Here is a 114250-nt window from a genome sequence, read left to right as displayed (position 1 = left end):
GTTCGACCGGGTGCTGGACGGGCTGGCGGGCGCGGGGATCGAGGTGTGTCTGGCGACGATGACCGCGTCGCCGCCGCCGTGGCTGACCCACGCGCACCCGGAGGTCCTGCCGGAGGGGCCGGACGGGCGGCGGCGCTGGCCGGGGGCGCGGCAGCACTTCTGCCCGTCCAGTCCGGTGTTCCGGGCGTACGCGGTGCGGCTGGTGGAGCGCCTGGCGGCCCGCTACGCGGACCATCCTGCGCTGGCCATGTGGCATGTGGGCAACGAGTTCGGGTGCCACACCCGGCAGTGCTTCTGCGAGGTGTCGGCGGAGGACTTCCGGCGGTGGCTGCGGGAGCGCTACGGGAGCGTGGCGGCGCTCAACGACGCCTGGTCGACGTCGTTCTGGTCGCAGGCGTACGGGGACTTCGCTGAGGTGCTGCCGCCGCGGACCGCGCCGACGTTCGCCAATCCGGCGCAGCAGCTGGACTTCTGGCGGTTCGGTGACCAGGCGCTGCGGGAGTGCTATCTGGCCGAGCGGGCGGTGCTGGAGCGGCTGACGCCGGGGGTGCCGGTGACGACGAATCTGATGCCGCAGCACAAGCCGGTGGACGCGTTCGGCTGGGCGCCGTCGATGGACGTGATGGCGCTGGACTTCTACCAGGATCCGCAGGTGGCGGACGACCACGTCCGGGCGGGCTATGTCTTCGACCTGATGCGGTCGGCGCGGGGCGGGCAGCCGTGGCTGCTGCTGGAGCAGGCGGCAGGGGCGGTCAACTGGCGGCCGCGCAACGGTCCCAAGCCGCCGGGGGCGATGCGGTTGTGGAGCTGGCAGGCGGTGGCGCAGGGCGCGGACGCGGTGTTGTTCTTCCAGTGGCGGCAGTCGCCGGGCGGGGCGGAGAAGTTCCACTCGGCGATGGTGCCGCACGGCGGGACGGACACCCGGATCTTCCGTGAAGTGTGCGAGCTGGGGCGGGAGTTGGCGGCGGTGCCGGGGATCGAGGGGGCCCGGTCGCGGGCGTCGGTGGCGCTGCTGGCGGACTGGCAGAGCTGGTGGGCGCTGGAGCTGGACTCCCGGCCGTCCGCGGCGCTGGACCACTCGCGTAGCGCGCTGGAGCACTACCGGCCGCTGTTCGAGGCGGGCGTGGCGTGCGACGTGGTGCCGCCGGGGCGGGAGTTGTCGGGGTACCGGATGGTGGTGGTGCCGAACCTGTATCTGCTGACGGCCGGGGACGCGGCGCGGCTGGCGGCGTACGTCCGGGACGGCGGGCATCTGGTGGTGTCGTTCTTCTCGGGGATCGTCGACGCGTACGACCGGGTGCATCCGGGGGGTTATCCGGGGCCGCTGCGGGAGCTGCTGGGGCTGCGGGTGGCGGAGTTCTGGCCGCTGGCGGAGGACGCGTCGGTGGCGGTGGGGGGCGGTCCGTACGCGGGGCGGGCGGATCTGTGGTCGGAGGAGATCGTGCCGGCCGGTGCGGAGGTGGTGGCGCGGTTTCTGGACGGGGAGCTGGCGGGGCGGCCCGCGGTGACCCGGCACGGTTACGGGCGGGGCGTGGCCTGGTACGTGGGGACGCGGCTCGAACCGGCGCTGCTGCGGGCGCTGTTGGACGACGTGCGGGCGGCGGCGGGGGTGGCGCCGGTGCTGCCGGGGCTGCCGGCGGGGGTGCAGGCGGCGGTGCGGGAGGGCGCCGGGGGCCGGTATCTGTTCCTGCTGAACCACGGGAGCCGGGCGGTGGAGGTGGCGCTGCCGGAGCCGATGGCGGACGCGCTGGTGCCCCGGGCGGCGGCGGTGACGCGGGTGGGGCTGGCCGCCCGGGGTGTGGCCGTGCTGACCGGTCCGGGACCGGAGGGCGGTGGGGGCGCCGCGGGGTGAGTCGTCCGGGCCGTTCAAGGCGGGTGCGGGGTCAGGGCACGGTGAGGGGGCCCGCCGCGGCCGGTTCGAGTTCGGCGGGGCCGACGCCGGCCCGGCGGGCCAGGGCGACCGCGGCGAGGGTGGAGTGCACGCCGAGCTTGCCCAGGACGTTCTGCATGTGGGTGCGGACGGTGTGCGGGGAGAGGAAGAGGCGTTCGGCGACGGCCTTGCGGCCCAGGCCGGCGACCATGCAGCGCAGTACCTCGCGTTCGCGCGGGGTCAGGGACTCCACCAGCCGTTCGCTCTCGGTGCGGTGCCTGCGGGCCGCGGTCAGTTCCCGCAGCACGCCGGTGAGCAGGGCGGGCGGCAGGTGTGTCTCGTCGCGCAGCACGCCGCGGATGACGGCGAGGAGCCGGGAGAGCGAGGAGTCCTTGGCGACCCAGCCGGAGGCGCCGGCCTGGAGGGCGGCGGCGGCCCGGCGCGGGTCGTCGCGGTCGGCGAGGACCACGGTCCGCAGGTACGGGTGGCTGGTGCGCAGGCCGGAGACGAGTGCGATGCCGTCCGGTGGGCCGCCGCGCGGCGGGCTCTCGCGGGCGGTGCCGTCGCGGGCGGAGCCCTGGGGCGGCACCGCGAGCAGTGGTGCGGCCAGGTCGGCGTCGGCGAGCAGGACATCGAAGCGGCGGCCGTCGGCGGCGGCCCGGTCGAGTGTGCGCAGCGCCGCCGGGGCGCTGCCCGCCGCCGCGACGTCCACGTCCACCTCCGCGGCCAGTGCGGCCGCCAGGGATTCGGCGAAGATGCGGTGGTCGTCGACCACCAGAACCCGGATTCGTTGCACAGAGACCCCCTGTCTCGGTGAACGGACCATAGCGGGCACGGCGCCCGGATTGAAGATCGCCTCCGCCGCGCGGCCGCCGCCGCGGACCTGGCCACCCGCCCCCGGGGCGCGGCACCGGCACGGTCTCGCCCCCTGATCGGCGCCGGCCCCCACCGGCGCTGGTGACAGCGTACGGACGGGGGGCGGGAGGGGAGGGCGGTTGACGAAAGTGGCGGAGCGGGGTCCGCGGGCACGCCCTACATGTCCAGGCGGTGGGCGCCGGGGCCGGGGACGGCGGGGAAGATCCGCGGGGCGGTGTGGCCGGCGGCGGCGAACGCGGTGTGCAGGGCGTCGGTGACGTCCGGTGCGGCGGCCTCCTCGACGAGGACGAGGGCGGAGCCGCCGAAACCGCCGCCGGTCATCCGGGCGCCGAGGGCCCCGGCGGCGCGGGCGGTGTCGACGGCGAGGTCGAGTTCGGGGCAGGAGATCCTGAAGTCGTCGCGGAGGGAGGCGTGTCCGGCGGTGAGCAGGGGGCCGATGGCGCGGGGGCGGCCGGCTTCGAGGTGGGCGACGACCTGTTCCACGCGGTGGTTCTCGGTGACGATGTGGCGGACCAGGGCCTGGACGACGGGGTCGTCGGCGAGTTCTTCCAGGGCCGCGGACAGATGCACGTACGGAATGTCGCGCAGCGCGTGCACGCCGAGCGCCCGCGCGCCGCGTTCGCATCCGGCGCGCCGTTCGGCGTATGCGCCGTCGCCGAGGCGGTGCCGGACGCGGGTGTCGACGACGAGGAGGCGCAGGCCGGCCGCGGCCGGATCGAACGGGACCTGGCGGCGGGTGAGGTCGCGGGTGTCGAGGAAGAGGGCGTGGCCGGCGGTGCAGCAGGCGGCGGCGGTCTGGTCCATGATTCCGCAGGGCACGCCGACGAAGGCGTTCTCGGCGCGCTGGGCGAGCCGGGCCAGTTCGTCGCGGGGCAGGCCGAGGCCGTGCAGGTCGTCGAGGGCGAGGGCGGTGGCGACCTCCAGGGCGGCGGAGGAGGAGAGGCCGGCGCCGAGCGGGACGGTGCTGGTGTAGTGCAGGTCGGCGCCGCCGACGGGCAGGCCGGCTTCCCGCATCGCCCAGGCCACGCCCGCGGGGTAGGCGGCCCAGTCGCCGCCGGCGGTGGCCGGCGGGCGGAGGTCGTCGAGGCGCAGTTCGACGATGCCGCCGTCGGCGCCGGCGGAGTGCAGCCGCAGCACCCCGTCGGTGCGGGGGGCTGCGGCGGCGAGGGTGGTGTGCGGGAGGGCCAGTGGCATCACGAAGCCGTCGTTGTAGTCGGTGTGTTCACCGATGAGGTTGACGCGGCCCGGGGCGGCCCAGATTCCGGTGGGCCGCGTCCCGTACACGGCCTGGAAGGCCGTCGCGGTGTGGGCTGCGCCGTGCGCCGTGTCTGTCACGTGGGTTGTTCCTTCGTGCGGTGGGTTCGCTCGGGGCTCCGCCCCGGACCCCGGTCCTCAAGCGCCGGACGGGCTGGATTTTGCCGGGCTGGATTTATTTGCCGGTGTTCGCGAACTTCCAGGCGTCGGTGAGGATTTCGGTGAGGTCGGGGCGGGTGGGGTGCCAGCCGAGGCGGGTGGTGGCGGTGTGGGCGGAGGCGACGAGGACGGCGGGGTCGCCGGGCCGGCGCGGGGCGGCGATCTCGGGGATGGGGTGGCCGGTGACCTTGCGGGCGGTCTCGATGACCTCGCGGACGGAGAAGCCGTTGCCGTTGCCGAGGTTGCAGATGAGGTGTTCGCCGGGGGTGGCCGCCCTCAGGGCCAGCAGGTGGGCCTCGGCGAGGTCGGCGACGTGGATGTAGTCGCGGACGCAGGTGCCGTCGGGGGTGGGGTAGTCGTCGCCGTAGACGGAGATGGCCTCGCGGCGGCCCTGGGCGACCTGGAGGACGAGCGGGATCAGGTGCGATTCGGGGTCGTGGCGTTCGCCGTACGTGCCGTGGGCGCCGGCGACGTTGAAGTAGCGCAGGGAGACCGCGGCCAGGCCGTGGGCGGCCGCCTCGCCGCTGATCATGTGGTCGACGGCGAGCTTACCGGCGCCGTAGGGGGAGGTGGGGGCGGTCGGGTCGGTCTCGGTGATGTGGGTGCCGACCGGCTCGCCATAGGTGGCGGCGGTGGAGGAGAAGACGAGGGTGCGCACGCCGGCGGTGCGCATCGCGGCGAGCAGCGCCATGCTGCCGCCGACGTTGTTGTGCCAGTACTTCTCGGGCTTGACGACGGACTCGCCGACCTGGGAGTACGCGGCGAAGTGGAGGACGGCGTCGTAGGAGCGGTCCACCCAGCGGTGGGCGTCGTGGATGTCGCCCTCGATGAAGCCGGCGCCGGCCGGGACGGCGGCGCGGAAGCCGGTGGAGAGGTTGTCCAGGACCGTGACGGTGTGTCCGGCCTCCAGCAGGTGCTGGGCCACCACGCTGCCCACGTAGCCCGCCCCGCCCGTCACCAGGTACTTGCTCATGGCTTGCTCGCTACCTCTCGCAGTCGGTCGGCCGCGGTCTCCGGCGGCACGTCGTTGATGAACACGTTCATGCCGGACTCGGAACCGGCGAGGAACTTCAGCTTGCCGGAAGTCCTGCGGACGGTGAAAAGCTCAAGGTGGAGCGCGAACTGGGAGCGTTCCGCGGCGTGTACGGGTGCCTGGTGCCAGGCGGAGATGTACGGCGTCGGGGGTGCCTCCGGTCCGAAGAGCCGGTCGAAGCGGCGCAGGAGTTCCAGGTAGATCTGCGGGAACTCGGTGCAGGCGGGGCCGTCGAGGGCGAGCAGGTCGGGGACCCGGCGCTTGGGGTAGAGGTGCACCTCGTAGGGCCAGTGGGCGGCGTAGGGGACGAAGGCGGTCCAGTGCTCGCCGTCGAGGACGACGCGGCGGCCGTCGGCGCGTTCGCGGGCGACGACGTCGTTGAAGAGGTTGCGGCCGGTCCGCTCGCGGTGGGCGGCGAGGGAGGCCAGCATCCGCTCGGTGCGCGGGGTGACGAAGGGGTAGGCGTAGATCTGGCCGTGTGGGTGGCCGAGGGTGACGCCGATCTCGGCGCCGCGGTTCTCGAAGCAGAAGACCTGGGCGACGCCGGGGAGTTGGGAGAGGGCGGCGGTGCGGTCGGTCCAGGCGTCGAGGACGAGGGCGGCCTGGTCGTCGGTGAGGTCGGCGAACGAGGCGTCGTGGTCGGGGGTGAAGCAGACCACCTCGCAGCGGCCGTGCGGGCCGGCCAGGGAGGGGAAGCGGTTCTCGAAGACGGCGACGTCGTAGTCGGCGGCGGGGATCTCGGTGTGCCGGCCGTCGCGGGAGGGGCACAGCGGGCACTCGTCGGCCGGCGGGTGGTAGGTGCGGCCCTGGCGGTGGGAGGCGATGGCGACGGTGTCGCCGAGGAGGGGGTCGGCGCGGAGTTCGGAGGCGGTGGCGACCGGGTCGAGGGGCCGGGGGTCGGGGGCGGTGCGGTCGGGGGCGGTGCGGCCGGTGGCGTCGGACGCGTCGTAGTAGATCAGCTCCCGGCCGTCCGCGAGCCGGGTCGTCGTCTTCTTCACCGGGGAGCTCCTCACCATGGCGGCCACGCCGGACGCACACACGACGGCCACGCCAGACGGCCACGCCGGACGAACACAAACAAACACAATGAAGCACAACCGAACAGAGTCGTCAACGCGCGCTCGCACACGACTCATTGACCCCACAGAGCGGGCATATCGGAAAAATGCCAGCACTTCAGACGGCCATCGCCCATGATCCAACAACTGAATCCAACAAAACTATTCAGTTTTCGGTCAGGCGTGCGTACGTTTCTGTGCGTTCGCTTCGCACACCGCCGTGCTCCCGAAAAGAGTCCTCCATGATCACTCTGGCCGAAGGGCTACGCCTCCCGACCAACGGGCTCGACTACGCGATCCTGGCCCTCTACTTCGTCGTCGTCCTCGGCATCGGCTTCGCCGCCAGACGCAGCGTGCGGACGAGCCTGGACTTCTTCCTCTCCGGACGGTCGCTGCCCGCCTGGGTCACCGGCCTCGCCTTCGTCGCCGCCAACCTCGGCGCCACCGAGATCCTCGGCATGGCGGCGACCGGCGCGCAGTACGGCGTCGCGGTCGTCCACTGGTACTGGATCGGCGCCATCCCGGCCATGGTCTTCCTCGGCCTGGTCATGATGCCCTTCTACTACCGCTCCAAGGTCCGCTCCGTACCGGAGTTCCTGCTCCAGCGCTTCGACAGGTCGGCCCACCTGCTCAGCTCGGTCCTGTTCGCCTTCGCCGCGATCCTGATCGCCGGGGTGAACCTCTACGCCCTGTCGATCGTCGTCGAGGCGCTGCTCGGCTGGCCGCAGTGGGTCGCCATCGTCGTCGCCGGGCTGTTCGTCCTCGCCTACATCACCATCGGCGGACTCTCCTCGGCGATCTACAACGAGGTGCTGCAGTTCTTCGTCATCCTCGCCGCGCTGATCCCGCTGGCCGTCCTCGGCCTCAAGCGGGTCGGCGGCTGGAGCGGACTGTCGCACGCGCTGACGGCGTCGCACGGCCACGACTTCCTGACGGCCTGGGGCGGCACCGGCATCGGCCAGGCCAACCCGCTGGGCGCCAACTGGCTGACCATCGTCCTCGGCCTGGGCTTCGTGCTCTCCTTCGGCTACTGGACCACCAACTTCGCCGAGGTGCAGCGCGCCCTGTCCGCGAAGAACCTCTCCGCCGCCCGGCGCACCCCGCTCATCGGCGCCTTCCCGAAGATGTTCATCGTCTTCCTGGTGATGATCCCGGGCCTGGTCGCCGCCGTCCTCGTCCCGAAGATCGGCGCCCCGGGCGGCCTGCAGTACAACGACGCGATCCCCTACCTGATGCAGGAGCTGCTGCCCAACGGCGTGCTGGGCATCGCCGTCACCGGACTGCTCGCCGCCTTCATGGCCGGCATGGCCGCCAACGTCTCGTCCTTCAACACCGTCTTCACCTACGACATCTGGGCCAAGTACGTGAAGCGGGGCCGGCCCGACGCCTACTACCTGCGCTTCGGCCGCCTGATCACCGCGATCGGCGTGCTCGCCTCGATCGGCACGGCGTTCATAGCCTCCTCGTTCTCCAACATCATGGGCTACCTCCAGACCCTGTTCTCCTTCTTCAACGTGCCGATGTTCGTGGTCTTCATCATCGGCATGTTCTGGAAGCGGGCCTCGATGAAATCCGGTGTCTGGGGGCTGCTGGCCGGCACCACCGCCGCGATGGTCAACTACTTCTGGATCTACAAGCAGCATGTGATCTCCATCCCGACCGATCAGGGCGCCAACTTCGTCTCGGCGATCGTCGGCTTCGTCGCGGGCGCGGTCGTCATGGTCGTCGTCACGCTCTTCACCGAGCCCAAGCCGCAGGCCGAACTCGCCGGTCTGGTCTGGGAGTCCGCCCGCTCCGGCCGGGCCACCGGCGGCGGGACGGCCGCGCCGGACCTCGCGGAGCCCGCCGCCGAGGGCGACGACGCCTGGTACCGCAAGCCCGCGCTGCTCGGCTGGGGCGCCGTCGCCCTCGCCGCACTGTGCTACCTGCCCTACTCGCTCTGACGACCGGAGACCCGCCATGCCCGAACGGCACCAGCCCGAACCGCCCCAGTCCAAACCACACCAGCCCGAACCACACCACTCCGAACTGCGCCAAGAAGTCAGCGAGTTGGAGCGCTCCTCGGCCACCGCCGCCCGGCTCTTCGACATCCGGCGCGTCATCGGCGGCCTGTTCGCCCTCTACGGCGTGATCGTCACCGTCGCCGGGCTCACCGCCTCCGACGCGGACCTGCACAAGGCACAGGGCGTCAACATCAACCTGTGGACGGGCCTGGGCATGCTCGCGCTCGGCCTGTTCTTCCTGGTCTGGCTGAAGCTGCGGCCCATCGTCCCGCCGGCCGCGCCGGACGCCCCTGCCCCATCGGACCCGGACCGGCCCTAAGACCGCTGGACACGTCCTAAGACCGCTGGACGCGTTCCAGCAGGCCGGTGCGGGCGGCCAGCGCGGCCGCCTCCAGCCGGGAGCCCACCTCCAGCTTCATCAGCACCCGCTGGACGTGGGTGCGGGCGGTGCTCGGGGCGATGTCCATGCCCGCCGCGATCACCCGGGTGTCCTCGCCCTCGGCGACCCGGATCAGCACCTCCACCTCGCGCGGGGTGAGCAGCGCAAGCAGCCGCGCCCCCTCGTCGTCGGGCTGGGCGGCGGGGTGCAGCAGCTCCCCGAACGCCTGCTGGAGCAGCTGCGGGGCGACCGCCGCCTCACCCGCCCGCGCCTTGAGCATGGCCCGTTCGACGCCCTCGATGCGCTCGTCGTTGCGGACGTAGCCGGAGGCCCCGGCGGCGAAGGCGGCGGCGATCCCGCGCGGGCTGGGCACCGGCCCGAGCACCACCACCGCGATCTGCGGCCGCTCCTTCTTGATCCGGGCGACCGGGTCGAACGCCCCCGGCTCGGCCGGGCCCGCCGTGCCCAGCAGACACACCTCCGGCGCCCGGCTCACCACCAGCTCCGCCGCCCCGGCACTGGGTGCGGCGGCCGCCAGCACGCGGTGCCCGCGCAGCTTCAGGGCCGAGGCGAGCGCCTCGGCGAGCAGGCGATGATCGTCGACGACCATGAGCCGCACGCCCATCGAGCGAACCCCCTCCACTCCCCTACCCCGCTGGGTGTCCCCGGGAAGCTACACGCTCGGCTGCCGATGCGCGCCCCCTAGGGAGGAGAAGACCACCGGAACGCGGGAATCCAGGCCATTCGGGGCCGATAGCCGCCCCCGCGCCCGGGCCCACGCCGCCCCCCCGGACCGGCGGCTCTACGCGTCCTCGGCCAGCTCCAGCCACCGCAGCTCCAACTCCTCGCGCTGCGAGCCCAGTTCCCGCAGTTCGGCGTCCAGCCCGGCGATCTTCTCGAAGTCGGTGGCGTGCTCGGCCATCTGCGCGTGCAGCGCAGACTCCTTCTCGCCGATCTTGTCCAGCTGGCGCTCGATCCGCTGGAGCTCCTTCTGTGCCGCGCGGTTCACCGCGGCCGGCTTCTTCGGGGCCGCGGCGGCCGGCTGGGCGGGCGCCGGCGCCGCCGCCTCGATCATCTTCTGCCGCCGCTCCAGGTACTCGTCCAGGCCGCGCGGCAGCATCCGCAGCGCCGCGTCGCCCAGCAGCGCGAACACCCGGTCCGTCGTCCGCTCGACGAAGTACCGGTCGTGGCTGATGACGATCATCGACCCCGGCCAGCCGTCGAGCAGATCCTCCAGCTGCGTCAGCGTCTCGATGTCGAGGTCGTTCGTCGGCTCGTCCAGGAACAGCACGTTCGGCTCGTCCATCAGCAGCCGCAGCAGCTGGAGCCGCCGCCGCTCACCACCCGACAGATCCCCGACCGGCGTCCACTGCTTCTCCTTCGTGAACCCGAACTTCTCGCACAGCTGCCCCGCCGTCATCTCCCGGCCCTTGCCGAGGTCGACCCGGTCGCGGACCTGCTGGACGGCTTCCAGCACCCGCAGCGCCGGGTTCAGCTCGGCGACCTCCTGCGAGAGGTACGCCAGCTTGACGGTCTTGCCGACCACGACCTTCCCCGCCGCCGGCTGCTGCTCACCCCCACTACGGGCGGCCGCCTCCAGCGTCCGCAGCAGCGAGGTCTTCCCCGCGCCGTTGACCCCCACCAGACCGATCCGGTCCCCCGGCCCCAGCTGCCACGTCAGGTGCTTGAGCAGTACCTTCGGCCCGGCCTGGACGGTCACCCCCTCCAGCTCGAAGACCGTCTTGCCCAGCCGAGTGGTGGCGAACTTCATCAACTCGCTGCTGTCCCGCGGCGGCGGCACATCCGCAATCAGTTCATTGGCCGCCTCGATCCGGAACCGCGGCTTGCTGGTCCGCGCCGGCGCCCCGCGCCGCAGCCACGCCAGCTCCTTGCGCATCAGGTTCTGCCGCTTGGCCTCCTCGGACGCGGCGATCCGCTCCCGCTCGGCCCGCGCGAAGACATAGTCCGAGTACCCGCCCTCGTATTCATGCACGACGCCGCGCTGGACGTCCCACATCCGGGTCGCGACCTGGTCCAGGAACCACCGGTCGTGGGTGACGACGACGAGCGCGGAGCGCCGGCCGGCCAGGTGCCTGGCCAGCCAGGAGATCCCCTCCACGTCCAGATGGTTGGTCGGCTCGTCCAGCACGATCAGGTCCTGCTCGGCGATCAGCAGCTTGGCCAGCGCGATCCGCCGCCGCTCACCACCCGACAGCGGCCCGATGACGGTGTCCAGGCCGTCGGTGAAACCGGGCAGATGCAGATCCCCGAAGAGCCCCGTGAGCACATCCCGGATCTTGGCGTTCCCCGCCCACTCGTGGTCGGCGAGATCACCGATCACCTCGTGCCGGATGGTCGCCGTCGGGTCCAGCGAATCGTGCTGGGTCAGCACGCCCAGCCGCAGGTCACCGGCGTGCGTGACCCGCCCGACGTCGGCCGACTCCAGCTTGGCCAGAATCCGGATCAGCGTGGTCTTGCCGTCGCCGTTACGACCCACGACCCCGATCCGGTCCCCCTCGTTGACACCGAGGGAGACACCGTCGAGCAGCGCACGCGTCCCGTACACCTTGTCGACGGCTTCCAGATTGACGAGGTTGGCGGCCATCTCACTCCTGCTCTGTGCGTCCCCAATGGGGGCTGGTCGGCCTCCAAGGGTAGTCGGCACGGGTCGGGAGCCTTCGGGGAGGACGGGGGCGGCTACCGGGGCGGCCACGCGCGGGGACGGTCACCCTTTGTGATGACGCGATCGGGATGCGGCCGCCACGTGAACGGGCACGCCGAAGAATCCCGCCCATGGATCATCACTGGCCGAGGCTCCCGCTGGACGGGTACACGGTGGACGACCTGTTCACACTGCCCGATCTCCCCCGGCACACGGAGTTGATCGACGGGAGCCTGGTCTTCGCGGCCCCGCAGAACTACTTCCATTGCACCGCGGTCGACCTGCTGACGAACGGCCTGCGTACGAGTCGGCCCGCCGAGTTCAAGATCACTCGCGACATGACCGTCATCCTCGACAGGCGCAACGGTCCCGAGCCAGACATCTCCGTCGTACGCGCCGAAGCCGTCACCGGCCGACGCCAGACCCACTTCAGGGCGGCCGACGTCCTGCTCGCGATCGAAGTCATCTCACCGGACTCCGAAGCCCGCGACCGCGACACCAAGCCGCGCAAATACGCCGCGGCGGGCATCCCCCACTTCTGGCTGGTCGACATGGCGGGCCAAGACGACCACCCGGTCGTCCAGGTCCACGAGCTCGGCGAGGCCACCGGCACGTATGCGCTGACCGGCATCCACCACGACCGCGTCAAGCTCAGCGTGCCCTACCCCATCGACATCGACCTGACCGCCATCGACGAGCTCTAGGCATCGCCCTTGACGGCCGACACGAACGACGACCACCCGGCGGCGGAGAAGACCAGCGCGGGCCCCTGCGGATCCTTGCTGTCCCGAACGGGGACGACGCCGGGGAGGCCGTCGGCGACCTCGACGCATTCGCCGCCGATGCCGTTGCTGTAGCTCTCCGCGCGCTGCTCCATCTCCAGCGCGTCCGCGAAGTACTCCGCGTGACCGGCCCGGCGGGCCTTCGCCACCGCCTCGCAGCGGCGCTCGAAGAAGCCGTTCGTGTCGAGCCTCTTGTCGATGTGAATGGCCAGATCCATCGGCATTCCGCACTCACCGCGTTCGATGCGGCTGAGCAACGGGATGCCGCGATAGCTGCCCTCCGACAGCTGTTCCAGCGTGAGACCGGCCTGCTCCCGGAGGAAGCGCAGCTCGGCACCGTAGAAGCACGGGACACTGGCCGAGGGATCTGCATCCTTACGATTGGGCATAACTCACCACCGCTGCTTGCTGGTTGCCCGGTACAACCCGATTCCCCGGCACGCTACGTGCGTGCGCAGCCGCCGCGTGAGCGATTCGACACAATGCGCACATGTGGGTGGCTCGCCCTGGCGCCACCGGATCGTACGTTCCCGCGACCCGGTGGGCCGCGTCCCGGCCCGGCGCGACGTCAAGGCTTTAAAGAACGGAACCTCCACCTCTCCAAACCCTTGAGATCACCCGCCACGACGAGGGCGCGAACGCGGTCGACATGCTCACTCCCCCAGGAACGGGGAAGCAGGTTGACCAGCTCGTACAGCTCTATGGCGCACTCTTCGAGCATTGCGGGAGAGGCATACCCTTTTGCCCAGGCGACCGCGTGGTTACCGTCGAGGCGCACATGCCTGCCGGACAGCTGGGGACGTTGGAGTACCTCCGGCCTGACGAGTACGGAGAAGACCCGGTCGTCGGCGACCAGCACCCTCGTTTGCCCATGCGCCGGACCGAGCGCCGCAAGTGCGTCGTACTCGCACAGAAGACGCTCGGGGGTGGTGTAGAAGAAATCCCCCCGCGTCGCACGCCAGTGATCGCTCTGGGGGTAGAAGCCGAACGGGGGGAGTGGCCAGGGAAAGGTCAGGGCCACCCCGGATGACACGAGTTCGGTGGAGGAGGTGCCTCGGTGGATCGTCTGCCTCATCTCCCAGAGCAGCGCCTCGACGCTCTCGCCGGTGCCGGCCGGATCAGGCAGCTCACCGGCGGAGACGTGCCAGGGGTATCCGCCCATCGGCTGGCCGCGAAAAGGCGCCGTGGCGGCGAACCGATCCTTGTGTTTCAACAGCAGGCGCCAGTCCGGACGGGCAGCTTCCCATTCGTCCCACTGGAACCACCAGGGCTTTACCGGATGGGGATTGGGCTCTCCGGCGGGCCGCCTCCGGCGACCCGTTCCCTGCCACTTCCTACCGCTGAAAGGCCACACGGCCAGCATCCCCTCCCCAAGCCGGCCCGGTGAACCCCGCGCTATCCAAAAGGGTTCCCCTCGTGCTCTTCACGGGGAAGTTGCACCGCGCCGTCCTGGTCCGTAACCGCGGACCCCGCGTTCGGCAGGTGGTGATGTTTGATCGTGTCGTCGACAACACCGCCACCGGTGTAGATGGTCCCGTTCGCGCCGATCTCATGGGCGTTACGAAAGGCCGGCCACACTGCGTCCGGTAGATCTCCTTGCTTCAACCGACCCGCGTGGCGAGCGCCCTCAGCGCCGGTGACGAGGCTGGTCGCGGTATCGAGGCCGACGGTCGTCGCCGTCGGGTCGAACTGCTCCGACACGAGCGTGCCTGCCGCGCTGTTCAACCCACCGGAGATGACGCTCTGGGCCGTCTTGGCGCGCCCCTCCAGGCCATCGCCGGCCAGTACCTTGTCGAAGGCGTTGGGTGCGCCGTGTTGCCCCAGTGAGCCCAGGCCCTTGCCAAGGGCTCCCGGCGCCGCGGCCACACCGCCTGCGATGGCGGCGTTCTGCCAGTCCTGTGCGGTGAGGCCGCCCTGACCGGTGAGCTCCTTGCTGACGCCCGTTCCCACGAGGTTCATCGCGGTGTTCTTGAGGCCGTCCTGGACCAGCTTGGACAGCGCCTTGACCAGACGCGTCAATGTCCTGGAGCCCTTGAGGAATTCGTAGACGGATTTCCTGGCTTTCTCCGCAAGCTTCGCGAACCGCTCCACCAGACCAATGATTTTCATGGCCCGGGCCCCGGCGGCCGCGTTCGCCACCACATCCGAGATACCCGCCGTAACCGCCGTCAGCAGGACACCGGCGAGTTCCGTCTCGGCGATCTCCAGGGCGATCTCGACGATCTCCTTGACGATCGCCTCGGCCTCGTCCGCATAGTCATCGAGCTGCTTCTGTACGGCGGCGAAGTTCTTCGCGGTGGCCTGGAAGGATTCGTGCTGCTGCTTCCAGTGTTTCTTGAAGCCGTCGGCCGCGTCGCCGTGCCAGGTGACGCCCACCGTGGCGTCCACCCGCTTGTTCAGGCGCTCGGCGGTTTCCTGGAGGTCCTGCCCGAAACTCCCCCAGCGGTGGGCGATTTCCCGCAGGGTCGTCGGGTCGCCGCCCGGCCAGGGGATTTCCAGCATTTCCAGGACCGGGACGATCTTGTCGACAAGGTAGCTGTTGATGCTCACCGGTCAGGCCCCCAGCGTTTGGCTGGCGTGCTCGTCGACACCGTCGTAGTTGGCGGCGGACTGGTTGAGTCCCGCACTGTTGGAGCGGAGTAATTGGGCGAGTTCGGCGAGGCCCTCGGCAGTGTGGTTGACCATCTCCGCGTACTGATCGGTGATCCCTTGGCACGCGGCTATCACCCCGAACGCCTCCCCGATTTCGAAGACGTTTCCCACGAATCCCTCTATGCCCCCGGCGAGTTCATCGGCGGCGGACTGAAATTCCGTTGCCAGTTCCCGTAACCCGTCCGGATGCGCCTGGAATTGCCTCGCAGCCATGCGCCGTTCCCCCATCGATACGCCATCATCTTCGCCCGCACAATCGTTCGGAGTACGGGCAACGGGCAAGACGCTACGAGGCACTCTCGGGGGAGGCGGCCGAGCCCTGCCGATCATGACGGGGCTCTGACGGAACCCTTACGCCACCCAAGCCCCCACCGGCCCGCCACCCGGCCACCCACACGGGTGACATATGCCAACTCGGTTGTGATTAGGGAGGGTTGAGCGGCATATGCTCGCCGCGACAAGTGCACGACCGCACACATGCTTCGGCCCCCGGCCGGGACGGCAATCCCGAACGAGGGCCTGACCAACTAGGAAGACACAACCTTCCCGATGGCTCTCAAGAACCCTAGCGCGCCCTCGCCCGCCGTGTCCCGTGTTCCCGCGATGACTCCCCCGTCCGGTGTCATTCACGTCAACTCCCGTCACACCAGCCACTTCACGGTGGTCGGCAATCACCTCGCCCAGCACCGCGAGCTGTCGCTCGTCGCGATCGGGCTCGCCTTGCACATCCAGTCACTGCCCGCCGGGGCGCGCATCGGCATCAAATGCCTGACCGCCCGTTTCCCCGAGAGCGAGGCCCGTATCGCCTCCGCACTAAGGGAGTTGGAGGCGGCCGGGTACCTGAAGCGCACGCGGGAGCGGCTGCCGAGCGGGCGGGTGGTAACGCGCACGGTCTCGTACAACCAGCCGGGCGCGGCCCCCTGCCCCGTGGCCCGTCCCGCCCAACGGGCCCCGAGGCCGGAGCGGGAACACGAGGCGAAGCCGCCACCGAAGCCGAGGCCGAAGCCGGAACGCACGCCGCTGCCCGCGCCTCGCCGCCCTGATCCCGCGGGTGCGCGGACAGCCCACCGCATCCTCGTAGAGCTGCGGCGGGATGATCCCCGCCTGCTGCTCTCCGAGGCGGACGTGGCACGCCTGACCCCGGCCGTGAGCGCCTGGCTCGAACGCGCCGCACCGCCCGACGCCGTACGCCGCACCCTCACGGCCGATCTGCCGCCCGGCCTCCGCAGTCCGGCGGCCTTGCTCGCCCACCGCCTCACGGCGTCGCTGCCCCCACCCCTCCCGGCCGCCGCCCCGGCTCCCGCACGCCCGGACCCCCTCCAGACCTGCGACGGCTGCGAGCGCGCCTTCCGCGCCCCGCAACCGGGACTGTGCCGCGACTGCCGATCCGCCCGCGCGGAGGCTCCCCCGCCATGAACCGCCCCTCGGCAGACACCCGGCGGCTCGTCAGTCGGCGTACTCCAGTCATCAGGGCGGTGTTGTTCGTCAGGTCGGGTGGACGTTCAGAGGCGTCGGGCACAGCGCTGTCCTGTGCCATGCATCACCGGACGGCCTGGCGCCGGCGACAGGGCCCCGGCGGCGGAACGCGGACTCGCCGACGCGGAGTGCGGGAAAGGCCCCGACCAGAAGGTCGGAGCCTTTCCCTCGTTATGGTCGACCAGGCGCTCAGGACGATCCGCTGACCCACCCCGAACAGTTGTGGGCCTTGAGGCTGCCGTCCAACAGGCAAACCCTGATCTGGACCTTGGTCCACTCGGGAAGGTCCCAGGTGAGGTGGTCGCAGCTGCCTCGTCCGCCCCGCACCCACAAGACCTTCCCGTAGCCCCCCTCGTCCTGGACCTGCGCCTGCACGGTCATGCCGTCCGCCGCGTTGTCACACGCCTCAAGCCGGTCCCCGTACGACCTCCAAGTGGCCTTTCCGCCCCAGGTCGAACCATCGGTCGTGTGCGCCATGGCATCCTCGGCGAACGCCGGCGTGCTGCCGAAGGCCACAATCGCCGTCGCAGCGGCCCCTGTTGCAAGGAAGCGCCGAATCTTCATCTGTCCCCCATGTCGACTTCGCATTTGCTGAGCCGCGGGGAAGCGGTACGCGAGGCGGAAACGCGCGCCGCGTCAAGGGCTCCCCCGAGGCCGCGCTCATCCTATCCACTTTGACGGGGCCATGCTCGCTCTCGAATTGGGCCGTTGGGGCCGGCCGTTGCCGAGCTAGCCGTTGCTGATGACCGTCGCACCCGTTTCCGGGCCGACCGTGGTGCGGGCCGTGCGGCAGGTGCCCGAGGCGCGTAGCGCTGCCGCGACCCGTTCGGCGTCCTCGGCGTCCGCCACCAGGAACGCGGTCGTCGGGCCGGAGCCCGAGACCAGGGCGGCCAGGGCTCCGGCTTCCGTGCCGGCGGCGAGGGTGGCGGACAGTGACGGGCGGAGGGAGACCGCGGCGGGCTGGAGGTCGTTGCTCATCGACGCGGCGAGGGCGGTGGCGTCGCCGGTGCGCAGGGCGTCCAGGAGGGCAGGGGAGGGCTCGGGGTCGGGGATGTCGGCGGTGGTGGCGCCGCGGCCGGTGGCGTCCCGCAGGCGGTCGCACTCCTTGTAGACGGCGGGGGTGGAGAGGCCGCCGTCGGCGACGGCGAAGACCCAGTGGAAGGTGCCGCCGACGGGCAGGGGCTCCAGCAGTTCGCCGCGGCCGCGGCCGAGCGCGGCGCCGCCGACGAGGCTGAACGGCACGTCGCTGCCCAACTCGGCGCAGAGGGAGAGGAGTTCGGCATGCGACGTGTCCGTTCCCCAGAGGGTGGCGCAGGCGAGGAGGGCGGCGGCGGCGTCGGCGCTGCCGCCGGCCATACCGCCGGCGACGGGGATGTCCTTGGCGATGTGGAGGTGGACGTGGGCGTCCAGTCCGTGGTGGGTGGCCAGGGCGCGGGCGGCGCGGGCGGCGAGGTTGGTGTCGTCGAGGGGGACCTGGTCGGCGTCCGGGCCTGTGCAGGTCAGCGTCAGGGTGTCGGCGGGGGCCGCCGTCACCTCGTCGTGGAGGCCGACGGCGAGGAAGACGTTGGCCAGGTCGTGGAAGCCGTCGGGGCGGCGGCCGCCGACGGCGAGCTGGACGTTGACCTTGGCGGGGACGCGGACGGTGACGCGGGGGGCGCCAGGTGCGGTGCGGGTCATCGGGATGCCTCCTGGTCCGCGGCCGCGGCCTTGTTCTCGGCGATGGCGATGAAGGACTCGATGGTCAGCGACTCGCCACGGGCCTGGGGGGAGACGCCGGCCGCGACCAGGGCCGCCTCGGCCGCGGCGGCCGAGCCCGCCCAGCCGGCGAGTGCGGCCCGCAGGGTCTTGCGGCGCTGGGCGAAGGCCGCGTCGACGACGGCGAAGACCTCTTCGCGGGAGGCGCGGGAGGGGAGCGGTTCGGCGCGGCGGACGAGGGAGACCAGGCCGGACTCGACGTTGGGGGCGGGCCAGAAGACGTTGCGGCCGATGGCGCCGGCCCGCTTGACCTCGGCGTACCAGTTGGCCTTGACGGAGGGGACGCCGTAGACCTTGTTGCCGGGGCCGGCGGCGAGCCGGTCGGCGACCTCGGCCTGGACCATGACCAGGGTCCGCTCGATGGTCGGGAACCGCTCCAGCATGTGGAGGAGGACGGGGACGGCGACGTTGTACGGGAGGTTGGCGACCAGGGCGGTGGGGGCCGGGCCGGGCAGCTCGGTGACGTGCAGGGCGTCGCGGTGGACGAGCGCGAAGCGGTCGGCGCGTTCGGGGAGGCGGGCGGCGACGGTGGCGGGCAGCGCCGCGGCGAGCACGTCGTCGATCTCCACGGCTGTGACGCGGTCGGCGACCTCCAGCAGGGCCAGGGTCAGCGAGCCCAGTCCGGGGCCGACCTCGACGACCACGTCGTCGGGGCGGACCTCGGCGGTCCGGACGATCCGGCGGACGGTGTTGGCGTCGATGACGAAGTTCTGGCCGCGCTGCTTGGTGGGGCGTACGCCCAGCGCGGCGGCCAGTTCGCGGACGTCGGCGGGGCCCAGCAGGGGGCCGGTTTCGTCAGTGGTCTTGCGGTCGGTCACCCGTGAAGCTTACGGCCGCAGACGGGCCAGGGGCTCGCGCCCCGGGTGAGGTAGAGCTTCTTGGCCCGGTAGGTCTGCTCGTCGGCGGGGGCGTCCTGGGGGCGGCCGGTGCCGCCGAGGCGCTGCCAGGTGCCGACGTCGAACTGGTAGAGCCCGCCGTAGGTGCCGGAGGCGTCGACGGCGTCCGGCCGGCCGCCGGCCTCGCACCGGGCGAGCGCCTCCCAGGCGAGCTGGTCGGCGCCGCGGACAGAGGTGGGCAGGGCGCGGGTGCCGACGTGGACGATCTGCGGGCGGGGGCGGCGGACCGTCTCGACGGCGATCTTCCGTGGTTTGCGGCGGACGCCGTTGACGGTCTCCAGGCGGTAGGTGACGCGCCGCAGTCCGGGGACGCCGGGCCGGACGACGGCCTCGGTGCCCACCGTCAGCTGCGGGTCGGGCCGCTTGACGGTGCGGAACGGGACGGTCTCCTCGCGGACCTCGGTGGTGCCGCTGATCCGCAGTACGGAGACGGTCTGGCCCTCGCGGGGGAAGCTGTCCGGCGGCACCGAGGTGGTGTCGTGGTCGCGCAGCGCCAGGCCGGCCTCGGCGAGGGCCTCGCGGACCGTGGCGGCGTTGGTGCGGATGTGGTACTCGCGGCCGTCGGCGACGAAGACCAGCGCGCGTTCGGTGCGGACCGCCAGCTCCAGGCCGTGCCGGCCGATGTGCTGGGAGCGGGCGGTGGAGAGGTAGGCGCCCTCGGCGCGGACGCCGAGCTGGTGCAGGGCCCCGGCGACGGTGTCGGCGGTGGTCCACACCTGGCGGCGCTGCCCGTCCAGGGTGAGCATGACCGGCCGGCCGTGCCGGACCACGACCTCGTCGCCGCTGGTGAGGCCGGTGCCGGGGGCGGGGGCGACGATGTCGTGGTCGCCGACGGCGAGGTCCTGGTCGGCCAGCAGTCCGTGGACGTCGTCGGCGAAGGTGTGCAGCGTGCGGGGGTCGCCGTCGACGCTGAGCTTGACGGCCTTGTCGTGCGCGACGAAGGCGGTGGTGCCGCCGGCGAGGAAGGCGACGACCAGGGCGCGGGGCAGCAGCCGGCGCAGCTGTGCGGGATTCTCGGGGGCGCGCCGGCGGCGGCCGCGGCCGCGGCCCGCTCGGTGGCCACTGGGTGGAGGACTCACACTGCACCTGCCACGGGTGTCGTCCGGTAACCGGTCAACCGCGGAATGTAGCGGAGGGTGGGCGGCGGACCCAACTCGCCTTGCGGCGGGGCGGGTACGCCAGGCGGGGCCGGGTGACCGTCAGTAGTCGAACGCGCGGGCGGTGTTGGCGGCGACGGCCGAGGCCAGGGCGTCTTCGGTCATGTCCTTGACCGCGGCCATGGCACGCAGGGTGAGCGGGATGAGGTAGGGGGCGTTGGCCCGTCCGCGGTACGGCGCGGGGGTGAGGAAGGGGGCGTCGGTCTCGACGAGGAGGAGTTCGGGCGGGGCGACGGCGAGGGCGTCGCGCAGCGGCTGGGCGTTCTTGAAGGTGATGTTGCCGGCGAAGGACATGAAGTAGCCGGCGGCGGCGCAGATCTCGGCCATCGCGGCGTCGCCGGAGTAGCAGTGGAAGACGACGCGGTCGGGTGCGCCCTCCTCGCGCAGGACGCGCAGCACGTCGTCGTGGGCCTCGCGGTCGTGGATGACCAGGGCCTTGCCGTGCCGTTTGGCGATCTCGATGTGGGCGCGGAAGGACCGTTCCTGGGCGGCGATGCCGTCGGGGCCGGTGCGGAAGTAGTCGAGGCCGGTCTCGCCGATGCCGCGGACCTCGGGGCGGGCGGCGAGCCGGTCGATCTCGGCGAGTGCCTCGTCCAGGGCGGCGTCACCGCCGGCCGCCCGGGCACCCTGCCGGGACCATCCGTCGGGGTCGCCCAGGACGATCCGCGGCGCCTCGTTGGGGTGGAGGGCGACGGTGGCGTGCACGGCGTCGTGGGCGGCGGCGGTGTCCGCGGCCCAGCGGGAGCCGTTGAGGTCGCAGCCCACCTGGACGAGGGTGGTGACGCCGACCGAGGCGGCCGTGGCCAGGGCCTCTTCGACGGTGGTGCCCTGCATGTCCAGGTGGGTGTGCGAGTCCGCGACCGGTACCCGGAGCGGTTCGGGCAGCGGCGGCGGGGTGTCCTTGTCCTGCTTGGCCATGGCCGCGATCCTACGAGGACCGCGGCCGGCGCCTCACTTGCGGTGGTGCTGGAAGGGGTGCAGCAGGTCGGAGAGGTGCCAGTGGTGCCGCCGCGGTTCGGCGGTGCTGCCGCCGTCCCCGTGGCGGGAGTTCCTGCGGTGGTGCGGCTGGTGCATGTTCGCGATCGCGTCGGAGACCATCGAGACCTGTCCGGAGCGCATGATGCGGACGACGTTGCCGCCGCAGCTGCGGCACGTGGGATGGGTCAGCGGGGACGGTACACGCTCGCCGTCCGCGTAGTAGACGGCGTGCGTGACGCCCTTGGCATCGGCCTGGTGCTCGATCTCGTACGCCTGCTCCCAGCCGTGGCCGCAACTCATGCAGCAGAAGGCGTACGCCTCGCGGGCCGCCGGCTCGGACGGTCGGGGGCGGGGCGGAACGGGACTGGCGGGCGCCGCACCGGTGATGCCGGCGGTGGTCTTCGTGATGTCGCTCATGTGCGCTCCTCTTGTCCGCTGGACAAGCTCTCCTGGGACCGGACGTCCCGGTACCCAGGGAACGCCTTTCGCGGCCGGAGCGCAGCCGAGCTGCTACCTGTTGGCCCAGATTTGGCAGGTCGTAGGAAAAACGCATCAGAAGGCGGTCGATCGCTTTACCTTCGATGCCCGCCATTTACCTCCCTGTGGGTCGGTTCAGGCCCGTGGCCTGGGCTTTTACGCTCTACCGAGCGCGCCCACGCTCAGCGGGGCGGGCGGGGCGGGCCGTCAGCGCGGGCCGGCCGCGCCCCGTCCGGCCGCCCGTCCGGAGTTCGCCTCCCGTGCGGCAGTCGGTTCGGCGTTCTTGGCCGCCACGACCGCGTCGAAGACCTCCCGCTTGGGCAGCCCGGCGTCCGCCGCCACCGCCGCGATCGCCTCCTTGCGGCGCTCCCCGGCCTCCTCGCGGATCCGCACCCGGCGCACCAGCTCGCCGGCGTCCAGCTCCGCCGGACCGCTCTCCGGGGCCCCCTCGACCACGATCGTGATCTCCCCGCGGACGCCCTCGGCGGCCCACGCCGCCAGCTCGCCCAGACCGCCGCGCCGGACCTCCTCGTAGGTCTTGGTCAGCTCCCGGCAGACCGCGGCGCGGCGGTCCGCGCCGAAGACCTCGCTCATCGCGGCGAGGGTGTCGTCCAGGCGGTGCGGCGCCTCGAAGTAGACCAGGGTGCGGCGCTCGCCCTCGACCTCGCGAAGGCGAGAAAGCCGCTCGCCCGCCTTGCGGGGCAGGAAGCCCTCGAAGCAGAAACGGTCCACCGGCAGGCCGGAGACCGCGAGCGCGGTGAGCACCGCGCTCGGGCCGGGGACGGCGGTGACCTTGATGCCGCGCTCGACGGCCGCCGCGACCAGCCGGTAGCCGGGGTCCGAGACCGACGGCATGCCGGCGTCGGTGACCAGCAGCACCCGCGCCCCGCCGGCCAGCGCCTCCGCCAACTCCGGCGTCCGGGCCGCCTCGTTGCCCTCGAAGTACGACACGATGCGGCCGGCCGGCGTCACCTCCAGCGCCTGGGTGAGCCGGCGCAGCCGCCGGGTGTCCTCGGCGGCGATCACGTCCGCGGCGGCCAGTTCGGCGGCGAGCCGCGGCGGGGCGTCCGCGATCTCGCCGATGGGCGTCCCTGCAAGTACCAGCGTTCCAGTCACCCTCCCATCCTCCCAGCCCCGCGCCGCGGCCCGGCCGGGCCCGTGCCGGTGACGCGCGGCGCCGCCCGGCGGCGCGGACCGCCGCCGCACAGACCGCTTCCCTACGATGGGCCGGGTGACGAGTGACACCACCGCGACGCACGCGGCCGCCCCGCGCACCCCGGAGCCGACCGACCGGCCCCCCGTGTGGCAGCGGCGGCTGCGCCGCTTCGGGTACGCCGGGCGGCCCACGGCCGACGTCCGGACGCGGCTGGTGGCGCCGTTCCCCGAGCCGGACGGGCGGGTGTGGGCGCTGCTCGGCGCCGGCCCGCACCTGGCGCGGCGGCTGGCCCGCTGGTCGGGCTGGCTCGGCCCGCTGCTGGTGACGCTGTGCGCGGGCGTGCTGACGTTCTGGAACCTCGGCAGCCCGCGCAAGGTCATATTCGACGAGACGTACTACCCCAAGGACGCCTGGTCGCTGCTCCAGTACGGCTACGAGGGCACCTGGGCGAAGAACGCCAACGACGCGCTGCTGGCCCACCCCCCGCAGATCCTGCTCTCCCCCGAGCACTCGTACGTCGTCCATCCGCCGATGGGCAAGTGGCTGATCGCGCTGGGCGAGTGGGCGTTCGGGATGAACCCCTTCGGCTGGCGGTTCATGACCGCGCTGCTGGGCACCCTGTCGGTGCTGCTGGTCTGCCGGATCGGGCGGCGGCTGCTGCGGTCGACGGCGCTGGGCTGCCTGGCCGGCGTGCTGCTGGCGGTGGACGGGCTGCACTTCGTGATGAGCCGCACCGCGCTGCTCGACCTGATCGTGATGTTCTGGGTGCTGGCCGGCTTCGGCTGCCTGCTGGTGGACCGGGACCGCACCCGGGCCCGGCTGGCGGCGGCGCTGCCCACGGGACCCGAGGGGCTCGTCCGGCCGGACGGGGAGGTCGGCGACCGGCTGCGGCTGGGCTGGCGGCCGTGGCGGCTGGCGGCCGGGCTGTGCCTGGGCCTGTCGGCGGCGACGAAGTGGAACGGCCTGTACTTCCTGGCGGCGTTCGCGCTGATGTCGGTGCTGTGGGACATGGGGGCGCGGCGCACGGCCGGCGCCCGGCACCCGTTCCGGTCGGTGCTGTGGCGCGACGCGCTGCCCGCGTTCGGCTCCACCGTCGTCGTCGCGCTCGGCACGTACCTGGCGTCGTGGAGCGGCTGGATCGCCACCAAGGGGGGGTACTACCGGGACTGGGCGGTGGGCCGGAAGGGCCTTTCGCCGGACATCTCCTTCTCGCTGCCCTTCGCGGGCGACGTCCATCTGCCGCGCTTCGACCTCACCTGGCTGCCCGAGTGGCTGCGCAGCCTGTGGCACTACCAGACCGAGGTCTACGCCTTCCACACCGGCCTGACCACGCCGCACACCTACCAGTCCAACCCGTGGAGCTGGCTGGTGCTGGGCCGCCCGGTCTCGTACTTCTACGAGGACCCCAAGGCCGGGCACGACGGCTGCACCGCCGCCGAGGGCTGCGCCCGCGAGGTACTGGCACTGGGCACCCCGCTGCTGTGGTGGGCGGCCTGCTTCGCGCTGCTGTACGTGCTGTGGCGGTGGCTGTTCCGGCGGGACTGGCGGGCCGGGGCGATCGCCTGCGGCGTCGCGGCCGGCTACCTGCCGTGGTTCCTCTACCAGGAGCGGACCATCTTCCTCTTCTACGCGGTGGTCTTCGTGCCGTTCCTGTGCCTGGCGCTGGCGATGATGATCGGCGCGATCATCGGGCCGCCGCGGGCGGACGAGCGGCGGCGCACCATCGGCGCGGTCGGCGCGGGTGTCCTCGTTCTGCTGATCGTGTGGAATTTCGTCTACTTCTATCCGCTCTACACCGGCCTGCCGATCCCCCGGAGCGCATGGCAGAACCGGATGTGGTTCGACAGCTGGGTCTAGACCCCGTACGGCCAGGAGCTGCGGGGATGTGACGAGACCGTCACGAGGCTTCGACAGCGCGTCACCGGACCGTGCCCTGATCGAGACTCAGCGCCTGCCCGTGTCCCTTAGAGTGCGATGGGCGTTCTTGGGTGCGTACTCAAGGACTCGGGCTCCTGGGAGGGGATCGGTGGCATGCGCCGCGAGGTGAAATACGGACTGATCGGCGGTTCGGCGGCCCTGGTGGCCGGAGTCGTCGGCGGCTTCACGCTGTTCGGCGGCTCGGACGGGTCGTCGCCCCAGGCCGTCAGGGCGGCCGACGCCAAACCGGGCGACGGCGGTCCCTCGGTGCCCACCGGCCCGCTGTCGGCCAAGGAAGTCAACACCACCGCACAGACCTTCCTCACCGCGTGGCAGGCCGGCGATATCGAGACGGCCGCCGCGGTGACCGACGACCCGGGCGCCGCCCGCACCGCGCTCACCTCCTTCGCCAAGCAGGCGAAGTTCACGAAGGTGACGGTGAAGCCGGGCACCCCGGACGGCGACAAGGTGCCGTACACGGCCACCACCGAGATCGCCTACAAGTCCGTGAAGACCCCGTTCTCGTACGGCGGCGCGGTGAGCCTCAAGCGCGACAAGAGCACCGGGAAGCCTCAGGTCGCCTGGCAGCCGTCGGCGCTCTACCCGGGCCTGTCCAAGGGCGACGAGCTGCGCACCGGCGAGGCCGAGGCGCCCCCGATCAAGGCGGTGGACCGCAACGGCGTCGAGCTGACCGCCAAGGACCACCCGACGCTCTCCGGGGTGCTGGACAGCCTGCGCAGCAAGTACGGCAGCAAGACCGACGGCAAGCCGGGCACGGAGCTGTACATCCACCGCGCCAAGGCCGCCGACAGCAACCAGCAGCAGCCCGACAAGACGCTGAAGGTGCTCTCCAAGGGCACCCCCGGCACGCTGCACACGACGCTGGACGCCAAGCTGCAGACGGCCGCCGAGAACGCGGTCAAGGGCAAGAAGACCGCGGCCGCGGCCGCCGTCAAGCCCAGCACCGGGGAAATCCTGGCGCTCGCCAACTCCCCCGCGGGCGGCTTCAACCTCGCCACCCAGGGGTCGCTGGCGCCCGGCTCGACGATGAAGATCGTCACCTCCGCGCTGCTGATGGACAAGGGCCTGACGGCGCCGGACAAGAAGAACCCGTGCCCGAAGTTCGTCACTGTCGGCGGCTGGAAGTTCCAGAACCTCAACAAGTCCGAGATCCCCGACGGCACCTTCGCGCAGAGCTTCGCGGCGTCCTGCAACAACGCCTTCATCGGGCACGCCAAGGACCTCGCCGACGACGACCTGACGAAGGAGGCCCGGGACGTCTTCGGCATCGGGCTGAACTGGGCGACCGGCATCCCCACCTTCGACGGCACCGTCCCCGTCCAGCACGACGCGCAGATGGCGGCCTCGCTGATCGGCCAGGGCGGGGTCCGGATGAACCCGCTGAACGTCGCCTCGATCGCCGCCACCGCCCAGTCCGGCTCCTTCCGCCAGCCGTACATCGTCGCCGCGTCGCTGGACAACCGGACGTTCGCCAAGGCCGCCGGCGCCATGAAGCCGGACACCGCCGCCAACCTCAAGGCGCTGATGAAGCTGACCGCGACGTCCGGCACGGGCGCCGAGGCGATGCAGGGGCTCAGCGGGGACATCGGCGCCAAGACCGGTTCCGCCGAGGTCGACAACCAGGACAAGCCCAACGCCTGGTTCGCCGCCTACCGCAACGACCTGGCGGCGGCCGCGGTCGTCCCCGCCAGCGGTCACGGCGGCACCAACGCCGGGCCGTTGGTCCGCGCCATCCTCGCTGCCGAGTAGCCGCCGGAGCAGTAGCCGGGTAGCCGCCCGGGCGGCCCCCGGGCACCCCGTCGTCATGGGGTGTCCACCGGCCGGAAGTCGTTCGCATGGCCCGTACAGCTTTCGCTAGCGTGCGGGCCATGAGCGATTCCGCGACCGACAACTCCCGTACCGCCACCGCCTGCCGGCCCCATCCGCGCTTCGCCGAGGCCCTCGCCGGACTCGGCCTGAGCGTCGAGGTGCGCCGGTTCCCCGAAGCCACCCGGACCGCCTCGGAGGCCGCCGCCGCGATCGGCTGCGACCTCGCCCAGATCGTGAAGTCGCTGATCTTCACCGCGGACGGGGCGCCGGTGCTGGTGCTGATGGACGGCGCCTCCCGGGTCGACGTGGAGCGGGTCCGGGCCGAGCTGGGCGCGACCAAGGTCCGCCGGGCCGACGCCGACCTCGTCCGGGAGACCACCGGCTACGCCATCGGCGGCGTCCCGCCCTTCGGCCACCGCACCCGCACCCCCGTCCTCGCCGACCGCGGCATCCTCGCCCACCCCACCGTCTGGGCCGCCGCGGGCACCCCGCACACCGTCTTCCCCCTGGACCCGCGGTCCCTGATCGCCCACGCCGGGGCCCGGCTGGTGGACGTCCGCGAGCAGACCTCGTGACGCCGCTGGTCGTCGCGGCCGTCCTGCTGGCCGCGGTCACCCACGCCAGCTGGAACGCCCTCGCCCACGGCATACGCGACCAGCTGCTGGCCTTCACCCTCGTCGGCGGGGGCGGCGCGATATGCGGAGCCGCCCTGGCCGGCTTCACCCCGCTGCCGGCGGCCGGCGCCTGGCCGTACCTCCTGCTCTCCGCCGTACTGCACGTCATCTACCAGGCACTTCTGATGCAGTCCTTCCGACTGGGCGACTTCGGGCAGATGTATCCGATCGCCCGCGGCACCGCGCCGCTGGTCGTCACCGTCCTCGCCGCGGTCTTCGTGCACGAGGTCCCGGGCGGCTGGGTGCTGGCCGGCGTGACGCTCGCCTCGGCCGGCCTGGTGGGCATGGCCCTGTGGGGCGTCCGGGGCTCCGGCTCCCGCCCGCACTGGCCGGCGCTGGCGGCCGCGGTCGCCACCGGCCTGTCCATCGCCTCGTACACCACCGTCGACGGCCTCGGCGTCCGCGCCTCGGGGACCGCCCTCGGCTACATCGCGTGGCTGATGATCCTCGAAGGGCTCGCCATCCCCGCCTACGCGCTGGCCACCCGACGCGGCCGGCTCGCCGCCGAACTGCGGCCGCTCGCACTGCGCGGGCTGGCCGGCGGGGCGCTGTCGGTGTTCGCCTACGGCCTGGTGCTGTGGGCACAGACCCGCGCCCCGCTGGCGCCGATCGCGGCACTGCGCGAATCGTCGATCATCGTCGGGGCCGCGATAGGGGCGCTGTTCTTCAAGGAACGGTTCGGGTTTCCGCGGGTGGCGGCGGCGGGGGTGATGGTGGTGGGGATCGGTCTGATGCTGGCCGGCTGACGCCGGGGTTTTCCCCACGTTGTCGGGTGCCCCGCCGTGCGGCTGCTGTTTTTCCGCCTTCGGCGGAGGGGTTTGTGGGGTGGGGTCCTCTCGTCCTTCGTGGTGGCGGGGCCGGGGGCTCCGGGGCGGTGTGTCGGACTGCTTCGCTTTACGCTCCGCTGCGCTCCGCCTTCGCTCTTTAATTTGCCCCTCCGGAAGCGAAGCCCGACACACCGCCCCTCCGCCCCCGTCCCCTCCCGTCGTGGGGCGGCCCCACCCCGGTGGGGGGAGAGGAAGAGCCAACTGGGGGCTCAGGACCCGTGACCGGGCTTCGACTCGGTCAGTCATCGTGCAGGGCGTGGCGGAGGGTGGTGTTGGCTACGAGGATGCCGCCGTCCACGGGGAGGGTGATGCCGGTGACCCAGGAGGCGTCGGAGGAGGCGAGGTAGGCGACGGCGGCGGCGATGTCCTCGGGGCGGCCGATCCGGCCCAACGGGTAGGCAGACGCGGCACGTTGGAGTTTTTGCTCGCGGCCGGCCCAGTTGGGGGTGTGGACGGTGCCCGGGGCGACGAGGTTGACGCGGACGCCGCGGCGGGCGGCGTGGCCGGAGATAGTGCGGGTCAGGCTGGCCAGGCCCGCCTTGGCGGCGCTGTAGGCATGGTTGCCGAAGTCCTGGATGCCGTTGACCGAACCGATGTTGACGATCGAGCCGCGCCCGCCGGCGGCGGCCAGGTGCGGCAGGGCGGCCCGGGCGCAGCGCATCGCGCCGCCCAGGGTGATGTTGAGGTCGGTGGCCCATTCCCCGTCGGGGGTGTCCTCGAAGAGCGGGGCGTCGGGGTGGCAGCAGAAGGCGTTGTTGACAAGGGTCTCCAGGCCGCCGAAGCGCTCCACGGCGTGGGCGACCGCCGCCTCCACCGCGGCCCGGTCACCGACATCGCAGGCCCGTGCCTCGGCGGTGCCGCCGGCCGCCCGGATCGCGTCGGCGGCCCGCTCGGCGCGCGCCCCGTCGAGGTCGGTGAGCAGCACCCGCGCCCCCTCATCGGCCAACCGCCGAGCCGCGGCCTCCCCGATGCCCCGGCCGGCCCCCGTGATCAGTACCCGGTACCCCTCGAATCGCCTCATGGACCGGTCCTACCCCACCGGGCCGGCGGCGTCCCGCGCGCCGCCCGATCAGGCGGCGAGCTCGACTCTCCCCCCACCGGGGTGGGGCCGACCCGCTACGGGAGGGGACGGGGGGCGGAGGGGCGGTGTGTCGGGCTTCGCTTCCGGAGGGGCAAATTAAAGAGCGAAGGCGGAGCGCAGCGGAGCGTAAAGCGAAGCAGTCCGACACACCGCCCCGGAGCCCCCGGCCCCGCCACCACGAACGAGCAGCGGACCCCACCCCACAAACCCCCTCCGCCGAAGGCGGAAACAGCAGCCCCACGGCGGAGCACCCGACAACGTGGGAAGAACCCCGGCGTCAGCCGGACACGGCGGGGCACCCGACAACGTGGGAAGCTCAGCCGCCCACGGCGGCAAGCGCGCGGACGAGCGCCTGCGCCCGCGGGTCCGCGGTCACGTTCCGCTGCATCCCGTTCGTGACATAGCCGAAGGCAACCCCGCTCTCCGGGTCGGCGAAGGCGAGCGCGCCGCCACGGCCGGGGTGGCCGAACGAGCCGGGGCCGAGGAGCGGCGACGCCGGGCCGTGGAGCATGAAGCCCAGGCCGAAGCGGGTGTTGACGAGGAGGGTGCGGTCGGGGCCGGCGGACTCCTCGGTGCGGGCGAGGGTCAGGGTGGCCGGGGCGAAGAGCCGGGGGTGGCCGTCGACGGGGCCGATGAGCGCGGCGTAGGCGCGGGCCAGCGCGCCCGCCGTGGCGATGCCGGCGGAGGCGGGGAGTTCGCCGGCGCGGTAGGCGTCGTCGTTCTCGTCGGGGGCCGGGGAGATCGCGGCGAAGGCGCGGCTGGTGAGGGAGGACGGGTCGGCGTACGCGTCGGCGACCGACTGCTTGGGGCGGACCCGCAGGCCGGCGGAGGCGGGGCGGGGCGCGGCCTCGACGGGGGCGAGGCGGCCGACGCGGGGGCGGGCCTCGTCGGGGAGGCCGATCCACAGGTCGAGGCCGAGCGGCCGGGATATCTCCTCGGCGATCCAGGCGCCGAGGGTGCGGCCGGTGACCCGCAGCACCAGTTCGCCCAGCAGCCAGCTGTAGGTCTGGGCGTGGTAGCCGTGGTCGGTGCCCGGCGTCCAGGCGGGCGCCTGGGCGGCGACCGCGGCCGGGCCGCTGACGCCGTCGACGGCCTGGGCGGGGGTGAGCGGGGTGTCCAGCACCGGCAGGCCGGCGCGGTGCGCGAGCAGGTGGCGGACCAGGACGCGGTCCTTGCCGGCGGCCTTGAACTCGGGCCAGTACGTGCCGACCGGGGCGTCCAGGTCGAGCTGGCCACGCTGGTGCAGCAGGAGCGGGACGGTGGCGGCGATGCCCTTGGTGGCGGAGCGGACGATCTGGGCGGTGCCGGGCTCCCAGGGGGCGGCCGCGGCGTCGTCGGGTGCGGCGTCGCCGTCCTTGGTGCCGCCCCAGAGGTCCACGACCTTGCGGCCGTCCTTGTAGACGGTGACCGCGGCGCCGCGCTCGCCGCGCCGGGCGAAGTTGGCTGCGAAGGCGTCCCGGACCGGCTCGTAGCCGTCCTCCACCGTGCCCTGGACGTCCACCACTGACTCGCTTCCCGTTCTTCCGTCGCGTGAGATGACCCATCAATGGTGCAACGTCGGAATCCGTGCTCATGACCAGGGGCACCGCCAGGACCACAGGGCGTGGCCTTCCTCACATCCGGCACCCGGCCCTCAGCGGCCATGCCCCCGTCCCTCCCCCCACCGCCCCGGAGCCCCCGGCCCCGCCACCACGAACAACGAGGGGACCCCACCCCACAAACCCCCTCCGCCGAAGGCGGAAAAAACAGAACCCCCACGGCGGGGCACCCGACAACGTGGGAGGCCAGCCAAGCGCAGCGGCCGACTTGCCGCCCACCCAAGCCGCCGAAACCATGGGGACGTGAGCGATGCACCGTTCCCCGCGAAGGCCGCGCCGCCGACGGCGTATCTACGGTTTCCGCACCTCCACGGCGATCTGCTCTGCTTCGCCGCCGAGGACGACCTGTGGCTGGCGCCGCTCGCGCCGGCCGGCGCGGAGCCGGGCCGGGCCTGGCGGCTGACCGTGGACCGGACCCGGGTCGGCCCGCCGCGCTTCTCCCCCGACGGCACCCGGATCGCGTTCACCAGCTGGCGCAGTCTCGACCCGGAGATCCACCTGGCGCCGGTGGCGGGCGGCCCGGCCCGGCGGCTGACGTACTGGGGCGGCACCGACGCCCGGGTCTGCGGCTGGGCACCGCCCGAGAACGGGAGCGAGGCGCAGATCCTGGCGGTGTCCTCGCACGGCCAGCCGTTCTCGTACTACTCGTGGGCGTACCGCCTGGCCACCGACGGCAGCCCCGGCGCCCAGCTCCCCTGGGGGCCGGTCTCCGACATAGCGGTGGCGGACCTCGGCGGGGAGCGCCGCACCCTGCTGCTCAGCGGCAAACCGCCGCACGAGCCGGCGTCCTGGAAGCGCTACCGGGGCGGGGCGATGGGCCGGATGTGGCTGCACGGCACCCGGCTGCTGCCGGATCTGCAGGGGCATCTGGACTCGGTGATGATCGTCGGGGGGCGGATCGCGTTCCTCTCCGACCACGAGGGCGTCGGCAACGTCTACTCCTGCCTGCCGGACGGCACCGAGCTGCGCCGGCACAGCGACCACGCGGACTTCTACGCCCGGCACGCCTCGACGGACGGTTCCCGGATCGTCTACCAGTGCGCCGGCGAGCTGTGGCTGATCGACGACCTGGCCCCGGACGCGGCACCGCGGCGGCTCGCGGTGCGGCTGGGCGGTCCGCGGGCCGGCCGCCGGGTGTACCAGGTCCCGGCTGCCTCGCACGTCACCGGTCTGGCGGTGGACGCCACCGGCCGGGCCAGCGCGGTCGGCGTACGCGGCAGCCTGTACTGGCTCACCCACCGCGACGGCCCGGCCCGGACCATCCATGACGTCCCGGGCGTCCGCGTCCGGCTGCCGGTGATGCTGGGCGCCACCGGCCGGATCGCGTATGTGACGGACGCCGAGAGCGAGGACGCCGTCGAGATCGCCGATCTGCCGCGGGCCAGCGGACCGGGCACCCCGCGCCGGCTGGCGGCCGGGGCGCTGGGCCGGGTGCACGAGCTGGTCTCCGCGCCGGACGGCGAGCGGCTGGCGGTGGCCACCCACGACGGGCGGCTGCTGCTGGTGGAAACCGGCGCGGCGGAGGAGACGGAGAGGACGGAGAAGGCGGAAGGGACGGAAGGGCCGGAAGGGGGCGAGGGCGGTGCGGGCAGCCCCGGCAGTGGCCCCAGCGGTGTTCCCGACGCCGGCCCGGACGTCGGTCCGGACCGCGGCACCCCGGCCCAGACAGTCACCGAACTGACCCGTTCCGCCAACGGCCCCGTCCGCGATCTGGCCTTCTCCCCCGATTCCCGCTGGCTGACCTGGTCGCACCCGGGCATCGGCCGTTCGCTGCGCAAGATCAGCATGGCCCGGCTGTCCGACGGGCACCTCGTCGACGTCACCAACGGCCGCTTCGAGGACGAGCAGCCGGTGTTCACCCGGGACGGTCGCTATCTCGCGTTCCTGTCCTGGCGCGGCTTCGACCCGGTCTACGACGTGCACACCGGCGATCTGTCGTTCCCGCTGGGCTGCCGCCCGTACCTCGTCCCGCTGTCGTCGGCGACGCCGTCCCCGTTCGCGCTGTCCCCGGAGGGGCGGCCGGCGGCCGGCGGACTGGACCCGGACGAGAACCCGCCGCCGAGCGGCGAGGGCCCGGTGCTGGTGGAGGTGGAGGGCCTGGCCAACCGCGTCACGCCGTTCCCGGTCGCGGCGTCCAAGTACTCCTCGCTGCGGCCGGTCGCCGGCGGCGGGCTGGTGTGGCTGCGCTGGCCGATCTCCGGCGCGCTGGGCGAGACCTTCGCCAATCCGGCCGACACCTCCGGCCGCCCCACCCTGGAGCACTTCGACCTGACCAAGGCGCGGCGCACCGAACTCACCAGCTCCCTGGACGGGTTCGCGCTCAGCGGCGACGGCACCCGGCTGGTCGTCAACGACGAGGGCGAGCTGCGCGCGGTGCCCGCGACCGAGCCGGCGGACAGCGACAGCACGGTCTATCTCGACCTGCGGCGGATCCTGCACGACGTCGATCCCGGCGCGGAGTGGCGGCAGGCGTTCGACGAGGCGGGCCGGATCGTCCGGGCGTACTTCTGGGACCCGAAGCTGTGCGGCATCGACTGGGAGGGCGTGCTGGCGCAGTACCGGCCGCTGCTCGAACGGGTCGCCAGCCCCGACGAGTTCGCCGATCTGCTGCGCGAGGTGCTGGGCGAGCTGGGCACCTCGCACGCCTATGTCGCCGGCGCCCGGCGCAACGAGGGACCGCCGCACTACCAGCGCCCGATCGGCCTGCTCGGCGCCAACTTCGTGCGCCGGGACGGCCGCTGGGTGCTCAAGCGCATCCTGCCCGGCGAGTCCTCCGACTCCAAGGCCCGTTCGCCGCTGGCCGGTACGGGCGTCCGCGAGGGCAGCGCGCTCACCCATGTCGACGGGCGGCCGGTGGACCCGGTGACCGGCCCGTACCCGCTGCTGGCCGCGGCCGGCGGCACGACTGTGGAGCTGACGTTCGCGCCGCCGGAGGGGGACACCAACGGCAACGGCCACGCCCGCCGGGTCGCGGTGGTCCCGCTGATCGACGAGCGCCCGCTGCGCTACCAGGACTGGGTGGCCAAACGCCGGGCCGTGGTACGGGAGTTGAGCGGCGGCCGGTGCGGCTATCTGCACATCCCGGACATGGGCGGCTCCGGCTGGGCGCAGTTCAACCGGGACCTGCGGCGGGAGGTCGCGATGCCCGCGCTGATCGTGGACGTCCGCGGCAACGCCGGCGGCAACATCTCCGAGCTGGTCATCGAGAAGCTGACCCGGGCCATCATGGGCTGGGACCTGACGCGGGACGCCGAGCCGGTGTCGTACACCAGCAACGCGCCGCGCGGTCCGGTGGTCGCGGTCGCCGACGAGATGACCTCGTCCGACGGCGACATGATCACCGCGGCGTTCAAACTCCAGGGCATCGGGCCGGTGGTGGGGACCCGGACCTGGGGCGGGGTGGTCGGCATGACCGGCCGGCACCGGCTCGCGGACGGCACCGAGATCACCGTGCCGATGAACGCCGCGTGGTTCCGCCTCTACGGCTGGGGCGTGGAGAACCACGGCGTCGAGGTGGACATCGAGGCGCTGCGCTCGCCGCTGCACTGGGCGGAGGGCCGGCATCCGCAGCTCGGTGTCGCGGTGCGCACCGCGCTGGAGCTGCTGGAGCGCCACCCCTCGGCGACCCCGCCGGACCTCTCGGACGTCCCGGACCGCCGGCGGCCCCCGCTCCCGCCGCGCGCTGCCGGCTGACCGGCCGGACGACCCAACACGCCTTCCCCGAAGCCCTGTTGGCGACAGGCTGAAGGGGCGCACCCGGATTACGGATGCGCCCCTTCATAGGACGAACGACCCTCGTTCAGGACGTCAGACGCCCGTCACTCCGGGCGTCCGGGCGTCAGCTCTGGAAGCGGTCCTCGACGTCGTCCAGCGACTGCTGGCCGCTCTCACGGGACTGCTGGCCGCGCTCCTGGGCCTGCCGGCCGCGCTCCTGCTGCTGCCGGCCCCGCTCCTGACCCTGCTGGGCCCGCCGCTTGGCCTCGTCCTTGAGCTGCTGCGCCTTGTCCTTGAACTGGTCTTCGATGCCCATGCTGTTACTCCTGTTGGGGGTGTGGGGAATCGGGCTCGATAAGCGTGACACGAACCGACATCCGTCGCATTTCGATCACAATCGGACACCCTCCGTGGCCGGCTCCGGGACGTGGACCGGCCGGAACCCAGCCCCCCACCGCTAGGGCGCTTCTAACCGTTCATCCGGGCCTTCTCATCCGCCTCCCCGCCCGCGCCGACCAGCCCGGCCCGGAACCCGTCCAGCCGGTTCCCGAACCGCCGCATCTCGCGCTGCCCCACCGTCCCGATGACGCCGGGGAGATAGCCGCGCACCGACTGCATCCCGCGCAGCCACCACTGCCCGTAGACATGCGCGGAGCGGCGCTCGATGCCGGCCACCAGGCGGTCCACGGCCGGGCCCGGCGGATAGGTCTTGTTGGACGGCCAGGGCAGCCGGGCGCGCAACTCCCGCATCAGGTCCGCACGGTCGGCGCCGCGCACCATGTCGGTGTCGGTCCAGCTCAGATAGCCGACCCCGACCCGGACGCCCTTGTGGCCGACCTCGGCCCGCAGGCTGTGCGCGAACGCCTCCACGCCCGACTTCGACGCGCAGTACGCGCTCATCATCGGCGCCGGCGTGAGCGCGGCGAGCGAGGCGATCTGGAGGAAGTAGCCACGGGACGCGGCCAGCGCCGGCAGGAACGCCCGGCCGGTGATCGCGCTGCCGATCAGGTTGACCTCGATGACGCGCCGCCAGGCCACCGGGTCGGAGTCGACGAACGGGCCGCCGGTCGCCACCCCGGCATTGGCGACGACCACGTCGATCTTCCCGAAGCGGAGCCGCACCTCCTCCGCGACCCGGGACATCGCCTCGTGGTCGGTGACATCGGCGTGCCAGTGGTGCGCCGGGCCGTGCAACGACGCGGCGACCGCGCGCAGTTCGTCGGGCTCCAGGCCGACCAGCGCCAGGGTCGCCCCGCGCGCCGACAGCTTGCGCGCCAGCAGCGCCCCGACCCCGCGCGCCGCGCCGGTGACGACCACGACCTGCCCGTCGAGCTTGCTTCCGTTCACGCCGCCTTCCCCCTCTTCTGCCGCTCCTGCTTCTGCTGCTCCTGCTTCTCCCGTGCGGTCTCCTGCCGCTCGGTCTCCTGCCGCTCGGTCTCCTGCCGTGCGGCCGGGCGCTCGCCATGCGGGGCGGCGGCGTCGGCCAGGTGGTCGCGGACGAGTTCCCGCAGCCGTCCGGCCACCGCGTCCGGGTCCTCGACGGGGGTCATATGGCCGAGCCCGGGCAGCTCGGTGAGCCCCACGCACTGCGGCAGGACCGAGGCCAGCCGCCGGGCGTGCACGAACGGGGTGAGCCGGTCCGCGGTGCCCGCGAGGACCGCGGTCGGCACCTCCAACCGGCTGACGCCCCGGGTCAGTTGGAGGTGGTAGAGCACCATGCCCCAGTGGGCGCGGACGCCGGTCGGGCAGGCGTGCACGATGCGCGCGCACGCCTCGATCTGCTCGGCGCTCGACCCGGGGCCCATCGTGGCGTACCGCAGGGCGTGTTTGGCCGCCGGGGAGACCGGGCCGAGCGGGGCGCGCGAGCCGAGCAGGAGCCGGTGCGCCTGTCGGCGGCCGCCGGGGGTGGGCAGCGGGAACACCCGGGCCTCGGCGGCCAGGTCGGCGCAGCCGGTGCTGCACAGCAGGACGGCCGCGGCCCGTTCGCGCAGCTCCGGCCGCTCGGCGGCGGCCATGATCGTCATGCCGCCCATGGAGTGGCCGCCGACGACCGCCCGTTCACCGGGGGCGAGGCTCTGCTCCAGGACGGCGACGAGGTCGTCGGCGAGCGCGCGGGTGCTGTGGCCGGCGGGTGGCACGGCCGGGCTGCGCCCGTGGCCCCGCTGGTCGTAGAGGATCACCTTGTGGTCGCCGGCCAGTTCCCGGACGACCGCCGCCCAGAACGCGGTCGAGCAGGTCCAGCCGTGCGCCAGGACCACCGCCGGGGCGTCCTCGGGGCCGTGGACCTCGGCATGCAGCCGGGACCCGTCGGCGGAGGTGACCTCCAGGGTCCTGCGGGGCACCGGCGGTGCGTAGCGGCCCCGGGTGAGGTGTGCAGGACGCTTCATGCCGCCACCTCCTCGGCGGCCGCCCGGCCCGCGGCGGCTGCCGGCGACGGCTCGTCGCCCGGTCGCCTCCCCGGTGGCCGGATCAGCTCGTACTCGGCGAGGTCCACCTGCCGGGTCGCCCGGCGGAACTCTGCGGTGGTGCCCGGCCAGGCGGTGGTGTTGCGCCCGTTGGCGTCCAGGTACCAGCTGTCGCAGCCGCCGGTGTTCCACACCGTGCGCCGCATCCGCTCCTGGAGGGTGCGGGTCCACTCGTCGACCGCGGACCGCCGGGCGTCCAGCGCGATCCGGTCGCCGAGGAGGTCCAGTTGGCGCAGGAAGTCGACGAGGTAGTTCAGCTGCGACTCGATCATCAGGATCATCGAGCTGTTCCCCAGACCGGTGTTGGGCCCGATGATGGTGAGGAAGTTGGGGAAGCCGGCCGCGCTGGTGCCGCGCAGCGCGGCCATGCCGTCCTTCCACTCCTCGGCGAGGGTGGTGCCGCGGGCCCCGGTGACCCGGTGCGCGATCGGCATGTCCGTGACGTGGAAGCCGGTCCCGAAGATGACCGCGTCCACCTCCGCCTCGCTGCCGTCCGCCGCGACCAGCACACTGCCCCGGATCTCGCGCAGCCCGGACGTCACCACGTCCACGTTGGGCCGGGTCAGCGCCGGGTACCAGGTGTTGGACAGCAGGATGCGCTTGCAGCCGATGCGGTAGTCGGGCGTCAGCCGGGCCCGCAGCGCCGGGTCCTTGATCGCCTTGTGCAGGTGCGCCTTGGCGAGTTTCTCGACGAGTCCCAGCTCGCCGGGCCGCTTGGTGAACGCGCCGACCTGCATCTCCCGGATGCCCCAAAGGAGTTGGCGGCGCAGCTGGCGGGTGGCCGGCACCTTGGTGTGCAGCCACCGCTCCAGCCCGCTGATCCGCCGGTCGGCCCGCGGCATCACCCACGGCGGGGTCCGCTGGAACACCGTCAGCCGGCCGACCTCGGGCTGGATCGCCGGCACGATCTGGATCGCCGAGGCGCCGGTGCCGACCATGGCGACCCGCTTGCCCCGCAGGTCGTAGTCATGGTCCCAGCGCGCCGAGTGGAAGACCTTGCCGGGGAAGTCCGCCAGCCCCGGGATGTCGGGGATCTGCGGGTCGGAGAGCGGCCCGGTGGCCGACACCACCACATCGGCGGTGAACGGCCCCTGGGCGGTGTCGATCTCCCACCGCAGCTGCCGGCCGTCCCAGCGCAGTGCGCGCACCTCGGCGCCGAACCGCAGATGCGGCCGCAGCCCGAAGGTGTCCGTCACCCGCTCCAGGTACGCCCGGATGTGCGGCTGCCCGCTGAAGTTGCGCGGCCACTGCGGGTTGGGCGCGAACGAGAACGAGTACAGGTGCGAGGGCACGTCGCAGGCGCACCCCGGATAGCTGTTGTCCCGCCAGGTGCCGCCCACCGAGTCCGCCCGCTCCAGGACCACGAAGTCGGTGATCCCCGCGCGCCGCAGCCGCACGGCGGCCCCCAGTCCGCCGAACCCCGATCCGATCACCGCCACCCGCACATGCCGCTGCCCGTCGTCGGCCATGCCGCCGCCACCTCCCGAGTCGACGCTTCACCGTCCCCAATCGCGCCAGCAATCACTGGCACGATTGGCACGGTTGGAGCGTAGGACAGTCACGTACCGAGCGGTAGGGGTTGCACGAGGGGAAGTTACCTCCGGTCACCCGGGACGCCCTCCGACACCGCCCCGCATAGGCTGGCCCCGTGGCAGACCAGGCGGCAGCACCGACCCCCCAGGGCCCCCGGGACGCGGACACCCGCGCCCCTCAAGGGGACGCGCACCCCCAACGCGCCCCGAAGGAGCGCGAGTTCCGCATGGCCGACCTGGCCCGGGAGGCCGGCATCACCGTCCGCACCCTGCGCTTCTACCGCGAACGCAAGCTCATCCCGCCGCCCCGCCGGGAGGGCCGGATCGCCTGGTACAACGAGCACCACCTCGCCCGCCTGCGCACCATCGCCGCCCTCCTGGAGCGCGGCCACACCCTCGGCGGGATCGCCGAACTCCTCACCGCCTTCGAGACCGGCCGCGACGTCGGCGAACTCCTCGGCCTCCCCAGCCCGCTGCTGACCCCCTGGTCCGAGGAGACCCCGGTCCGCCTCACCCCCGAGGAGCTGGCCGACCACTTCAGCGGCGAGGTCACCCCGGAAAACCTCGCCGCCTCCCTCTCCCTCGGCTATCTGGCCGTGGACGGCGACGAGTTCGTGCACATCAGCCGGCGCCTGCTGGACGCCTCCACCAGCCTCGTCGCCCAGGGCATACCGCTGGCCGCCGTACTGGAGGCCGGCGGCCGGGTCCGCGCGCACGCCGACGCCCTCGCCGACCTCTTCACCACCCTCATCCGCACCCACCTCTTCACCACGCTCCACGACCTCCCCCGGGCCACCGAGGCGGTGGAAAACCTCCGCCCCCTCGCCAAGGGCGTCGTAGAGGCCGAACTCTCCATGGCCATGGACCGCCGCATCCGCACAGAACTGGAACGGCTACTGGGCGGCGACGACCGGAGCACACCGCCGCACGGCACCGACGGCACCGAGAACGGAGCGGACGCGGGTGGTGCCGCGGCTACGCCTCGTAGACGACCGTCACCGGTGCGTGATCGCTCCAGCGCTGGTCGTACGCCGCCGCCCGCTCCACGTACGCCTTGACGGCCCGGGCCGCGAGACCGGGCGTGCACATGTGATAGTCGATGCGCCACCCTGCGTCATTATCAAACGCGCGCCCGCGGTAGGACCACCACGAGTACGGCCCCTCGGCGTCCGGGTGCAGCGCGCGGACGGCGTCCACATAGCCGCCCCGCTCCTCGTCCAGCACCTCGGACAGCCAGGCCCGCTCCTCCGGCAGGAAGCCGGACTTCTTCTGGTTGGCCTTCCAGTTCTTCAGGTCGGCCTCCCGGTGGGCGATGTTCCAGTCACCGCAGACCACCACCTCGCGGCCGTCCGCCGCGGCCCGCTCGCGCAGCCCGACCAGATACGGCAGGAACTCCGCCATGAAGCGTTCCTTCTCGTCCTGCCGCTCGGTGCCGACCTCGCCGGAGGGCAGATACAGGCTGGCCACCGTCACCCCGGGCAGGTCCGCCTCGACGTACCGCCCGCTGCCGTCGAACTCCGCCGACCCGAAGCCGACCCGCACCCGGTCCGGCTCCCGCCGCGTGTAGAGCGCGACGCCGGCCCGGCCCTTGGCGGCGGCCGGCGCGTGCACGGTGTGCCAGCCGGCCGGCTCCCGCACCTCCTCCGGCAGCTGGGCGGTCTCGGCCCGCACTTCCTGGAGGCAGAGCACATCGGCGTCGGTCCCGGCCAGCCACGGCACGAAGCCCTTCTTGGCCGCGGCCCGCAGCCCGTTCACGTTCACAGTGGTCACGGTCAGCATCCAGGCACCCTAACCCGGCGAGCGGGTCGCCCCGTCGCCCGGTGACGACACCGCTGTGAGGGCGTCTCTGCGACGCCATCGCTGTCCCGCCCTCACACCCGGCCAGGCGTTCCCCGGATCCTCCAGCCACGCCCGTTCGCCGTCCGCGTCGAGGGTCAGCAGACCCGCGTTCCACCCCGTTCCAGCCCGATCTCAAGGACCCGGTGCCCGCGGCGGACGTCGAGGTCCCGCAGCATGCGGAACACCACGGACGGCATCGATGCCGAGCTGGTGGAGACCGTTCCGGGCGCCGTGCCGGTGTGGTCGCCGTCGTCCCACTGCGTCACGATCGGGCAGTCGGAATCCGCGTAGGCGTACCAGGCTTCCGGGTCGTCCGTCCGGGAGACGGGCACGCTCTTCCCGGCCCGGGGCCCAGTCGGCGGAGAGGGCACCGGCGGACATGAGGGCGCGCCCCAGACCGGTACGGCCGGGGCGCTCCTGGTGTACGTCGGCCATGTTCAGCCGGCCTTGGGCGGGTTGGGAAGCCCGGGACCACCGTCGGGGGTCGGCGGCTGATGGGACATGGGATCTTCTTCCTTCTGTTTGCGGTCGGACTGCTTGAGGTCGGACTCTTTGAGGTTGGATGGTCCGGGAGAGTGGCCGGCGTGGAAGACGAGCGTCGCACCGTGCTCGTCACACCGATACACCGAGGGAGCCCACACGGTCATGCCGTGGCCACCGAACGGGCAGAGAACCGCGCTGCCTTCGGCAGCCGCCTCCGCCCACGGCCCGGTTTCCCGCTGAGCTGCGAGCAGGCGCCCTAGGAGGCGCTGCACGGCCTACCGCTTCCGTCGGTCCGCTTGCCCGCGTTCGACCCCAGCGCCCGCCTGGTCCGCTCCGCGTTCCGCGCACTCAGGTCGTCCGACCTTCCGCCGGCTCCCCGCGCCGCCTGACCGGGCGGGTCATCGAGCTTCTTTCGCTTCGTTCCTTCGTCAGCGCACGCCGAGTACGGCGCACGAACAGGACTGGCCATCAAGCCCTCCTTGCTCTCCGTAGCGGAATCGCTACCGGGGGCGTTCAGATTGGCCTAGAGTCACTGTGTCTTCAACGTTCTAGAAACGGAGGGCACATTGGTGAACCGCAAGGAGTTGAACCCCGAAGCAGGCCCGGAAGCAGCCTTCGGTGCACGCCTTCGCAGCTCGCGCGAGGGACAGGGCTGGACGCAAGACGAACTTGCCGCGCGGGTCAGCTACTCGGGCCGGCACATCTCGGCAGTCGAAACCGGCCGCAAGCCGCCAACTCTTCGGTTTTCGCGGAGCTTAGACGCTACGTTTGGCTTCGCCGGGACAGCGGAGTCGTTCGAACGTGCCTGGGGGGAGATCCGCAACGGCAGTCTGTTGGAGGGCTTCCCGGAGTACGTAGGGCAGGAGGCCCGAGCGGCAGAGATCCGGCTGTTTGAAGTCGGAGCGATTCCCGGATTGCTCCAGACACCGGAGTACGCAAGAGCTCTGGAAGACGGCAACGTAAAGCGGGGCACGCTCACACCCGAACAAGCCTCTGAGCGGGTTGAGTTCCTGCTGGAGCGGCAAGCAGCTCTGGTGCGGCGCATCCCACCCATAGTGATTGTGGTCTTGGACGAGAGTTGCATTCGGCGCTTGATCGGAGGGCCCGAGGTCATGGAGCGCCAGCTGTCCCAGCTGATCGAGTTTGCCGAACAGCCCAACACTGTCCTCCAACTAGCCCCGTACACCATGGGCGAACGCCGCCCGTTTGATCGGCTGGTGAATCTGCTGACACTGCCGGATCGCTCGCTGATGTACTACGTCGAGTCCCAAATCCACGGGCAGTTAGAGAGGGAGCCCACATCTGTACTGCCACTGGTGAGGGCCTACCATCAACTACAGGCCGAAGCGCTCTCGCAGGCGGATTCAGTGGCCATGATCGAGCAGGTACGAAAGGGCACCCTGTGACGACCGACTCCCTCACACCCACCTGGTTCAAGTCTTCCTTCAGCGGCAACGGTGGTTCCTGCATCGAGGTCGCCACCAACCTCATAGCCACGCGCGGCGTGATCCCCGTCCGCGACTCCAAAGACCCGGACGGCCCGCACCTGCACCTCACCCCACAGGCATTCGCCGACCTCGTAGCGCTGGCAAAGCAAGCACACGTCTGAGCCCACAGCGCACAGCGGCTCCCGAACGGCTCTCGCAAGCGGCATCCGCGGCCTTGATCGATCAACTTCGGAAGGGTTCCCCGTGACGACCGAATCCCCCCGTTGGTCCAAGTCCTCGTACAGCAACAACGGCGGCGCCTGCATCGAGGTCGCCACCAACCTCATAGCCACCCACGGCGTGATCCCCGTCCGCGACTCCAAAGACCCGGACGGCCCGCACCTGCACCTCACCCCACAGGCGTTCGCCGACCTCGTAGCGCTGGCAAAGCAAGGCCAAGCGCACAGCTGAGTCCACAGAACACGACGACGGCGCCCCCGTCCGGGACCTCCCGGCGGGGGCGCTTCGCGTTGCCCCGGCCGGGCGCACCCGCATATGCCGAGACGGCCAGGGTCCAGCCGCGACCGGCGCGTCACCGGCCGAGCCGCCACTCCTCCGATTACCCTTTCGTCACTCTATGAAGTCAGCCGACATCAGAGCGCGCCGGAGTACCCCGCGGCCGCCGCTTGCACCCCCTTGGAGATGACATGCGCAACCTTCGCAGGGCCACCACTGTCGCCGCCCTCCTCTGCGGCGCCGCCGTCCTCGGTACCGGTACCGCCCAGGCCGACAGCGACCTGCTCGGTATCCGGCAGTCCAGTTCGTGTCTCAGAACGGTCCTCCCCGTCAACGCCGTCGGCTCCGTCGGGGTCGGTAGCGGTCTTCAGTCCACCAACCTGCTCCCGAGCATCGGCTGCTCCAACAGCTTCAGCAAGTGAGGAGGGTCCATCCGGGGGTGGCCCACCTCACCCCCGCCGGGCCCGCCCTGCTCTTCGGTCACGGGAGGCGCTTCCGTACCCTTCGCCTCATGGAGATACGCCCCGTCCGCTACGACCACCCCGACGCGGTCCGGCTCGCCGAGCAGGTGCAGCAGGAGTACGTCCGGCGGTACGGCGACGGCGACCTGACGCCGCTGGCACCGGAGATGTTCGTGCCGCCGCGCGGCCTGTACCTGATCGCGTACGAGGACGGTGCGCCGCTGGCCACCGGCGGCTGGCGGGTCCAGGAGGACCTCGCCGCGGGGTACGCCGCCGGGGACGCCGAGATAAAGCGGATGTTCGTGGTGCCGCAGGCCCGCGGCCGCGGGCTGGCCCGGCGGATCCTGGCCGCGCTGGAGGCGGACGCCCGGGCCGCGGGCCGCACGCGGATGGTGCTGGAGACCGGCACCGAGCAGCCCGAGGCGATCTCGCTGTATGCCTCCAGCGGCTATGCGATGGTCGAGAAGTTCGACGAGAAGTTCGGCTGCTACCGGGCCTACGAGTCCAGTCGCTGCATGGCAAAGCTGCTGGTCAGCACCTCCGCCTAGCGCCGCCTAGCACCGCCTGGTCACCACCGGCGGTCGGCTCCCGATCCCCCTGCGGCCAGCGCCTGCCCCCTCCCCCGGCAGCAGCCCAGGCCACCCCCGCCTTTGACACCTCCCGCGCCGCTCTCCATACTCATTCCACTAATTAACTAGCTAAAGGGGGGATCAGCGTGCACGACCCGAGCCCGGGCCCCTGGGCGATCGAGGCCGACGGCCTGGGGAAGCGGTACCGCCGCCGGTGGGCGCTCCAGGAGTTCTCCTTCCGGCTGCCGGCCGGCCGCGTCTGCGCCATGGTCGGGCCCAACGGCGCCGGCAAGAGCACCTTCCTGGGCATCGCGGCCCGGTTGATCGAGCCGTCCGCCGGCACGCTGCGGCTGTGCGGCCGCCCGGTCGGCGACCCCGCCGCCCGGGAACGCGTCGCGTACCTCGCGCAGGACAAGCCCCTCTACCCGCGCTTCACGGTCGCCGAGACACTCCGGCTCGGCCGCGAGCTGAACCCGCGCTGGGACCAGGCGCTGGCCGAACGCATCGTCCGCGGCGGCGCGATACCACTGGCCGCACGGATCGGCACCCTCTCCGGCGGCCAGCGCACCCGCGTCGCCTTCGCGCTCGCCTTCGGCAAGCGCCCGGAGCTGCTGCTGCTCGACGAGCCGATGTCCGACCTGGACCCGCTGGCCCGTGACGAGCTGTCCGGGCTGCTGATGGCGGAGGCCGCCGAACACGGCACCACCGTCCTGATGTCGTCCCACATGCTGACCGAGGTCGAGGAGATGTGCGACCACCTCCTCGTCGTGGCCGGCGGCCGGCTGCGGATGGCCGGCCCGACCGAGGAACTGGTGCCCGCGCACACCCTGGTGACCGGGCGGACCGTCGACGGCCGGATCCCCAGGGAGCTGGCCGAGCGGCACACCGTCGTCGAATCCCGCGTCAGCGGACGGCAGTTCAGCGCCATGCTGCGGCCGGCCGGACCGCTCGCCGACCGCCCGGAAGCCGCCCCGGACACCCCCGACGCCCCCTGGGACGTCCTGACGCCGAGCCTGGAGGAGATCCTGCTGGCCTGTATGCGCGCCCCGGAGGCACCCGCCCTGATCGTGGACGAGTCCCGGAAGGAGACCGCGGCATGAGTACCGCCACCACCACCCACGAGGCCGCGGCGGTCGGCCGCACCACCTCCGGACCGCTGCGCGGCACCCTCTGGCTGGTCTGGCGCCGGCACCGCACGGCGCTGCTCACCGGCGTCCTGGTCACCCTCGCCGCCTGCGCGCTCTTCTCGTACCAGCGGATCGGGCTGATGGGCTTCCTCGGCGGCCATGACGCCGACGGGACGACGCTCGACGAGGAGTTCCGCAACCGGTTCGGTCCGGCGTTCAGCAGGGATCTGCAGTTCCTGGAGCTGGTGCCGGTGCTGGTCGCCGTGTTCCTGGGCGCGCCGCTGATCTCCTCCGAACTGGAGCGCGGCACCCTGCGGCTGGTCACCACCCAGTCCGTCAGCCGCGGCCGCTGGCTCGCCGCCACGCTCGCCCTCCCGCTGGCCCTCGTCACGGTGTGCACCGTCCTGCTGTCGGCGGTCTTCCAGTGGCTCTGGTCGCCCGCGCACTCCCTGGTGGTGGGCGGCGACTGGCTCAACAGCGGCCCGTTCGACGTCACCGGCCCGATGCTGGTCGCCAAGACCCTCTTCCTCACCGCCTGCGGCGTCGCCCTGGGCAAGCTGATCAAGCGGGTGGTGCCGGCGATGCTGGCCACTGCGGCCGCCGCGGCGGCGGTCAGCGTGGTCTGGGGCGCCAAGGTGCGGCCGGCCCTGGGCACCCTGCGCAGCACCACCTACCCGTACAACAGTGGCAGCGGCCCGCACCTGCCGGCCGACGCGGTCCGGATGGACGACTGGGTGGCCACCGCCGACGGCCGGCTCTTCGGCTTCGGCACCTGCGTCCACGACGCCCACCCCGACGCCTGCCGGGCAAAGCTGGGCATCGTCAACAACGTCACCCAGTACTTCTCCTACGACCAGATGCCGGGGATGCAGTGGCTCGGCGCGGGCATCCTGCTGGCGCTGACCGCCGTGGTGCTGGCGTTCGTGGTGTGGCGGGCCCGCCGGCGGCCGCTCTGAACGGGCGCCCGGCGCCGACCCGGCGGCGCTTTGACACCCACCTCGGACGGCCCGATGATCAAGCGGTCGGCCGACGCCCCGGCCGGGATCGGACGCGCGCAGAGGCAGCAGAGGCAGAAGAGAGGCGGTGAGCGCCGTGGAGTTCCGGATCGACCGCCGCAGCGGCGTCGCCACCTACCTCCAGATCGTCCAGCAGGTCCAGCAGGCGCTGCGGCTGGGCATCCTGGTGGAGGGCGACCGGCTGCCCACCGCCGCGCAGGTCGCCGCCAGCACCAAGGTCAACCCGAACACCACGCTCAAGGCGTACCGGGAGCTGGAGCGCGAGGGTCTGGTGGAGCCGCGGCCCGGGCTCGGCACGTTCGTCAGCCGCACCCTGGCCCGGCCCGACTCGGCCGCCGACGCCGTGCTGCGCGAGGAGCTGCGCGGCTGGATGGACCGCGCCCGCGCCGAGGGCCTGGACCGCGAGGACGTCCGGGCGCTGCTGAACTCCGTTCTGGAGGACCGCTTTTCGGACGGGTGAGGCGGGGGCGGTCAGGGCGTGTCCGACGGCCCTGTCCCGCCGGGGCGTGTCTGCTCGTCGTCCGGGTGCGCCCGCTCGCTGTCCGAGCGCGCCTGCTCGCCGTCCGGGCGCGGCTGCTCGCCGTCCGCATCCGGGCACAGTGCCGCCCGCAGGTCGACGGTGGCCAGAGCCCCGCCTCCGGGTGGATTGGCGAACCGCAGCCCGGCGCCCAGCACCCGCGCCTGTCCGACGGCGATGGTCAGCCCCAGGCCCAGCCCGGGCCCGCCGCGGCCGCCACCGCTGCGGAACCGCTGCGGGCCGTGCGCCAGCAGCTCCTCCGGGAAGCCGGGCCCGGCGTCCCGCACCCGTATCACCCCGCCGTCGACCTCCACGGTCACCGGTGCCGCGCCGTGCCGCCGGGCGTTGCTGACCAGATTGACCAGGATGCGCTCCACCCGCCGCGGATCGGTCTCGACCAGCCCGTCCGCGCCCACCCGCACCTGTATTTCCCCGTTCTTCCCGTGCTCCTCGTTCTCCCCGTTCTCCCCGTCGGCCGGGGCCCGTTCCGCGCCGGCGGCCGCGCTGCCGACGGCCGCACTACCGCCCCCGGCGCCCGCGGACGGCCCGACCGCAGACGGCTGACCGGCCGCCGCCACTGCGCGCCGCACCAGCTCCCCCAGCGGCCGCACCTCCCGGTCCGCCTCCTCGGTACGGGTGTCCAGCCGGGCCACCTCCAGCACGTCCTCCATCAGCCCGCGCACCCGCTCGGCCCGCTCCCGGACCATCCCGGCGGGCCGGGACGGCGGCAGCAGCCCGGCCGCGGCGACCAGGCCGGCGACCGGGGTCCGCAGCTCGTGCGCGATGTTCGCGGTGACGTCGCGCTCGGCCCGGAGCCGCCCGGCGAGCGCCTCCGCCATGGTGTTCACGGCCGCGGTGAGCTGCGCGACCTCGTCATTGCCGGACCGCGGCAGCCGCGCGCCCAGATCCCCCTCGGCGATCCGCTGGGCGGTCGCCGCGGACGCCGTCAGCCGCCGCCCGAGCCGGTGCGCGACCAGCAGCCCGACCACGCAGCCCAGCGCCGTACCGGCCGCCCCGGCCACCCACAGGATCCGGTCCAGCGCCTCGACGGTCCGCTGCTCGCGCTCGTAGGGCCGCTTCAGCGCGACGATGTCCGTGCCCTGCCGGGTGGCCGCCCACAGATACGGCGTACGGCCGCCCTGCTCCAGATAGACGCCCCGCCGGCCGCGGTCCACCAGTGCCCTCAACGGGCCCGGCAGATCCCGGGGGTTGATCAGCCCGCGGCCGGTGTCGATCCCGGCGGCCCGGTCCTGGACGGTGGTCTGGAGACGGCTGTCGAGGGTGTTCCCGGCCAGGTCGAGCTGGGCGTTGACGGTGTGCTGGTGGACGAGGACGCCGACGAGCACCGCGACCACCGCCGCGGTGGCGGAGATCGCGATGCCGATCTTGGCGCGCAGCCCCATCCGTTCCCTTCTTCCGTTCCTGCCGTCGCCTTGGTTCCTGCCGTCGCCGTCGACGTCCTGCCCCGCCGCCCGTGTATCCGGGCCCCGGGCCGCCCGCCTACTGGACGTCGGGAAGGTGCAGGCTCACCCGCCCCAGCTCGGCGGCCTTCGCGCCGTGCACTTCGGGCGCGACCACCCCGGCGCTGGAGTAGTACGCGAAGCCCTGCTGCCGCTGCAGCCCGCTCAGCGTGACCTTCACCTGATACGGCCTGCGCACGCACGCCGGCGCGCACCAGTCCCCGACCAGCCCGCCGCCGGCCACCGCGGTCGCCCCGCCCCACGACTCCCAGCGCAGCCCGGTCAGCCGCGCCGAGTCGCCCAACGGGAGGGAGGACGGGCGCTGCAGCGGGCGCCCGGCGTCGCCCGCCGCGTAGACCGGGCCGGTGCGCGCGGTCGGCGCCACGGCCGGGCCCTCGTCCCGCAGCAGCGGATGCGGCCCGCCGCACCCGGCGACCACCGCGGCGACCGCTGCGGCGAGCAGCACCGCGAACAGCGCGGCCCCGGCGGCCCGAAGGGCCCGGGCGGTGGCGGTGGCGGTTGCTGGTCTCACGGATTCCTTCGGGGCGGGGGACGGCGGACGAGCCTGGGGGACGGCGGACGGGCCTGTGCACCGGGCACACCCTTCACCTCAGGAGCACCCTGCCCATCAGGCGAACGCACCCTGCGTACACAAGGATGTACGGATACGTACACGCGAGCGAATACCTGTTTCCCGACAAATGTAACGGGGTCCCCGCGAAACCGACGCCCGGCCGCACCACCGGCACCGCCCGCCACTCGCCACTCGTCTCCCTCGCACCGCCACCGTCCCTCCCTTGACCCTCACGTCACGTCAGGCTCCACCCTTGTCCACAGCACAGGCCACGCGCCACAGGAGCACAGGCCACGCACCGCACCCGTCGTACCCTCCCCCTCCCCCAACAGAAAGGCACCCCATGGGATACCCGGTAGGCCAGGTCTCCGCCTTCGCCGGGGTCACCGTCCGCACCCTGCACCACTACGACAAAACGGGCCTGCTCCGGCCCGGCGACCGCAGCCCCGCCGGCTACCGCCTCTACAGCGACGCCGACCTCGCCCGGCTCCAGCAGATCCTCTTCTACCGGGAGCTCGGCTTCCCGCTCGACGAGATCGCCATGATCCTGGCGGACCCCCACGCCAACGCCCTCGACCAGCTGCGCGCCCGGCACCGCCGGCTCACCGAGGAGATCAACCGGCTGCAGCGCCTGGTCGAGGTCGCCGAGCAGGCCATGGAGGTCCAGCAGACCGGCGTCCGGCTCACCCCGGAGGAGCGCTTCGAGGTCTTCGGCGAGATCGCGTTCGACCTGACCTACGCCACCGACGCCGACCGCAAGTGGCGGGACAGCGACGGCTACCGCCGCTCGATGGCCCGCGCCGCCGCCCACACCAAGGACGACTGGGCGCAGATCATGGCCGAGGCCGCCGACTGGCGGGCCCGGCTGACCGCCGCCTTCGACGCCGGCGAACCGGCCGACGGCGAACGCGCCATGGACCTCGCCGAGGAGCACCGCCGGCACCTCACCCGGTGGTTCACCCCGTGCGCCACCGACATGCACGGCCGGATCGCCGACGACTTCGCCACCGATCCGCGCGCCTTCGCCCTGATCGTCCCGCCCACCGAACAGCGCCCGGGCCTCGCCCCGTACCTGCGCACCGCCATCCACGCCAACGCGGTCCGCCAGTCGCCCCCGCCACCCACCGCCGCCCCGGCGACCGGCACCCCCGCTCCCTGACCCAACCAAGGCCGATCCCATGAACATCCTCATCACCGCCGCCGGCTCCTACGGCGACATCGCCCCGTACACCGGCCTCGGCGCCCGCCTCCGGGCCGCCGGCCACGAGGTCACCCTCGCCACCCACGACGGCTTCGCCCCCGTCGTCCGCGCCGCCGGCCTGGAGTTCCGCAGCCTCCCCGCCGACCCGCGCGCCGCCCAACCTGCGGACCCGGACACCCGCGGCACTCCCACCACCCGCCGCGCCCTGATGCGCCGCGCCACCGCCTTCATCGAACAGCTCGGCACCGGCATGGCCGACGCCGCCTCCCCCGGCACCGAACTGCTCCTCCTCTCCACCACCACGGCCCCGCTCGGCTGGCACCTCGCCGAGGCCCTGGACATCCCCTCCGCCGGCGCCTACCTCCAACCCACCACCCCCACCCGCGACTTCGCCCCCGTGGTCGGCGGCGGCCGCTCGCTCGGCGGCTGGGGCAACCGCGCCGCCGGCCGCCTCTCCCTGCGCGTCGTCGACCGCCTCCACACAGCCGCCGCACGAGCCCTACGCGCCCGCCTCGGCCTGCCACCGGCCACCCCGCATACGATCCGCCGCCGCGTCGAAGCCGCCAACTGGCCCATCCTGCACGGCTTCAGCGAACTCCTCGTCCCCCGCCCCGCCGACTGGCGCCCCGGCCTGGACATCACCGGCTACTGGTGGCCCCACCTCGCCCCGGACGCCCAACTCCCGCCCGTCCTGGAGGACTTCCTCACCTCCGGCCCACCCCCGGTCTCCATCGGCTTCGGCAGCATGACCACCGACGACGCCGAACACCTCACCACCCTCGCCATCCGCGCCCTCCGCCGCGCCGGCCTCCGCGGCATCCTCCTCTCCGGCAACGCCGCCCTGACCACCCCCGACTCCCCCTCCGACGACATCCTCACCCTCCCCACCCCCGTCCCCCACGCCCTCCTCTTCCCCCGCGTCGCCGCCGCCGTCCACCACTGCGGCGCCGGCACCTCCGCCGCCGCACTCCGCGCCGGCATCCCCTCCGTCCCCGTCCCGTTCACCGCCGACCAGCCCTTCTGGGCCGCCCGCCTGGCCTCCCTGGGCGCCGCCACCGCCGCCCTCCCCTTCCCCACCCTCACCAAGCTCCCCCTCGACGACGCCGTGACCCGCCTCGCCACCGCCCTCACCGAAGCCACCACCACCCCGTCCCTCCGCGCCCACGCCCAGTCCGCCGCCCACCACCTCACCACCGAAGACGGCCCCACCACCGCCCTCAACCTCCTCCCCCACCCAACCCCCTGACCCCGCGCACACGAAAAAGCCCCCACCGGTCAATCCCGGTGGGGGGCTTCCATGCGCGGTTGCTATGGCTGTTGCTGTCCTGCTGTTTTGCTGCCGGACCTGAGGGACTCGCCCCCTGCCCCCTCGTTCCGAACGACATGCAGCCGCGGCATTACGAGCCGGGCCCCGCTACCTCCTCAAGCAGGAAGGTCTCGTCTTCCCCGAAGTCCGGGGCCTGGAAGGGGTTTGTCGTCGGAGGCGGCGATGCCGCCGTGGCACAGCGGGGTTGCCCTTCCGGGGCGGAGAACAGCGACGTCAGATCGATGAGAGGTCTCCCTTTCGTGACAGGTCCCCGAAGGGGCCTGGCATGCCGTGACCGGGCACAGCGGCCCTACAGCTTGGTCATCTTGGCGTACGGGCTCAGGATCCGCATTTGCGCCGAGCCGAAATCCACGAGCGCCGCGATTCCGTCCTCGATGCCGATCACCCGGCCGAGGCCGTACATGTCGTGTGTGACCTGGTCGCCCGTGGCGAAGTGCTTGGGAGCCAGCGTGACCGGGGCCTTGAAGGGACTGGTAGGCAAATGACGCTTCGGTGCAGCAGGCTTTGTCATTGCCCCCAGTATGCGCCTCCACGCATCCCGTTGGCTGCGTCCGTCCGCGTCCGATGCTCGACACCGCCCCGGACGGCAACCACCGCTTTGGCCTCCGGACCAAGTGATCACGGCCCTGACCTGCTACTTCCCGGCCATCACCGCAGACCGGCCGCGTGCACCACCGTGCACCCGAATTGCCCGTGGACCCCCGCCCGTTCGGGCGCGGGAGTGGCACGGCCTACGGGCGCCCGCGCAACCGGCCGACGTCACGGCAGGTGCTGAACTTCACTGCCGCACGAGACCAAAGAACCCCTGCCGGATCTCTCCGACAGGGGTTCTGACGTGCGGTGGACCTGAGGGGACTCGAACCCCTGACCCCCTCGTTGCGAACGAGGTGCGCTACCAGCTGCGCCACAGGCCCTTGCGACGAGTGAAACTCTAGCATCCCGTTCGCCGTGCTCGGAAATCGCTTCCGGTGCTGGTCAGTGGGGCGCCCGTCACTCGTTCGCCGCGCGTGGGCGGTCCTCGTTCTCGTACTGGTCGAAGAGGGGGGTGCGGCCGCGGGCGCGGCGGCCCGGGTGGGTGGGGCGGTCCTGCGCGGGGTCGGGCTGCGGACGCTCGGGGGCGGAGCTGGAGCGGGCGGAGCTCCAGGCGTCGTCGGCGTCCAGGTCGACGTGGCTGGTGGCGCGCGGGGCGACCGGCGCGGTGACGTAGGTGGGCAGCGGGACCGGGACGGGCTCCCAGCTGCCGGCGGCGGGGCGCGGGCGCTCCCGTTCGCGCTGCTGGTCGACCCACTCGGCGTGGTCGGTCTCCTCGACGAGGGCGCGGGCGCCGGCGGTGTGCGGGGGCGGCGCCGGGCGGGACGGCTCGGGGGCGGCCTCGGCGGCGTCAGCGCGGGCGTCGGGCCGGTGGTCGTCGGCGGGCGGCTGGTCGGCCGCCTGGTGAGGGCGGGGTCGGCCCTCACGCAGCCGTCGCGCTGCCGCCTCCGCCTTGCGCTGGTCCATGGTGAAGACGAAGCGGCGGCGCTCCTGGGCACGCAGGTAGACGATGTAGGCGGTGAGGAGGGCCGCGGGGAGGGCGGGGGCCCAGAGGAAGGGGACGCCACCGACGGCCGCGGCGACGGCGCCGGCGGTGAAGGCGAGGAACAGGACGGTGATGGTGCGCCGGCGGCGGGCCAGGACCTTGGCGCGCTTGGTGCGCTCGGCGAGCGAGGGGCGCGGCGGGGCGTTGTGGGCGCGGGTGGGGATGTCGTCGGGGGGTTCCGGGGCCGGTGCGGGGTCGGCGAAGGACCGGGCGTCGGCCGGGTCGTCCGCGGCGTCCGGTTCCTGCTCGTCGCCCGCGCCGTCGGCGGGGGACGCCCCGTGCTCCTTGTCGTAGCGGCGCTGCATGGCCGCGCGTCCGGACAGGAGCCGGATGGCCGTGCTGAAGCGCTCGGTGGGACGGGCCTCGTTGAGCTCGTCCTGTCTACGGAGCCACATCGGCACCAAATAGGCGGCCCAGGCCCCGACGATGACTGCGTAGATGAGGCCGCTGCTTCTCACAACTCACACGGTAGAGGGGTTTGCGTGGGGCCATCCGCCAATTGGGCCGGTGTGTCGCACGATCTGGCTGATATCTCGAACTTTTTTTGTGATTGTTGCGATGGAGTTGTGGTGAATGGGGCACCGCGAGCGGGGTAGCGCGGGCGTAATTCGAACAGGTTTTTTATTTGTGGGATGTGTCGGTGCGGTCGGCTGCGCCGCGGCGTCGGCTCCGCCAGCGGTTGAGGAGCCCTTCGGGCACTTCCTCGGTGGTCAGCGCGAAAACCGCGTGGTCGCGCCAGGCACCGTCGATGTGGAGGTAGCGCGGGCGGATGCCCTCCTCGCGGAAGCCGAGTTTCTCCACCACGCGACGGCTGGGGGCGTTTTCCGGCCGAATGCAGACCTCGATGCGGTGCAGTCCGACGGTGCGGAAACAGTGGTCGACGGCGAGCGCCACCGCGGTGGGCATGACGCCCCGCCCGGCGACTTCCTGATCGACCCAGTAACCGATATGGCCCGAGCACATCGAGCCCCAGGTGATACCCGCGACGGTGAGCTGCCCGACCAGCCGGCCGCGGTATTCGACGACGAACGGCAGCATCCGGCCGGCGTGCGCCTCGGCCCGCAGATGCCGGACCATCTGCCGGAAGGTGGGGCGGTGCGGCACCGGGACGCCGGGCGGGGCCGGCGGGACGGTCGCCTCCCAGGGGCGCAGCCAGTCGCGGTTGCGGCGGTTGACCTCGCGCCAGGGGCGCTGGTCGCGCAGCCTTATGGGGCGGAGGGAGATCTCTCCGTCCGTCAGGACCACCGGCCAGGGCGTGTTCAGCTGGGGCTCCCGGAGGGTCTGGGGTGGTCGCCGCCGCGGATCTGGTCGACGGCGTGCGGGAGGAGTTCGGCGAGGACGGCCAGGCCGTCGCGCACCCCGCCGGCCGAGCCGGGGAGGTTGACGATCAGGGTGCGGCCGGCGACGCCCGCCAGGCCGCGGGAGAGGGCGGCGGTGGGGACCTTGGCGCGGCCGGCGGCGCGGATCGCCTCGGGGATGCCGGGGACCTCGTAGTCCAGGACCCGGCCGGTGGCCTCGGGGGTGCGGTCGGTGGGCGAGATGCCGGTGCCGCCGGTGGTCAGGACGACGTCGTAGGCGGCGGCGACGGCGTCGCGCAGGGCGGCCTCGACGGGGTCGCCGTCGGGGACGACCCGGGGGCCGTCGACCGCGAAGCCCATCGCGGTCAGACCCTCGGCGAGCAGCGGGCCGCCCCTGTCCTCGTAGACACCGGCGGCGGCGCGGTTGGAGGCGGTGACGACCAGGGCGCGGACGGGGCTCACGGCCGGCTCCAGTCGCCGGACTTGCCGCCGGTCTTCTCCTCGACGCGGATGTCGGAGATCACCGCGGCCTTGTCGACCGCCTTGACCATGTCGACGACGGTGAGCGCGGCGACCGAGACGGCGGTCAGGGCCTCCATCTCGACGCCGGTGCGGTCGGTGGTCTTGACGGTGGCGGTGATCTCGACGGCCTCGTCGGTGACGGAGAGGTCCACCTTCACCCCGGAGACGGCCAGCGGGTGGCACAGCGGGATGAGGTCCGGGGTGCGCTTGGCGCCCATGATGCCGGCGATACGGGCGGTGGCCAGGGCGTCGCCCTTGGGGACGCCCTCGCCGCGCAGCAGCTCGACGACGCGCGGTGCGACCAGGACGCGGCCGCTCGCGCGGGCGGTCCGGGCGGTGACGTCCTTGCCCGAGACGTCGACCATGCGGGCCGCGCCGGCCGCGTCGACATGGGTGAGGTGTTGCTGGCCGCTGCTCATCGTTCTCCCGGTCCATACTGCCGCCTGTGGGACGACACCGTACCCCCGGTCGGCGCAGCGCACCCGACGCGGGCGGGGCCGCTGCGGGTGCCCCCGTCCGGCGTCAGCAGGGGCCGAGCGGGATGACCTCGACGGTGGCGTCGGCGGGGACCTCGGTGGTGTCCTCGGGGACGACGATCAGGGCGTCGGCCCGGGCCATGGCCCGGATGAGGTGGGAGCCGCTGCCGCCGACGGGGGTGACCGTGCCGGCCACCGGGTCGTGGGTGCCGCGGAGGAACTGCCGTCTGCCGCGGGGCGAGGAGCCGAGCGGCTCGGTGAGGCGGGCGCGGACGGTGCGGCGGTGCACCTCGGGATGGCCCATGAGCGTGCGGATGACGGGGCGGACGAAGAGCTCGAAGGAGACGTAGGAGCTGACGGGATTGCCGGGCAGGGCGAGCAGCGGGATGCGGTCGGGACCGATCAGGCCGAAGCCCTGGGGCTTGCCGGGCTGCATCGCGATCCGGCGGAACTCGACCCGGCCCTCGTCGGCGGAGAGCCCGGTCAGGGTCTCCTTGACGACGTCGTACGCGCCGACGCTGACCCCGCCGCTGGTGACGAGGACGTCGGCGCGGGGGTACTGATCCTCCAGGGTGGCGCGGAGGGTCTTCGCGTCGTCGGCGACGGCGCCGACGCGGTAGGCGAGCGCGCCGGCCGCGCGGGCGGCGGCGGTGAGCTGGAAGCTGTTGGAGTCGTGGATCTGGCCGGGGCCCAACGGCTCGCCGGGCGGGACGAGTTCGCTGCCGGTGGAGAGCACGACGACCCGGGGGCGGCGGCGGACCGTGACGGTGTCCAGGCCGAGGGCGGCGAGCAGGCCGAGCTGGGTGGGGCCGAGGACGGTGCCGGCGGGCAGCGCCGGCTCGCCGGCCTGCGCGTCGCTGCCGGTGCGGCGGATGTGGGCGCCGGCGGCGGCCGGGCGGTGCACCCGGACCTCACCGCCGGCGTCCTGTGGGGCGGCGCTGTGGGCGCGCATGGTGGCGGCCGGTCCCTGGCCGGTGCCGCCGTCGGTCCACTCGACGGGGACCACCGCGTCGGCGCCGGGCGGCAGCGGGGCGCCGGTCATGATGCGGGCGGCCTGTCCGGGCCCGACGGTGGGCGGCTCGCCGCTGCCGGCGGCGATGTCGCCGAGGACGGCGAGGGTGGCCGGGGCGTCCTCGGCGGCGTCCGCGACGTCGGCGGCGCGGACCGCGTAGCCGTCCATGGAGCTGTTGTCGAACGGCGGCAACGGCAGCGGGACGGTGAGGTCCTCGGCGAGGACGCAGCCCTGGGCGTCGAGGAGTTGGCGGGTGACCGGGGCCGGCGGGCGGAGCCGGGCCAGGATGTCGTCGAGGTGTTCGGCCACCGACCAGACGCGGTCAGGGTGGGAGGTCCGGTCGGTGGAGCCGTTCAACGTCCTACATCTCCTCGGTGACGTAACTGCGCAGCCAGGCCCGGAAGTCGGGGCCCAGATCCTCACGTTCGCATGCCAGTCTGACAATGGCACGCAGATAGTCCCCGCGGTCCCCGGTGTCATAGCGGCGGCCCTTGAAGACCACGCCGTGCACCGGTCCGCCCAGCTCGGGGTGGGCGGCCAGCACCTGGAGGGCGTCGGTGAGCTGGATCTCGCCGCCGCGGCCGGGGGCGGTCTTGCGCAGCACCTCGAAGACGGCCGGGTCGAGGATGTAGCGGCCGATGATGGCGAGGTTGCTGGGCGCCTCGGCCCGTTCGGGCTTCTCGACCAGGTCGGAGACGGTGACCACGTCGTCGTCGGCGGTGGGGGCGGCGGCCGCGCAGCCGTAGAGGTGGATGGTGGCGGGGTCGACCTCCATGAGGGCGATGACCGAGCCGCCGTGCTCCTCGCGGACCTCTATCATCCGGCTCAGCAGGGGGTCGCGGGGGTCGATGAGGTCGTCGCCCAGGAGGACCGCGAAGGGCTGGTCGCCGACGTGCGGTGCGGCGCACAGCACGGCGTGGCCCAGGCCCTTGGGGTTGCCCTGGCGGACGTAGTGGATGGTCGCCAGGTCGCTGGACTCCTGGACCTTGGCGAGCCGGGATCCGTCGCCCTTGCGGTGCAGCGCCTCTTCGAGTTCGTAGTTGCGGTCGAAGTGGTCCTCCAGGGGACGCTTGTTGCGACCCGTCACCATGAGGACGTCGGTGAGCCCGGCCGCCGCCGCCTCTTCCACCACGTACTGGATGGCGGGCTTGTCGACGACCGGCAGCATTTCCTTGGGCGTTGCCTTGGTCGCCGGCAGGAACCTGGTGCCGAGCCCTGCTGCCGGGATGACAGCCTTGCTGATCCGTGCATGCGATGGGGTCATGCGCGACACCCTAACCGGCCCGGACGGGCCGATGATGAGCGTCCGGTCAAGTGATCAAGAGAACCCGAGCGAGGCCCACGGTGAGCGTTGAGCACGAGGAAAAGCGCAGGTTGCGGCGGGATCTCCGGGAGGTGAGGAGGGGGTTGCCGGCCGAGGTCGTCGCGGCCCGGGGCGTGGCGCTGGCCCGCCGGGTGCGGGAGCTGGACGAGCTGCGGACGGCTCCCGTGACGGGCGCCGGGGACGCCGAGGTCGCCGCGCCGACCGTGGCCGCGTATGTCTCGATCGGCGGCGAACCGGACACCCGGGCCCTGATCGACGCGCTGCGGGCGGCCGGGGTGCGGGTGCTGCTGCCGGTGCTGCTGCCGGACAACGACCTGGACTGGGCGGTATACGAAGGCCCCGAGCATCTGGCCCCGGCGGGCTGGGGGCTGCGGGAGCCGGACGGGCCGAGGCTGACGCCGGAGGCGGTCGCGGAGGCGGACGTGGTGCTGCTGCCGGGGCTGGCGGTGGACCGGACGGGGCTGCGGCTGGGCCGCGGCGGCGGCTCGTACGACCGGGTGCTGGCGCGGCTGGAGCGGTCCGGGCGGCCCACGTCGCTGGTGGTGCTGCTCTACGACGACGAGGTGCTGGAGCGGGTGCCGGCCGAGCCGCACGACCGCCGGGTGCACGCCGCGGTGACGCCGTCGGGGGTGCACCGCTTCCGGCACTGACCGCCGCGCCGGACGGAGCCGGAATCGGCCGGATGTTTCACGTGAAACGGCGTCGGGCGGGCCGGTGGAGTCCGGCCCGCCCGACGCGGTGAGGTGTCCGCCGCCGTCACGGCGACAGGGTCAGGGTGTCCTTCCCGGCCTTCTTCACGGCCTCCTCGCTGAACGCCCAGGGCAGCAGTTCGCCCTTGGCCCACTTGTCGGTCTGGTCGTAGTAGTGGGCGTGGTAGGCGTGCCCGGAGGCGCCGGTGAGGTTGATCCAGCGGGACTTGTCGAGGTCGGCGAGGTTGACCACCATCCGCATGGACGGGACCCAGGTGACCTTGTAGCCGCCGGAGGCGTTCCAGCCGGTGGCGTCGACCGCGGCCTCGCCGCCGCCGAGGTTCCACGGCCCGCGGTTGAGCAGGTCCTGGAGGAAGCCCGGCCCGTCCTTGCCGAGGGTCTGGTGCGTGAGGTCCATCTGGTGCAGACGGCCCCAGGTCCAGTTGTCGATGTTCTTGCCGAGCTTGGAGGTCAGCTCGTAGCGGGCGTCCTTCATGGCCTGGGCGAGGAGCTCGTCGCGGTTCTTCAGGCCGGGGTGGCCGGGCCGGTCCTCGGTCTGCCACCAGGCGTTCTTGGGATCGTCGAGGATGGTGCGGACGACCTCGTACCAGCGGTCGCCGCCGTCGGGCTGGGCGGTGTCGCCGTCCCGCTCGCCGCACTCGCGGACCAGCTTGTTCTGGGTATCGGCCGGGCCGGTGTCGCCGGCCGGGCGGACGTAGAGGCACTGGCCCTGGACACGCAGCTCCTTGGGCATCTTGTTGCCGAAGGCGAGCTTGAGGGTGTTGCGCCAGACGGCGTTGAAGTAGGCGGCCGCGGCGGAGTCGGGCTCCTGGGTGAAGTCCCAGCCGCTGAGCAGCTGCTGGGCGTCGCGGACGTACTTGTCCTTGATGTCGATCTTCGTCAGGTAGGGCGTGAGCAGCCGGGCGATCTCGCTGCTGTTGTCCTTCTGGAAGGTCTGCATGTCGTCGGTGGAGACCTTGCCGCCGTCCTTGATCTTGGACTCGATCAGGTCGTTGATCCGCTGGCTGCGGGCGCCGTAGCCCCAGTCCCTGGTGATCACGTAGGGGTACTTCTCGTCGACGACGGCCTGGTTGGCGGTGACGATGAAGCCGCGCTTGGGGTTGTACTCGTACGGCAGGGCGCTCTGCGGGATGAAGCCCTTCCACTGGTAGGCGGGGTCCCAGCCGGGCGCCGGGGAGGTGCCGTCGCCCTTGCCGCGGACCGGGATGGCGCCGGGGGCCTGGTAGCCGATGTTGCCCTTGGTGTCGGCGTAGACGAGGTTCTGCGAGGGGACCTCGAAGTCGGCCGCGGCCTTGCGGAAGTCGGTCCAGTCCTTGGCGCGGTTGAGCGCGAAGACGGCGTCCATGGACTTGCCGGGGGTCAGCGCGGTCCAGCGCAGGGAGACGGCGTAGCCGTCGCCGCGGTCGGGCGAGCCGTTGACGACGGGGGCGTCCTTGCCGACGTTGGTCAGTTCGCCGTCGCGGTCGGAGACGATCGGGCCGTTGTTGGTCGAGCGGACGGTGATCTTGCGGCTCTCGCCGCCGGCGACCTTGATGGTCTCCTGGCGGGTGGCGAAGGGGCGCTGCTTGCCGTCGTAGAGGTAGCCGTCGGCGTTGATCTTCTCCAGGTAGAGGTCGGTGACGTCGGCGCCCAGGTTGGTCATGCCCCAGGAGATGTTCTGGTTGTGGCCGATGACGACGCCGGGCATCCCGGAGAAGGTGAAGCCGGCCACGTCGTAGCTGCACTTGGGGCCGGTGGTGCGGCAGTGCAGGCCCATCTGGTACCAGAGCGAGGGCATCTGCGGTGCCAGGTGCGGATCGTTGGCGAGCAGCGGCTTGCCGGTGGTGGTGTGCTCACCGGAGACGACCCAGGAGTTGGAGCCGATGCCGTTGCCGTTGGGGCCGAGCAGCGCCGGGACCCGTTCGAGGGTGGTGGACAGCGAGGAGAGCTGCTTCTGGAGGCCGCCGGCGGCGCCGCGCGCGGTGCGGTCGCCGGTGCCGGTGCCCGTACCGGTGCCGGTGGTGGTGCCGCCCTTGGGGTCGAACTCCTTGGTGGCCGGGTCGACGCCGCCGCCGTCGACGATCGGCCGGTTCCGCTGGTACGGGTACTGCGGGTAGAGCTGGGCGATCTGCTGCGGGGTGAACCGGCTGGACATCAGGGCCCGGTCGATCTCGTCCTTCATGTTGCCGCGCAGGTCCCAGGCCATCGCCTTGAGCCAGGCGACCGAGTCGACCGGGGTCCAGGACTCGGGCTTGTAGTCGTTGGTGAAGCCGAGCGCGGCGTACTCCAGGGAGAGCGCGGAGTCCTGGTGGTCCTTGAGGTAGGCGTTGACCCCGGCGGAGTACGCCTGGAGGTACTTCTTCGTGGCCGGCGCGAGCTTGGTGTCGTATTCCTTCTGCGCGACCTCGTGCCATCCGAGGGTGCGCAGGAACTCGTCGGTCCTGATCTGGCTCTTGCCGAACATCTCGGAGAGCCGGCCGGCCGTCATGTGGCGGCGGACGTCCATCTCCCAGAAGCGGTCCTGGGCCTGGACGTAGCCCTGGGCGCGGAAGAGGTCCTCGTCGGTGTCGGCGTAGATCTGCGGGATGCCGTTGCCGTCACGGACGACGTCCACCGGGTCGGTCAGGCCCGGGAGTTTGAGCGATCCCGTGGTCTCCGGGAAGGAGGCGCGGACGGTGCTGACACCCCAGTACGCGCCGAAGCCGATGCCCGCCACGAGCAGCAGCACGACCGTGAGCGCGACGAGGCGGCCGCGCCGCCCTTTCTTCTTTTTGGGGGCAGGACCGGTCTTGTTGGCGGGCATCTCTGTCCTTCGAGGGGCAGGGTGGGAGTGCTGGAGCAACCATAGGCGCACCGGTTTGTCGACCCCTACGCGGAGTCACCGGCGGGCACATCAAACTTTCAAGCAATGGTAAATTGTTAGGGTCAGTAACTAGATACGGTAAGGACAAGCGGCTCATCCCCACCAAGGCGCGAGGAAGGATCAGCTCCTGACTGTCGAACACCTCAACGAACTCCTGCTGATCTGCTCACTCGTACTGCTGGTAGCAGTCGCCGCGGTACGGCTCTCCTCGCGCAGCGGGCTCCCCAGCCTGCTCATCTACCTGGGGATAGGCATCGCGATAGGGCAGGACGGCATCGGCGGCGTCGTCTTCGACAACGCCGAACTGACCCAACTCCTCGGCTATGCCGCCCTGGTGGTGATCCTCGCCGAGGGCGGCCTCGGCACCAAGTGGAAAGAGATCAAACCAGCCCTGCCGCGGGCCGCGGCGCTCTCGACGGTCGGCGTCGCGGTGAGCGTGGGGGTCACCGCGGCCGGCGCGCACTACCTCGCCGGGCTCGGCTGGAAACAGGCGCTGCTGATCGGCGCGGTGGTGTCGTCCACGGACGCCGCGGCCGTCTTCTCCGTACTGCGCAGCGTCCCGCTGCCGGCCCGTCTGACGGGTGTCCTGGAGGCCGAATCCGGCTTCAACGACGCCCCGGTGGTCATCCTCGTCGTGGCCTTCTCCACCGCCGGCCCGGTGGAGCACTGGTACGTCCTGCTGGGCAAGATAGCGCTGGAGCTGGCGATCGGCGCCGCCATCGGCCTGGCCATCGGCTGGCTCGGCGCGTACGGCATGCGGCACGTGGCGCTGCCCGCCTCCGGCCTCTACCCGATCGCGGTGATGGCCATCGCGGTCTCCGCGTACGCGGCCGGCGCGCTGGCGCACGGCTCCGGCTTCCTCGCCGTCTATCTGGCCGCGGTCATCCTGGGCAACGCCAAGCTGCCGCACGCCCCGGCCACCCGCGGCTTCGCCGAAGGGGTCGGCTGGATCGGCCAGATCGGCATGTTCGTCCTGCTGGGCCTGCTGGTCACCCCGCACAACCTGCTCGACGACATCGCGCCCGCGCTGCTGATCGGCATGATCCTCACGCTGGTCGCCCGCCCGCTGTCCGTCGTCGCCTCCCTGCTGCCCTTCCGGGTGCCCTGGCAGGAGAAGACCCTGCTGTCCTGGGCCGGGCTGCGCGGCGCGGTGCCGATCGTGCTGGCCACCATCCCGATGGTGAGCGACGTCCCCGGCAGCGAGACGGTCTTCAACATCGTCTTCGTCCTGGTCGTCGTCTACACCCTCATCCAGGGGCCGACGCTGCCCTGGCTGGCCCGCCGGCTGCGGCTGGGCGAGGGCGAGGAGGCCGCCGACCTGGGCATCGAGTCGGCACCCCTGGAGCGGCTGCGCGGGCATCTGCTGTCCACGTCCATAGGCCCCACCTCCCTGATGCACGGCGTGGAGGTCGGCGAGCTGAGGATGCCGGCGGGCGCCGCGGTCACCCTCGTCGTCCGCGACGGCACCAGCTTCGTGCCCTCCCCGGCGACCGTGCTGCGGCGCGGCGACGAGCTATTGGTGGTCGCCACCGACCCGGTGCGGGACGCGGCCGAGCGGCGGCTCCAGGCGGTGTCCCAGGGCGGCAAGCTGGCCGGCTGGCTCGGCACCACCGGCACGCCGCCGCGGGCCGAGGAGCGGCGCGTCCGCCGGCGCGAGGCCGGGTGAGCCGGGCGGGCCCCGGCCCGCCCCCGTGCCCCGGGTGCGGCCGACTTGCCCGGCCAAGCTCCGAATGTGCGCTATCTCTCCACGGATACCAAGGAAAACAGCCGTGAAGCCCTGGTTGATCCCAGGGCTTCACGGCTTTGGACCTGTACAATGCCAGAAGGAATTTTGTACGGATCACGAACCAACTCTGCCTGACGCAGAGCTGGCGCGACCGCTCGGCGGCCGCGGTCCCCTGCCACACGCAGCCACCCTCCCCGGTGCGGACCACGCGGTATCACTCGGTCCTGCGCGAGAGGACAGCTCTCGGCGCGCACCCGTGACGACCTCGCGGGGCGGCGCGCTACCAGGCGGCAGAAAGGCCCGGCCGTGGCATCCGCGGTCAAGGACTCCCGTCCCGGATACGGACAACTGTTGCGCACGCCCGGTGCGTGGACCTTCTTGCTGCCCGGGTTCCTGGCCCGGCAGCCGTTCGCGATGCTGACCATCGGCATCGTCCTGCTCGTCCAGTCCACCACCGGCTCCTACGGCAGCGCCGGCGCGGTCTCCGCCGCCACCGGTGTCTCGATGGCGCTCTTCGCCCCGCAGAGCGGCAAGCTCGCCGACCGCTTCGGCCAGCGTGCGGTGCTGCTCCCCGGCGTCCTGGTGCATGTCGCCGGCGTCTCGACGCTCATCGCCCTGGCCCTGGCCCACGCCCCCCTGTGGGCGCTGATCGCCGTCGCCGTCCCCACGGGCGCCTCGACGCCGCAGGTCGGCCCGATGGTGCGGGCCCGCTGGGCGGCGAAGCTGGGCGGCAGCCCGCTGATGTCCACCGCCGCCGCCTTCGAGTCGGTGACCGACGAGTTCACCTTCGTCGTGGGCCCGGTGCTGGCGACCGCGCTGTGCACCGGCGTCCACCCGGCGGCCGGCCTGGTCGCCGAGGCCGCGCTCACGCTGGCCGGCGGCCTGCTGTTCGCCTCCCAGCGGCGCACCCAGCCGCCCGTCCACCGCGGGCGCGGCGACGACCAGCCGCGCGTCTCCGCGCTGTCCGTCCCCGGTGTGCGCGTCCTGATCGTGGCGTTCCTGGGCATCGGCTCGGTCTTCGGCGGCATGCAGGTCTCGCTGACCGCGCTCACCGAGCACATCGGCCAGCCCGGCATCAACGGCGTCCTCTACGGGATCTTCGCGTGCGGCAACATGCTCGCCGGCGTCGCCTGCGGCGCGATCGCCTGGAAGGTCGGCCCGCGCCGCCGCCTGCTGGTCGCCTACGGGCTGCTGGCGCTGGCCACCACCCCGCTGTGGGCGGTCACCGCGGTGCCGCTGCTGGGCGCGGTCGGCCTGGTCGTCGGCCTGTGCATCGCCCCGGCCCTGATCACCGGCTACACCCTCGTGGAGTCCCTGGTCCCGGCCGGCGCCCGGACCGAGGCGTTCACCTGGCTGACCGGCGCGGTGGCGCTGGGCCAGGCGGCCGCGGCCACCTCCGCCGGCCAGCTGGCGGACCGTTTCGGCCCGAGCTCCGGCTTCCTGGTGCCGCTGGCCGGCACGGCGCTGGCCCTGGTGGTGCTGCTGTCCCTGCGGGCCCACCTGGCGCCGCGGCCGTCGAAGGTCGTCGCCGGGTCGGCGGCCACGGCCGGCAGCGACGCCGGTGCCCCCGCGGACACCGCCTCCGACGAGCGGGAACGCGCGCTGAGCCGGGCCTGACCGGGCCGCGACGCGGGCCCCGCGCCGGGCGTGCGGCCGGGCGTGGGGTCGGTCACCGTAGGGCGTTCACGGTGGACGGGCGCGCCGGAATACTGCAATATGGAGCGTCGTTAGCACTCAATGAGTGAGAGTGCCAGGAGGAAGTCAAGTGCCGACCTACCAGTACCAGTGCACCGCGTGCGGCGAGGGCCTTGAGGCCGTGCAGAAGTTCACCGACGACGCGCTCACCGAGTGCCCCAGCTGCAACGGACGCCTCAAGAAGGTGTTCTCGGCGGTCGGCATCGTCTTCAAGGGCTCCGGCTTCTACCGCAACGACAGCCGCGGCTCGTCGTCCAGCAGCAGCCCGGCCGGCAGCTCCTCCTCGTCGAGCAGCTCGACCTCGTCGTCGTCCTCGACGGCCTCGTCGGACTCCTCGTCGTCGTCTTCCTCGGCCGCCTCCTCGTCCTCGGACAGCAAGTCCGCGGCCCCCGCGGGCGCCGGCTCCGCCGCCTGACCCGCGGCAGCGGTCCGGCTCGCACACCGACGCCGGCAGACGGACCTCCGGGCCCCGCCACTCCCCCACAGAGGAGCGGCGGGGCCCGCCGCGTTTCCCGGGCCCGCCGCCCGTTCCGCGACCGGTCCGCGGGCCGCCGCCGTGCCCCGATAGTGTGACCGCATGGCTGACGCGGAGATTGGCGTTATCGGCGGGTCCGGGTTCTACTCCTTCCTGGACGACGTGACCGAGATCACTGTGGACACCCCCTACGGGCGCCCCAGCGACTCCCTCTTCCTCGGCGAGATCGCCGGCCGCTCGGTCGCGTTCCTCCCCCGGCACGGCCGCGGCCACCACCTCCCGCCGCACCGCATCAACTACCGCGCCAACCTCTGGGCACTGCGGTCCCTCGGCGTCCGCCAGGTCCTCGGCCCGTGCGCGGTCGGCGGACTGCGGCCCGAATACGGCCCCGGCACGCTGCTGGTCCCCGATCAGCTCGTGGACCGCACCAAGGCCCGCGTCCAGACGTACTTCGACGGCGAGCCGCTTCCGGACGGCAGCGTGCCCAACGTCGTCCACCTCACCTTCGCCGACCCGTACTGCCCCGACGGCCGCCGGGCCGCCCTCGGTGCCGCGCGCGGCCGCGACTGGGAGCCGGTCGACGGCGGCACCCTCGTCGTAATCGAGGGCCCGCGCTTCTCCACCCGCGCCGAGTCGCGCTGGCACGCCGCCCAGGGCTGGTCGGTGGTGGGCATGACCGGCCACCCCGAAGCCGTCCTGGCCCGCGAGCTGAGCCTGTGCTACACCTCGCTGACCCTGGTCACGGACCTGGACGCGGGCGCCGAAGCCGGCGACGGCGTCTCCCACGAGGAGGTCCTCAAGGTCTTCGGCGAGAACATCGGCCGCCTGCGCGAGGTCCTCTTCGACACCGTCGCCGCACTGCCCGCCACCGCCGACCGCGCCTGCCCGTGCACGGACGCGCACCAGGGGTGGGATCTGGGGATCGAGCTGCCGTAGCGGTAGCCGTAGCAGTTGCTGAGGTGGGGCGTCCGGCCGTTGCGGGGCTCGGGGGTCCGGCGGTCGCTGGGGTGAGGCGGTCGGCCGCTGCGGGGCTGGGGGTCCGGCCGCTGCGGGGTGGTCTCCGTTCTCTGCGGGCCGGGGTGGTGCAGGTTTCCCGCCTGGCGGGTGACGGAGTTGTCCACAGGCGTGGGGTCGTCCACAGGCCGGAGCAGGCGGCGGCGGATTGCGGCACGGTGGTGATCGCCGGGTCCGAACCGCGGGCCCGCTTCCGCACCCCAGGCGGTGATGACCATGCCCTCGCCCACCCCGACCCCGCCGCTGCCCACTCCCCCACGGTGTGAAGTGCCGCACTTCGCCCCGGTCCGCGTGGGCGGCATCCGCGCCCGATGGCGCGGGCCGGCCCGCCGGCGCCTGCTCGCCGCCGCCCTGGCCGCGACCGCCGCAGCACTGGCCACCGGCCTGTCGCACGACCCGGTCCGCACCGCGTCCGCTCCCCCCACCTGCCCCGCCGCGGCACCCTGCGGGAGGTGGTGACGGTGCCCGGGCCGCGCCAAGATCGAGTGGCGTCCACCGTCCGGGGACGCGAGACTTCTCCGAGTGGCGGGGCACCTGCCGCGCGCCCGTTACGAGGGCGCGCCCGCACCACCGATACCGATGCCGCTGTCGGCACCGCCGCACCAATCGCCGCCGCGAGGGCTCTGCCGAGCGGACGGATCCGCCGCCCCCGTACGGGTATCCGCGCCGGTATCCGCACGTGCCCGCTGGTCGCTCGCCGGTTCGTGTGGCGCAGTTGGACACCGCTGCCCCGCCCTGCCGTATGTTGCGGTGCTGATTGTCGGTGCACCGTCCGGAGCAAGCGTGGAAAGAGGCTGTCAGGTGAGCGAGCACAAGAGCGTCCTCCAGGGATTCAAGGAATTCCTGATGCGCGGCAACGTCATCGAACTCGCGGTGGCGGTCGTCGTCGGCGCGGCGTTCACGAACATCGTCAACGCGGTCGTGAAGGGCTTCATCAACCCGATCGTCGGCGCCTTCGGCTCGAAGAACCTCGACAACTACCAGACCTGCCTCACGGCCACGTGCGCGGTGGACAAGAAGACCGGCCAGTACGTGGACGGCATCTACATCCTGTGGGGCTCGGTGCTCAGCGCGGCGCTGACGTTCCTGATCACGGCGGCCGTCGTCTACTTCCTCATGATCCTGCCGATGAACAAGTGGAAGGCCCATCAGGACGCGAAGAAGCCGGTCGACGGGGCTCCGGCGAGCCCGACCGAGATCGAACTGCTCACCGAGATCCGCGACGCCCTCATCGCCCAGCGCGACGGCAGCTCCGCAGTTCCGGGGCCGGCGGCCGCGGCGATCATCGCGCAGAAGACCCAGCACTAGCAGCGGGCACCACTAGCAGCGGGCACCACGGTCGGCCCTCGCCGCCCCGCGCCTCGCTCAGAGGTGGTGGGGCGGTTTTTCGTCCAGGAAGCGCGCGAGGTCGGCCGCACTGCCCGAAGCGGTGGGACGCTCGCCCCAGCCGCGATCGGTGTCATCCGAGGACCGCTGACTCAGCGGGTCGTCGAAGATCAGGGCCGCGGCCTTCCCGCCGGTCTTCTTGGCGGCCTTCTTGGCGACGGTGGATGCGGTGGGCGTGGTGGGGCCAGTGGATGTGGCGGGGGCGGGCACCGCCGCAACGTCGGCCTCGGCGGCCGGGGTGGTGTCCACGGTGTCGGGGGCGCTGTTCGCCGCGTCCGGGGCGGGGGTGTCCTGACCGGCCCGGGCGGGCGGCTCGGACTGGGGCTGCGGCTGGGACTCGGTGCTCACGTCTTCAGGGTACGGGGGCGCGGTAAGGGGAGGACGGGGCGTCCCGCACGGGTGCCGGGTCTGGGCGGGATCAGGCCGGGTGGGTGGGGTCAGGCCGGGGCGAGGAGCCCGTTGGCGACTGGTTGGCCCCTGTGGTCGGTTGGGGTGGGGCTAAGGGGCCCAGGTGGCGGTTTCGTGGGTGGGGGTGGGGTGGGGGCGGTGGGTGCCGTGCGGGCGGGTGGGAGGTCCGTGCTCGGCGTGACCGCGCCCACGGCCAAGCGGCCGGTCGCGTTCAGAACCGGGGAGGGGGTGGGGGTGGGGGGAGTGCCCACGGGTTGTGCGGTGCGGCATGGCTACCGGGCTTCCGTACGGGGGCGGGAATTCCCACGCTAGGAGCGCGTGCGGCCGGCGGCCCGTCGAGTGGCCCGTCGGTTGCGCCATCGGGGCGGTGAGGCGGGGCAGTGCGGGTGCGGGTCGGTCCCCGTAGGGATCTCGCGGGGATCGTGGGGATCGGACCTCGCAGCGGCCAGGACTCGCAGCGGTCGGTTCTCGGAGTGGCCGGTCCGCGCAGCGGTCAGGTCTCGGTGCGGTCGGACCTCAGGGTGGCCAGTCCTCTCAGCGCCGGTCCCCGGTGTGGACAGCCCTGTCAGCGGCCGGCTCTCGCAGCGGCCCAGGCGGTGGCCGGTTCTCGCAGCGGCCGGCTCTCGCGGCGGCCGGTTCTCCCGGCGGTCGGTTCTCGGAATGGCCAGACCCTCGGTCCTGCGGTGGTCAGTTCTCGGCGAGGGCTTCGTGCCACCACTTGTCGCGGCCGGGCTTCCAGGAGACCGGGCGCGAGCAGCGGTTCACCACCAGGACGGTGTGCGGCAGGCGGCCGGCGCCGGTGGCGGTGCTCCGCGCCAGCGCGTGGTCCAGTACCGGCTTCACCGGCCGCACGGAACCGTCCCAGAACGCCGCGTCCGCCGTGATCAGCACCCCGGTCCCCGACTCCCCCAGGCGCGCGGCCAGTTCGGGGACGGTCAGCGAGACCGGCAGCGTGGTCCGTATCGCGTCCAGCCGACCGCAGGCGAGGGTGGCGATCACCGACTCGGGCACCAGCGGCAGGTGCACCGCGACGCGGTCTCCCGCGCGCACCCCGAAGCGGGCGAGTGCGGCAGCCGCCCGTTCGGCCTGATGCAGGAGTGCGCCGTGCGTCAGCTCCTCCACGCGACCCGGTTCTCCGTTCCACGTAAGGGCGATGTGCGACGCTTCGGGCCCTTGCACTTCCCGGGCGTCATCGGCATGCTCTGAGATCACACGGCGCAACATGCGCTTCAGCATGGAGATCGGCGATCAACGATCGCTGAACGTCCGATGTACGGCCCACTCGGCGCCTTACGCGGCTCCACGGGGTCGGCGCCGGCCCCTTCTCGCACCCCGCACGGCAGCGCGGAACGTTCTCGTCCCTTCCTGCCCCGGTCCGGTGCTCTTCATCCCTCCCTTTCGCTCTTCTTTCTCTCTTCTTCTTTCTCTTCTCTCTCCTCACTTCCTACTTTTCTGAAGGGCGGGTTGGTGTGATCACGGCCGTGGGTGCGAGGAACGGGCCTACGTCGCAGTGGCGTTGGGCGCGGTGGGCGTTGGCCGTCGGGGCGTTCTGCGTCCAGTTGGACTCGTTCGCGCTGAACGCGGTGTTGCCGGTCGTACGGGCCGAGTTGGCCGGGCCGCCGGCAGCGGTGCCGTGGGTGGTCAGTGGCTATCTGCTGGCCGCCGGGGCGTTGATGCCAGTGGCCGGGCGGCTGGCCGATCTCTGGGGACGGCGGCGGATGCTGGTCGTCGGGGCGGCGGTGTTCGGGGTGAGTGCCGTGCTCTGCGCGCTGGCGCCGTCGATGCCGTTCCTGGTGGCGGCGCGGGTGGCGCAGGGCGCGGGCGGGGCGCTGATCATGCCCGCCGGGTTGGCGCTGCTCACCAATGCCTGCCCGCCTGGCGGGGCGCGCCGGGCGACCGGGCGGGCCCTGGGTCTGGCCGGGCTCGCCACCGTCTGCGGTCCGTTCGTCGGTGGTGCGCTGGCCCAATCGGCCTCCTGGCGGGCGGTGTTCTGGCTGACGGTGCCGTGCGCCGCGGCCACGGTGTGGTGTGCCGGCCGGGCGGACGAGTCCCGCGACCCGGCCGCCGCGGAGCACCCCCTCGACGTGGCCGGTGCGGTGACGGCGACCGGCGCGCTGGGGTGCCTTGCGGGGTGGCTGGAACATGTCGGTGCCTGGGGCTGGGCGTTGGGGGCGGCGTTGCTGGGCGCGCTGTTCGTACGGGCCGAGCGGCGGGCGCCGGCGCCGCTGGTGGATCTCGCACTGTTCCGGAATCTGCCGTATGTGACGCTGACCGCGGCCGGGGCGGTGGCCAACGCGGCGACGGTGGCGCTGCTGTACGTGGTCCCGTTGACGCTCCAACAGGGGCGCGGGTGGACGGTGTGGGAGGCGGGGCTGGCATTTCTCGCGCCGGCCGCCGCGCTGGCAATCGGGGGTCCGGTGGCCGGGCGGGTGCGGCCCGGGGCGGCGGTGCCGGTGATGGCGCTGTGTCTGGGGCTCGCCGGTGGCGCGCTGTGGGCCACCAGGGCCCTTACGGGGACGTTCACGGGGACGCTCGGGCTGTTGGCGGCCTCGACGGGGGCCGCGGCGGCGCTGGGCGTGGCAGGCGGGCTGGCCCTTACGGGGACGCAGGCCGTTGTGCGTCGGGAGCGGGCCGGGGAGGCTTCGGGCGTCACGAAGGCGGTTCTGACGGTTACGGCGGGGTTGGGGTTGGCCCTTACGGGTTCGGGGGGTGGCGGGGCGGTGCCCGTGAGCGGTGGGGCGGTGTCCTCGCACGCGTCGTCGACGTGGGCGTCGTCGACGTGGGCTTCGTTGCCGTCGCTGGTGGTGCCGGCGGCGGGGTGCTTGGCGGGGGCGGTTCTGGTCGCGCTGGTGGCGGTGATGGCAGTGATGGCGGTGCGAGGGGGATGGGAAGGGAGAGTGGGCAGGGGCGGGAGCGAGAGTGCGGGCGGGGGTCTCATGTCAGGTGAGTGACATGTGACGCATGTCAGGTGACTGACATGTGACTTTGGTGTTGTGTGAGGGGAGGGCCGGTGGCGGTGCGGGGTCCGCCTCCGGCCCTCCCTAGGGCGTGTCCGATGGGTCAGGCGAGTTTGGCCGGCTCGGTGTAGCCGCCCGAGATGTCGCTGACGTCGGTGAAGCCGTGAGCCTCCAGGAGTGCCGCCGCGATCAGCGAACGGTTGCCGCTGCGGCAGTAGAGGATGACCGCGCGCGCCGGGTCCAGTTCGTCGAGCCGGTCGGCGAGGGCGGCCAGCGGGATGTTGCGGGCGCCGGGCAGGGCGCCCGCGGCGTACTCGGCCGGATTGCGGACGTCGATCAGCTGGGGGCCGTCCAACTGGGGACCGTCCCCCTGGGGGCCTTCCACGGGGTCCGGGCGCAGCCGGTCGAGCAGTTCGGCCAGGCGCAGGCGGTTGCTGCGGCGGGTGAGTTCGGGGGCGGCCGCCAGGACTCCGGCCGGGTCGGGCAGATGGCCGAGGACCCGGTCGTAGCCGATGCGGGCGAGCCGGAGGCGGGCCTCGTCCTCCTTCCCCGGGGCGGCGAGGAGGACGAGCGGGGTGCCGGGGGCCACCACGCTGCCCGCGTATTCCGCGAACCTGGTGTCCAGGCTCGCGTGCAGGGAACCGGCGAGATGGGCGCGGGTGTAGTCGGCGGACGGGCGGCAGTCGAGCAGTGCGGCGCCCTGCGTGTCGCGGGCGGTGAGCGCCTCGTCCAGGGTGAGCGGGGCGGGCGGGGCCGGGTCCCGTAGGGGGTGGCCGTCGCGGTTGAGGGCCACGTCGTGCGCGAAGTAACCGGGGGTGGCGGGCTGTTCGGCGGTGACCAGCCGGACGAAGGCGTCCTGCGTCATGGGCTGGAGGGCGTAGTTGAGGCGGCGCTGGTCGCCGAGGGTGGAGCTGGTCTCGGTGGAGATGCTGCGGCCGCACGCCGAGCCGGCGCCGTGTGCGGGGAAGATCCGGGTCGCGTCCGGGAGGGGCAGCAGTTTGGTGTGCAGGGAGCGGTAGAGACGGGCGGCCATGTCCTGCGAGGAGTGCCCGGCGGCGGACAGCAGGTCGGGGCGGCCGACGTCGCCGATGAACAGGGTGTCGCCGGTCAGGACGCCGAACGGGATGTCGTCATCGGGGTTTTCCCGGATAACCAGGCAGATGGATTCCAGGGTGTGGCCGGGGGTGGCGAGGACGGTGAGCGTCACGCCGGAATGCGGAACGGGGTCCGAGCCGGATCGCGTCCCAGGGTGGGCCTGCGGATCGGAGCCCAGGAAGATGTGTTCGCCGTCGTGTAACCGCCGGATGGGGAAGCCGGTTTCGGCGGCCGCGCCGAAGGCGATCTCGGCGCCGGTCGCCCGGGCCGCCTCCAGGTGTCCGGAGAGGAAGTCGGCGTGGATGTGGGTCTCGACGACGAGTTCGATGCGCAGGCCGGCCGCCTCGGCGTCGGCCAGGTACTCGTCGATATCACGGCGCGGGTCCACGAGGACGGCGCGTCCGGTGTTCTGATCACCGATCAGGTACGACGCCTGGGACAGGCAGTCGAGGTAGTACTGCGCGAAGTGCACGGTCGGGCCTCCAGGGGTGCGGCGCCCGGGCGCGGCGGTCGGCCCGCTCGGGCCGGCGGCGTGGGCGGCTGAATGCACCGTGTATGCCGCTCCGTTGTGCGGATGCACGGATGTACGTACATTAGGTACCCGGTCCGCGGGGGGACAAGCCGAGCCTCCCCCGTGGGCCGGACGACGGAACGAGAGGACCGGATCGAGATGACGCCGCCCGCCCAGCCCGAACAACCGGGCGCGCACCGCCGACTTGATCCGTACGCGGGTGCCGGCGACCACGCCCCTTACGGGCCCCTCCCGTTGGACCGCGGCTCCCCGCTGCCCCTCTGGGCGCAGCTCCTGGACGACCTGCGCCGCCGGATGGACGCCGGCGCGTTCGCCGAGGAGTTCCCGGCCGAGCACCGGCTGACGAGCGAGTACGAGGTCAGCCGGCACACCGTCCGGGAGGCGCTGCGCAAGCTGCGCGCCGACGGCCTGGTGATCGCCGAACGCGGCCGCGCCAGCCGCCTCGGCGCCCGTCGCATACAGCAGCCGCTCGGCTCCCTCTACAGCCTCTTCCGCGATCTGGAGGCCCAGGGCGTGGACCAGCACAGCGAGGTGCTGCGGCTGGAGCGGACCGCGGACGCGACGGTCGCCGGCCACCTGGGGCTGGTTCCGGACGCGTCCCTGGTCGTGCTGGAGCGGCTGCGGCTCGCGGACGGCGAACCGCTCGCCCACGACACCACCTACCTCCCGGCCGATCTCGCCGAGCCCCTGCTGGAGGCCGATTTCGGGCACACCTCGCTCTACGGCGAGCTGACCCGGCGCTGCGGAGTACGGGTCACCGGAGGGCGGGAGCGGATCGCTCCGTTCCTGCCGGACATCCGGCAGGCGTGGCTGCTCGGGCTGGCCGACCGGGAGGCGGCGTTCGCCATCGAACGCGTCGGGCGGGCCGGGGAACGGGCGGTGGAGTGGCGCGAGACGGTGGTCCGCGGCGACCGCTTCGCGTTCGTCGCCGAGTGGTCCGATGCCAGCCGGGCGGTCGCGCTCGCGCCGCGCGCCGCGGCGCCGTCCGCGTAACCGGCCGCCGTGTCCGTTCTCATAGCCGCGACGGCGCTGTCCTGCGGGTTGCTGATCGGGCTGCTGCTCGGTGCGCTCGGCGGCGGCGGTTCGGTGCTGGCGGTGCCGGCCCTGGTCTATCTGCTGGGGCAGTCACCGCACGCGGCGACGGCGGGGGCCCTGGTGGTGGTCGCGGTCGGCGCGGTCAGCGGACTGTTCTGCCACGCCCGCGCGGGCCGGGTCCGGTGGGCCGCGGGCACGGTGTTCGGCGCCCTGGGGACGGCCGGCAGCTTCGCCGGCTCCCGCTGGAGCGCGTCCCTGGACCCGGGGGTGCTGATGGTGGCGTTCTCGGGGTTGATGCTGGTGGTGGCGGTGGGGATGGTGGTGCGCGGTGCCCGGGGGGACGAGCGGGCGGCGGGCGGCACCGTGGACGGGAACGGGGACGGGGACGGGGACGACGGACGGTTTACGGAGGCGGGGCGGCGGGCTGCGATGCGGAGGGGGCCGAAGGGGCTGACCCGGGTGGTGTCCTTACGGGGTGGGGTGCGCAAGTCCTCAGGAGATTCAGGGGGTTGGGGTGGGGAGCGGCGGGCCCTGGCCGTTCGTGGTTCTCGGCGGCCCCAACAGCCCCGGCGTCCACGGCCGTTGCGTACCGCCGTGACCGCCTCGTCCGTCGGGCTGCTCACCGGGTTCTTCGGAGTGGGCGGCGGCTTCGTCGTCGTGCCGGCCCTCACCCTCGTCCTGGGGCTGGAGATGCCGGTCGCCGTCGGCACCTCGCTGCTGGTGATACTGATCAACTCCGGGGCCGCGCTGGCGACCCGGGCCGGTACCGGGTCGCTGGACTGGCCCCTGCTGGCCACCCTCGCGGCCTGCGCCGCGGTCGGCAGCCAGCTCGGCAACCGCCTCGCCGGCCGCCTGCGCCCGCGGACCCTCACGACGTCCTTCGCCGTCCTCGTCACCGTCCTGGCCCTGGCCGTGGCGGCCACCTCACTGCCCGATCTCTAGATGAGTGAGTCCCCAGCCACCAACTCCGGACCCAGAACTCCGACCTCGAACACCCGGCCTTCGACTCTCGAACCCGTCCCCCGTCCCCGTCCCCCGTCCCCCCCGCCCCCGTCCGCCGAACCCAACCCCGCAGCCCCAACCCCCAAGCCCAACGCCCAAACCCCAACGCCCCTAACCCGTCCCGAAGTCAGGAGACAGACATGACCCGGTCCGCAGCCGACGCGGACTCCGCGCCCTCGCCCGCGCCCGCCCCCGTCCACCACCAGATACTGATCGTCGGCGGCGGTACCGCGGGCATCACGGTCGCCGCCCGGTTACGACGTGCCGGCCTTCGGGACATCGCCCTGCTGGAGCCCGCCGAGACGCACTGGTACCAGCCGCTGTGGACCCTCGTCGGCGGCGGCCAGGCGCCGCTGCGCGCCGCGCTGCGCCCCGAGGCCGAGGTCATCCCGCCCGGCGTGCGCTGGCTGCGCGAGCGCGCCACCGCCGTCGACCCGGTGGCTCGTACGGTCACCACCGCCACGGGCCGGGTGTTCTCCTACGGGCGGCTGGTTCTGGCGCCCGGACTGAGCCTCGACTGGGACGGCGTGCCGGGACTCGCGTCGGCCGTCGGCCACGACGGGGTGAGCAGCAACTACCGGGCCGACCTCGCCCCGTACACCTGGGATCTGATCCGCCGGATGCGGCGCGGCACGGCCGTGTTCACCATGCCATCCGGGCCGGTCAAGTGCGGTGGCGCGCCGCAGAAGATCGCGTATCTGGCGGCGGACCACTGGCGCAAGCGCGGGGTGCTGGGCGCCATCCGCACCGTTCTCGTCCTTCCCGAGCCCACGCTCTTCAAGGTGCCGGTCTTCGCCCGGGCCCTGGAGCAGACGGCGCGCCGGTACGGCATCGAGGTGCGCCTGCAGAGCGAGCTGACCCGGGTGGACGGGGCGGAACTCGCGGCCGTGCTCACCGACCACGCCACCGGCCGCACCGAGACCGTCCACTACGACCTGCTGCACGCGGTACCGCCGCAGCAGGCACCCCGGTGGCTCGCCGACGGCCCGCTGGCCGACCCCGAGTCCCCCTACGGGTACGTCAAGGCGGACCGGCACACGCTCCAGAACCCTGATTTCCCGGAGGTGTTCGTCCTGGGGGACGTCGCCAACCTCCCCACGTCCAAGACGGGCGCGGCGATCCGCAAGCAGGCCCCGGTGCTCGTCGCCAACCTCCTCGCCGGACTCCGCGGGGGCCCGGCCACCGCCCGCTACGACGGGTACACCTCCTGCCCCCTCGTCACGGCCCGGCACAAGATGCTGCTGGCCGAGTTCGACTACGACCTGCGCCCCACGCCCTCGTTCCGCTTCCTCGACACCACCCGGGAACGCACCGACATGTGGTTCCTCAAGCGCTACGGCCTGCCGCAGCTCTACTTCCAGGGGATGCTGAAGGGGCGGGCGTAGGGGCGCGTTGACCGTCAGGGGGCCGGCCAGGGAGGCCGGTCAGGCGGGCCGGTCAGAGGGCCGGTGGCCGCCCGGGCGAGAGCCGTCAACTGCCCGGTGCGGCCGCCGGCCCCCCTACGTCCCTACGCCCCCACGTCCCCCACCTCCCCCTCCTCCACCATGACCACATCCGCCACCACACACCCCACGTTGTCCGGCGCCCCGGCCTCGTGGGTGCGGCGGACCAGCTCGGCGACGGCCTGCTGCGGGGTGGCCGCGCCGGCGAGGGTCTCGCGGATCGCGTCGGGCGGGACGACGCCGGTCAGGCCGTCGGTGCAGAGCAGATAGCGCTCACCGGGCCGGGCGTCGAGCAGTTGGAGGTCCGGGGCGAAGTCGGCGCCGGCGTCCAGGGACCGCAGCAGCTCGGCGCGCTGCGGATGCGACGGCGCCTCCTCGGGCGTGAGCCGGCCCTCGTCGATGAGGGACTGCACCAGGCTGTGGTCGTGGGTGAGGCGGACGAGCCCGGAGTCCCGCAGGACGTAGGCCCGCGAGTCCCCGATGTGCAGCAGCGCCAGCCGGGGGCCGGAGCGCAGCAGCGCGGTGAGGGTGCTGCCGGTCGGCTCGTCGGCCGTCGGCGCGGCACGGTGGGCGTCCCGGGCCGCCTCCTCCAGGACGGTGAGCAGGTCGGCGGCGGTCAGATCCTGGTCCGCCAGGGGCTTCAGCGCCTTGATGGCGGCGGTGGCGGCCGGGCCGCCCTGGGGGCCGTAGCCGTCGGCGACCGCCAGCAGGTGCGGGCCGGCGTAGGCCGCGTCCTGTTGGGCGGTGCGCACCAGCCCTCGGTCCGTGAGGGCGGCGCAGCGCATCGTCAACGGGGTCGTGGGGTCCAGGGGTCGGGTCATCGTGGTGTCCTTCCGTTTCAGCTGGTCCACGAGGAAGGCGGCCAGGTCCCGGCGGTCGGCGACATCGGCCTCGACCTGCGCCCAGTACGCGGCGACCGCCCCGGCCGCGGCGCCCGGCGCCAGCTCGCACACCTCGCGGATGCGGGCCAGCGGCATGCCGAGCCGGCGCAGCCAGGCCACCAGCCGGGCACGCTCCAACTGGGCCGGGGCGTAGTGGCGGTAGCCGCTGAAGGGGTCGACGTGGACGGGGGTCAGCAGACCGAGCTCGTCGTAGAGGCGCAGCGCCTTCGGCGAGAGCCGGGACGCCCGTGCGAACGCCCCGATCGTCAGCAGTTCCCCGTCCCTGCGGTCTGCCTCGTCCCTGCGGTGTGCCCCGTCCACCTGGTGCTCCTCCACGCGCCGTCGCCGCCGGCGGACGGCGGCCGTCCTCCTCGTGCCGGGCACCTCGCCCGGCCCCGCCGATGCTGGGCCTTCCCCCTGGGACAAGGTCAACGGCCTTCTCCCCAGGGTGCGGTGGCCTCTCCCGGTTACGCCCCGCCCAGCCGGTTCAGCGCCGGCCGTCCAGCCGGTTCAGCGCCGCGGCCGTCAGCGCCTGCACGCCCGTGGCCAGGGTCGGCCGGGGCAGCGGGACGAACTGCGGCGAGTGGTTGGAGGGGATGTCCTGGGCCAGCCGCCCGGCGGCCAGCGCGGTGCGGAACTCGTCCGGGTCCCAGCCGCCCAGCCACCAGTAGTACAGCGGCGCCCCGGCGGCGCTCGCCAGCAGTCCCGCGTCCTCGCTGCCGGTCGCCGGCTCGTACGCGAACACCCGCTGCTCGCCGAAGAGCCGGGTGAAGCTCGCGTTGACCTCCGTCAGCACCGCCGTGTCGTTGACCGTCACCGGGAGCGAGTCGATCACCCTGGTCTCCGGTTCCCGCGGTGCGCCGGACGCGGCCGCCTCGGCCCGCGCGATCCGGTCGACGGCGGCCAGCACGGTGGTCCGCACGTTCGGGTCGAAGCTGCGGACGCTGAGCCGGACGACGGCCCGGTCCGGGATCACGTTGGCGCTGTCCCCGGCGTGGAACGCGCCGACCGTGACCACCGCCCGCTCCTTCGCGGCGACCTCCCTCGCCACCACCGACTGCACCCGCTGCACGAACGCCGCCGCCATCAGGATCGGGTCCACCGTCGTCTCCGGCTGCGACCCGTGGCCGCCGGTCCCGTGGAAGGTGATCTCCAACGTGTCGACGGCGGCCATACAGGCCCCCGGGCAGTACGCGATCACCCCCGCGCCGAACGGGGCGACGTGCTGCGCCAGCACCACATCGGGCGTGGGCACCAGGCCCTTGCTGTACAGGCCGTCGTCGAGCATGGCGCGGGCGCCCTTGCCGGCCTCCTCGGCAGGCTGGAACAGCACCACCAGCGTCCCGGACCAGTGCGCGCGGCCCGCGGCCAGCAGGTCGGCGGCCCCCAGCAGACAGGCCACATGGACGTCGTGCCCGCAGGCGTGCATCCGTCCCGGGACGGTGGAGGCGTACGGCACCCCGGAGTTCTCGGTGACCGGCAGCGCGTCCATGTCGGCGCGCAGCAGGACCACCGGGCCGGGGCCGTTGCGCAGCACCCCGGTGACGCCGGTGCCGCCGATGCCGGTCGTCACGTCGTAGCCGTACGCGGTCAGCCGGCGGGCCGCCGCCGCGGCCGTACGCGTTTCCTGAAAGGCGAGTTCGGGGTGGCGGTGCAGGTCTTCGTAGAGGGCCACGAGGTCCGCGAGGCGGGCGTCGAGCGGTGCCAGGACGGAGGAGGCGAGGGCATGGTCACGGTCGCTCATACGCGCATTCGACCATGTGCGGGCGCCGCCGTCTGCCCCTCGGGCCGGCGCGTTCCCGTGGCGCGCCCGGTTCCGTTCCCGCCGGCCGGGGCGTCCCGCGCTGGCCGGTACGCAGCGGGTCGGTGCCCGGTCCCCCGTGACACCACCGCCCCCGCCTGCAACCGTGGATCACCATGCCTGCGACGTGGCGCAGCGCATCCCCAAGCCGACGACCGGAGGCTGACGTTGGCCACTTCACCCACCCGACCGGCGGACCAGCCGGCCGATCTCGCGACCCACCTCATGGACCAGGCCATGGGCCATCTCTTCTCCGCCGCGCTGCGCACCGCCGCCCACTACCGCATCGCCGACCGGCTCACCGCGGGCCCGCGCACCCCCGAGCAACTGGCCGCCGCCACCGACACCCACGCCCCGCACCTGCGCCGCGTCCTGCGCTACCTCGCCGCCCGCGGCATCTTCCGCGAGGACACCGCGGGCGCCTATCAGCTGACGCCGGCCGCCCGGCAGCTGCGCACCGACGTGCCCGACTCGCTGCACCCCGCCGTCATGATGCTCACCGACGACCTGTTCCTGCGGACCTCCGCCGGCCTGACCGAGGCGGTACGGCACGGCGGCGCGGCCTTCGAGCGGCTCTTCGGCACGCCGCTCTTCGCCCATCTGGAGTCGGATCCGGCCAGGCGCACGCTCTTCGACGACGGGACGGCGTCGCTGGCCGCCCCGGTGGACGACGCGGTGGCCGCCGTCTATCCCTTCCCCGAGACCGGCACCGTCGTCGACGTCGGCGGCGGCCGCGGCGGTCTGCTGCGCGCGGTGCTGGGCCGCCACCCGCAGCTGACCGGCGTCCTCTTCGACCTGGCGCCGCCGCTGGCCCACCACCTGCTGGACGGCGACGAGCTCAAGGGCCGCTGGCGCACCCAGGAGGGCGACTTCTTCACCGCGGTCCCGGAGGGCGGCGACCTCTACGTCCTCAAACACGTGCTGCACGACTGGCCGGACGACGCCTGCCGCCGCATCCTGCGCAGCTGCCGTACGGCGATGGCGCCCGGCCGCCGCCTCCTGGTCGTCGACTGCGTACTGCCGCCGGGGAACGCCCCGCACTTCGGCAAGACCATGGACATCGCCATGCTGACGGTCTTCGACGGCCGGGAACGCAACGCGGACGAGTTCGCGGCGCTGCTGGCGGCCGCCGACTTCCGGCTGACGCGGGTGCTCCCGACGCCGGGCTTCGCGTCGATCGTGGAGGCGGTGGCCGACTAGGGCTGCCCGGCCCGCCCCGACACGCCGCGCCCCGTTGCCCCCGTCGCCGCCGGCTCCGCGCTCTACTGAGGGCCACTCCACCGGCGGCCGACGAGAGGGGCTGGGGCGACGTGACGGTTCTGATGCGGGCACGCAGCCGCGACGAGGCGCATCGCGCCGCCACCCCACTGGAGCTCTTCTTCGACCTGTGCTTCGTGGTGGCGGTCGCCCAGGCCGGCCGCCAACTGGTGCACGCCCTCGCCGAGGGCCATCCGGGACACGGCGTGGCCGGCTATCTGATGCTGTTCTTCGCCATCTGGTGGGCGTGGGTCAACTTCAGCTGGTTCTCGTCGGCGTATGACACCGACGACGTGCTGTACCGGGTGGTGACGCTCGTTCAGATCGCCGGTGTCCTCATCCTGGCCGCCGGCGTCCCGCGGGCCTTCGACCACGGCGACTTCCGGCTGGTGTGGTTCGGCTATCTGGTGATGCGGCTGGCGCTGGTGAGCCAGTGGCTGCGGGCCGCGCACGGGGCCCGGGGCATCGAACGGCGCACCGCGCTCCACTACGCCCTCGGCGTGACGCTCTGCCAGGTCGGCTGGCTGGCGCTGCTGTTCCTGCCGCCGGGCGACGCGCCGTGGGTGTTCCTCGTGATGGGCCTGCTGGAGCTGTCGGTCCCGGCGCTCGCCGAACGTAGGCGGGAGACGAGCTGGCACCCGCACCACATCGCCGAGCGCTACGGCCTGTTCACCCTCATCGTGCTGGGCGAGACGGTCTCCGCGGCGACCGTGGCCGTGCAGTCGGCGCTCGACGAGCACCACGCCCTGGGCACGCTGCTGCCGATCGCCGCCGGCGGCCTGCTGCTGGTCTTCGCGGCGTACTGGATCTACTTCGCGGTCCCCATCCACCTGCACCTCCGCTCCAACCGCCAGGCGTTCCTGTGGGGGTACGGCCACTACCTGGTGTTCTGCTCGGCCGCGGCGGTCGGCGCGGGCATCGAGGTCGCGGTGGAGCAGTCGGCCGGCGGCGCGCACCTCTCGGCGTACGCGGCGGCGGCCTGTGTCACGGTGCCGGGCGCGCTCTACCTGTTCACGGTGTGGCTGATCCACTCCCGCCACCAGAAGCGCGGGCTCGCCCAGCAACTGGTCCTGCCGGTGTCCGCCGTTCTGGTTCTGGCGTGCACGGCCGCCGGGCGTGTCGCGGTTCCGCTGGCGGGTCTGGTGGCGGCCGCCACGGTGGCGGTGGGCGTCACCCTGACGGCCCGCCAGGGCACCGCCCTGGAGGAGGAGTAGCGGCCGCCGGTCGGCCCATCCCGGCTACGGGTGTGAGCGGCGCCCGCCCGGCGCGCCGTCCCCCGTAAGCGTGCCGAACGGCCGTACGCGCTGCCCGCCGCGCCCGGCCGGCGGACCGCTTCCCCGAGCGGCCGGAAAGCACCGGACGCACCCGGCGACTCGGCCAGTCAACTGACTTCTCCCAGAGTGGACTTGGGTCGCATTCCGGCCAACTTCGGGCCACCCCGCCACGCGCTCCGCGGCACGTCACACAGCGCGCGCTCGCGGCCAATCCCTGCATTCCCCTATCAAAGGTCCACGCGGCGTGCGGCGTCTTCCTCATGCCCTCTACCGTTCACCACGGCCCACGGAAGCGGCCCCAGCGGAACGCGGTAGGGTGCAGATTGCCCTTTTTATGCCTGGGGGCTCTGCGGTCCCGCAGCGGCCCACGGGCCGTCCACCCGTCCGTACCTGAGGAGACGCCAGACATGGCAGCCCGCCACGCCCAGTCCCGTGCGCGCAGGAGACTGTCCCGGCGCAGCAAGGCCGTCGGCGGCCTCGCGCTCTCCACGCTGGTCGGCACCGCCCTGTGGGCCTGGCCGGCTTCGGGCGACGACCACAACGGCCGGCCGGACGCCAAGAGCGGTGCGGCCCGGACGGTCGCCGGCCCGAACACCCCGGCGCCCCACCAGCCCGCGCCGGACACCGCCCGCGGACTGCGCACCATCCCGGACCTCAGCGACGCCGCCCGCAAGCGCATACCGGCCAACACCCGCCAGGTCCTCGTCGTCACCGGCAAGGGCGCCGACTCGTACGACTCGCGGGTCGTCCTCTACACCCGCGCGGAGGGCTCGGACTACTGGGAGGCCGGGCCCGTCTGGTCCGCGCACAACGCCGCCCACGGATGGACCACCCAGCACCGCTACGGCGACCTGCGCTCCCCCCAGGGCGTCTACACCCTCACCGACGCCGGCGGCCGACTGCCCGCACCCGAGGGCACCAAGCTCCCCTACGACCACAACAGCAGCTTCGTCGCGCACGGCACCGGCGTCGAGGGCGAGCCGCTGGCCGGCGCCTTCGACTACGTCATCGCCATCAACTACAACCGCGTCCCCGGCTCGTCCCCGCTGGACGGCCGGCGGCCCCTGGGCGACGCCAAGGGCGGCGGCGTCTGGCTGCACGTCGACCACGACGGCCCCACCCAGGGCTGCGTCAGCCTCAAGCCCGAGGTGATGCGCGCACTGCTGCGCACCCTCGACCCGGCCCTCCACCCGGTCATCGTGATGGGCCCGGTCGGCCACTGACCCCGCCCGGCGCCCGGAGCCGCACCGGGCGGGGCCCGCGTGGTACGCATGCCCCATGACCGACACGCGGCAGCACCAGCGGTATCCGGGGGGCGGGGACGTCCCGCACCCCCCGGGCCCGCGCGACGCCCTGACCGACATCCCCGGCCTCCGGGTCGGCCACGCCCAGCGCATCGGCGACGGCTGGCTCACCGGCACCACCGTCGTCCTGGCCCCCGAGGGCGGCGCCGTCGCGGCGGTCGACGTGCGCGGCGGCGGCCCGGGCACCCGGGAGACCGACGCCCTCGACCCCCGCAACCTCGTCCAGCGTGTCGAGGCGGTCGTGCTGACCGGCGGCTCGGCGTTCGGACTTGACGCCGCGTCCGGTGTCGTCGGCTGGCTGGAGGAGCACGGCCGGGGCTTCCGGGTCGGCCCCGACCCGGCCCAGGTCGTCCCCGTCGTCCCCGCCGCCGCCCTCTTCGACCTGGGGCGCGGCGGCGACTGGCGGGCCCGTCCGGACGCCGCCCTGGGCCGCGCCGCCGTCGAGGAGGCCGCCCGGACGGCGCCCGGTGCGCCCGTCCCCCAGGGCGTCGTCGGCGCCGGCACCGGCGCGGTCGCGGGCGGCCTCAAGGGCGCCGTGGGCACCGCCAGCGCCGTCCTGCCCTCCGGGATAACGATCGCCGCGCTGGCCGCCGTCAACTCCGCCGGCTCCTTCGCCGACCCGCGGACCGGCGCCCTCTACGGCGCGCCCGGACCGCTCCCCGCGCCCGAGGTCCACGCGGCCGCCCGGCGCCGCCTCGCCGAGGCCCGGCAGCTCTCCGCGGCCCGGTCGGCCGCCTCCGTCCACCCGCCGCTCAACACCACCCTCGCGGTGGTGGCCACCGACGCCGTCCTCACCCGGGCCCAGGCCCACAAGCTCGCCGGCACCGCCCACGACGGCCTGGCCCGCGCGCTGCGCCCCGTCCACCTCCTCAACGACGGCGACACGGTCTTCACGCTGGCCACCGGCGCCCGGCCGCTCACCGAGGCGGAGGCCCTGGCCGACCCCGTCTTCGCCGTCCACCTGGAAGCGGGCGTCCTGAACGACCTCCTGGCCACCGGCGCCGACGTCGTGACCCGGGCCGTCGTCAAGGCCGCCCGCACCGCCACCCCGGTGGACGGCCCCGGCGGCCGCTTCCCGTCCTACACCGAGCTGTACGGGGCGACCGGGCCGGGTGGAAGCCAGGGAACCTAGGGCGTGTCCGATGGGTCAGGGGCGGATAGGTCGCGGCGTCTGAGGATGGGGGTACCTCCCGTGCCCGTTCAGGGCATGGGGGAGCATCGCAAGGCGCCGGAGCGTCTTGATAGCGGAGCTATCGGGACGTTTCGGCAACGCGGCGAGGTGCCGTGCCAGACGCCGCGACCCCGGCCATGACCCATCGGACACGCCCTAGGCTCCCACCGCCCCCAGGAGGGTCCCCGCGACGTAGGTGACGGCCATGGCCAGGACGCCGCCGGCCACGTTGCGCAGGACCGCCGGGCCGACGGGGGCGGTGCCCAGGCGGGCGCTGGTCCAGCCGCACAGGGTCAGGGCCCCGAGGACCGCCAGAACGGTGATCCACAGGCGCTGGCCGGCCGGCGGCAGCACGATCGCCAGGAGCGGGAGCAGCGCGCCCGCGGTGAAGGCGAGGAAGCTGGCGCCCGCGGCGTGCCAGGGGTTGGTGAGCTCGTCGGGGTCGATGCCGAGCTCCACCTCGGCGTGGGCGCGCAGCGCGTCATGGGCCGTCAGCTGCTCGGCCACCTCCTGCGCCAGTTCGCCGCTGAGGCCCTTGCTCTCCAGGAGTCCGGTCAGTTCGACGAGTTCGGCCTGCGGTTCGGTGGCCAGTTCGCGCTTCTCCAGGGCCAGTGCGGCCTTCTCGGAGTCGCGCTGGGTGGAGACCGAGACGTATTCGCCGGCGGCCATGGACATCGAGCCGGCCAGCAGTCCGGCGAGTCCGGCCGTCAGCAGTGTGCTGCGCGAGTCGGTGGCGCCGGCGACGCCGACGACGAGTCCGGCGGTGGAGACCACCCCGTCGTTGGCCCCGAGGACCGCCGCGCGCAGCCAGTTGAGGCGGCTGCCGAGGCCGCCGCCGTGTGCCTCGTCGTGCTCCGGTGTCTGAAGCGTCACCGGTCGAGCGTCTCATCCGGGTGGCGCGGTCGGTCTCATGTTCCGTCCGACGCCCGCGCGTCGTACCGGCTCGGCCGGTGGTAGAAACGGCCGTATGTCCGCATCGCCGCCCCCCACACCTCCGCCCTCGCGGCGCGGCCGGCGCGCCGCCGCGCCCCCGGCCGCCCAGCCGCCTCCGCCGCCGCCCACTTTGGTGCAGCCGGCGCCGCCCGCGCCGCCCGCGCCGGCCCGCCGGGAGCCCGCGCCGCGCCGGCGGCTGTGGTGGCACCGGCTGATATTCGGGCTCTGGTACCGGCCGGTGGAGGTCTTCGACGAGGCGCGGGACCGCAGCGCGTGGAGTGCGGCGGTGCTGCTGTGCCTGATCAGCGGCGGGATCGGGATCGTGTCGGTGGACGCGTTCCGCGCCCAGTGGGCGGCCGGTCCCACGGCGGCGCTGCAGTTGGCGGGGATGGCCGAGGCGGGGGTGCTGCTGGCCAGTCTGGGGCTGGGGGTGGTCACCCACGCGATAGCGCGGACGCTCGGCGGCAACGGGCGGTTCGCGCCGACGGCGAGCCTGTTCGTGGTGCTCTTCTGGGTGACGGACCTGCCGCGGCTGCTCATCGCGGCGTGGCTGCCGGCGAGTTCCACGTTCGTGCAGGCCGCGACGTGGACGACATGGGGGTTCGGCTACTTCCTCGCGGTGCTGCTCATACGTGGTCAGCACCATCTGCCGACGCGGAAGTCGGCGGCCGCGGTGTCGGTGCAGATGCTGGCGGCGCTGGCGCTGCTCAAGCTGGGGCCGGTGCGGTGAGCCGGGCGCGCCGGAGGGCCGGCGCGCCCGGCTGACGGGAGATCAACTGCGGCTGCTGAGCTGCCGCACGAGGTCGTCGAACGCCTGCCGTTCGGCGGGGGTGAGGTCGACGTTCTCCGAGGCGGGCCCGCCGGGCCCCGTTTGGCGCGGTACGGCGTCGAGCCGGATCCGGGCGCGAGGCGCACGCCTCCGGAAGGGGAACGGGGCGCTGGTGCCGTAGTGCCCGCGGCGGGTCAGTCTGATCAGGCCGACCGCCCAGAGGACGACGATGACCAGCAGAACGCCTAGGCCGATCTGCTGGAGAATCGAAACGGAGGGGAGCATGCTGTTCCTCCCGAACAAGTGGGCGCTGGGCTAGGGCGCTTCCGACGGATCTCCGTGGACAGAACACCTGGGTCCAGTAGACACCACACGTCTGGCCTTCCAACAGGGGATCTTGGGCCACAAATCCCGAAGTGACACATCTCCTATGACATTTCACCGCATTCCCGACACCACATGTGCGCCCGCCGCGTGTGTCGCGGACCGCCCGTGAGCTCCCCGGGCCCGTCCACCGGCACCACGCCATCGGACGCACCGGCGCACCCTCGCGACCGGCGTTGGACACCTGGGCGCCCCTTCCCTCCTCCGACGGGACCGCCGCGTACTTCGACGCCGCCAACCGCTCCGAGCGGGGCCTGGCGCTCGACCTGGCGGACCCCGGGGACGCGGCGGCGGCCGCGGTGGGCGGGCCGATGAGCATCACCGGGGAGCCCGGCGGGACGCCGTTGAAGGCGGAGGCGCAGAGGGTGCCGTGCGGGCCGGTCAACAGCCTCTCCGAGGCGCTGGAGTTGGCGGCACGGCCGGGGCTGGACCCGGTCGTTCCGGTCGGCCCGGGCCGGATTCCCCAAGTCACCGGCCCGCTGCGCCTGTCGGGCACGCCGGTGGTACAACCGACGGCGCCGTCCGGCCTGGACGAAGACGGCACGGCACTGCGAACCTGGCTGTCAGGGCCGGGCGACCGACCCCTGCCGCCGCGAATGTGACCTTCGTCACAACATGGTCGCACCCGCAACCAAATCCACCCGTAGGTGCTGTTTACCAGCACGGAATCACAACACCCCTGTATGGAGCAGCTCGTGACATCGCTGGACAACCCCTCGCCCGCCCCGTCCCGCACCGCCCACCAGCAGCTTCAGACCGAGTCACGCGATTCCGCCGCACCCCGCCGCACCCGCCGTACCCGCCGCGCCCTGGCGCTCACCGCGCTGCTCGCCGCGGGTGCGCTGTCGCTGACGGCCTGCGGCGGCGACGCCGAGGCGGGCCAGGGCGACGGCAAGAACGGGCAGGCCGGGGCGGACGCCGCGGCCGCCAAGGACGCCTCCGACGCCAAGATCCAGGTCTCGTCGAAGGACGGCGCCACCAACGCCAGCATCAACGACACCGGAGTGAAGGTCACCGGCGGCAAGTTGACGAACGTCAAGCTCACCGCCGTCGACACCGGCAAGGACGTCGCCGGCGCCATATCGCCGGACGGCACCTCCTGGAAGCCCGGCGCACCGCTGGACCGCGGCGCCAAGTACAGGCTCGTGGCGAACGCCAAGGACGCCAAGGGCCGCCCGGCGACCGAGAACGCGACCTTCACCACGGTCTCCTCGAAGAACAGCTTCATCGGCTCGTTCACGCCCGACAACGGCCAGAAGGTCGGCGTCGGCATGCCGGTGTCGTTCAACTTCGACAAGCCGATCGCCAACCAGAAGGATGTCCGGTCCCACATCACGGTGACCTCCAGCAGCGGCCAGAAGGTCGTCGGCCACTGGTTCGGCAACCAGCGGCTGGACTTCCGGCCGGAGGACTACTGGAAGGCCGGCTCCAAGGTCACCATGAAGATCGACCTGGACGGGGTGAAGGGCGGCCCGGGCATCACCGGTGTGCAGTCCAAGACGGTGTCCTTCACCATCGGCCGCTCGCAGGTCTCCACGGTGGACATGAACACCCAGACCATGACCGTCAAGCAGGACGGGAACGTCATCAAGACCATCCCGATCTCCGGCGGCAGCCCCGACCACCCGACCTACAACGGCCAGATGGTGATCTCGGAGAAGTTCGAGCAGACCCGGATGGACGGCTCGACGGTCGGCTTCGGCGGCGAGTACGACATCAAGGACGTGCCGCACGCCATGCGGCTGTCGTCGTCCGGCACCTTCATACACGGCAACTACTGGGGCAACTCGTCGATCTTCGGCCGCACCGGCACCAGCCACGGCTGTGTGGGCCTGGAGGACAACAAGGGCGGCGGTGGCGACACCCCGGCCAAGTGGTTCTACACCAACTCGCTGATCGGCGACGTGGTCATCGTCAAGAACTCCAAGGACAAGACCGTCCAGCCCGACAACGGCCTCAACGGCTGGAACATGTCGTGGTCGGAGTGGACGGCGGGCAGCGACTCCTGACGGCCGGCAGCCGCTCCTGACGGCCGGCCGGCTGACGCATACGACGCATACGAGGCGGTGACCGCTCTCCCGGAAGGAGAAGCGGTCACCGCCTCTTGTGCGTCGCTTGTGCGTCAGGGGCGAGCCCGGGGGCTCGCCCTATCGGGACGGCGTCACGCCCGGCCCTCTCTGGGGTGGACCAGCTCCAGCACTCCCCCGACGCTCTCCGCACCGTGGCCGTCCGCCACCCGCCGCTTCATCAGCTCCCACAGCGGGCCGAACAGCTCCGTGCTGACGCCCTGCGCCCGGCTGACGTCACCGATGGCATCGTGCGAGACCTGCATGGCGAGGTTGGAGCCAGTGGCGCCGTAATCCCCGGAGTCCGCCTGCTCCGCCATCGCGGGCAGTTGGTTGTCGGCCATCGCCCGCAGCCACGGGACCAGGAGTTCCCGGGTGAATTCCGCGACGTTGCCGCCCGCCGAACGCACCAGGCCGGCCGCGTGCAGAAAACCGCCGAACATGCCGTACATTCCGCTCAGCAGCGCCAGGTCGTTGAGCGGCGCCAGGCCCGGGTCCGTCCCCAGATAGACGCTGCGGGCGAAGGCGTCCAGCACTTCGCGATGCGCCCGGAAAGCGTCCTCGGCGCCGCTGTAGAGCACAAATGCCTGCGGCTGCCCGATGATTTCCGGGACGGCCATGATGCCGCCGTCGAGATAGTCCGCGCCGAGCCCGGAAACCCGCTCCGCGAGCTCCCGTGCCTCGGCCGGCGAACCGTTGGTCACATTGACCACGACCCGGCCCTTGAGCGCCTCACCTGCACCGTCGTCGGCCAGCAGCGGGCCGACGGCGGCGTAGTCCAGAATGCAGACGATCACCACTTCGCCCGCGGCGATCGCCTCGGCCGGAGTGAGCGCGCGCCGGGCGCCCTTTTCCACCAGCGCGTCGGCCTTGCGCGCCGTACGGTTCCACACCGTCACCCGGTGACCGGCCGCGAGAAGCGCCGCCGCCAGGGCCGTACCCATGTCTCCCAGGCCCAGCACGGTGACGTTCTTCCGCGCCGCGTTTCCCACCGAGTGCTCCATCGAATTCCCCGCCGCCATAACGGAACTACGCTCCCGCCGCTTTCTCGTACTGATCTCTCGTACTGATCTCTTGCTGAGGTCTTGCTGACCTTTGCTCGTCTCTGGTCGAGCTCCTGGTGATCAGTCTTGGCGGGGGCGCAGTTCCGTACAAGTACCCACTAATTAGTGGGTGGTTACCTGTGAGTGGGTGGTTACCTCACGGTGGGTGCCCGCCCGGCGATCCGCGCCGCGTCGGTGAGCGCCGATATGTCCGCACGCACAAGAGCCCCGACGCCACCACGGCATCGGGGCTCGCCCCATCCACAACACATTCCGCCGACATCCCGCGCCGGCGCTGCACCGCCCCCTCAGGGCACTCCGACGCGCACGCGCGCGCTACGTCACGTCACGCCGCGCTCACGGCACGCCGCGGCGGCTCAGGCCGCCGCGTCGAATCCGGTGTCGCGCGCCATCCGCTTCAGCTCCAGCAGCGCATGCTTCTCGATCTGGCGGATCCGCTCACGGGTCAGGCCGTGCTGCTTGCCGACCTCCGTCAGCGTGCGCTCGCGGCCGTCCTCGATGCCGTAGCGCGCCTTGATGATCGACGCGGTGCGCTGGTCGAGGCGGTCGATCAGATCCTCCAGCTCCTCGCTGCGCAGCAGCGTGAGCACGGACTGCTCGGGGGACGCGGCGGAGGTGTCCTCCAGCAGGTCGCCGAACTGGGTGTCGCCGTCGTCGTCCACCGACATGTTGAGACTGACCGGGTCGCGGGCCCAGTCCAGGACGTCGGTGACGCGGGACGCCGTGGACCCCAGCTCGCCGGCCACCTCCTCGGGCTCCGGGTCGCGGCCGTTCTCGCGGTTGAACTCACGCTGGACCCGGCGGATCCGGCCGAGCTCCTCGACGAGGTGGACGGGGAGCCGGATCGTGCGCGACTGATCGGCGATGGAACGGGTGATGGCCTGGCGGATCCACCACGTCGCATACGTCGAGAACTTGAAGCCCTTGGCGTAGTCGAACTTCTCGACGGCACGCACCAGGCCAGCGTTGCCCTCCTGGATCAGATCCAGCAGGGGCAGGCCGGAGCGCGGATAACGGCGGGCCACGGCGACGACCAGGCGGAGGTTGGACCGGATGAAGACGTCCTTGGCCCGCTCGCCCTCGGCGGCGAGCGCCTCGAGCTCCGCGCGGCTCGCGCCCGCGGCCTCGGTGTCGGTGATCTCGCCGTCCAGGATCTGCTGGGCGTAGACCCCGGCCTCGATGGTCTGCGACAGCTCCACCTCCTTGGCGGCGTCCAGCAGTGGCGTGCGCGCGATCTCGTCGAGATACATGCCCACCAGGTCGCGGTCGGCGATGTCTCCGCCTGCTGCGCGAACGCTGTTGGCCTCGTCAGAGCCGGCGGTGCTGGCCTGACGACGGGCGACGGCACGGGTTGCCATGCGGATGCTCCCTTTGCGCTGAGTCGGTCGCGGGACAACGGAGCGGATCATCGGTCTGTGGACTGCCAGTGGCGACCGGCTGACCCGTCCGAAGGAAACAACGGCTGGAATCCGGACAGAATTCCCATGCCGCGCCCCTATTTTTCTGATCATGCAGTACCCTGCACCGCCACGAGGGAGGACAGATGCCGCCTGAGCAGGGGGACGTGCAGGTCAGAGCGGGTGCCGAGACGGACCTCACAGCCCTTACGGATCTTTACAATCACTACATTCGTGAGACGCCCATCACATTCGACACGGAGCCCTTCAGCCCCGAGCGACGTCGCCCGTGGTTGCTTTCCCACCCCAAAGACGGCCCGCACCGCCTTCTGGTTGCGCGGGACGGCGACGACCACCTGCTCGGGTATGCCACCAGCAGCCCGTTCCGTCCCAAGGGCGCGTATGCGACCTCCGTGGAGACGACGGTCTACTGCGCGCCGGACGCCGCCGGCCGGGGCGTCGGCACGCTGCTCTACGCGGCGCTCTTCGCAGCGCTGGCCGACGAGGACGTGCACCGCGCCTACGCCGGGATAGCCCAGCCCAACGTGGCCTCCGCCCGGCTCCACGCGCGCTTCGGCTTCCAGCACATCGGCACGTTCACGGAGGTGGGCCGGAAGTTCGGCCGCTACTGGGACGTCGCGTGGTACCAGAAGGACCTGCGGTAGCGCGGTAGCACCGCTGGCACTGACGTGAGGAGTCCGGGCAGGGTTCCGTCTGGGCAAGGGCTGATCCAGTTGACGCCGTCCACACCCGGGTGTCGCCTGGACAGGAAAGGGCGAACGAGAGGAGCCCGTCATGGACCCGCACGCGCACCGCGACCCGCGTACCGGCGGGGAGTGGCGGCCCGAGGCCCGGGCCGCCCGCTCGCACGGCACCGTCGAGCCGGAACACGGCGCAACACTCGTCGGCCCCGTGGAGCGCGCCGCCCCCGAGGCGACCGCCCGCCGCATGCGGCCCGCCCTGGTGCTCCCGATCATCGCGGCGCTCTGCTTCGGCTGCTACACGATCTGGATGGACCACACCAACGGCGCCAAGGGCGGCCAGGCCGCGCTCCTCGGACTGATCGCGGCCGTGGTCACCGGGGTGCTGGGGGTGACCCTGGTGCACTTCCAGGCGACGATGCTCACCGAGACCCGCGCCCTGGCGTACGGCGCGCTCTTCGGTGCGTCGATGGGCTGGCTCTACTCCCTCGGCGGCAGCACTCCCTCGGTGCTGAAGTCGACGGTCTGGGGACTGGTGATGTTCGGGGTGATGTTCATCGCCTCGCTCTACGTCTTCCGCACCCATCGCGACCGCGAGCCGCACGGCCTGCACCGCCCGCGCCGCGCCCACACGCCCCGACGCCCCCACGTCCCCCACGCCGCACACTGACGGCACACTGACGCTGAACCGACATGCCGCGCGCGACCGACATGCCGCGCGCGGCGCACGGAACCAACGTGCGCTGCGCCCGGCGCGCCGAACTCCGCGATCAACCCCCTTGCCCTCAATCCCCTTGCCCTCAATCGCACTTGAGGTCCTAGCCTCCCTCCCATGTCAACGACAAAGACACCGCCACCGCACCCTGACCGGACGCCGCCCGGCCCCGCGCACACACCGGAGACCGCCACCACGCCCTCCCCGGCCGCCGCCGGCCCGCTCTTCACCCCGAAGGAGCGCGCCTACCTCGCCGGCCAGCCACTGGCCCGCCTGGCGACGACCGGCCCGGACGGCGGGCCGCAGGTGCGCCCGGTCGGCTTCGTCCTCAACGACGACGACACCCTCGACATCGGCGGGCCGGCACTCAGCCGCAGCCAGAAGTACCGCAACGCGCAGGCCCGCCCCGACGTCTCGCTCGTCGTCGACGACATGGCCCCGGACGACGATCCGATCGCGCCCGGCTGGGGCCGCGGTGTAGAGATCCGCGGCCGCGCCGAACTGCTCACCCTCGACGCCCCGCCGACGGCACCGGAGTTCTTCAGTAACGAGGTGATCCGGATCCATCCGCGGCGCATCATCAGCTGGCACCTGGAACCGGACGACGGCCGCTCCCGCGGCCGCACGGTCGGCTGACCGAACGGGGTCGAAGTGGGAGGGCGGGACCTCCGACTACTCCAGGGCCTCCGGGTGCTTCGGTGCGGCCTCGTCCGACGTCCGTCGTATCGTCCGCAGGGGCCGGCCCGGCCGCCATATCTCCAGCTTGAGGAACGGCGGCTCGGTGGACGTCCGCACCACCTCCGTCAGCAGCGCCCGGTAGAGGTGGAACGGCTCCGGGGGCTTCACCGCCGCCGCATACCGCGCCTTCAGTCCGGGGTCGGTCACCTCGACCGCCCGGCCGGCGACCCGTACGTCGCCTTCGGCCAGATCCGTCCCGCCGCCGGGATTGGCGTGCAGTGCGAACCGTGGGTCCCGCCGCAGGTCCAGCGCCTTGCGCGAGCCGATCATCAGGCCCAGCCACAGCTCGCCGTGCCGGAAGTCCGCCTCCAGTCCGCTCAGCCGCGGGGCACCGTCCTTGCGCAGCGTGGCCAGGACGTGATGCCGATACGACCCGAACCGCCCCCGCACCGCCGCCGCGAACTCCGGCACCGCCGCCTCCACGACAGCCCACCCGGCCGCGCCGCTCCCGCGCCCGTCCGCATGCCCGTTCCCCCGCCCGTTCTCATACGTGCTCTCATGCGTGCCCTCCTGCCTGCTCGCCTGCCTGCTCTCAAGCTCGCTGTCGCTCGTCATGGCGACCAGGTTCCCGCCCATACCCGACACCTCCTGTCCGGTATTCCGACTCCGTGGTTCCGTCTCCGTGGTTCCGTCCAACCACCCTCCGAACCCCTCGACTTCAGCGTGCCACCCGCCACTGACAACGCCCGCGGCCACGCCCGTACGCCCGCATCCGGGCCCCCAACCACCCGCAATCGACCCCGGTCCGTAGGACCAACGCCGTAGTCCCACCGGCCCGTCGAGGATCGGCCCGCGGTCCGTTACCCGGCCCCCGAGCCCGTACCTAGCCTCGGGGCATGGATACGACGAGCGGCACCCTCGACGAAGCCCTGGAACGACTCCACACCACCGGCCCCGAGTTCAACGGATACCTCAGCAACCACGCCCCGATGGCCGTCGAGGCGCTGATCCGGCACGGCCAGGCAGCGGCCGTGCACCGCTGGCTCGACGACTACGCCGCCCGCCTGGAGGACGTACCGAGCCGCCAGACGACGATCACCGATGCCAACTGGCAGGAGGCGCTGGGCGATCCGCGCCGGGTCACCGACTGGACCGCGTACATGGCCCGCCAGGTGGCCGAACGCCCCTGGCGCGAGGTGCTCGTGGAGTGGTGGCCGCGATTGCTGCCCGGCATCGCGGGCGCCGCCACCCACCCGGTGATCCGGGTCGGCCACGCCGTGCGCACCCTCCTGGAGCAGGGCGAAGAGGAGCCGCGGGTCGCGGAGTTGGCGCACGCCCTCGGCTACTGGGCGGCGCGGCACGCCACCCTGCCGATGTCCGTACGACCCAGCGGCACCACCGCCCCCGCCGACGCGCTGGCCGCCCTCCCGCGCGTCCCCAACCAGCAGGCGACCGTCATCGACGGGCTGGCCCAGCTGCCCGGTACGGAGGGATGGCTGGCCGCGGCCGAGTCGCTGCGCGCGCCGCAGAACCCCGACGAGGCCCGCGAGCAGCTGACCGCGCTGGTACGGGCCGCCACCCACCACTATCTCGACTACGGTCACGGCCACGGGGTCCTGCTGGTCCACGCGGCCACCGCCCCGAACGCCGTCCTGCGCACCCTCCCGGCGCTCCCCCGCGAACTGTGGGCGCCGTCGCTCGGCGCCGCCTGGACGGCGAGCGCCGCCCTCGCCTCCGTCTACAGCCCCGAAACACCGCTGCCGGAGCTCACCACGGGTCCGCTCACGCCGGAGGAGGTCTTCGAACGGGCCGCCGCACACGGCGACGCGCATGCGATCAAGCTGACCGACACCGCCCTCGACGTGGCCTCCTGGACCGCAGACGGCGACGACCGCGCCCTGCGGTCCGCGCTCCGCTCCCTGGAGCTCATCACGCCGGGAGAGGACTGACCGGGCCGGCGGGCGGCGAACGGTCCGGGGGCGGCAGAACGGTCCGGCAGGCGGCAGACCGGCCGACCGGGAGCGGGGCCGGTGCGCCGTCCGGTGCGCTACCTGACCGAGAAATGGCGCCGACATTACCGACATAACGGCTTGGTGGCGGCACACTGGCGTTACCACCGTTCCACCGTTCCGCGACGGCACCCGCCACCCCGCGCGGCGTCCCCTTTGCGCCCGCCCCGGGGCTGCCCCACCCCGACCGGAGGGCAGCCCCTCCGTTCCCCTTCGTTCTCCGTTCGTCTTCGTTCTCCGTTCGTCCCCCACCGGACCCTCATTGTTAAATATTCAATAACTCTCGAAGCGGTGAGAGAGTGGATGGCATGAGCAACGAACCCGCGACGACCGAGCCGCGCTGGCTCGATGACGAGGAGCAGCACGCCTGGCAGGCGTACCTCCACGCCACCACGCTCCTGGAGGACCACCTCGACCGCCAGCTACAGCGCGACGCCGGGATGCCGCACGTTTACTACGGCCTGCTCGTCCAGCTCTCCCGCGCACCGCGGCGCCGGATGCGGATGACCGAGCTGGCCCAGAACGCCAAGATCACCCGGTCCCGCCTCTCGCACGCCGTCGCCCGTCTGGAGAAGAACGGCTGGGTCCGGCGCGAGAACTGCCCGTCCGACAAGCGGGGCCAGAACGCCTACCTCACGGACGAGGGGCTGCGGGTCCTGGAGAAGGCCGCGCCCGGACACGTCAACGCGGTCCGGGCCGCGATCTTCGACCGCCTCACCCCGGAGCAGATCGGCCAACTCGACGAGATCTGCTGTGTGATCGCCGACGGCCTCCAACCGCAGGGCGCCGACCTCCCCTGGCTCCGCTGACGCTCAGCGGAGCGAAGGAAGGCCGACGCCCGGGGCGCACCGGGGCCCACAGGGGCGCACCGGAGCACGGTGGCCGCCCCGGTGGCCGCCCGCCCGTACGGCCACCGGTTCCGACTCCGGCCTCAGTGCACCATCACCGGAATCTGTGCGCCGTTCTCGGCGTCGGCGGTCGCGCCACCGTCCGACGAGGCCGCCGGCGAACCGGCGCCCGGCCGCCCGGTGTTGACGAGCGTGAAGGCGATCACCGCCGCCAGGGCCAGGATGCCCACCGCCCACCAGATGGCGGAGGTGTAGCCGTGCACCATCGACTGGAGCTTGAGCAGGTCCACCGAGCGCGCACCGGCCGCGTGCGCGGTGGCGTAGGCGGTGGTGGCACTGGCCGCGATGGTGTTCAGCAGGGCGGTGCCGATCGCGCCGCCGACCTGCTGCGAGGTGTTGACCATGGCGGAGGCGACGCCCGCGTCGCGCGGCTGGACCCCGTGCGTGGCCAGCGACATGGCCGGCATGAACGCGGTACCCATCCCCAGGCCCATCAGGACGAAGCCGGGCAGGATCAGCGCCGGGTAGGACGTGTCCAGGTCGATCTGGGTCAGCACCACCATGCCGAGCGCGGCGAGCGCGAAGCCGGGCGCCATCAGCAGCCGGGGCCGGACACGGGTCATCAGCCGGGCGCCGATCTGCGTCGAGCCGGTGATCATGCCCGCGACCATCGGGAGGAAGGCCAGGCCGGTCGCCACCGGCGTGTAGCCCTTCACGATCTGGAGGTAGTAGGTCAGGAACAGGAAGAGGCCGAACATGCCGATCACGGCCAGGCCGAGGGAGGCGTAGACGCCGGCGCGGTTCCGCTCGGCGACCACCCGCAGCGGCAGCAGCGGCGACGCCACCTTCGACTCGACCAGGACGAACGCCAGGAGCAGCACGGCGGCCGCGGCGAACAGCCCCAGCGTCACCCCGGCCAGCCAGCCGTCGGACTCGGCCCGGGTGAAGGCGTAGACCAGCGAGACCAGGCCGAGCGACGCCAGGACGACGCCGGGGACGTCCAGCCGGGAGCGGTTGCGGCCCTCGGCGGGCTCGCGGATGACCAGTACGGCACCGGCCGCGGCGATCACGGCGATCGGGATGTTGACGAAGAACGTCCAGCGCCAGTCCAGGTACTCGGTCAGCACACCGCCGAGGAGCAGCCCGAGGGCGGCACCGCCACCGGCGATCGCACCGAAGATGCCGAACGCCTTGGCCCGCTCCCGAGCTTCCGTGAACGTCACCGCCAGCAGCGACAGCGCGGACGGCGCCAGCAGCGCGCCGAAGACGCCCTGCAGCGCCCGCGCGCCCAGCAGCATCATTTCGTTGGCCGCGGCCCCGCCGAGCGCGGAGGCCACCGCGAAGCCGACCAGGCCGATCAGGAAGGTCCGGCGCCGGCCCCAGAGGTCGGCGAGCCGACCGCCGAACAGCAGCAGTCCGCCGAAGGCCAGCGCATAGGCCGTGATGACCCACTGGCGGTTGGCGTCGCTGATGTCCAGGGCTTTCTGGGCGGACGGCAGCGCGATGTTCACGATCGTCGAGTCGAGGACGACCATCAGCTGCGCGAGGGCGATGAATATCAGCGCTTTCCAGCGCCTTGGATCGACGGACGGGGCGGTTTCAGACATGACGAGGTCCACCTAGTGGTGCGTAACGGAACGTGGCAGAGGTACGGGAAGAAGGAGGAAGATCTGGAATATCTGGAAGTTCTGGACGCGGCCGGCCCAGACGCCGTGAGCACTCCGTGGCGGCCCCGCCCCCCTCATCGGCCGCCGCGGCTCGTGGTCAGCGGCGCCTCAGGTCCTCCAACGTGACGGCGGTGCCGGGGAGTTCGGACCGGGCAGGGGCCTGCAGGCCGTCCAGGAACAGCTGCAGATGCCGGTGCACGAACTGGTCGAAGTCGGGACAGCCTCCCCCGGACTCCGCCCGGAGGGAGGACCCCCACCCCGGCAGCGGGCGGGTGAGCTGGGTGAGCGCGACCATCAGATCACCGACGGCGATGTCGGTGCGCAGCCGGCCGCTGTCGCGCGCGGCGCCCATGACGGCCAGCACGGCCGCGTCCAGGCGCTCGCGCGCTGCGAGCAGATCAGGGTGGGCCGGGTCGATGCCGTCGGAGAGCAGCGAGCACAGTGCCCCGATCCGCTCCTCCACCGCGTCGTGGACAAAGCGCCGCAGCGCTGTGAAGGCATCCGGCTCCTCGGCGAGGGCGCGCTCCGCACGGTCCGCAATACGGGACATGACGGAGAGCGTGACGTGATGGATCAACTCGTGGCGATCCGCGAAGTGACGATAAAGCGTCGCATTGCCGACGCCCGCGCGTCGAGCGATTTCATCGAACGACACCTCGGCGCCGAACTCGACCATCGTCTCCCGCGCGGCGGCGATGATCCGCTCCCGGTTGCGCACCGCGTCGGCCCGCAGCCGCGGCTGCTCACTCTTCACCCGCGCCACTCCGGTCACGTCGGCACACTCCCTTCGCCACTCATCACGTCACTCATCACGTCGCTCGTCGTGCCACTCATGGCGTCACTCGTCACGTCACTCATCGCGCCGCGCGTCACGTCGCTCATCGCGTCACACACCACACCCTCGGAACCGGGGAACGACTCCCCGCTTCACCCGACATCGAGCTAAACGGGGATCCACTCCCCGGATATTTCCCGGCCCGGATGTGAGGTGAGGCACACGGGCAACGCGACGCAACACGGCGCGACACAGCGGGGCCCGGCACGGTGCGACCCAGCGCAGCCCCGCTCAACGCGCCCCAGCCCGACCCGGCCCACCCCCGCCATCCCTCCGCACCACCCCACCCCTCCATTTGACGCACCCCCACGCGCGGGCGACCATCCCCCGCCGCAGGCTGAACACCATGAGGCAGAAGGCACCCGCCCGAACCGCCGGGGCCCGCCGAACCGCCGGGGCCCGCACGCTCAAGGCAGAGCCATGCGCACCCTGACGCACAAGATCTGCGCCGCCCTGGCCGCGACCGCCGCCTGCGCGGCCGCCGCCACCACCCTGGCGGCACCCCCCGATGCCACGGCCGCACCGCCCCCGCCCCCGGCACCCCTCACCCCCGTACCGCCGGCTCCCAGCGTCAAGCCTCTGCCGCCCCCCACCGGGACCGCCGGTGCCGCCGGTGCCGCGAAGCCCACCGTGGTCCGCCCCGGCGCCCCCCGTACACCCACCGGGACGTCCCCCAACGGCCCCTGCGCGCTCCACGGCATCACCGACGACGTCTCCGAAGCGGCCCCGACCCCCGCCGGCTTCGCGCACGGCTTCGGCACCGTGAGGGCCCTCACCCTCTTCGTGGACTTCCCGGACGCCCCCGCCGGCCTCTCCCCCATGGCCCGCTTCGCCGAGTTCTTCCCGGCCGTGACGGACTACTTCCGCACCAGCTCGTACGGCAGGCTGACGTACGTCCCCAAGCCCCTCTTCCGCTGGATCCGCATGGCGCACCCGCTGGCGGCGTACGGCATCACCCGCGACGCCAGCTTCGATCCGTCCTCGAAGCGCGGCTACCACGCGCTCTCCCAGGAGCTGGTGCACGCCGTGGACCCGTTCGTGGACTTCCGGGACTACGACGTCGTCAACGTCATCACGGCCCCCAACGCGGGGCCGGCGGCCACCGACTCGGTCCTGTCGGTCACCTTCAGCGGCTCCGACCTGGGGCTGAAGACCACCCGTGGGGCGCCGTTCCGGAACGTCTCGTTCATCTGGAGCCGGCAGACGGGCCTGAGCGCCTTCCGGGTCCTCAACCACGAGAACGCGCACTCCTTCGGCCTGCCCGACCTCTACTACACGGACGAGCGGAGCGGCTCCACCCCGGTGGGCCATTGGGACCCGATGGACGAGGACTGGGGCCCTACCAACGACTTCATGGGCTGGCACAAGTGGAAGATGGGCTGGCTCAACCCCGGCCAGGTGCACTGCGCACCGGCTGGCGGGGCGCCCTCCGAGCACGTCCTCACACCGATCTCCACCCCCGGCGGCACCAAGATCGTCGTGATTCCGACCGGTCCGCACAGCGCGTACGTCGTCGAGGCCCGGGCCAGTGGCCTGCTGGACCCGGTCGTCTGCCGCCCCGGCATCCTCGTCTACCGCGTGGCCACCGACGTCCCCTCGGGACGCGCCCCGATCCGCGTCGTCGACGGCACCCCGCACAGCGAGGGCTGTTACACCGACGACCGCTATGTGGACGCGGACCTGACCGACGCCACCTTCCGGCCCGGCGAGACCTTCACCGACCGGATCAGCGGCGTCAGCATCACCGTCCTCACCGAGAACACCGACGGCACCTACCGCATCCGCACCACCCCGGCCCGCGCCCCGCTGCCCTTCAGCCTCCCTCACCTCCCTCCTCCCCCCAATGCCGGCGGCCGATACTGATCAGCCGCAGCTGCCGCCGGGCGCGCCACACCACCCGCCGGGCCGCCTCCTCGCCCCCTTCCTCCCGGGCGTCGAGCAGCTCCCCCGCGGTGGTCACCAGCCGGTCGACGTACAGCTCGGCCAGCATCCGCACGTCGTCGTCCCGCCAACCGTCCGACAGCGGCTGGGACTTGAGCGCCGCGGCGACCTCCTCGACGAACCGGTCCAACTCCCCGGCGATGGCGTGCCGCACGGCCCGCACCCCGCCGCGCCGCTCCCGCGCCACGAACCGCACATGCGCGGGGTGCTCCCGCACATGCCGCTCGACGACCGCGACCGTCCGGTCTATCCGCTCCTCCGCCGCGTCCTGTTCGGCCAGGATCGCGCGCACCATCGCGTGCAGGCTGCCCAGCGCCTCCTCGACGAGCGCGACGCCCAGTTCCCCCAGATCCCGGAAGTGCCGGTAGAACGCGGTCGGGGCGATGCCCACCACCCGGGTCACCTCGCGCAGCCCGAGACTGCTCAGACTCTGCTCCTCCAGCAGCCCGAGCGCCGCATCCAGCAGCGCCTGACGGGTTTTCTGCTTCTGCGCCTGACGGACTCCGCCCACACTGTGACTCATGTCATCCAGTAAACAACCGTTCTCCGAACCAATCCATCCACCCACGGTCGTACACTGAACAAGTCAGTGAACAACTGTCCTCTCAAACTCCCTCACACCTCCCTCCTCTCCCACACTTCTCCCGGCCGCGCTCCGCCAACGCCCCTCACCGGGCCCTCACCGAGCCCCTACCGGGCCCGCCCCGGAACCGGCCCCGCAACCGCCCCGGAAAGGCAGACCATGCTCTTCCTCGTCGCAGCCCTCCTCCTGATGGGGATCGCGCTGGGCACCGCGGCGCACCTCCCCGTCCCGGTCACCCTCGTCGCGGCCGCCGTCATCGCCGCCTGGCTGCTCGTCTTCTACCTGCGCGAACGCCGCCACCACACCGAGGGGACCACCCGATGACCACGCTCACCACCAGCCCGGCAACCACGGCGCGCACGGCGAAGCCCGCCCCCCGCCCCCAGGCCGACGGCATGGCCATCGCCTCCTTCGTCCTGGGCCTGGTCGGCACCCTGGTCCTCAACATCGTCCTGGGCCCCTGCGCCCTGGTCCTCGGCACCCTCGCCCTCACCCGCGGCACCACCCGCCGCGGCCGCGCCCTCCTGGGCCTCACCCTCGGCGCCGCCGACCTGCTCCTCCTCGCCGCCCTCACCACCGCCGACGGCACCCTCAGCTGGCACATCGGCTGACCACCCCGGCACCCCTCCCCACCCCAACACCCACCCGCCCGCCCACCACCATCCGCTACGCTTATCGCCGGATCGGCTCACCCCGATCCCCGCCTCCGGGGACTGGTTGGGAATTCGGCTCCCGCAGGCCAACTGGGGGCGCTTCCCGCTTCAGGGAACGCAGTTGACGCAGTTTCGGAACGCGTGCCCGTCGTGTCGACGCCCTTGTTGCTCGTCCGTCGGCTCATTTCGTTGACGCATGGCGGTGATCTTGGGAAAGCCTCAGAGGGAGTCGCCTTTCGCGATGGCCCTGCGACTCAAGGAGGCGCAGTCCACCCCTGGCGGAAGGGCCGTTGCTGGGCAATCTTCCTTCGCCAGCATGAAGCTACCCGCAGGGGCGCCGGCCTCACTGAAGGCGGCTGTCTGCCTCGCACGGCTACTCAGGAGCAAGATCTCTTCAGGCGTCGCTAGTCACGGGGACTGCCCCGCTCCGGCAGTGGCAGCCGAGCAACGGATCGCCAGCATGCTAGAGATCGGCTCCAGCACGCTACGCAAGACCATCAGCGGTGCACGGTGGCCATGCTTCGAGGAATTCGTGCGGATTATCGAAGTCTTCCCCGAAGCGGCCAACTGCCTTCCGGTGCCTGCGGACCGCAAGGCTTCGTGAAGCAGTTCGAGACTAGAAAAAGGTTGGCAAGCCATATTTGCCAACGTACGTGACCTGCAAAATCCCATTCGGGGCGCTCTATATAGAGCGCCAGTCAAGCGGATTCTGAGATATCGGCATTTCAGTCTCCATTCCCTGGGCACACTGATTTCGTTCAGCGTGACCAGGGAGGCATGGAGTGGAGAGCGAAACGCCAATCGCGTCCGTCGTGCGGAACAGGATGGCTCGGCGCGTGGGTGACGCGCAGGCATCCGTAGTCGAAGCCGCCCAGAGCGTTGTGATGCTGGCAGCCGTCGGCGACGATGCCTTCGACCGCGAGGCCCTGAAGCGACTACGAGCGGCCGCCGATCTGCTCGTCAGCCTGCTGCTGATGGCCGACCCGGGTGCGAAGCCGGCGACCGTCGACTGGGAGCTGTTTCTCTCCCGGCTGGGCCACAAGGAGCCGCGTCCGGCTGACGCGCCCTCCAGCGCGGGTGACCTGCGAGCCGCCATCCGCGAGTTCCTGCAGGCCAGCACGCACAAGTACTTCACCCCCCAACTCGTCTTCGAAGCGCTGCGCGACGCCGCCGACTTCGACCACACCGGCTACCCGGACTTCCGCAAGGCCGTGCAGAACGCCATCAGCGCGATGGCGAAGTCGAACAATCCGACGAAGCTGCGGAAGGTGAGCCGCGGGAACTACATCGTGCCAGGCCGCGAAGACATGCCGCACCCGGACGATGATCTATTCGGCGTCACACTCGACGCCCCCGAAAGCTCCGGCGGTCACAAAGCCGCCGGTCCCGGCGGTCCCGCATCCGGCGGGCCGCCTCCCACCATGGAGGATGCCGATGACCGGGTCACCCGACCCCCCTTCGGAGCGAATCGAACAGCCGCCGCCTGAGCATGTGAACGGCCGCCCGTGTGCCATGAGGAGTGAGAGTCCTCGCAGCCGGGCGGCCGTTCCGAACGAAGAGCCATCAAGCGCCTCATTCACTCCCCACATTACCCCGGAAGGTTGCTCGTATAGCAGAATCCTGGAAACTATTGCCGATCTCCGCGAAGTGACCGCGTGGCTTTTCCTCACAGCCAAGGTGATTCGTGAAGCTATCGCCTGGATCTCCGGGCGACCTCCGTGGGAGGTATAGAAACGTGCGGTGTCGGCGGGGAGATCCCCGCCGACACCGGCGTTGATGCGCTCAAACACGTCTGGGGCACGCGTCAGCCGAACCGGCGATCCGAGGCACCGAAGTCTGCCCGCCAGACTCGCGCTGGGCAGCACATCCCTCGTGACACGAGGCATCGTGAAGGCATCCAGATCCCCGGGCAGCTCATGCTGCCGCTGCACAAGCGGTGGTGGCCCGCGATGAGCACGCGCGGAACCATCCGCGAGGCGGTCGACCTGGTTGCCCACACATGGCAGAAGGCGGTAGAAGCCGGGGCGATGTCGCCGCAGACAGAGGAGAGGTTCACAGCCCTCGTCAACCGCTTCGCCCGATTCTCCTCCGCTCACGGAGTGGAGGAACTGGCGAACGTGGACACGCAGTTGGCCGCGGCATTCATCGGCGCCCGCGGACGTTCCCGCCACGGGCAGGTGGCTGAGGCGGCCATTGCGACACAGCGGTTGCGCCGCTCAGTGCTGCGCTGCTTCTTCCGCACCGCACGCCACCTGCTGCTGGCGGACGCCGATCCGGTCATGGACGTCACGCTCCCGCCCCGCCCGGAGCGGCACATCCGCCCGCTGGAGGACGAAGAGGCTGATTTGGTACGGCACTTCGCGCAATTGACCGAGGCCGCGACCCGGCACGCAGCCACTTGCGCGCTCGCCCTTTGCGGGCTCGGCTCCGGCGAGATCAGCGACGTCCTATCCGCGCATGTCGATCTCGATCACGGATTCGTCGACGCGCCGGGCACTGCCCGCACACGGCCCCGACGCCTAACGCTGGATCCCTGGGCCAAGACAGTGTTGGCCCGCCGGATCTCGCTGCTGGCGCACCCTCATCTACCAATGGTCGGAACCGAGGGCGGAAGCCCCGCTCAGCGGCAGGCACGTGTCTGCACGACCCTGCGCGACGTCCTCATCCGTGCCGGTCTCGGCGATGACCCATCGCTCCGGCCCGCTTCCATCACCGCGCATCCGGCGCTGGCGGCTTTCCGCGCCACGGGAAGGATTGAAGACGCCGCGCGGGTACTGGGCATCGCCTCACTGGACCGGACAGCGGAGCTGATCGGCTACTGCTGGCAGGTGCCGGACACCGCATCGCCCCGGAATGCCTGAGAGCCAGGCCATGAAGGAAGTCGAACCCGTAGACGGGCTGGCAGGAGGCAGCAAGGGCGGGGTGACGATCCTCGACGTCGACCGTGTCACGGCGCTGGCCGCGAACTTGGACGTCTACCGCATGGCCGATGCTCTCCCCGCCCAGCGGGAAGGCAGCCCAGGCAGGCCGGCGGAGTTCCCCGACTATGTCTGGGTTCTCTTCGCCGGGCTGCTAGGGATCTTCGGCTCGGCCCGCAAGGCCGCAGCTGCGACGGCTTCCCCGCTCTACTGGAGCCTGATGCGCAAGGGAGTGGCTGCCTGTCTGGGACCGGCAGCCGCGCTTGCCCTGCCTGCCCACGGTCCTTCGCGGAACCAGTGGAACTGGCATTCCAGGCGCTTGCGCGACCACCTTCCCCAACTCCAGGAATCCTTCCGTGCGTTGGCGGCTAACCAGGCGGTTGAGACCGGGTATGCCGCCGACGACGGCACCCACCCGCTCACCACCCCTCCCAGAACCAGGTTCGCCGTCGGTGACGGGACCGTTCCCGCCTCTCCCATCCGCAGCCGCCGCGAACGCAAGAAGAAGACCAAGAAGCAGGGAAAAAGAAAGAGGCCGGCAGCCCCGAAGGCCAAGCTTCGACGCCGGGATCCGGGCTCGGGGTGGCACCACGAGGGCGGGGACGACGAGGGCGGACATCCGGTGTTCGGTCCGAAGTTTGTCCACGTCTCCGTCCGCGGCGACCACCCGCACTCCCGCATCATCCTGGACGTCCGCTACCAGAAGCCTGGCGGCGGCTACGGCGGCGAGGCCGCCATCGCAGTGGCCATGGTCCTCGACGCCGCCCAACGTCTGCCAGGCCTGGCGGGGGTGTGCTGGGATGGGGCACTGCGAGGCAAACACCGGGATGTGTTGATGAAAGCCGGGCTGCTGGTGGTCTCCCCGCAGCACGACGGCATCGAACCCCGCCGCCTGGACCCACATACCTCTTGCCGCTGCGGAGCCCGGCACGACCTCTGGTCGGAGAACGGAGCCGTTCACGAAGCCGAGGTCCTGGACACCGGCGAGCTCCATCGCACCTGCTGCCCGATCCTGCGGCCCGAACGTCGCGGCCGACCGGGACGCACCCGCTGGTATCACTTGCTGCGGCTGCCCTGCGGCAACGAATACCGTCTTCGCGTGGACAGCACCGTCGAGGACACCCGACGTGGCTTCAATCGGGCTGAGCACCTTCGTCAGCACCCACCTGACACCGACGGATACCGGCACTGCTACCGATGGAGACCAGATGCCGAAAGCATCAACGCCCAGCTCGACGCCACCTTATGGAACCGCCGGATGATCGCATACGGCTCCAGGCAGCAGACACTGGTCATGCTTGGCTTCGCCCTCGCCCAGAACAGCCTCACCCGCTACCTCCACCCCTGGCCAACCAACCGACCTGAACCGGGCAACTGCGGCATGATCCCCGGGACGGGTCTCTCCGGCCCGCGTGGACCACTGCCAGGAGGCCCTAATGCCCAGCCTGATGCCGCCGTACAAGATTGCCCGGCAGGAGCACCTCGGCAAGCAGCTGAACCTACTACAGAGTCGCGGAAAGCTGACCTGGCGCGGAGAGTTCATCGTCCCCCCGGGGCGCACCACAACCACTGCGGTGTGGTGGATCACGAAGGACGGCAAGGGCGAACGCCGTCACGAAACAAGGCAAGCTGAACAGCTGGTGCAGCGGCTCTGCGATGCCACAGGCATCATCTGGGAGCCAGTACCCCACCCCGGCGGCGAAACCCAGCTCAAGGAGACTCTGGCACGCATCACGCTGCAAGAGCGAACAGAGGGGCATCACGGTGCGTAATCACATTGGGCTTCCGACGACGTCTCGTGCTACCTCCGCGACGAGCACCCCGGTGACCCAGTAGGCTTACCCCGGCCGCTCCACCAGCGGCCAACAGGGACTAGGCCGAGCGTGTGGTCCGCTGATCACGGCGGAATTCTCAACCACAATCTCAACCAGTCCCCCGCCTCCGTAGCTCAGGGGATAGAGCACCGCTCTCCTAAAGCGGGTGTCGCAGGTTCGAATCCTGCCGGGGGCACCATGCGCCGCGTGGGCGACGAGCACGATGAAGGCCCAGGTAGGCCGGTGGAGAACCGGATGCCTGGGCCTTGATCGTTCTCAGGCCGGAGGCACACCGCCGAAGCCGTCGTACCAGATCAGTTGATCTTGCCGCTGTGGTGCGACTGCCCATCCCCCATAGGGTTCTTCACCGTCTTCGACTTCTTGATCAGCCGGTCGGCGTGATCCGAGATCTCCTGATCCCGCTCGCCGACGAGGTGTACTGGTGCACTCGGGTATTGGATCTGCCGGAATGCCTCCCTCAAGAGCGGTTGTCGTTAGCCTTCGGGCATGGGTGCGGGTGATCAGGAGAGGTTGCGCGAGACCTTCACCGAGGACACTGAGCTGTATGACCGGGTGCGGCCTGGATATCCGCCCGAGCTGTTCGAGGACTTGGCTGAGCTGCCTGGGATCAGGCCGGGCTGCCGGATCTTGGAGATCGGTTGTGGCACGGGGCAGGTCACGTTGCCACTGGCAGAACGGGGCTGCCGGATCGTAGCGGTAGAGCTGAGAGCGGAGTTGGCTGCCGTGGCCCGCCGCAAGCTGGGGCACTTCCCGTCGGTAGAGGTAGCGACCTCCGCGTTCGAGGAATGGCCTCTTCCCAGTGAACCGTTCGAGTGGTGGTGCCGGCCACAGCGTTTCACTGGATCGATCCGGAGATCCGGGTGAGGAAGGCCGCCGACACGCTGCGCGTTGGCGGGGTTTTGGCCACGATCACTACAAGTCATGTAGCCGGCGGCAGTGAGGCGTTCTTCATTGAAGTGCAGGACTGCTGTGAACGGTTCGATTCATCGACGCCGCCGGGGCTGCGCCTTCCGGCTGCCGCCGACATTGTCTGGGACCTTGCAGAAGTAGAGCGTTCGGGCCGGTTCGGGCGGGTAGCCCTTCGCCGCTATGAGCGGGACCTGGTGCACTCGACTTCGCAGTATCTGAACGTGCTGGGCCCTTACTTCGGTCATCGGGCGCTGGTGCCGGCGGCACGAGCGGGTCTTTCCGACTGCATCGAGCGGCTGATCAAGGACCGTCACGGCGGCTGGGTCACCAAGCGCTATCTCAATGATCTGCGGGTCGCGCACCGCACCGTTTGATCTCAACGATCTTCAGCTGCGTAGGCGCCAGTCTCCGGCGGCGGGGCGCTGCCGCTTGACGGCGACGGTGATGTGGATGCGGAGGGCCGCGGACGATGCAGGTTTCCAGGTTAGCCGGGTCTGCGATCTGGCACTTCGGACACAATGGTCGCCCCCGGTCGTCCCGCGAGGCCGGGTCACGGCGGGTGCCGCAGCGTGCGCATTCCTCGACGCGTGACTTGGCGATAGATGCAGTTCCGGCAGACCCGTTTGCCGTCGAGGGGCTTGCCGATGCGTATGGTTCTGTGAAGCGGGGGCAGGCGGGCCGGGCGATCCCGGCGACTCTGGCGTCGATGAGCCAGTCGTTCAGCCGCAGGATCACGGCGAACGGTGCGAGGGGTCCGTTGCCGGTCAGCAGCGAGGGGTCAGCTTCCAGAGCCCACGCGATCTGCCGCTGGTTGGTGGTCCGCTGTGCCGAGCGGCGGACCAACGCGGCAGCAAGCATGTATGACCTGACCCGTCCGTCGGCCACTGCGGTGACCACAACCCGGATCGTCTCGGGCCCGAGTTCCTTCTCAGCGGCGAACCATTGCAACACCCGCCGCTTCATGCGGGCCACCACGGATCTGCTCATCTGGTGGGCCACAGGCACCAGGTCGTACCGGTCTCCTTGCTGGGGGCATCCGCCAGCCCGCGCGGATAGGCTAGGTCGGGCTTCCAGGGGAGGGGCGTGTGGCCAGGGTCGTCTTTGTGCACGGTGTCGGTAAGCAATACCTCAGCGAGGATTCGCTGGCCAGGGATGTCGTCCCGGAGTTGCGCGGTGGTACGCGGCTGGCCGGCGGCCCAATACCCGACGCCGACGACGTGAGCGTCGCCTTCTACGGCGATCTGTTCCGCCCCCGCGGCGCCCGTACAGGTCACCACCCTCGCTACGAGGCCGCCGACATCGAGACGGAAGAGGAATTCACGCTCCTCATGGCTTGGTGGGCGGAGGCAGCCCGTACCGATCCCGATGTGCCCGGGCCCGGCGAGGCCGGCGGGCGCGGCCCCGCGGGATGGGCGGCCTCGCAGGCGATGCGGTTGCGGTCGGTGCGGGCAGCGCTGGATGCCCTGACCGGCGCGCGGTTCCTGCGGGGCGTCCTCGACCGGGTGCTCATCGGCGATCTGAAGCAGGTGACGGGCTACTTCACCGACGCGTCGGTGCGGAGCGCGGCACGGAAGAGGCTGGCCGCGCAGATCACACCGGAGACCCGGGTGGTCGTCGCGCACTCGCTCGGCTCGGTCGTCGCTTACGAGACGCTCTGTGACGAGGAGTTCAGCGCCGACTGGGACGTCCACGCCCTGGTCACGCTCGGCTCCCCGCTCGGTATGGGGGCGCTCGTCCTGGACCGCCTGAGGCCCGAACCCGTCGACCGCCGAGCCGCGTGGCCCATACCGCTGCGTTCCTGGACCAACATCGCGGACGTCACGGACATCGTCGCCGCCGTGCGCGAACTCCGCCCGTCCTTCGGCTCCCGCGTCACCGACCTGCCCGTGCACAACGGCGCCCACATGCACGATGCGAAGCGCTATCTCACCGCCGTGGAAACCGGCCGGGCCATCGCCGCAGGACTGCGCCCGGAGACCGGGATCAACTGATGCGCTATCTGATCGCCGCGGGCACGCGGTACTACCCCCAGCACCCGGGCCTTGCGGAGCTGCCGCTCGCGCACGACGACGTCGACCGGGTCGTGCGGTTCCTCACCTCGCCGGAGATGGGGTACAGCCGCGTACTGAAGGCCGTTTCCAGGGACCCGACAGCGGGGGACTTCGAGGACGCGCTCTCGGAGTGGTGCCGCAGCACCGACCTGACCGCCGATGACGTGGTCACCGTCTACTACGCGGGGCACGGCGACGAGCCAACGCCGGGCTCTCGTTACCGACTTGCCTGTACCGACAGCCGAGAGGGCCACTCCCGGTCGTGGCTGTGCCTGGAGAACCTCGCAGAGGCCCTCGCGGCGTCGCCCGTGCGCCATGTGCTTTTCATCATCGACTCCTGTCACGCGGCAATGGGTGCCGCCGCAATCGGTGCCGTGACCCACAGCATCGTGGGAGCCCGACCACGCTCCGACGCCTATGGCTCCGGCACCTGGGTGCTCGCCTCCGCCCGCCACCGCGACGCCGCGCAGGACGGCGCCTTCGTCTCCCGCCTCGTGGCCGCCTGCCAGCGGGGCGATGGGCCGTCCCAGCGCCACCTCTCCCCCGCAACCGTGGCCGACCGCGTCAACCACGCCTTCGTCGAGCACGGACAGCGGCAGCGCGCCGCGTGCTCCTCGACGGATCAGGCCGAGCGGCCGCCGTTCTTCCCGAATCCCGGATTCGACCCGCGTGCGGAGGTCTCCTCGGACGGCGCGGCACCCGGCGAGGTGTCGGACCTCTCCTCGCATTTCGAGCCCCGGGGGCGCGGCGTGGAGCAGGTCTACGACCCCGGTTCATACTTCACCGGACGGGGGCGCGCCCTCACCGTCCTGCGCGGCCACCTCGCCGGTACCGGCGGTCGCGGTGCGCTGGCCGTCACGGGCAAACCCGGCTCCGGGAAGTCGGCGGTGCAGGGACGGCTCGTGCTGGAAGGGCATGCGGACGTCTCGATCAACGCCCGCCATCAGGTACTGGACGACCTGGTCGGTCGGCTGGCCGCGGCCGCGGACTTCACCGCCGCCAACCCGACGGCGCTGCTCAAGGCGCTGGCCGACCGCGACCGGCCACTGCGGATCGTGGTCGACTCCCTCGACGAGGCCGGCCCGGCCGGCGACCGGACGGAGGCCCGGCGCATCGCCTGGGAGCTGCTCCGCCCGCTCGGGGCGGTGCCCTGCGTGCGGTTGCTGGTCGGCACCCGACGTGAACTGCTGCCCTACATCGGCGACCAGGTGCGGGTGGTCGATCTGGACAGCGCGGAGTACGTGGACGACACCAGCACAGCAGAGTACGTGGAACGCATTCTGACCGACACCGGTTCCCCCTACGAGGGCATGCCCGAAAGCACCCGCGCGATCGCCGAGGAAGTCGCCCGCCGGGCGGGACACTGCTTTCTCGTGGCGCGCATGGTGGCGAGTGCACTACTACGCGGCGAACCCCTCGACACGCGGGTACCGGGGTGGGCCGAGTCCCTCCCCTCAGACGTGGGCGGAGCCTTCGAGGCGTATCTGCAGCGGCTGCCGAATGAGCGGCGGGAGGCCGCGACGTGGCTTCTCACAGCGCTGGCCTTCGGCGAGGGGCACGGGCTGCCCCGCAGGATCTGGCTTCCGATGGCCCGCCGGCTGTCCGAACTTCCCCTGCGGGAGGCGGACGTTGACGCGCTCCTTGAGGAGGACGGCTCCTACCTATCGATCGTGGAGGTGGCCGGAGTCAAGCACTTCCGGCTCTATCACCAGGAGCTGACGGACCATCTCCGTCGACGCACGCTGCGGCGCTGGGATCTACGGGACATCGCCGAGCGCTTCGTTGACACCCTGCTCGAACTGACACCGGACCGGGACTGGCCGCGCGCCCACCCGTACGTCCGTGGCCAGCTGGCCACCCACGCTGCGGCGGCCGGCACGATCGAACGCTTCGTGGCGGACCCGTCGTTCGTCCTGGCTGCGGAGCCGGCGGGGCTGCTGGCAGCGGTTCGCCATGTGCGGCAGGACCCGGCGCTGGCCATGGTCGTGGAGCGCTGCGCGGACATCCTGGGGAACGCGGCCCCCCAAGGCGTCGACCGGGCCGCGCGGTTGGCGTTCGTCGCGGAGTCGCACGGAGCGGTGGAGCTGGCCCGGCGGGCGGCGGAGCTGTCGGCATCCGTGCGGCACGTGCGGGTCGAGTCGCGTCCGGTGACACCGCACCGGATCGTCGGACGGCATGAGGAGGTGTCGTACTCCACCACGTCGTTCTCGGGTACGCGCCTGATCGAGGACGCAGTGCTGCCGGACGGCAGTCGGGTGGTGTTGGTCGCCTTTCAGCAACCTCCGTACATGGATGCGAGCGAGGGTGCCGCACAGGTGCACGTGTGGGCCCTCGACGACCCGTCCAAGTCGACCGTCCTGCCCCACCCGACCGCGGTGGTAGACCTCGTGCTGCTACCTGCCGGCCGGGGGCAGGCCCTGGCCGTCACGCTCGACGGCGCGGGCGATCTCCGGGTATGGGACCTGGCGGACCAGACGCTTGTCCAGCACGTGCCGGACACGGGGTATCAGGCGATCCTCGACACGGGAGAGCTGCGGGACGGCACCCCGGTCGTGGTCTGCCGTGACGAGCGGCGGGTGGTGATCCACGACCCCATGGCGACCGTGGTGTTCGAGGTGGCGTGTGCATCGCCGCAGGGCCCTGGCCGCTGGCGCCTGGCGACCGCTCGCCTGGTCCAACTCAAGGACGGCGCGCCGACGCTGGTGGTGTGCGACGCGGCGCGGGGAACGGTCACTCGCTGGCCAGTGGACGGCCCTCATGCACACCACCAGGTGCTCCTGGAGGGCCTGGACCAGCCTGCTCTTCAAGGGAAGGCGCTCCGGGGCGCGGACACCGCGACCGTCGCCGTCCTGGACAGCGACCACGGCCCGGACGACTGGCCGCGACGGCTGTTCCTGCTCGACTGCGGATCCGGGAAGGCTTGCGTTTCAGAGCACGATCGCGGGGACATCTCCTGGTGCCGCGGAAGCGCGTTCGTGTCCGTGGGCGGGTCAGAGGGTCTGTACGTGGCCGCTTCCCCCTGGGGCCCCATCCACATCCACGCGACGGCCACGGGACGTTCGGAGACCGTCACGGCAAAGGCCCCCATAGACCACTTCATTCCGCTCCCGGTGCCACTGCGTGGCCGCGCCCACGCCGTGGTCGGCGGCCACACCGAAGGGATCCAGGTGCTGGACTGCACCACCGGCACACCGGTCAGCGCTCCGTTGCGCGGGCATGAGGGCGCGGTGATCGACGTACACGTGCTGGGCTCCTCCGAGCCCGAGAGCCTGGACATCCTCACCATCGGCAACGACGGAACGGCCAGGCTGTGGCACTGGCTCTATGAGGAGCACGACTGGCATCAGGATTCGGCGACGGAGGAGAGCGAGGAGAACTCCCTCTTCGCCATGGCCCACACACAGGCTGTCTATGGCTGGGCGGCCCGCCCGGACATCGCCATCGCCAGTTCCTGGGGCGGCTTCCGCTCAGTGGACACCACCGCTCTGGACCGCACCGGGGCCGATCGCGGGGAACTGAGTGCGCGCGAACTGCTGGATGTCCACAACGCGGAAGAGAGCTGGACGGAGGACCCCGACGGTACGGTGCACGTACTCGTCAAGTCCGAGGAGATCGTCGGCGCCGAGGGGGAGTCACGCGCGAGGGCGCGCTTCTCCTGGCACCGGCTCACGGCACCCGAGACGGTGGTCGGTTCCGCCCTGGAAGACCTCACAATGGTCCCGTGGAACACGGACTGCCATGTGGTACCGGCATCGGCACTCCACCCCCGTACCCGCGTGGTTGGCTACTGCCCGGAGAGCGACCGCTTGTACGCGGTCCCGTCGCCTGACGCCAAGACGGTCACCATGCGCAGCTGGTGGTCGGTCGACCCCACGAGTGACATGGTCTACTCCGCCGCCTTCACCTCTCGCACAGGACACGCCGTCCTGATGGTCGGAGTGCGCGAGGCGGCCGTCCGTGGGGACTTCACGCTCTGCCAACGCCTGGTCGATACCGACGCTGTCGGTGCCGGCCGCCCCAGCAAGGGCTTTCTCTGGGACGCCACCATCGGCCGGGCGCTATGGCGCGCCCCTGTCGAGCTCCCGCCGCAACTCATGGCCCTGGTGCCGCACCACGCCGCCGAGGGCACCCGCTATGTCGCCCTGGCATGCCGCGACGGAAAGGCTGCGGTACTCGACCTAGACACGGACCGGACCCGCGTCATTCATCCTCCGACCCCAGGCCGTGACAGGAGCTGGCTGAGCGGCCGTAGGGCGCTGGCCAAGGGCGACGGCTACTTCCTCCGCTGGGCCGACACCCCGGGCGGAGCCCCCGTCCTCCTCTACATGGACGCGCACGAGGCCGACGACTCCACCGCCCTCCCCGTAACCGTCTGGGACTCGGCCGTCCCCGAGGCCCCCGCCCGGACCCTCGCCGTTCGCGCCCGACGTCTCCTCTGGACGGGGGTAGCTCCCAATGGCGAGACTCTGGTCGCAGTCAGCGACGAACACGGCGTGGCCCTCTGTCACCTCCCCAGTGGAGAGCGGGTCTGGGCCACGCCGCTGCCCGCCCTCGTAACGTCACTGACCGCGCTGCCCGGCAGGCCGACCCTGGACCTCGCGGTGGGGACACAGCAGGGAGTCGTCCTGCTGCGCCCGAGGTTGCCCACCGCCTGGGGTCGGCGACTCGGGGTCCGCTAGCGTGCGCGATTGCGTGAGCGGTGGCCCAGACTTCACACGTACAGCCTGCTCGGCAGAGCACGGAATGAATCACACCATGCCACCCTCAGCTGCCCTGCTGCAGAACGGATGCAGCACGCATGAGGACGCGAAGCACCGCAAACAGTCGAGAACCCCTGAGGGGTGTTTTCCAGGACAGACGCCCTGAAGCCAACGTTTGCGCAGGTCGCAGCCTCGCCCAGGGAAAACCCCTAAAGCGGGTGTCGCAGGTTCGAATCCTGCCGGGGGCACAGAGAAACAGCAGGTCAGGGGCCCTGCCGTCCGAGAGGGCGGCGGGGCTTTGATCTTGCCGCACATACCTGGCATGCATGGGTGCGATCGCCATCGCGGCGAGGATCGAGCTGGCCCCTCCCCCGCCAAGATGATCGTCGCGCTGCACCACGCGGTCAGGCGAGGGCGATGGCGTTGCCCGCGAGTACGGCGATGCACCCCAACAAGCCCCAGGCCAGGGACGCGCAGATGAAAATGACGAGAGGTTGCCCTCGCATGCGGCTCGGCAGCGCACGCAGGAACAGTGAAAGCAGGACGAGTTCGATTCCGTACCAGGCGAGGTAGCTCCAGCCCCAGCCGGCGGCCGGGATGCCGAGGTATTGCTCGCTGTTTCCGTCGACGGCGATCTCTGCCACCTGTCCGCGCCAGATTTTGACGTCCGCCGGTGCACCGCCGAGTGCTGCCTTGTAAGCCTCGTATCGCACGGTGCGGGTTTCCGTCTTGCCGGAGGCCCGCCTGATCGTCAAGTCGTAGTTGTCGTTCTCGTTGATCACTCGGGTATCGACAACCTGATCCACTTCGCGGGTGACGCAATCCGTGTGGGACGGGCGGGCTTGCGTGCAGATCGGCGCGTTGCGGTAGTCGGCCAGTTCTCGGTAATGGTGTGAGGCCAAGGTGATGCCGACGATGCATGCCGTCAGGCCGAGAGCCCCAAGTACCCACCGGGTCAATGGCGATGTTCGCGTGGAGAGCTTGGAGAGTTCGGCGTGGAGGGGGACTACTGATGGTCGGCTTCGACGTGTCCTTGGCCTTCCACGGGTATCCGGAATGAGGCGGCGGGACCCGCTCCGCGTTACGCCGGCTGTATCTGCTGCCCCTTGCTCCCGCGTCGGGAGAGGCGGCTCGGTGTTCTTGCCTGTCGCACCCTGGCCTGATGCTGGAGGCCGGTGGACCGCCATGCCGGGAGCCCGGTCCGCGGTGCGGCGCCGTTCAGTCTCGCGTACCAGCGGATTGCGTCCCGAGAGCCCGGTGGTTGGCGGGAGTTCAGTAGTTGGGGGGAGTTCGGTGCCGTTCGCAGGATGGCGAACCGCGGCGCGGTTATGGCGGTTATGGAGGCAGATGTTGCGAGCAACGCGGTTCTGCGCGAACTGCTGCGGGTGAGGGCTGCCGCGTTCACGCATGTGGTGGCGGATCTTTTCCCAGCCGTGCTCCAGACTGAACGTCGGCCCCGCTCCGGCGATGCCGCGGTGTAAAACCCTGATCAGTTCTTCCGTGAACTCCGGGTAGTCCGCCCCGGGTAGCACAAAGGATTCCTCGGTTGCCGATGCCGACGTCAGGACACAGTCCCCGTAGTCGCCTTCGTTGCAGTTGTA

100 protein-coding genes, 3 tRNA genes and 4 pseudogenes (2 of these 107 only partly in view) are annotated in these 114250 nt (G+C 72.1%); 56 read left to right on the top strand and 51 right to left on the bottom strand.

The window, feature by feature from the left end; genetic code table 11:
* A protein-coding gene (locus tag ACRAS8_RS21245) for a beta-galactosidase (RefSeq protein WP_438487577.1) crosses the window boundary here: on the top strand, positions 1-1852 show its 3' portion. It extends 164 nt beyond the left edge of the window; only the last 1852 of its 2016 coding nucleotides appear in the window; its start codon lies beyond the left edge, outside the window; its stop codon occupies positions 1850-1852.
* A 31-nt stretch (positions 1853-1883) separates the two neighbouring features.
* On the opposite strand, the gene ACRAS8_RS21240 is transcribed toward ACRAS8_RS21245, so the two are convergent.
* The 4 genes from ACRAS8_RS21240 to galT form a co-directional block, all read right to left on the bottom strand.
* Positions 1884-2666, bottom strand: a complete 783-nt coding sequence (locus tag ACRAS8_RS21240; protein ID WP_438487576.1) for a LuxR C-terminal-related transcriptional regulator — start codon at positions 2664-2666, stop codon at positions 1884-1886.
* 236 nt (positions 2667-2902) lie between these two features.
* Complete coding sequence (gene galK / locus ACRAS8_RS21235) at positions 2903-4081, bottom strand: galactokinase (protein ID WP_438487575.1); 1179 nt, start codon at positions 4079-4081, stop codon at positions 2903-2905.
* A gap of 94 nt (positions 4082-4175) precedes the next feature.
* Positions 4176-5132, bottom strand: coding sequence for a UDP-glucose 4-epimerase GalE (galE, locus tag ACRAS8_RS21230; RefSeq protein WP_438487574.1), 957 nt, complete (start codon positions 5130-5132; stop codon positions 4176-4178).
* Positions 5129-6190 carry a galactose-1-phosphate uridylyltransferase gene (gene galT, locus ACRAS8_RS21225; protein WP_438487573.1) on the bottom strand — a complete coding sequence of 354 codons (1062 nt, stop codon included), beginning with the start codon at positions 6188-6190 and terminating at the stop codon, positions 5129-5131. The genes galE and galT overlap by 4 nt, the downstream gene beginning before the upstream one ends.
* 302 nt (positions 6191-6492) lie before the next feature.
* Between galT and ACRAS8_RS21220 the strand changes: the two genes are divergently transcribed.
* Both ACRAS8_RS21220 and ACRAS8_RS21215 read left to right on the top strand, forming a co-directional pair.
* Positions 6493-8193: a sodium:solute symporter family protein gene (locus tag ACRAS8_RS21220; protein WP_438487572.1), complete on the top strand. Its 1701-nt coding sequence runs from the start codon at positions 6493-6495 to the stop codon at positions 8191-8193.
* 16 nt (positions 8194-8209) lie between these two features.
* The gene (locus tag ACRAS8_RS21215; RefSeq protein ID WP_438487571.1) at positions 8210-8572 is read left to right on the top strand and encodes a hypothetical protein; all 363 of its coding nucleotides are present in this window, start codon (positions 8210-8212) and stop codon (positions 8570-8572) included.
* 16 nt (positions 8573-8588) lie between these two features.
* On the opposite strand, the gene ACRAS8_RS21210 is transcribed toward ACRAS8_RS21215, so the two are convergent.
* Both ACRAS8_RS21210 and ACRAS8_RS21205 read right to left on the bottom strand, forming a co-directional pair.
* Complete coding sequence (locus ACRAS8_RS21210) at positions 8589-9257, bottom strand: response regulator transcription factor (RefSeq protein ID WP_438487570.1); 669 nt, start codon at positions 9255-9257, stop codon at positions 8589-8591.
* A gap of 177 nt (positions 9258-9434) precedes the next feature.
* Positions 9435-11237, bottom strand: a complete 1803-nt coding sequence (locus tag ACRAS8_RS21205) for an ABC-F family ATP-binding cassette domain-containing protein (RefSeq protein WP_438487569.1) — start codon at positions 11235-11237, stop codon at positions 9435-9437.
* Between the two features lie 188 nt (positions 11238-11425).
* Between ACRAS8_RS21205 and ACRAS8_RS21200 the strand changes: the two genes are divergently transcribed.
* Positions 11426-11998, top strand: a complete 573-nt coding sequence (locus tag ACRAS8_RS21200) for a Uma2 family endonuclease (RefSeq protein ID WP_438487568.1) — start codon at positions 11426-11428, stop codon at positions 11996-11998.
* Here the strand turns inward: ACRAS8_RS21200 and ACRAS8_RS21195 are convergent.
* The 5 genes and pseudogenes from ACRAS8_RS21195 to ACRAS8_RS21175 form a co-directional block, all read right to left on the bottom strand.
* A pseudogene (locus ACRAS8_RS21195) lies at positions 11995-12141 on the bottom strand (DUF397 domain-containing protein); the annotation flags it as partial. The gene ACRAS8_RS21200 and the pseudogene ACRAS8_RS21195 sit on opposite strands and share 4 nt — an antisense overlap.
* A gap of 9 nt (positions 12142-12150) precedes the next feature.
* Positions 12151-12465 (bottom strand): annotated as a pseudogene (locus ACRAS8_RS21190) (helix-turn-helix domain-containing protein); the annotation flags it as partial.
* Between the two features lie 179 nt (positions 12466-12644).
* Positions 12645-13439 (bottom strand): hypothetical protein, encoded by a 795-nt coding sequence (locus ACRAS8_RS21185; protein WP_438487567.1) that lies wholly within the window; start codon positions 13437-13439, stop codon positions 12645-12647.
* A gap of 32 nt (positions 13440-13471) precedes the next feature.
* The gene (locus ACRAS8_RS21180) at positions 13472-14626 is read right to left on the bottom strand and encodes a WXG100 family type VII secretion target (protein WP_438487566.1); all 1155 of its coding nucleotides are present in this window, start codon (positions 14624-14626) and stop codon (positions 13472-13474) included.
* A 3-nt stretch (positions 14627-14629) separates the two neighbouring features.
* Entirely contained in the window at positions 14630-14941 is a 312-nt protein-coding gene (locus ACRAS8_RS21175) for a type VII secretion target (protein ID WP_221905195.1), read from the bottom strand.
* A 336-nt stretch (positions 14942-15277) separates the two neighbouring features.
* Here ACRAS8_RS21175 and ACRAS8_RS21170 point away from each other — a divergent pair, with 336 nt between their 5' ends.
* Positions 15278-16144, top strand: coding sequence for a helix-turn-helix domain-containing protein (locus ACRAS8_RS21170; RefSeq protein ID WP_438487565.1), 867 nt, complete (start codon positions 15278-15280; stop codon positions 16142-16144).
* A gap of 249 nt (positions 16145-16393) precedes the next feature.
* Here ACRAS8_RS21170 and ACRAS8_RS21165 read toward each other — a convergent pair whose 3' ends face one another.
* From ACRAS8_RS21165 to rsmI, 7 genes are all read right to left on the bottom strand, one after another.
* A complete protein-coding gene (locus ACRAS8_RS21165) occupies positions 16394-16768 on the bottom strand; it encodes a hypothetical protein (protein ID WP_438487564.1) in 375 nt (124 codons plus the stop codon).
* A 165-nt stretch (positions 16769-16933) separates the two neighbouring features.
* Entirely contained in the window at positions 16934-17881 is a 948-nt protein-coding gene (locus ACRAS8_RS21160; protein WP_438487563.1) for a 4-(cytidine 5'-diphospho)-2-C-methyl-D-erythritol kinase, read from the bottom strand.
* Positions 17878-18777 carry a 16S rRNA (adenine(1518)-N(6)/adenine(1519)-N(6))-dimethyltransferase RsmA gene (rsmA, locus tag ACRAS8_RS21155; protein ID WP_438487562.1) on the bottom strand — a complete coding sequence of 300 codons (900 nt, stop codon included), beginning with the start codon at positions 18775-18777 and terminating at the stop codon, positions 17878-17880. The genes ACRAS8_RS21160 and rsmA overlap by 4 nt, the downstream gene beginning before the upstream one ends.
* The gene (locus tag ACRAS8_RS21150; protein ID WP_438487561.1) at positions 18774-19934 is read right to left on the bottom strand and encodes a ubiquitin-like domain-containing protein; all 1161 of its coding nucleotides are present in this window, start codon (positions 19932-19934) and stop codon (positions 18774-18776) included. Before ACRAS8_RS21150 ends, rsmA begins: the two co-directional genes overlap by 4 nt.
* Before the next feature lie 120 nt (positions 19935-20054).
* Complete coding sequence (locus ACRAS8_RS21145; protein ID WP_438487560.1) at positions 20055-20930, bottom strand: TatD family hydrolase; 876 nt, start codon at positions 20928-20930, stop codon at positions 20055-20057.
* Between the two features lie 33 nt (positions 20931-20963).
* Positions 20964-21407 carry a hypothetical protein gene (locus ACRAS8_RS21140; protein ID WP_438487559.1) on the bottom strand — a complete coding sequence of 148 codons (444 nt, stop codon included), beginning with the start codon at positions 21405-21407 and terminating at the stop codon, positions 20964-20966.
* Between the two features lie 267 nt (positions 21408-21674).
* Positions 21675-22583, bottom strand: a complete 909-nt coding sequence (gene rsmI / locus ACRAS8_RS21135; protein ID WP_438487558.1) for a 16S rRNA (cytidine(1402)-2'-O)-methyltransferase — start codon at positions 22581-22583, stop codon at positions 21675-21677.
* A gap of 106 nt (positions 22584-22689) precedes the next feature.
* Here rsmI and ACRAS8_RS21130 point away from each other — a divergent pair, with 106 nt between their 5' ends.
* The 4 genes from ACRAS8_RS21130 (at position 22690) to ACRAS8_RS21115 (ending at position 27790) form a co-directional block, all read left to right on the top strand.
* Positions 22690-24480, top strand: coding sequence for a dolichyl-phosphate-mannose--protein mannosyltransferase (locus ACRAS8_RS21130; RefSeq protein WP_438487557.1), 1791 nt, complete (start codon positions 22690-22692; stop codon positions 24478-24480).
* Positions 24481-24654: 174 nt separating this feature from the next.
* Positions 24655-26310 carry a penicillin-binding transpeptidase domain-containing protein gene (locus tag ACRAS8_RS21125; RefSeq protein WP_438487556.1) on the top strand — a complete coding sequence of 552 codons (1656 nt, stop codon included), beginning with the start codon at positions 24655-24657 and terminating at the stop codon, positions 26308-26310.
* 119 nt (positions 26311-26429) lie between these two features.
* Positions 26430-26945, top strand: coding sequence for a YbaK/EbsC family protein (locus tag ACRAS8_RS21120; protein WP_438487555.1), 516 nt, complete (start codon positions 26430-26432; stop codon positions 26943-26945).
* Positions 26942-27790, top strand: a complete 849-nt coding sequence (locus ACRAS8_RS21115; RefSeq protein ID WP_438487554.1) for an EamA family transporter — start codon at positions 26942-26944, stop codon at positions 27788-27790. The genes ACRAS8_RS21120 and ACRAS8_RS21115 overlap by 4 nt, the downstream gene beginning before the upstream one ends.
* Positions 27791-28109: 319 nt before the next feature.
* Here ACRAS8_RS21115 and ACRAS8_RS21110 read toward each other — a convergent pair whose 3' ends face one another.
* Positions 28110-28892, bottom strand: a complete 783-nt coding sequence (locus ACRAS8_RS21110) for an SDR family NAD(P)-dependent oxidoreductase (protein WP_438487553.1) — start codon at positions 28890-28892, stop codon at positions 28110-28112.
* Between the two features lie 376 nt (positions 28893-29268).
* Positions 29269-30456 (bottom strand): serine hydrolase domain-containing protein, encoded by a 1188-nt coding sequence (locus ACRAS8_RS21105; protein ID WP_438487552.1) that lies wholly within the window; start codon positions 30454-30456, stop codon positions 29269-29271.
* A gap of 337 nt (positions 30457-30793) precedes the next feature.
* On the opposite strand from ACRAS8_RS21105, the gene ACRAS8_RS21100 reads away from it, so the two are divergent.
* Positions 30794-34243, top strand: a complete 3450-nt coding sequence (locus ACRAS8_RS21100) for a S41 family peptidase (RefSeq protein WP_438487551.1) — start codon at positions 30794-30796, stop codon at positions 34241-34243.
* 145 nt (positions 34244-34388) lie between these two features.
* Here the strand turns inward: ACRAS8_RS21100 and ACRAS8_RS21095 are convergent, their stop codons facing one another.
* The 4 genes from ACRAS8_RS21095 to ACRAS8_RS21080 form a co-directional block, all read right to left on the bottom strand.
* The gene (locus ACRAS8_RS21095) at positions 34389-34580 is read right to left on the bottom strand and encodes a hypothetical protein (RefSeq protein ID WP_438487550.1); all 192 of its coding nucleotides are present in this window, start codon (positions 34578-34580) and stop codon (positions 34389-34391) included.
* A 152-nt stretch (positions 34581-34732) separates the two neighbouring features.
* Positions 34733-35611, bottom strand: a complete 879-nt coding sequence (locus tag ACRAS8_RS21090) for an SDR family oxidoreductase (protein WP_438487549.1) — start codon at positions 35609-35611, stop codon at positions 34733-34735.
* On the bottom strand, positions 35608-36651 hold the full coding sequence (locus ACRAS8_RS21085) for an alpha/beta fold hydrolase (RefSeq protein ID WP_438487548.1): 1044 nt from the start codon (positions 36649-36651) through the stop codon (positions 35608-35610). Before ACRAS8_RS21085 ends, ACRAS8_RS21090 begins: the two co-directional genes overlap by 4 nt.
* Positions 36648-38198, bottom strand: a complete 1551-nt coding sequence (locus ACRAS8_RS21080; protein ID WP_438487547.1) for a flavin-containing monooxygenase — start codon at positions 38196-38198, stop codon at positions 36648-36650. Before ACRAS8_RS21080 ends, ACRAS8_RS21085 begins: the two co-directional genes overlap by 4 nt.
* 290 nt (positions 38199-38488) lie before the next feature.
* Here ACRAS8_RS21080 and ACRAS8_RS21075 point away from each other — a divergent pair, with 290 nt between their 5' ends.
* Complete coding sequence (locus ACRAS8_RS21075; RefSeq protein WP_438490557.1) at positions 38489-39319, top strand: MerR family transcriptional regulator; 831 nt, start codon at positions 38489-38491, stop codon at positions 39317-39319.
* On the opposite strand, the gene ACRAS8_RS21070 is transcribed toward ACRAS8_RS21075, so the two are convergent.
* On the bottom strand, positions 39237-40040 hold the full coding sequence (locus ACRAS8_RS21070; RefSeq protein WP_438487546.1) for an exodeoxyribonuclease III: 804 nt from the start codon (positions 40038-40040) through the stop codon (positions 39237-39239). The two genes, ACRAS8_RS21075 and ACRAS8_RS21070, sit on opposite strands and share 83 nt — an antisense overlap.
* A 156-nt stretch (positions 40041-40196) precedes the next feature.
* Positions 40197-40481: pseudogene (locus ACRAS8_RS21065) on the bottom strand (protein-L-isoaspartate(D-aspartate) O-methyltransferase); the annotation flags it as partial.
* A 671-nt stretch (positions 40482-41152) separates the two neighbouring features.
* Here ACRAS8_RS21065 and ACRAS8_RS21060 point away from each other — a divergent pair.
* The 8 genes from ACRAS8_RS21060 to ACRAS8_RS21025 all read left to right on the top strand — a co-directional run bounded on the left by ACRAS8_RS21060 (position 41153) and on the right by ACRAS8_RS21025 (position 46159).
* Complete coding sequence (locus tag ACRAS8_RS21060; RefSeq protein ID WP_438487545.1) at positions 41153-41989, top strand: helix-turn-helix domain-containing protein; 837 nt, start codon at positions 41153-41155, stop codon at positions 41987-41989.
* Positions 41986-42192 carry a DUF397 domain-containing protein gene (locus tag ACRAS8_RS21055; RefSeq protein WP_438487544.1) on the top strand — a complete coding sequence of 69 codons (207 nt, stop codon included), beginning with the start codon at positions 41986-41988 and terminating at the stop codon, positions 42190-42192. Before ACRAS8_RS21060 ends, ACRAS8_RS21055 begins: the two co-directional genes overlap by 4 nt.
* An 82-nt stretch (positions 42193-42274) precedes the next feature.
* A complete protein-coding gene (locus tag ACRAS8_RS21050; RefSeq protein ID WP_438487543.1) occupies positions 42275-42481 on the top strand; it encodes a DUF397 domain-containing protein in 207 nt (68 codons plus the stop codon).
* 236 nt (positions 42482-42717) lie between these two features.
* A complete protein-coding gene (locus ACRAS8_RS21045; RefSeq protein WP_438487542.1) occupies positions 42718-42948 on the top strand; it encodes a hypothetical protein in 231 nt (76 codons plus the stop codon).
* 89 nt (positions 42949-43037) lie between these two features.
* Positions 43038-43535, top strand: coding sequence for a GNAT family N-acetyltransferase (locus tag ACRAS8_RS21040; RefSeq protein ID WP_438487541.1), 498 nt, complete (start codon positions 43038-43040; stop codon positions 43533-43535).
* A 167-nt stretch (positions 43536-43702) separates the two neighbouring features.
* On the top strand, positions 43703-44656 hold the full coding sequence (locus ACRAS8_RS21035) for an ABC transporter ATP-binding protein (RefSeq protein ID WP_438487540.1): 954 nt from the start codon (positions 43703-43705) through the stop codon (positions 44654-44656).
* A complete protein-coding gene (locus tag ACRAS8_RS21030) occupies positions 44653-45639 on the top strand; it encodes an ABC transporter permease subunit (protein ID WP_438487539.1) in 987 nt (328 codons plus the stop codon). The genes ACRAS8_RS21035 and ACRAS8_RS21030 overlap by 4 nt, the downstream gene beginning before the upstream one ends.
* A 127-nt stretch (positions 45640-45766) precedes the next feature.
* On the top strand, positions 45767-46159 hold the full coding sequence (locus ACRAS8_RS21025) for a GntR family transcriptional regulator (RefSeq protein ID WP_438487538.1): 393 nt from the start codon (positions 45767-45769) through the stop codon (positions 46157-46159).
* A gap of 11 nt (positions 46160-46170) precedes the next feature.
* Here the strand turns inward: ACRAS8_RS21025 and ACRAS8_RS21020 are convergent, their stop codons facing one another.
* Both ACRAS8_RS21020 and ACRAS8_RS21015 read right to left on the bottom strand, forming a co-directional pair.
* Positions 46171-47619, bottom strand: coding sequence for an ATP-binding protein (locus tag ACRAS8_RS21020; RefSeq protein WP_438487537.1), 1449 nt, complete (start codon positions 47617-47619; stop codon positions 46171-46173).
* A 97-nt stretch (positions 47620-47716) separates the two neighbouring features.
* Positions 47717-48208, bottom strand: coding sequence for a hypothetical protein (locus ACRAS8_RS21015; protein WP_438487536.1), 492 nt, complete (start codon positions 48206-48208; stop codon positions 47717-47719).
* A 385-nt stretch (positions 48209-48593) separates the two neighbouring features.
* Between ACRAS8_RS21015 and ACRAS8_RS21010 the strand changes: the two genes are divergently transcribed.
* Complete coding sequence (locus tag ACRAS8_RS21010; RefSeq protein ID WP_438487535.1) at positions 48594-49409, top strand: MerR family transcriptional regulator; 816 nt, start codon at positions 48594-48596, stop codon at positions 49407-49409.
* Positions 49410-49428: 19 nt separating this feature from the next.
* Complete coding sequence (locus ACRAS8_RS21005; RefSeq protein ID WP_438487534.1) at positions 49429-50697, top strand: glycosyltransferase; 1269 nt, start codon at positions 49429-49431, stop codon at positions 50695-50697.
* Between the two features lie 370 nt (positions 50698-51067).
* Here ACRAS8_RS21005 and ACRAS8_RS21000 read toward each other — a convergent pair whose 3' ends face one another.
* The 8 genes from ACRAS8_RS21000 to galU all read right to left on the bottom strand — a co-directional run bounded on the left by ACRAS8_RS21000 (position 51068) and on the right by galU (position 56926).
* Positions 51068-51289, bottom strand: coding sequence for a hypothetical protein (locus tag ACRAS8_RS21000; RefSeq protein WP_438487533.1), 222 nt, complete (start codon positions 51287-51289; stop codon positions 51068-51070).
* A gap of 330 nt (positions 51290-51619) precedes the next feature.
* A tRNA-Ala gene (locus tag ACRAS8_RS20995) sits at positions 51620-51692 on the bottom strand.
* 76 nt (positions 51693-51768) lie between these two features.
* Entirely contained in the window at positions 51769-52812 is a 1044-nt protein-coding gene (gene sepX / locus ACRAS8_RS20990) for a divisome protein SepX/GlpR (protein ID WP_438487532.1), read from the bottom strand.
* A gap of 163 nt (positions 52813-52975) precedes the next feature.
* On the bottom strand, positions 52976-53599 hold the full coding sequence (locus ACRAS8_RS20985; protein WP_438487531.1) for a GNAT family N-acetyltransferase: 624 nt from the start codon (positions 53597-53599) through the stop codon (positions 52976-52978).
* A gap of 14 nt (positions 53600-53613) precedes the next feature.
* The gene (locus ACRAS8_RS20980) at positions 53614-54114 is read right to left on the bottom strand and encodes a MogA/MoaB family molybdenum cofactor biosynthesis protein (protein ID WP_438487530.1); all 501 of its coding nucleotides are present in this window, start codon (positions 54112-54114) and stop codon (positions 53614-53616) included.
* On the bottom strand, positions 54111-54593 hold the full coding sequence (gene moaC / locus ACRAS8_RS20975) for a cyclic pyranopterin monophosphate synthase MoaC (protein ID WP_438487529.1): 483 nt from the start codon (positions 54591-54593) through the stop codon (positions 54111-54113). Before moaC ends, ACRAS8_RS20980 begins: the two co-directional genes overlap by 4 nt.
* 103 nt (positions 54594-54696) lie before the next feature.
* Positions 54697-56019: a molybdotransferase-like divisome protein Glp gene (glp, locus tag ACRAS8_RS20970; RefSeq protein WP_438487528.1), complete on the bottom strand. Its 1323-nt coding sequence runs from the start codon at positions 56017-56019 to the stop codon at positions 54697-54699.
* A gap of 4 nt (positions 56020-56023) precedes the next feature.
* Complete coding sequence (galU, locus tag ACRAS8_RS20965; protein ID WP_438487527.1) at positions 56024-56926, bottom strand: UTP--glucose-1-phosphate uridylyltransferase GalU; 903 nt, start codon at positions 56924-56926, stop codon at positions 56024-56026.
* Positions 56927-57069: 143 nt separating this feature from the next.
* Between galU and ACRAS8_RS20960 the strand changes: the two genes are divergently transcribed.
* Positions 57070-57636, top strand: a complete 567-nt coding sequence (locus ACRAS8_RS20960) for a 5-formyltetrahydrofolate cyclo-ligase (RefSeq protein WP_438487526.1) — start codon at positions 57070-57072, stop codon at positions 57634-57636.
* 106 nt (positions 57637-57742) lie between these two features.
* Here ACRAS8_RS20960 and ACRAS8_RS20955 read toward each other — a convergent pair whose 3' ends face one another.
* Positions 57743-60478 (bottom strand): penicillin acylase family protein, encoded by a 2736-nt coding sequence (locus tag ACRAS8_RS20955; protein ID WP_438487525.1) that lies wholly within the window; start codon positions 60476-60478, stop codon positions 57743-57745.
* A gap of 187 nt (positions 60479-60665) precedes the next feature.
* Between ACRAS8_RS20955 and ACRAS8_RS20950 the strand changes: the two genes are divergently transcribed.
* The 6 genes from ACRAS8_RS20950 to mscL all read left to right on the top strand — a co-directional run bounded on the left by ACRAS8_RS20950 (position 60666) and on the right by mscL (position 66756).
* Complete coding sequence (locus ACRAS8_RS20950; RefSeq protein WP_438490556.1) at positions 60666-62204, top strand: potassium/proton antiporter; 1539 nt, start codon at positions 60666-60668, stop codon at positions 62202-62204.
* Positions 62205-62570: 366 nt separating this feature from the next.
* Positions 62571-63881 (top strand): MFS transporter, encoded by a 1311-nt coding sequence (locus ACRAS8_RS20945; RefSeq protein ID WP_438487524.1) that lies wholly within the window; start codon positions 62571-62573, stop codon positions 63879-63881.
* 148 nt (positions 63882-64029) lie between these two features.
* Positions 64030-64374 (top strand): FmdB family zinc ribbon protein, encoded by a 345-nt coding sequence (locus ACRAS8_RS20940; protein ID WP_438487523.1) that lies wholly within the window; start codon positions 64030-64032, stop codon positions 64372-64374.
* Between the two features lie 162 nt (positions 64375-64536).
* On the top strand, positions 64537-65370 hold the full coding sequence (locus tag ACRAS8_RS20935) for an S-methyl-5'-thioadenosine phosphorylase (protein ID WP_438487522.1): 834 nt from the start codon (positions 64537-64539) through the stop codon (positions 65368-65370).
* A gap of 294 nt (positions 65371-65664) precedes the next feature.
* Complete coding sequence (locus tag ACRAS8_RS20930; RefSeq protein ID WP_438487521.1) at positions 65665-65907, top strand: hypothetical protein; 243 nt, start codon at positions 65665-65667, stop codon at positions 65905-65907.
* Between the two features lie 342 nt (positions 65908-66249).
* A complete protein-coding gene (gene mscL, locus ACRAS8_RS20925; protein ID WP_438487520.1) occupies positions 66250-66756 on the top strand; it encodes a large conductance mechanosensitive channel protein MscL in 507 nt (168 codons plus the stop codon).
* Between the two features lie 57 nt (positions 66757-66813).
* On the opposite strand, the gene ACRAS8_RS20920 is transcribed toward mscL, so the two are convergent.
* Both ACRAS8_RS20920 and ACRAS8_RS20915 read right to left on the bottom strand, forming a co-directional pair.
* Complete coding sequence (locus tag ACRAS8_RS20920; protein WP_438487519.1) at positions 66814-67182, bottom strand: hypothetical protein; 369 nt, start codon at positions 67180-67182, stop codon at positions 66814-66816.
* Positions 67183-67929: 747 nt separating this feature from the next.
* The gene (locus ACRAS8_RS20915; RefSeq protein WP_438490555.1) at positions 67930-68421 is read right to left on the bottom strand and encodes an AMP-binding protein; all 492 of its coding nucleotides are present in this window, start codon (positions 68419-68421) and stop codon (positions 67930-67932) included.
* 302 nt (positions 68422-68723) lie between these two features.
* Here ACRAS8_RS20915 and ACRAS8_RS20910 point away from each other — a divergent pair, with 302 nt between their 5' ends.
* Positions 68724-70193 (top strand): MFS transporter, encoded by a 1470-nt coding sequence (locus tag ACRAS8_RS20910; protein WP_438487518.1) that lies wholly within the window; start codon positions 68724-68726, stop codon positions 70191-70193.
* A 109-nt stretch (positions 70194-70302) separates the two neighbouring features.
* On the opposite strand, the gene ACRAS8_RS20905 is transcribed toward ACRAS8_RS20910, so the two are convergent.
* Entirely contained in the window at positions 70303-71766 is a 1464-nt protein-coding gene (locus ACRAS8_RS20905; RefSeq protein WP_438487517.1) for an MBL fold metallo-hydrolase, read from the bottom strand.
* Positions 71767-71964: 198 nt separating this feature from the next.
* On the opposite strand from ACRAS8_RS20905, the gene ACRAS8_RS20900 reads away from it, so the two are divergent.
* The 3 genes from ACRAS8_RS20900 (at position 71965) to ACRAS8_RS20890 (ending at position 75248) form a co-directional block, all read left to right on the top strand.
* The gene (locus tag ACRAS8_RS20900; RefSeq protein ID WP_438487516.1) at positions 71965-72819 is read left to right on the top strand and encodes a GntR family transcriptional regulator; all 855 of its coding nucleotides are present in this window, start codon (positions 71965-71967) and stop codon (positions 72817-72819) included.
* Positions 72820-72828: 9 nt separating this feature from the next.
* Entirely contained in the window at positions 72829-73803 is a 975-nt protein-coding gene (locus ACRAS8_RS20895) for a sulfite exporter TauE/SafE family protein (RefSeq protein WP_438487515.1), read from the top strand.
* 200 nt (positions 73804-74003) lie between these two features.
* Positions 74004-75248, top strand: a complete 1245-nt coding sequence (locus ACRAS8_RS20890) for an FAD-dependent oxidoreductase (RefSeq protein WP_438487514.1) — start codon at positions 74004-74006, stop codon at positions 75246-75248.
* A 122-nt stretch (positions 75249-75370) separates the two neighbouring features.
* On the opposite strand, the gene ACRAS8_RS20885 is transcribed toward ACRAS8_RS20890, so the two are convergent.
* On the bottom strand, positions 75371-76507 hold the full coding sequence (locus tag ACRAS8_RS20885; RefSeq protein WP_438487513.1) for a MerR family transcriptional regulator: 1137 nt from the start codon (positions 76505-76507) through the stop codon (positions 75371-75373).
* 166 nt (positions 76508-76673) lie between these two features.
* Complete coding sequence (locus tag ACRAS8_RS20880; RefSeq protein WP_438487512.1) at positions 76674-77930, bottom strand: amidohydrolase; 1257 nt, start codon at positions 77928-77930, stop codon at positions 76674-76676.
* 225 nt (positions 77931-78155) lie between these two features.
* On the opposite strand from ACRAS8_RS20880, the gene ACRAS8_RS20875 reads away from it, so the two are divergent.
* The 4 genes from ACRAS8_RS20875 to ACRAS8_RS20860 all read left to right on the top strand — a co-directional run bounded on the left by ACRAS8_RS20875 (position 78156) and on the right by ACRAS8_RS20860 (position 82954).
* Positions 78156-79187, top strand: a complete 1032-nt coding sequence (locus tag ACRAS8_RS20875; RefSeq protein WP_438487511.1) for a methyltransferase — start codon at positions 78156-78158, stop codon at positions 79185-79187.
* Positions 79188-79297: 110 nt separating this feature from the next.
* A complete protein-coding gene (locus ACRAS8_RS20870; RefSeq protein WP_438487510.1) occupies positions 79298-80458 on the top strand; it encodes a low temperature requirement protein A in 1161 nt (386 codons plus the stop codon).
* 467 nt (positions 80459-80925) lie between these two features.
* A complete protein-coding gene (locus ACRAS8_RS20865; protein WP_438487509.1) occupies positions 80926-81741 on the top strand; it encodes a L,D-transpeptidase family protein in 816 nt (271 codons plus the stop codon).
* 55 nt (positions 81742-81796) lie between these two features.
* Positions 81797-82954: a P1 family peptidase gene (locus tag ACRAS8_RS20860; RefSeq protein WP_438487508.1), complete on the top strand. Its 1158-nt coding sequence runs from the start codon at positions 81797-81799 to the stop codon at positions 82952-82954.
* 195 nt (positions 82955-83149) lie between these two features.
* On the opposite strand, the gene ACRAS8_RS20855 is transcribed toward ACRAS8_RS20860, so the two are convergent.
* A complete protein-coding gene (locus ACRAS8_RS20855; protein WP_438487507.1) occupies positions 83150-83866 on the bottom strand; it encodes a VIT1/CCC1 transporter family protein in 717 nt (238 codons plus the stop codon).
* A 94-nt stretch (positions 83867-83960) separates the two neighbouring features.
* Between ACRAS8_RS20855 and ACRAS8_RS20850 the strand changes: the two genes are divergently transcribed.
* Positions 83961-84656, top strand: coding sequence for a YIP1 family protein (locus ACRAS8_RS20850; protein ID WP_438487506.1), 696 nt, complete (start codon positions 83961-83963; stop codon positions 84654-84656).
* A gap of 42 nt (positions 84657-84698) precedes the next feature.
* On the opposite strand, the gene ACRAS8_RS20845 is transcribed toward ACRAS8_RS20850, so the two are convergent.
* Positions 84699-84980 (bottom strand): hypothetical protein, encoded by a 282-nt coding sequence (locus ACRAS8_RS20845; protein ID WP_438487505.1) that lies wholly within the window; start codon positions 84978-84980, stop codon positions 84699-84701.
* A gap of 275 nt (positions 84981-85255) precedes the next feature.
* On the opposite strand from ACRAS8_RS20845, the gene ACRAS8_RS20840 reads away from it, so the two are divergent.
* Both ACRAS8_RS20840 and ACRAS8_RS20835 read left to right on the top strand, forming a co-directional pair.
* Positions 85256-85681: a hypothetical protein gene (locus ACRAS8_RS20840; protein ID WP_438487504.1), complete on the top strand. Its 426-nt coding sequence runs from the start codon at positions 85256-85258 to the stop codon at positions 85679-85681.
* Positions 85682-85762: 81 nt separating this feature from the next.
* On the top strand, positions 85763-87088 hold the full coding sequence (locus ACRAS8_RS20835) for a L,D-transpeptidase (protein WP_438487503.1): 1326 nt from the start codon (positions 85763-85765) through the stop codon (positions 87086-87088).
* Between the two features lie 152 nt (positions 87089-87240).
* Here ACRAS8_RS20835 and ACRAS8_RS20830 read toward each other — a convergent pair whose 3' ends face one another.
* Complete coding sequence (locus ACRAS8_RS20830) at positions 87241-88203, bottom strand: NAD(P)-dependent oxidoreductase (RefSeq protein ID WP_438490554.1); 963 nt, start codon at positions 88201-88203, stop codon at positions 87241-87243.
* A gap of 362 nt (positions 88204-88565) precedes the next feature.
* On the bottom strand, positions 88566-89567 hold the full coding sequence (locus ACRAS8_RS20825) for a sigma-70 family RNA polymerase sigma factor (RefSeq protein WP_438487502.1): 1002 nt from the start codon (positions 89565-89567) through the stop codon (positions 88566-88568).
* A gap of 185 nt (positions 89568-89752) precedes the next feature.
* Between ACRAS8_RS20825 and ACRAS8_RS20820 the strand changes: the two genes are divergently transcribed.
* The 3 genes from ACRAS8_RS20820 (at position 89753) to ACRAS8_RS20810 (ending at position 91658) form a co-directional block, all read left to right on the top strand.
* Positions 89753-90271 (top strand): GNAT family N-acetyltransferase, encoded by a 519-nt coding sequence (locus ACRAS8_RS20820; RefSeq protein ID WP_438487501.1) that lies wholly within the window; start codon positions 89753-89755, stop codon positions 90269-90271.
* A 130-nt stretch (positions 90272-90401) separates the two neighbouring features.
* Positions 90402-90977: a hypothetical protein gene (locus tag ACRAS8_RS20815; RefSeq protein ID WP_438487500.1), complete on the top strand. Its 576-nt coding sequence runs from the start codon at positions 90402-90404 to the stop codon at positions 90975-90977.
* A 162-nt stretch (positions 90978-91139) separates the two neighbouring features.
* Entirely contained in the window at positions 91140-91658 is a 519-nt protein-coding gene (locus ACRAS8_RS20810) for a PPOX class F420-dependent oxidoreductase (protein ID WP_438487499.1), read from the top strand.
* Positions 91659-91694: 36 nt separating this feature from the next.
* Here ACRAS8_RS20810 and ACRAS8_RS20805 read toward each other — a convergent pair whose 3' ends face one another.
* A complete protein-coding gene (locus tag ACRAS8_RS20805) occupies positions 91695-92183 on the bottom strand; it encodes a pyridoxamine 5'-phosphate oxidase family protein (protein WP_438490553.1) in 489 nt (162 codons plus the stop codon).
* A gap of 413 nt (positions 92184-92596) precedes the next feature.
* Between ACRAS8_RS20805 and ACRAS8_RS20800 the strand changes: the two genes are divergently transcribed.
* Positions 92597-93649 carry a questin oxidase family protein gene (locus ACRAS8_RS20800; protein ID WP_438487498.1) on the top strand — a complete coding sequence of 351 codons (1053 nt, stop codon included), beginning with the start codon at positions 92597-92599 and terminating at the stop codon, positions 93647-93649.
* 368 nt (positions 93650-94017) lie between these two features.
* A complete protein-coding gene (locus ACRAS8_RS20795; RefSeq protein ID WP_018538636.1) occupies positions 94018-94518 on the top strand; it encodes a MarR family winged helix-turn-helix transcriptional regulator in 501 nt (166 codons plus the stop codon).
* A 122-nt stretch (positions 94519-94640) separates the two neighbouring features.
* Here ACRAS8_RS20795 and ACRAS8_RS20790 read toward each other — a convergent pair whose 3' ends face one another.
* Both ACRAS8_RS20790 and ACRAS8_RS20785 read right to left on the bottom strand, forming a co-directional pair.
* On the bottom strand, positions 94641-96164 hold the full coding sequence (locus ACRAS8_RS20790; RefSeq protein WP_438487497.1) for an MFS transporter: 1524 nt from the start codon (positions 96162-96164) through the stop codon (positions 94641-94643).
* A 157-nt stretch (positions 96165-96321) separates the two neighbouring features.
* Complete coding sequence (locus ACRAS8_RS20785) at positions 96322-96996, bottom strand: TetR/AcrR family transcriptional regulator (protein ID WP_438487496.1); 675 nt, start codon at positions 96994-96996, stop codon at positions 96322-96324.
* A gap of 483 nt (positions 96997-97479) precedes the next feature.
* Between ACRAS8_RS20785 and ACRAS8_RS20780 the strand changes: the two genes are divergently transcribed.
* On the top strand, positions 97480-98922 hold the full coding sequence (locus tag ACRAS8_RS20780; protein ID WP_438487495.1) for a M6 family metalloprotease domain-containing protein: 1443 nt from the start codon (positions 97480-97482) through the stop codon (positions 98920-98922).
* On the opposite strand, the gene ACRAS8_RS20775 is transcribed toward ACRAS8_RS20780, so the two are convergent.
* A complete protein-coding gene (locus ACRAS8_RS20775; protein WP_438487494.1) occupies positions 98873-99523 on the bottom strand; it encodes a TetR family transcriptional regulator in 651 nt (216 codons plus the stop codon). The genes ACRAS8_RS20780 and ACRAS8_RS20775 overlap by 50 nt on opposite strands.
* 219 nt (positions 99524-99742) lie before the next feature.
* Here ACRAS8_RS20775 and ACRAS8_RS20770 point away from each other — a divergent pair, with 219 nt between their 5' ends.
* The 11 genes and pseudogenes from ACRAS8_RS20770 to ACRAS8_RS20720 all read left to right on the top strand — a co-directional run bounded on the left by ACRAS8_RS20770 (position 99743) and on the right by ACRAS8_RS20720 (position 112897).
* Positions 99743-99907, top strand: coding sequence for a hypothetical protein (locus ACRAS8_RS20770; protein WP_438487493.1), 165 nt, complete (start codon positions 99743-99745; stop codon positions 99905-99907).
* Positions 99904-100194 (top strand): hypothetical protein, encoded by a 291-nt coding sequence (locus tag ACRAS8_RS20765; RefSeq protein WP_438487492.1) that lies wholly within the window; start codon positions 99904-99906, stop codon positions 100192-100194. The genes ACRAS8_RS20770 and ACRAS8_RS20765 overlap by 4 nt, the downstream gene beginning before the upstream one ends.
* 475 nt (positions 100195-100669) lie before the next feature.
* Complete coding sequence (locus ACRAS8_RS20760; RefSeq protein WP_233658727.1) at positions 100670-100840, top strand: hypothetical protein; 171 nt, start codon at positions 100670-100672, stop codon at positions 100838-100840.
* A 232-nt stretch (positions 100841-101072) separates the two neighbouring features.
* On the top strand, positions 101073-101723 hold the full coding sequence (locus ACRAS8_RS20755; RefSeq protein WP_233658728.1) for a hypothetical protein: 651 nt from the start codon (positions 101073-101075) through the stop codon (positions 101721-101723).
* 429 nt (positions 101724-102152) lie between these two features.
* On the top strand, positions 102153-103097 hold the full coding sequence (locus ACRAS8_RS20750) for a tyrosine-type recombinase/integrase (RefSeq protein ID WP_438487491.1): 945 nt from the start codon (positions 102153-102155) through the stop codon (positions 103095-103097).
* A 10-nt stretch (positions 103098-103107) separates the two neighbouring features.
* Positions 103108-104787 carry a hypothetical protein gene (locus ACRAS8_RS20745; RefSeq protein WP_438487490.1) on the top strand — a complete coding sequence of 560 codons (1680 nt, stop codon included), beginning with the start codon at positions 103108-103110 and terminating at the stop codon, positions 104785-104787.
* Positions 104788-105091: 304 nt separating this feature from the next.
* Positions 105092-105167: transfer RNA gene (locus ACRAS8_RS20740), tRNA-Arg, on the top strand.
* Between the two features lie 308 nt (positions 105168-105475).
* Positions 105476-106272, top strand: a pseudogene (locus ACRAS8_RS20735) (class I SAM-dependent methyltransferase).
* 711 nt (positions 106273-106983) lie between these two features.
* Complete coding sequence (locus ACRAS8_RS20730) at positions 106984-107889, top strand: hypothetical protein (RefSeq protein ID WP_438487489.1); 906 nt, start codon at positions 106984-106986, stop codon at positions 107887-107889.
* A complete protein-coding gene (locus ACRAS8_RS20725; protein WP_438487488.1) occupies positions 107889-112628 on the top strand; it encodes a caspase family protein in 4740 nt (1579 codons plus the stop codon). The genes ACRAS8_RS20730 and ACRAS8_RS20725 overlap by 1 nt, the downstream gene beginning before the upstream one ends.
* A gap of 215 nt (positions 112629-112843) precedes the next feature.
* Positions 112844-112897 (top strand) — tRNA-Ser (locus tag ACRAS8_RS20720).
* 156 nt (positions 112898-113053) lie between these two features.
* Here the strand turns inward: ACRAS8_RS20720 and ACRAS8_RS20715 are convergent.
* A protein-coding gene (locus ACRAS8_RS20715; RefSeq protein WP_438487487.1) for a caspase family protein crosses the window boundary here: on the bottom strand, positions 113054-114250 show its 3' portion. The gene runs 552 nt beyond the window's last position; the window shows 1197 of its 1749 coding nt (coding positions 553-1749); its start codon lies beyond the right edge, outside the window; it ends in the stop codon at positions 113054-113056.

The organism is Streptomyces sp. S186 (genome assembly GCF_051603415.1).
Classification (GTDB): Bacteria; Actinomycetota; Actinomycetes; order Streptomycetales; family Streptomycetaceae; genus Streptomyces.
The sequence above is the reverse complement of the archived record's forward strand: the minus strand, read 5'-3'. Positions and strand labels throughout refer to the sequence as shown.

What these genes read in the sequence shown, in the direction of transcription:
- ACRAS8_RS20750 (WP_438487491.1), top strand. Translation starts at nt 102,153, where the DNA reads ATGCTGCCGCTGCACAAGCGGTGGTGGCCCGCGATGAGCACGCGCGGA.
- ACRAS8_RS21030 (WP_438487539.1), top strand. Translation starts at nt 44,653, where the DNA reads ATGAGTACCGCCACCACCACCCACGAGGCCGCGGCGGTCGGCCGCACC.
- moaC (WP_438487529.1), bottom strand. Translation starts at nt 54,593, where the DNA reads ATGAGCAGCGGCCAGCAACACCTCACCCATGTCGACGCGGCCGGCGCG.
- ACRAS8_RS20770 (WP_438487493.1), top strand. Translation starts at nt 99,743, where the DNA reads ATGCTCTTCCTCGTCGCAGCCCTCCTCCTGATGGGGATCGCGCTGGGC.
- ACRAS8_RS21080 (WP_438487547.1), bottom strand. Translation starts at nt 38,198, where the DNA reads ATGGCCGACGACGGGCAGCGGCATGTGCGGGTGGCGGTGATCGGATCG.
- ACRAS8_RS20935 (WP_438487522.1), top strand. Translation starts at nt 64,537, where the DNA reads ATGGCTGACGCGGAGATTGGCGTTATCGGCGGGTCCGGGTTCTACTCC.
- ACRAS8_RS20765 (WP_438487492.1), top strand. Translation starts at nt 99,904, where the DNA reads ATGACCACGCTCACCACCAGCCCGGCAACCACGGCGCGCACGGCGAAG.
- ACRAS8_RS20900 (WP_438487516.1), top strand. Translation starts at nt 71,965, where the DNA reads ATGACGCCGCCCGCCCAGCCCGAACAACCGGGCGCGCACCGCCGACTT.
- ACRAS8_RS20810 (WP_438487499.1), top strand. Translation starts at nt 91,140, where the DNA reads ATGTCAACGACAAAGACACCGCCACCGCACCCTGACCGGACGCCGCCC.
- ACRAS8_RS20780 (WP_438487495.1), top strand. Translation starts at nt 97,480, where the DNA reads ATGCGCACCCTGACGCACAAGATCTGCGCCGCCCTGGCCGCGACCGCC.
- ACRAS8_RS20725 (WP_438487488.1), top strand. Translation starts at nt 107,889, where the DNA reads ATGCGCTATCTGATCGCCGCGGGCACGCGGTACTACCCCCAGCACCCG.
- ACRAS8_RS21010 (WP_438487535.1), top strand. Translation starts at nt 48,594, where the DNA reads ATGGGATACCCGGTAGGCCAGGTCTCCGCCTTCGCCGGGGTCACCGTC.
- ACRAS8_RS20865 (WP_438487509.1), top strand. Translation starts at nt 80,926, where the DNA reads ATGGCAGCCCGCCACGCCCAGTCCCGTGCGCGCAGGAGACTGTCCCGG.
- ACRAS8_RS20845 (WP_438487505.1), bottom strand. Translation starts at nt 84,980, where the DNA reads ATGCTCCCCTCCGTTTCGATTCTCCAGCAGATCGGCCTAGGCGTTCTG.
- ACRAS8_RS21165 (WP_438487564.1), bottom strand. Translation starts at nt 16,768, where the DNA reads ATGAAGATTCGGCGCTTCCTTGCAACAGGGGCCGCTGCGACGGCGATT.
- ACRAS8_RS21040 (WP_438487541.1), top strand. Translation starts at nt 43,038, where the DNA reads ATGGAGATACGCCCCGTCCGCTACGACCACCCCGACGCGGTCCGGCTC.
- ACRAS8_RS21205 (WP_438487569.1), bottom strand. Translation starts at nt 11,237, where the DNA reads ATGGCCGCCAACCTCGTCAATCTGGAAGCCGTCGACAAGGTGTACGGG.
- ACRAS8_RS21130 (WP_438487557.1), top strand. Translation starts at nt 22,690, where the DNA reads ATGGGCCGGGTGACGAGTGACACCACCGCGACGCACGCGGCCGCCCCG.
- ACRAS8_RS21110 (WP_438487553.1), bottom strand. Translation starts at nt 28,892, where the DNA reads ATGAGGCGATTCGAGGGGTACCGGGTACTGATCACGGGGGCCGGCCGG.
- ACRAS8_RS20860 (WP_438487508.1), top strand. Translation starts at nt 81,797, where the DNA reads ATGACCGACACGCGGCAGCACCAGCGGTATCCGGGGGGCGGGGACGTC.
- ACRAS8_RS21160 (WP_438487563.1), bottom strand. Translation starts at nt 17,881, where the DNA reads ATGACCCGCACCGCACCTGGCGCCCCCCGCGTCACCGTCCGCGTCCCC.
- ACRAS8_RS21075 (WP_438490557.1), top strand. Translation starts at nt 38,489, where the DNA reads ATGGCCGACCTGGCCCGGGAGGCCGGCATCACCGTCCGCACCCTGCGC.
- ACRAS8_RS20930 (WP_438487521.1), top strand. Translation starts at nt 65,665, where the DNA reads ATGCCCTCGCCCACCCCGACCCCGCCGCTGCCCACTCCCCCACGGTGT.
- ACRAS8_RS21170 (WP_438487565.1), top strand. Translation starts at nt 15,278, where the DNA reads ATGGCTCTCAAGAACCCTAGCGCGCCCTCGCCCGCCGTGTCCCGTGTT.
- ACRAS8_RS20880 (WP_438487512.1), bottom strand. Translation starts at nt 77,930, where the DNA reads ATGAGCGACCGTGACCATGCCCTCGCCTCCTCCGTCCTGGCACCGCTC.
- ACRAS8_RS21120 (WP_438487555.1), top strand. Translation starts at nt 26,430, where the DNA reads ATGAGCGATTCCGCGACCGACAACTCCCGTACCGCCACCGCCTGCCGG.
- ACRAS8_RS21145 (WP_438487560.1), bottom strand. Translation starts at nt 20,930, where the DNA reads ATGGCCAAGCAGGACAAGGACACCCCGCCGCCGCTGCCCGAACCGCTC.
- ACRAS8_RS21125 (WP_438487556.1), top strand. Translation starts at nt 24,655, where the DNA reads ATGCGCCGCGAGGTGAAATACGGACTGATCGGCGGTTCGGCGGCCCTG.
- ACRAS8_RS21140 (WP_438487559.1), bottom strand. Translation starts at nt 21,407, where the DNA reads ATGAGCGACATCACGAAGACCACCGCCGGCATCACCGGTGCGGCGCCC.
- ACRAS8_RS20850 (WP_438487506.1), top strand. Translation starts at nt 83,961, where the DNA reads ATGTCCGCATCGCCGCCCCCCACACCTCCGCCCTCGCGGCGCGGCCGG.
- ACRAS8_RS21085 (WP_438487548.1), bottom strand. Translation starts at nt 36,651, where the DNA reads ATGAAGCGTCCTGCACACCTCACCCGGGGCCGCTACGCACCGCCGGTG.
- ACRAS8_RS21070 (WP_438487546.1), bottom strand. Translation starts at nt 40,040, where the DNA reads ATGCTGACCGTGACCACTGTGAACGTGAACGGGCTGCGGGCCGCGGCC.
- ACRAS8_RS20955 (WP_438487525.1), bottom strand. Translation starts at nt 60,478, where the DNA reads ATGCCCGCCAACAAGACCGGTCCTGCCCCCAAAAAGAAGAAAGGGCGG.
- ACRAS8_RS21175 (WP_221905195.1), bottom strand. Translation starts at nt 14,941, where the DNA reads ATGGCTGCGAGGCAATTCCAGGCGCATCCGGACGGGTTACGGGAACTG.
- ACRAS8_RS20790 (WP_438487497.1), bottom strand. Translation starts at nt 96,164, where the DNA reads ATGTCTGAAACCGCCCCGTCCGTCGATCCAAGGCGCTGGAAAGCGCTG.
- galE (WP_438487574.1), bottom strand. Translation starts at nt 5,132, where the DNA reads ATGAGCAAGTACCTGGTGACGGGCGGGGCGGGCTACGTGGGCAGCGTG.
- ACRAS8_RS21000 (WP_438487533.1), bottom strand. Translation starts at nt 51,289, where the DNA reads ATGACAAAGCCTGCTGCACCGAAGCGTCATTTGCCTACCAGTCCCTTC.
- ACRAS8_RS21210 (WP_438487570.1), bottom strand. Translation starts at nt 9,257, where the DNA reads ATGGGCGTGCGGCTCATGGTCGTCGACGATCATCGCCTGCTCGCCGAG.
- ACRAS8_RS20800 (WP_438487498.1), top strand. Translation starts at nt 92,597, where the DNA reads ATGGATACGACGAGCGGCACCCTCGACGAAGCCCTGGAACGACTCCAC.
- ACRAS8_RS21005 (WP_438487534.1), top strand. Translation starts at nt 49,429, where the DNA reads ATGAACATCCTCATCACCGCCGCCGGCTCCTACGGCGACATCGCCCCG.
- ACRAS8_RS21220 (WP_438487572.1), top strand. Translation starts at nt 6,493, where the DNA reads ATGATCACTCTGGCCGAAGGGCTACGCCTCCCGACCAACGGGCTCGAC.
- ACRAS8_RS20835 (WP_438487503.1), top strand. Translation starts at nt 85,763, where the DNA reads ATGGAGCAGCTCGTGACATCGCTGGACAACCCCTCGCCCGCCCCGTCC.
- ACRAS8_RS21215 (WP_438487571.1), top strand. Translation starts at nt 8,210, where the DNA reads ATGCCCGAACGGCACCAGCCCGAACCGCCCCAGTCCAAACCACACCAG.
- ACRAS8_RS20815 (WP_438487500.1), top strand. Translation starts at nt 90,402, where the DNA reads ATGGACCCGCACGCGCACCGCGACCCGCGTACCGGCGGGGAGTGGCGG.
- ACRAS8_RS21045 (WP_438487542.1), top strand. Translation starts at nt 42,718, where the DNA reads ATGCGCAACCTTCGCAGGGCCACCACTGTCGCCGCCCTCCTCTGCGGC.
- ACRAS8_RS20745 (WP_438487490.1), top strand. Translation starts at nt 103,108, where the DNA reads ATGAAGGAAGTCGAACCCGTAGACGGGCTGGCAGGAGGCAGCAAGGGC.
- ACRAS8_RS20890 (WP_438487514.1), top strand. Translation starts at nt 74,004, where the DNA reads ATGACCCGGTCCGCAGCCGACGCGGACTCCGCGCCCTCGCCCGCGCCC.
- galU (WP_438487527.1), bottom strand. Translation starts at nt 56,926, where the DNA reads ATGACCCCATCGCATGCACGGATCAGCAAGGCTGTCATCCCGGCAGCA.
- ACRAS8_RS20820 (WP_438487501.1), top strand. Translation starts at nt 89,753, where the DNA reads ATGCCGCCTGAGCAGGGGGACGTGCAGGTCAGAGCGGGTGCCGAGACG.
- ACRAS8_RS21200 (WP_438487568.1), top strand. Translation starts at nt 11,426, where the DNA reads ATGGATCATCACTGGCCGAGGCTCCCGCTGGACGGGTACACGGTGGAC.
- ACRAS8_RS20795 (WP_018538636.1), top strand. Translation starts at nt 94,018, where the DNA reads ATGAGCAACGAACCCGCGACGACCGAGCCGCGCTGGCTCGATGACGAG.
- ACRAS8_RS21185 (WP_438487567.1), bottom strand. Translation starts at nt 13,439, where the DNA reads ATGCTGGCCGTGTGGCCTTTCAGCGGTAGGAAGTGGCAGGGAACGGGT.
- ACRAS8_RS21095 (WP_438487550.1), bottom strand. Translation starts at nt 34,580, where the DNA reads ATGGGCATCGAAGACCAGTTCAAGGACAAGGCGCAGCAGCTCAAGGAC.
- ACRAS8_RS20825 (WP_438487502.1), bottom strand. Translation starts at nt 89,567, where the DNA reads ATGGCAACCCGTGCCGTCGCCCGTCGTCAGGCCAGCACCGCCGGCTCT.
- ACRAS8_RS20775 (WP_438487494.1), bottom strand. Translation starts at nt 99,523, where the DNA reads ATGAGTCACAGTGTGGGCGGAGTCCGTCAGGCGCAGAAGCAGAAAACC.
- ACRAS8_RS21020 (WP_438487537.1), bottom strand. Translation starts at nt 47,619, where the DNA reads ATGGGGCTGCGCGCCAAGATCGGCATCGCGATCTCCGCCACCGCGGCG.